The sequence below is a fragment of the Mesorhizobium sp. WSM4848 genome (assembly GCF_055811375.1).
The window spans coordinates 56,696-148,241 of record NZ_JBVVPX010000013.1 but is presented as its reverse complement, the minus strand read 5'-3'; the positions used below and the strand labels follow the sequence as shown (position 1 = coordinate 148,241).

Here is a 91,546-nt window from a genome sequence, read left to right as displayed (position 1 = left end):
CGAACCGGATGGCCATCTGGTTCGAGGCTCAGTCGCTTACATCGCACAAAAAACCTTCCGTGCAGATACAAGGGGTGCTGGAAGAAATGAGGCGTTTGTATTCCGTCCAACACCCCTCATCCGACCGAGCTTCGCTCGGCCACCTTCTCCCACAAGGGGAGAAGGCAAGAAGGCACTACGCCGCGATGAATTCGTTCCAGCGCCTCACCATGTAGCGGTCCTCGTCCATGACCGAGTTCCAGCAGGCGACCTTGCCCATGCGCTCGACGAAGGAGCCGCCGTCGCGCACCGCGCCCGCCTTCTCCATGATCTTGCCGTCCGGCGCCATGATATCGCCCTTGGCCGGCTTGCCGTCGACCCAGTAACCCCATTCGTCCTCGGACATGAACTGCTTGGCCGTGTCCATGGCGGCCGAGTAATAGCCCTGGCGGTTGAGATAGGCGCCGACCCAGCCGGACAGGTACCAGTTGATGTACTCGTAGGCGGCGTCGAGTTCGGCGCCCTTGAGGTGCGCCGCCAGGCCAAGCCCGCCGCCCCACGAGCGATAGCCTTCCTTGAGCGGCTGGTACTTGCAGGCGATGCCCTTGGAGCGCACCGCAGCGACGGCCGGCGACCACATCGACTGGATGACCACTTCGCCCGATGCCATCAAATTGACGCTCTCGTCGAACGATTTCCAGAAGGCACGGAACTGGCCGTCCTGCTTGGCCTTGATCAGGAAGTCGATCGTCTTGTCGATCTCCTCCTTGGTCATGTTGCCCTTGTCGGCATATTTGATGTTGCCCATGGCTTCCATGATCATCGCCGCATCCATGATGCCGATCGACGGAATGTTGAGGATGGCGGCCTTGCCCTTGAAGGCCGGATCCATGATGTCGGCCCAGGTGGTGATTTCGCGGCCGACAAGATCCGGGCGAATGCCGAGCGTATCGGCATTGTAGATGGTCGGAACCATCGTCATCCACTGCGTCGGCTCTTTGGCGAAGGTCTTGGCGTCCTGCGCCTCGACGAAGCCGACCGTATGCGGCGCGGTGCCCTGGGCGATGACGCTGTCGGGCGTCAGCTTGCCGGTGATGAACAGCGGAACGATCTTGTGGTAATATTTTAGCTTCTTGACATCCATCGGCTGCATCACGCCGGACGGATAGACCTTCTTGGCGATCCAGTATTCGATGTCGGCGATGTCGTAGCTGTCCGGCTGGGTCACCGCGCGCTGGGCGGCGGCGTCGGAATCGGTCGCAGTCATTTCCAGGGTGATGCCGAGGTCGGCCTTGCACTTGTCGGCAATGGCGTTGAGGTTCGACACGCCGGTGCCGAACTGGCGGAGCGTGATCGGGTTCTGCGCCCAGATCGTCGGAAACCCTGATATGGCACCCGAACCGGCGGCAAGACCGACGGCGGCAGCACCGGTCTTGAGCAGCGAGCGCCGGGAAATTCCTGTCTTCTTGTCGGTGGTGTTGGTCATGTCAGTTCCCCTGTTTTGATTGGTGGTTCTGGTTCAGGAATCGAGACGGCCAAGGACGATCGCGTCCTCCGCGTCCCAAGCGATCGGCACCGCGTCGCCGACGGCGACCGGCTTGGCGAAGAAGCTGGTGTCGTCGACGATGACGGTAAAATCCTCGATGCCGGCGCCATTGACCGAGAGTTTTACGGTCGAGCCGCGATACTCGATATTGGCGGCGATGCCGGTGAAGCCGAGCCCGGTGGCCGGCGGGTCGCCGATCCGCACATGGTCGGTGCGAATGGCGATATCGATCGGCTCGCCGATCGCCCTGTCCTGCCCGCTGGCCGCAAGCGAGGCGCCATCCGGCACATCGAAGACAACCATGCCGTCGCGGCTGCCGCTGACGCGGCCGGAGACGACGTTGTGATCGCCCATGAAACGGGCGACGAACGCGGTGGCCGGCCGCTCGAAGACGATGCGCGGATGCGCCGCCTGCTCGATGCGGCCGTCATTCATGACCACGATCAGGTCGGCGAGCGCCATCGCCTCCTCCTGGCTGTGGGTGACGTGGACGAAAGTGATGCCGAGCGACGTCTGCAGCTTCTTCAATTCCGCCCGCATCCTGATCTTCAGGAACGGATCGAGCGCCGATAGCGGCTCGTCGAGCAGCAGCGCTTCGGGATCGGTGATGAGCGCGCGGGCCAGAGCGACGCGTTGCTGCTGTCCGCCCGAAAGCTGCGCCGGGCGGCGGCTGGCGTGGCCCTCCATCTGCATCAGCTTCAGCATATCGCGCGCCCTGGCGCGGCGCTCCTCCTTGCCGACACCCTTCATCTTGAGGCTGAACGCAACATTGTCGATCAGGTCGAGATGTGGAAACAGCGCGTAGGACTGGAACATCATGGCGGTGCCGCGCCTGGCCGGCGGCAGGTCGGTGACCACTGTGTTGCCGAGACGCACGTCGCCGCTCGATATGCTTTCATGCCCGGCAATCATACGCAGCGTCGAGGTCTTGCCGCAGCCGGACGGCCCGAGCAGGCAGCAATAGGTTCCCGCGGGAATTTTCAGGCTGATGTCTTCGACGGCAGTCGTAGCGCCATAGATCTTCGAAACGGACACGATGTCGATTTCGGCGGCTTTGGACATCCGGCTTCCTCTCTAAATCAACTTAAGCAAAGCATTATGCATGCCAGTTGCCCCAGATCGGCCTCAAACGATTGATTCCTAGGGAAAATCAGAATTGCCTCCGGCTGCCCTTCGAAACGGCATGCCTGAGAATGCACAAATTATAGGCGATCGCCGGCGATTCTCGCAAAAATCGTATGCAATATTTTCCGTCATCGTATTCACTTTTCCCCTCGTGCAAGCGGCCCGATTCAGCGTAGAAAGGCGCAGGGACGACCATCATGAATATAGCCGACCAGACTTTCCCTGCTGTCGACAGTGCCAACGAGGACCGCGCCCAGGCGATCCGCGACCAGTTGCGCGACGCGATCGTCGACCGCCGGCTGGCGCCCGGAACCAAGCTGTCGGAAGGCGAGGTCGGCACTTTATTCGATGTCAGCCGCACCGTGGCGCGCGCGGCGCTGCAGATGCTCTCCTTCGAAGGCCTGGTGCGGACCGAGCGCAATCGTGGCGCCTTCGTCGCCAACCCGTCGCCGGAGGAAGCACGTCAGGTTTTCGCTTCGCGCCGGCTGATAGAGCCCGGCATAGCGATTGCCGCGGCCGGGCGGATGACGCCGGACCATGTCGCTGCCTTCAAGGCGCAGCTCGATGAAGAGGGCCGCTTCATTGCCGAACGCGGACCAAATGCTAGACGCTCGGAAATCAAGGCTTCGGGCGATTTTCACCTGCTGCTGGCTTCGGTTGCCGGAAACGCCATCCTCCAGCGCTTCATGGAAGAACTGGTGGCGCGGTCATCGCTGGTGATCGCGCTCTATGGCCGCTCGGGCGTCTCGAGCTGCGGCCATAGCGAGCACACGAATATCCTGGAGGCGCTGGAAAACGGCAATTCCGAACACGCCAGCGCGCTGATGCTGCATCACATCGACCATATCGAGGCCGACCTCGATCTGCGCGTTAGGAGCGGTCCGGCGCTCAGGCAGGCGCTCGAGTTCTGACGCTCATTTCGACCGGAGGGACGCGATAACCGCGCCCCTCAAAGCCGCTCGGCCCGGATCTTCAGCATCTGGTACAGCAAATCGCGGATGCGCCGCAGTCTCATCGACAATTTCTGGCTCATCTGCATTCCAGTTCTGTTCGCCGACTGCCTACGTCTCAAAAAGCTTGGGCCGCCATGGCCATTCCAACCAGCGAGGTGGCGACCCCAGCGGTGCGGACCGTCGTCGGCCAACGGGCGAGCTTGAGGACGGACAACACCCCGATCGCATGCAGCATCGACGTGGCGAGCATGAAGCCAGCGGCGTAGGCGATGCCGCCGGCGCTCTCGGGACTCTCAAGGCCGTGGGCGTTGCCGTGAAAGAGGCCGAACAGGGCCGTCAGTGCCGCCGCGACGGCCAGCGGCAGCGGGCTGGCGAGGCCGACCATGGCGCCGAAGACCCCAAGCGACAGCGCGATGCCGGTTTCAAGCGAAGGCAGGCCGATGCCGGCCATGCCGAGCAAGGCCCCTGCGACCATGGCCAAGACGAAGAAAAGCGGCACAAGGACAATACTGCGTCCGCCGGCGCGGGCGCCGATCATGCCGACTGCAACCATTGCGAGCAGATGATCCATGCCGAACAGCGGATGTTGGAGGCCGGCGAAGAATCCGTGGACGTGAGCGCCGCCGCTATGGGCAAAAGCCAGCGACGGTGTGACGGCGGCGAGAACTGAAAGGACGCCAAGTCTTGCAAATGTTTTCATGCTTGTACCTGTTCTATGAGAGTGACGGGCTTTTTGGTTTCAGTGCCCGGGAACGGTGAATTGCGAAGCGGCGGAACGGTCCGCAAGGGCGCGCGCCGCGGCGAAGCCGAGCGGCTTTTGCTCAGCGCCATCGTGATAGATGAAAGCGAGGCGGCGGCGGTGCGATGTCAGGCGCGCCGGCAGCGGGTGATAGGCGACGCCGGTGCCGCCGACGAGCGGCATGACCGCGCCGACGTCGACCAGATCCTCGGTCTCGACGCGCAAGAGATGAAGCCGCACGCCGTCCGTCGTCTCGCCGACAAAGGGTATGCCGGCCAGACGCAGAAAGCTGGATGGGTCCGGCGCCCGCGCAAAGCCTTCGAGGAAGGCGGTTTCAACAAGATCGAAGTCGACCGATGCGGGATCAACCGGCGGTTCGTGAGCCTGCTCCGGCAGATGCGGCGTCTGCCATTGCAGCGGCTTGCCAGCGGGCCTGTTGTGGCCGGGGGCGTGCGGATGGTCATGATGACCGTTCGGCCCGTGGTAGCCGTCGTCATGGCCATGACTGTGGTGATGATCGTCGTGCATGGTCAAAAACTCACCGGTTTGTCGATGATCGATTTGTGCTTGCCGAGATTGCCGTGCGCAACCATCGAGCCAAGCGCCTCGACGACGACACGCACGCCGAACAGCGCGGTGATGTCCGACGTGTCGTAGGGCGGCGAGACCTCGACCACTTCCAGGCCGCAAATGCCGGGTGCCGTCACCAGCCCAAGCAGCTTGAGCGCCTCGCGCGGCAGGAAGCCGCCCGGCTCAGGCCAGCCCGTGCCGGGCACGAAACCGCAATCGAGGCTGTCGACGTCGAAAGAGATGTAGACGGCGTCGGTGTCCTTCCATGCGAGCTCGAGCGCGATTTCCGCCGCCTTCTCAAGCCCCATCTGCTCGATGTCGGCAATGGTCAGCACGTTGGTGCCGCGTTTTCTCGCCTCGGCGACGCCGTAGCGGGGAACCTGCCAGCCGCCGATCCCGAGCTGCACGAGATTGGTCGCCGAGACGTTCGGCAGGTTGGTCGCCCAATACCAGGGCGTGGTGTGCATGCGCTCGTCGAGATCCTTTTCCTGGATGTCGATATGGCGGTCGAAATGGATGATGCCGATGCGCTTCGAGGTCACGTCGGCGATGCCGCGCACGCAGGGAAAGCCGATCGAATGGTCGCCGCCCAGCATGATCGGCAGCGCGCCGGACGAAGCGACATGGCTGACGCCCTTGGTGATCTGGTCGAAGCTCTTTTCGAGGTTGGCGGGAATGGTGAAGACGTCGCCGGCGTCGCACAGCGTCATCTGCTCGCGCAGATCGACGCCGAGCTCATAGTTGTACGGCGTGTACAGCGCCGAGATGCGGCGGATGCCTTGCGGCCCGAAGCGGGTTCCCGGCCGGTAGGTGGTGCCGCTGTCGAAAGGAATGCCGATGACGGCAGCATCATACTTGCCGACATCGCGGACGTTCTCGACATAGGGCGCCTTGAGAAAGGTGTTGATGCCGGCGAAATGCGGCAGCTCGCCTCGCGCGAACGTCGGGATCGACTTGTCGACGATCGACTCCGATCCCGGCAGGCCCATGTCGAGCGCCCATTGCTGCTCCTTGCGCCAACCGCTTTCCGGCAGCTTGCCCTCGGCCTCGATCGACTTCCAGCCCTGCGTGCCGCGGGCGTCGAAATCCGGGTGGTGAAGACGCTCCCTGGCCGCCCGGGCGACCAGCCCTGCCCGGCGGTGGCTGCGTTCGGGGATATTTCTGGACATTCAAACTCTCCGTTACGACGCCGTCGTCGCCATTGCTGTATCTGGCCGGGTCGTCCCGACCATCGCGGCCACCTTGGCCAAGTGATGAGAGGAAGCCCGGGTCTTGCGGTCGAGCTTCAAATCGTAGGTGATCGTCGCGCCGTAAGCGGACGGGAACTGCGGATCGTGGCGCACCTTGTCGAAAACCAGCACGCGGGTGCCAAGCTTGAAGGCCTCACCGATATCGTGGGTGACCATCACCACCGTCATGCCGTGCTCGGTCCAGAGCTCAGTCAGAAGGTCGTGCATCTCGACGCGGATGCCGGGATCGAGCGCACCGAACGGTTCGTCGAGAAGCAGGATCTGCGGCCGGCCAAGCAAGGTCTGCGCAATCGCCAGCCGCTGCTGCATGCCGCCGGAGAGCGATGCCGGATAGAGGTCGCGCGCATGGGCAAGGCCGACCCGCGCCAGCATGGCCTCGGCCTCTTGCCTGGCGTTTCTGCGCCTGGCGCCGAAGACGCGGCCAAACGGCCCGCCCGAGCGAAAGTCTTCGACCAGCAGCAGGTTCTGCATGGCGGTCAGATGCGGAAACACCGAATAGCGCTGAAAGACAATGCCGCGCTGCGGCGTCGGCTCGGGCACGATCGGGCCATCGCCGACGATGACGACACCGCTGCTCTGCTGCTCCTGGCCAAGCAGAATGCGCAGGAACGTCGATTTTCCGCAGCCGCTGGCGCCGACCAGCGACAGGAATTCGCCGGCTTCGGCGGTGACGTTGACCCGCTCGAGCACACGGGCATCGCCATAACTCTTTTCCAGCCCGTGAACGACGATGCGGCTCATCTGGCCTCCACCGGATGCGCCCATGGGGAGACCGCCCGCGACAGCCGCACCAGCAGCCAGTCGGTGATCACGGCAAGCAGCGTGATCCAGGCGACATAGGGCAGGATGACGTCCATCGAGAGATAGCGGCGAACGAGGAAGATGCGGTAACCCAGCCCTTCGGTCGAGGCGATGGCTTCGGCGGCGATCAGGAACAGCCAGGCCGGCCCGAGCGCCAGCCGCACGCAAGTGATGAGGCGCGGCATGACTTGCGGCAGCACCAGCCGCAAGACCATGGTCCAGCTGTTGCCGCCAAGCGTCTGCGCCTTGGCCACCAATTCTGGTGGCAACTCCATCACCCGGTTGGCGATGTCGCGCACCATCACCGGCGCGACGCCGACGGCGATCAGCGTGATCTTGGCCGTTTCGCCGAGGCCGAGCGCGATGAACAGGATCGGCAGCAGCGCCAGCGGAGGGATGACGCAAACGACGGTGACGAACGGCAGCAGGAACGCCCGCACCCGCGGGATGAAGCCGATGGCAATGCCGAGCGAAAGTGCGGCGACCGTGGCAACGCCCACGCCCGCGAACAGCCTGAGGAGACTGGCATAGGTGTCGACCCACAGGATGAGGTCGCCCGAGCGCTTGTCCGGCACCGTGGCAAGGTCAAGAAAGGCCGACCACATCTGTACCGGCGAAGGCAGCAGCTTGTCGCTGGGATTGACCGCCAGTCGTTGCCCCGAAGCGATCAGATAGGCGATTGCCACGAACAGGAACGGCAAGCCGCCGAGGAACAAGGCGCCGCCGCGCGAAACCTTCGCATTGATCATGCGAAGGCGCACTTTCGGCTTTGGCCGGGAAGGGCGCGTGGTGCCCTCCCCGCCCGTCGCGGAGGCTTCATCCCTGGCACTCATCCCCTTGGCCAGCATGTCGGGTCAGGGCGTTGCGGTTGCCGCCTCGGCCATGAACGCTGGATCGAAACGCAGCTTGACGTTGTTGGCGTCGCCCAGCGTGGATCCGTCGGCAAAGCTCATGCCGACGACGTCGACACTCGTCGCGTTGGTGCCGAGAATGCCGTGGCTGAACAGGAAGTTGCGAACCAGATCCATCGTCTTCGGCAATTCGGCGCCGTTGGTGAACTCGACCGCCTTGGCGGGATCATAGAACATTGCCGTCGAGGCAAGCTGCGCGTCAAAGCCGGCGAGGTCGGTGCCGGACGCCTTGGCCATCTCCTCCTTGGCTGCCTTGCCTTCCGGCGTGTCGGAGGTCATCAGCTCCATCACCTCGTACCACGCGCCGACAAGCGCCTTGCCCAATGCCGGATTGTCCTTCAGCGTCTCGGTGTTGACGACCATCATGTCGATGATCTCGCCGGGAATCTGGGCGGAATCGAAAACCTTGTGCGCACCCGGCATGGCGACGATCTCGGAAACCAGCGGGTTCCAGGTAACGACCGAGGTGACGTCGCTGGTGCCGTAGGCGGCGACCATGTCGGCGTCGGAGGTGTTGACGACGGTGATGTCCTTCTCGGCGAGCCTGACCGTGTCCAGTGCCCGCGCCAACAGGTAATGCGAGACGGAGAGCTCGACGAGATTGACCTTCTGGCCGGCAATGTCGGCGAGCGCTGCCTTGTCCTTGAGGATCACCGCATCATTGCCGTTGGAGAAGTCGCCGATGATCAAGGCGGTGGTGTCGACGCCGCCGCCGGCGGGGATCGACAGCGCGTCCATGTTGGTCATCGAGCAGCCGTCGAAACCGCCGGCGGTGTACTGGTTGATGCTTTCGACATAGTCGTTGATGCGGGTGATCTCGACATTGATGCCGTTTTTGTCGGCCCATTTCTTCATGATGCCGCTGTCGGAGAGATAGCCCCACGGCATCCAGCCGACATAGATCGACCAGCATATCTTGAAGTCTTTCTTGGGCGCCGCGTCGGCGGCGGAAGCGATGTGAAGGCTGAGTGATGCGGTTAGGATGACTGCGGCCAGCTTGCGAAGCATTGCGTACCCCTGTTCGCGATCCGGATTGCGACCGGACTAATGTTGGGGTTTGCGAGCGCGCATCCGGGAGAGGTTCGCGCCAGCAAACCCGTGCAGGGTTCTCCCGGGATTTTGGCCCGCCGTGTTCCGCCGGATGCCTCAGTGCATCCCTGGCGGTCGCATCTCTTGGACCAGCACCGCCTTGTCGCGGCCGGAACCCTAGACGCTCTGCACACCATCTACGAAGCAAGGAGCATGCCAAAGCCGAATTATGCCAAATGCCCGGCATTTGTGGAACTGTGCGGCTTCGAGCGTGCGCCCGAGTGACGCGAAAATCATCGCATCGCCGACGGATTGGGCAGTTTGCCTGATTGCTGCTGGTTCCCGCTTCACAAAAGAGTCCGACTGGAGATTCTCTTTGACGCGTGCGACTCGATGCTCACTGGGGGAGGCCAGCGAGACGGAGGCTCTCAGCGAGGTATTGGACGTGCGGACCACGCTGGGCGGTTATCTCTAGCCAGGTCCTCACAGTAAAGCTTGGGCTTTCCGCCAGTATGCCTGCCACCACCCGTCGCGCTTCTTCAACTAGCCCGAGGCGAGCGTACGAGGCGGCGAGCACCCGCCGCACGAATGGAGGAGGTTCTGGATGTTCTCGCATGGCGCGGAGAGACCATTCCAATGCCATCTCGTGCCTTCTTGCCGCAAGGTGGCACTCAGCAATCGAGGCATGAAAAAGGTACAACAGCGGGTCCAACGGGCTCAATCGCATTGCCCTTTCCAACGAAGGGATCCCATCAAGTCCGATCCAGGAAGTCACCCAACCTTTTGCTGCCCAGGCCTGTGCGGAATTATGGTCGATTGCCAATGAGCGCTCGATCAGCTCGAGAGCATGTTCATGTTCGTGTACGACACTTGCCAGCGCCGTAGCGGATGCCCACAGTACGGCTGGATCTTCCATATCGAGCTTGAGCGCTTCCCTGGCAAACCGAACACACAACTCCTGCTGGTCGGGCCGCCAAGAACGCCAACCCGAATTCTTGCTGAACATCAAAGACCAGGCCGCCATCGCGTAAGCATACGCATAAGAAGGATCGATAGCGGTTGCTTTTTGAAGGAGATCGTGGGCAATCGCACTCCTTTCGGGCGACCCTGACCAGGCATGTGGCAGGGCACGCAGAACAAAGTCGTAAGCAGTCAAATCTTCGGTTCGCTTTCGCGACGTGCGATCGATTTCCGCTCGCTGAAGCTTCGGAGCGATCGCACCGACCACGCTCTGGGTCACCCCATCTTGCAGTTCGAATACGTCTTCGAGACTGCCATCGAAGCGATCAGCCCAGACATGCTTCCCGCTTTCCGCCTCGATGAGCTGTCCCGTGATCCTGACCCGATTGCCCGCCTTGCGGACACTCCCTTCCAGCACGTAACGCACGCCGAGTTCGAGCCCGACCTGCTTCACATTGACCGCTTTGCCTTTGTAGGTGAAACTCGAATTCCGCGCGATCACGAAGAAGCTGCGCACCCGGGACAGCGCCGCTATGATGTCCTCCACCATGCCGTCGCTGAAATACTCCTGCTCCGGATCGCCGCTCATGTTAGTGAACGGCAGAACGGCAATCGACGGCTTGTCGGGAAGCGCCAAGGCCGGCCGCGCCATCGCCGCTTCGCGGTCCGGCCGCAGTCGGTAGATCCGCACCGGCTCGGCGATGTTCTTGAGTTGCTGCTCGCCGAGATCATCGAATCCGAGCTTCACCTTACTCCGGACGTGGTTGAAGACAGTGCGAGAGACGACGATGCTCCCAGCATCGGCCAAAGCCTCGAGCCGAGCCGCGATGTTGACTCCCTCACCATAGAGATCGCTGCCTTCGACCATCACGTCGCCCAGGTTGATTCCGACGCGCAGCACAATCCGGAAATCTTGGGGCACGTCGGCGTTGGCAGCTGCCATCGCGTTCTGGAGCTCGACCGCGCATTGGACAGCATTCACGGCGCTGGCAAATTCCACCAGCACCCCGTCACCCATCAGCTTGACGATGCGGCCATTATGCTTGGCGAGCAGTGGCTGTAGGATGTCTTTGCGACGGGACTTGATGGCAACAAGGGTCCCAGCCTCGTCCCGCTCCATGAGGCGGCTGTAGCCGACCACATCGGCTGCCAATATCGCAGCAAGGCGGCGTTGGACGCGTTCTTCTGCCATGTCATGCATCAGCCTTCGGAGGCCCACGGGACCGGGATTGTATTGGGGGCCACGCTGCGAGTCCATTGGGCGAGAGTCTGCGATGGGGTGGGTCGGAAAACGTCTTCCACATCGCCAAGCGTCAGATTTTCACTTGTAGGAAGACACTCCGATCGAACCCGTCGCCGGTTTCATCGGGTCAACTGCGGCAAAGACGGCGCTCGCCTCGCTGACGATGGAAACGTGATCCTTGGCTGCATGCCCTGCGGCAGCGCTGTCGCCGCGCATGATCGCGGTAACGATGACGTCATGCTCCTGCCAGGATTTGGCCAGGCGGCCCGGCAGCATGAATTGCGCGCGCCGGAACGGCGCCAGCCGGCTGCGGGTCATGACGGTCAGTTCATAGATGTGCTTGCTGTGCGCGCCGCGATAGAGCCGAGTGTGGAACTCGGTGTTGAAATACTCGTAGTCCTCCTCCGCACCCAGTTGCACAAGGCGCGCCGATGCCTGGTGCTCGATCTCGAGCGCGCGGCGCTCGGCGGTGGTCATGCGCTCGGCCGAAAACCGTGCGCAAATCGCTTCAAGCTCTGCCATGCTCTCGAACATCGAGGCAAGATGCTCCTGCGTCACCACGGCGACAGTGGCGCCGCGGTTGGGACGCCTTTCGACCAACCCCATGGCGCTCAGCCGGCCAAGCGCCTCCCTGACGGGAGTGCGCGACACATCGAAACGGGCAGCCAGCGAGGCCTCGTCGAGCTTTTCGCCGGGGCGCAGGAAGCCGGTGACGATCCGGTCACCGATCGCCCTCACCATCTGATCGACGGTCGTGCCCGACCTGATCAAGCTGCGCTTCCCCGACAATTCTCCTCCGTCAGTCTTTTTCGCGGCCGCGCGGCAAATGGCTCGCCGGAAGTTTCGACTCGGGCGCGCCCTCTATGCCTTTATTTTAATCTAGATGTCAAACTGGCTAATTGAAAGGCAAAAAGTGTATGCAATTGCCTTTCGCTTGAGCACGACAAATCGGCCCGCCAACTGATTTAATTGCATAAATTCCATCTTTTGAACTGGCACGGCGATTGCATGCACTTTTACGAGAAGGGAATTAATCGACCCGGAAAGGGTTCAACAGGGAGCATTCACATGACCGAGAGATTCATGCTTAGCCGCCGCGAGTTGCTCAAGACCTCCGCCGCCGGAGCGGCGCTCGGCCTGGCCTCGGCGTCATTCCCGATCAGCAAGGCGTTCGCCGCTGCCGTCACTGTCGGCTTCGTCTATGTCGGACCGAAGGACGACTACGGCTATAACCAGGCGCATGCCGAGGGTGCCGCCACATTGAAGGCCATCGAGGGCATCTCCGTGGTCGAGGAGGAGAACGTCCCCGAGACGGTCGATGTCCAGAAGTCGATGGAATCGATGATCAACCTCGACGGCGCCTCGCTGATCTTCCCGACCTCCTTCGGCTATTTCGATCCGCACATGCTGGCCATGTGCGCGAAATTCCCCGACGTGCAGTTCCGCCATTGCGGCGGCATGTGGAACAAGGACAAGCATCCGATGAATGCCGGTTCCTATTTCGGCTATATCGGCATGGGCCAGTATCTCAACGGCGTCGCCGCCGGCCACGCCACCAAGACCAAGAAGATCGGCTTCGTCGCGGCAAAGCCGATTCCGCAGGTCCTGCTCAACATCAACTCCTTCCTGCTCGGCGCACGCTCGGTCGACCCGGCAATCACCTGCCAGGTGATCTTCACCGGCGAATGGTCACTGGCGGTCAAGGAGGCGGAGGCCACCAATGCACTGGTCGATCAGGGTGCCGACGTCATCACCTGCCATGTCGACAGCCCGAAAGTGGTGGTCGAAACGGCGGCGGGGCGCGGCGCCTTCATCTGCGGCTACCATGCCAATCAAAGCCCACTGGCGCCCGAAAAATACCTGACCGGCGCGGAATGGAACTGGGCGAAAGTCTACAAGATGTTCGTCGACGACCTCATGGCCGGCAAGCCGCTGCCCAATTTCACGCGCGGCGGACTGGCCGACGGCTTCGTCAAGATGAGCCCGCTCGGCCCCGCCGTCAGCGAGGCGGCGCGCGCGCAGTTCGACGGCACGCTCGCCGAAATGATGAAGGGCGGCTTTTCGGTGATCAAGGGGCCGTTGAAGAACAACAAGGGCGACGTCGTCGCAACCGAGGGCCAAACCTTCGTCGAAGCCGCGATCGAGCTGGAAAGCATGGACTATCTCGTCGAGGGTGTCGTCGGCTCGACCGCTTGAGCATGGATCGGAGACGGGGGCCATGGCAGACACCGTGAGCAGCGCGAGCGTGCCAGTGATGCTCGGCGCCAAAAGCTATCCGACGGCGCTCGAATGGATCGCCCGGCGGGCGGAAGCCTTCGTCATCCCGCTCGCGGCACTGATTGTCGGCATGGCCCTGTTCAGCCTGTTCATCGCGCTGGTCGGCAAATCGCCGGCGCAGCTCTATGAAACGATGTGGCGCGGCGGCTTCGGCTCGTGGTTCTCGGTCCAGAACTCGCTGTCGCGGGCCGCACCCTTGCTGCTTGCGGCGCTCTGCGTGGCACTGCCGGCCCGGCTCGGCCTTGTCGTCATCGGCGGCGAAGGCGCGATCGTGCTGGGCGGCGTCGCCGCGGCTGCCATGGGCGTGGCCGCCAGCGGCGCCCCGGCCTTTTTCGTTATTCTTGTCATGGGCGTGGCGGGCCTGGCCGCCGGCGGCATCTGGATCGGTGCCGTCGGCGCGCTACGCCACTACCGTGCCGTCAACGAAACCATATCGAGCCTTTTGATGGCCTATATCGCCATCGCCCTGATGAACCATCTGGTGGAAGGACCGCTGCGCTATCCCGCCTCGCTCAACAAACCGTCAACCGAGCCGTTGGCTGAGGCCTACCGCATCGGCAATATTCCGGGCATGGACGTGCATTGGGGCCTAGTCGTCGGCGTCATCGCCTGCATTCTGTCCTGGCTGCTGATCGAAAAGACCCGCTGGGGGTTCGCTGCCCGCATCGCTGGCGGCAATGTCAGGGCAGCCCAGGTGCAGGGACTTGCCGTCGGACCGCTGATCGTCGGTTTCACCGCGCTGGCCGGCGGCTTCGCCGGCCTTGCCGGCATGCTGGAAGTCGCCGCCGTGCAAGGCAGCGCCAACGCCTCGCTCGCCGCTGGCTATGGGTATACCGGTATCCTGGTCGCCTTCCTTGCCCGCCACAATCCGCTCGCCATCATCCCGGTCGCCTTCCTGCTTGGCGGCATCGACGCCTCCGGCGGGCTGATCCAGCGCCGCATGGACCTGCCCGACGCCACCGTGCTGGTGCTGCAGGGCATGCTCTTCGTCGTCATCCTGTTCAGCGAAACCTTCTACGGCCGCTTCAAGGCCTTCAATCCCGACCTCTGGCAGAGGGGCGATCTCTTGAAGAGGCCCGATCTCCTGAAGGGAACTGCCTGATGGACGCAACCGAGATCGGCCTGTGGGGCGTTCCGCTCGCCATGCTCGGCGGCGCCATCCGGGTGTCGACGCCCTTCATCTTCGTGTCGCTGGGCGAGGCCATCACCGAGCGTTCGGGTCGCATCAATCTCGGGCTCGAAGGCACGCTGGTGTTCGGCGCGATGACCGCCTATGCCGTGGCAGTGATGACCGGCTCACCATGGCTCGGCCTGCTGGCCGCCGCCGCCGCCGGTCTTTGTTTCGGCCTGTTCCACGGCTGGATCTGCAAATTCCGTGGAGTTAACGACATCGCCATCGGCATTGCGCTGATGCTGTTCGGCTCGGGACTCGCCTTCTTCTTCGGCAAACCGTTCATCCAGCCCTCGGCGCCCCACCTGCCAGCCATCCCGTTTGGCGGCTGGTCCGACGTTCCGCAGGTGCAGGCTGCGCTCAACGTCAATGTGCTGTTCCTGATCGGCGCAGCACTTGCCGTGTTCCTGTGGTGGGCTTTCCGCAACACCCGGGCCGGCCTGATCCTGCGCGTGGTCGGCGACAGCTCCGACGCCGCGCGCGCCATGGGCCTCAACCCGAATACGGTCCGCCTCATCGCCACCGGCATCGGTGGCGCGCTGGCCGGAATCGGCGGCGCTTATCTGTCGCTCTACTATCCCGGCAGCTGGACCGAAGGCATTTCGTCGGGCCAGGGGCTGATGGCGGTGGCGCTGGTCATCTTCGCGCGCTGGAACCCGCTCGGCTGCTTTGCCGCCGCGCTGCTGTTCGGCGGGGCCGGCGCGCTGGGGCCGGCGCTGCAATCGGTCGGCGTCACGCAAGGCTACTATCTGTTCTACGCCGCACCCTACATTCTCACCCTCGTCATCATGATCGCCACCTCGTCGCCGAGCCGTTCGCTGGCCGGCGCGCCGGGCGAACTGTCGATCACCAAATGACGTTTCCAGACTGGAGTTTTTCTCAATGAACGCCAGAGCCGAGGTCACGCAGCGCTACATCGACGCCGATCCCTATCCATGGCCCTACAATGGCGAGCTTCGGCCCGACAACACGGCGCTGATCATCATCGACATGCAGACCGATTTCTGTGGGCCGGGCGGCTATGTCGATCATATGGGCTACGATCTCTCGCTGGTGCGGGCGCCTATCGAGCCGATCAGATCGGTGCTGTCTGCCATGCGGGCGAAGGGCTACACCATCATTCATACGCGAGAGGGCCACCGGCCCGATCTCGCCGACCTGCCGGCCAACAAGCGCTGGCGCTCGCGCCGCATCAATGCCGGCATCGGCGACCCCGGACCCTGCGGGCGCATCCTGGTGCGCGGCGAGCCGGGCTGGGACATCATCCCCGACCTCTATCCGGCCGAAGGCGAGCCGATCATCGACAAGCCCGGAAAGGGCTCGTTCTGCGCCACCGACCTGGAGCTGATCCTCAACCAGCGCGGCATCGAAAACATCGTGCTGACCGGCATCACCACCGACGTCTGCGTGCACACGACGATGCGCGAAGCCAACGACCGCGGCTTCGAATGCGTGATGCTGGAGGATTGCTGCGGGGCGACCGACTACGGCAACCATCTCGCCGCGATCAAGATGATCAAGATGCAAGGCGGCGTGTTCGGCGCGGTGTCCAATTCGGCGTCCTTCGTCGCCAAGTTGCCATGAGGGTGTCGTGATGCGTGAAAGCGGCAAGAACGCCGTCGGCGTCGAGACGATCGGCATGAGCATGCGCTTCGGCGCCTTCACCGCGCTGGACGACGTCTCCATCAAGGTGCCGGCGGGATCGTTTCATGCGCTGCTTGGCGAAAACGGCGCGGGCAAGTCGACGCTGGTCAAATGCATCATGGGTTTTTATCACCCGACCGCCGGCGACATTCTGATCGACGGCCGCGAGGTCGGGATCGCCAGTCCGAAGGATGCCTCGGCGCTCGGCCTCGGCATGGTCTACCAGCATTTTACGCTTGTCCCGTCACTGACGGGTGCAGAGAACCTGGTCATTTCGCGCGAAAAAGTGCCGGGGATTATCGACTGGCGCAACGAGCGCGCCGCACTTGCCCTATTCATGGAGCGGATGCCGTTCAAGCTGCCTCTCGACGTCAAAGTGGCCGAACTCGCCGCCGGCGAGAAACAGAAGCTCGAAATCATCAAGCAGCTTTATCTCGGCCGCAGCTTTCTGGTGCTGGACGAGCCGACGTCGGTGCTAACCCCCGGCGAGGCGCAGGAAGTGCTGGGCCTCGTGCGCGGCATGACCAAGGCGGGCGATCTCACCGTGCTGATGATCTCGCACAAGTTCCACGAGGTGACGGCGTTTGCCGACGACATCACTGTGTTGCGCAAGGGCAGACTGACAGGAACGGGGAAAGTATCGGAGCTGTCTCACAAACAGATGGCGGCGATGATGATCGGTGACCAGCCGATCGCGGCGCTCGACAGCCGCGCTCCAGTGCCGGTCGGCGCCAGGCAAATCCTGACGGTGAAGGCACTGAAGGCGCCCGACCGCACCGGCCTGAAAACCATCAATATCGGCGAGCTCGATGTGAAGTCCGGCGAGATCGTCGGTGTCGCCGGCATTTCCGGCAACGGCCAGAAGGAGTTTCTAGAAGTCCTTGCCGGGCAGCGTACGCGTGATGCCGGCGACGTTCTGGTGAAGGGATCGCCCTACGGCGCCAGCCGCGCCGAGGCCCGCACGCTCAATGTGCGCTTCATCCCGGAGGAACCGTTGCGCAATGCCTGCGCGCCGAGGATGACGGTGGCGGAAAACATGGCATTCCGGACCTTCGACCTGAACGAGGCCGGCAAGCCGATAAGCTGGATCCGGATGAGCGCCATCAGGGACTATGCGACGCGCCTGGTCGAGCAGTTCAAAGTCAAGACCGCCTCGCTCGCCTCGCCGATTGCGTCGCTGTCCGGAGGCAATGTGCAGCGCGCGGTGCTCGCCCGCGAACTGACCGGCGAGGTCGATCTTCTCATCGTGTCCAATCCCTGCTTCGGCCTCGACTTCTCAGCCGTCGCCGAAATCCGTGCCCGCATCATGAAGGCGCGCAACGCCGGCGCCGCCGTGCTCCTGATGTCCGAGGACCTCGACGAATTGCTTGAGCTCTCCGATCGCATCTTCGTCATGTCCGACGGCGCGCTGGTCTATGAGACGCCGATCGCGCAGGCGAGCGTCCAGACGATTGGCGAGCACATGGCCGGACATCACTGATGGCGGCAATCGACGCGCTGCCGTTTCCGTTTGCCTTCAAGCCTGAGGCGATGGCGCTGGTCGTCATCGACATGCAGCGCGATTTCGCCGAGCCGGGCGGCTTCGGCGCCAGCCTCGGCAACGACGTCGGCCGGGTGGTGGCGATCGTGCCAACGGTGAAGAGACTGATCCAGGGATTTCGCGCTGCCGGCCTGCCGGTGATGCACACGATGGAGTGCCACAGACCCGACCTTTCGGACCTGCCGCCGGCCAAGCGCAATCGCGGCAATCCGTCGATCCGGATCGGCGATGTCGGTCCGATGGGCCGCGTGCTGGTCGTCGGCGAGCCGGGAACGGCGATCCTCGACGAGGTGGCCCCGCTGCCTGGCGAAATCGTCATCGAAAAACCCGGCAAGGGCGCGTTCTACGCTACCAGCTTCGGCGAGGACCTGAAGCGGCTCGGCGTGCAGCAGCTCGTCTTCGCCGGAGTCACGACGGAAGTCTGCGTGCAGACGACGATGCGCGAGGCCAACGACCGCGGCTATGAATGCCTTCTGGCGGAGGATGCGACGGAAAGCTATTTTCCGGAATTCAAGGCGGCCGCACTGGCCATGATCAGGGCGCAGGGCGCGATCGTCGGCTGGACGGCGATGACGGACCAGGTGCTCAAAGGAATTGCCGATGCCTAACATTGCATACCCGGCTCTCATCCATGGGGGCTGGCGAGATCTGGCATTCGAGCATTTTCGCGAAGGCATCACGGTGCATTGGCTGCTCAAGGGCGGACCGGCCGAACCCTCCGTCGCGATCCTGAACTATCGGCCCGGCGCCGGCGTGCCGCGCCATCGCCATGTCGCACTGGAAACCATCGTTGTGCTGGAAGGTACCCAGAGCGACGAGAATGGCGACTATCTTCCCGGAAGCGTGATCCTGAACCCGGTCGGGACCGAGCATTCGGTGTGGACTAAACACGGCTGCGTCGTGCTGATCCAGTGGAATTTGCCGGTGGTCATTCTGGACGAGACGAAATGAGCGACATCCGTTTTGATATCGGCAGCCTGCACGCGGCCTATGCCTCCGGCATATCGGCCGCTACCATTATTGGAACCGTGTTTCAGCGCATAGCGAAAGCGGACGATCAAGGCATCTTCATCCATCTGGTGAGCAAGGCGGACCTGCTCGCCGAAGCCGAGGCACTCGGCGGATTCGATCCCGTGGCAAAGCCGCTCTGGGGCGTGCCGTTCGCGGTCAAGGACAACATCGATGTTGCCGGCATGCCTACCACGGCCGCCTGCGCCGAATATGCCTACTTACCGGCGAAAGACGCCACCGTCGTCGCGCGTCTGAGGGCGGCCGGCGCGCTGGTCGTCGGAAAAACCAATCTCGACCAATTCGCCACCGGGCTAGTCGGCGTGCGCACGCCCTATCCGATCCCGAGAAACGCGATCGATCCGAAACTGGTGCCGGGCGGTTCCTCGTGCGGCTCGGCCGTGGCGACGGCGCACGGCATTGTTTCTTTCGCGCTCAGCACCGATACCGCAGGATCCGGCCGTATCCCCGCCGGCCTCAATAACATCGTCGGGCTAAAGCCGACGGTCGGCGCGCTGTCGGCCGCCGGCGTCGTGCCGGCCTGCCGTACGCTCGACTGCGTCTCCGTCTTCGCACTCACCGTCGATGACGCCTACAGCGTCTTCAGGGCCGCGGCGGCAGAGGACGACGCCGATCCTTATTCGCGCGCTATCGCGGCGGCGCCGCTCGGTCCGCGCCCATCCGTGCTGTCTGTCGGCGTTCCGGCAAAGACGGACCGGGAATTTTTTGGCGACACGGCCATGCAGGCGGGATTCGAAACGGCGCTGCGGACGCTGGAACAGCTCGGCTGCCGATTGATCGAAATCCCCTTCGGCGATTTCTACGCCACCGCCAACCTGCTCTACGAAGGCGCCTGGGTGGCCGAGCGCTATGCGGCGATCGCGGATTTCATGGACGTGAACGAGGCAGCCATGCATCCGGTGACGCGCCAGATCATCGGCGGGGCGCGAAAACTTTCCGCAGCGGATGTTTTCAAAGGCCTCTATGCGCTGCAGGCCTACAAGGCCAGGCTCGCGCCGGTCATAGCGTCGGTCGACCTTTTCTGCGTGCCGACGGCGCCGACGCATTACACCATCGGCGCCGTCTTGGCCGATCCGATCGTCACCAACAGCCGGCTCGGCACCTACACCAACTTCGTCAATCTGCTCGACATGTGCGGCATCGCAGTACCGACGGGCAAGCGCGATGACGGTCTGCCGATGAGCGTCACCTTGCTTGCCGCCGCCGGCAAGGACGCCCTGACGGCATCGCTGGCCCGTGATCTTCATCGAGCCAGCGGTCTTGGCCTTGGCGCGACTGGGTGGGCGATGCCTGCCTGCGTCGGCAAGACCCCTGACTTCGATGACGGCATGATCGAGCTCGTGGTCGTCGGCGCGCATTTGTCGGGAATGCCGCTCAACGGCCAACTCTGCGCGCTTGGCGCGCGATTGAGCAGAGCCGCCAAGACGGTTGCTTCCTATCAGCTCTACGCACTCGCCGGCCAGTCCGTGCCGAAGCCGGGGCTCGTGCGTGTTGCCGATGGCAACGGGAAGTCGATCGATGTCGAGGTTTGGCGGCTTTCACCAGACGCGTTCGGACGCTTCGTGGCCGCGATCCCGCCGCCGCTCGGCATCGGCACGATCGAGCTCGATGACGGGACATCGGCCAAGGGCTTCCTGGTCGAAACCGCCGGGTTGTCACGGGCGATCGACATTTCGGCCTATGGCGGTTGGCGCAGCTTCGTTGCAAGGCTGGCGGAGCGAGTGGAAAGCGTTCCGGCCGATTGAACGAAAGCCGTTCGCGCCGGCAACGTCAGCGCGACCTCAAATCATAGCAGCGATGCTCGGCGAGCCTGTCACTGCGAATGCCGTAAGCCATCCGTAAGCGCGCGTGTTCGAAAGTTGCACCGTGAGTGGCAGGCGCCATCAAGCGCTTGGCACCGCCGGAGACCTCGCGATGCGAACAGGCAGTGCAGTGGGCCTCATCCGACCCGGCGATGGTCCGTGCTGTCGGCTTTTTTCTTCACGCCGGACGCTGTCGAAAGGCGGCGGCGATATCTCTCAGCCTGCTGCCAGCTTCGGGTCGGTGGAGATCAGACCCTTCTGCAATTGCCGCCTCCCACCCGCTCCGGTTCGCAGAGGGCCGCGCACCGACCACCTTTAACAAGGCGGGTCAGGTCGCGCGCCTCTCGTCGCGACGCAATGTGGCAGGCATATGGAGCGCTTACGGCAAAGCCGACTAACAGCTAGACTGCGGCACACGGATCGATTGTTCAAACAGGTCGTGCTGCACGCACCCAATCGAGTCGTGCGGCGGGGACAAGACCGTAATTGTAAAAATTGATACCGTCGACGTCCGGCACCAGCGCCGGTTTCACCTTGGCGGCGAGGATTTCAGGACCCGCCATTTCCGGATAAAAGAGCCGGTAGCCGACGCCGAGGAATTTCTCTGCTCCGAGCGCGGTGCGGCCGGCTGCCGTCAGGCCTGCGACGTCGCCGGCCTGCATGTCGTAGGCACACAGGATCGCCCCGTCGCAGACCTTGCCGAGCGCTGCCAGATCGCATCCGCCGAGCCAGCCGTCTTTCAGGTCGATGATGAGAACACGTGTCCCCGGATCGGCGACCTCGCGCAGCTCGGCGACAAGGCTGGTCACCGGCTCGAACCGCCACAACAGATAGGCGTGGAGTTGCGGCCAGGGCAGAAAGGCGTCTAGGCCACTTGCGGGAAATTCGGGAAAGCGCCGTTCAGGCACCGCGCGCTCGCACGCCTCGGCAATCCACTGCTTGACGAGCTCACGCGCCGCCTGGCCTTCGATGCCGACAGCAGCGGCGCGGGCGAGGCAGGACGGACAGAAGCAAAGCGACAGAAGAAAGTCGTCTTCCGGCGTCAGCCCGACACCGTCCTTCTCGTGATGATATTCGTGGGCGAAGCCCATGAAGGACGGGCTTTCAAGTTCGATCCTGTCCGGCCTGTAAGTATGGGTGATATCCGCGGCCAGCGCACGGACATAAGCGCGTGCATCCGGATGTGACGGACAAAGATTGTAATAATTGGGGTCGCCGAAGGCGTTGCGGGTGACGGCTTGCGGATAAAGCATGCCGAGGCGGGTGTTGTGCAGGCAGACCGTCCAGCACGACACTTGGAGTCCGCCTGCCTCGCGCCGTTGAACGAGTTCGGCCAGAACGTCGCCACCTTCCGTGACTACGTCCGCCACCTTGGGCTGGATCACGAGATCGGCCCATCGCGCGGCGGTTGGCTTGAAGTAGATCGTGCCGTCCTCCGGGAAATAGGCTTTGCGGCGCGGGCTGCGCGGCTGCAGGAACCGGCCGGCATGATAGGACGTCGCCAAGCTGATCATGTTGAGCCCGGCACGCTCGACGACATCGCGTTCGACCGTCTCCAAGCCCAAATCCTGGACATCCCAGGGGTAGGTCCACATCGAAAGCTGCATGAAATATCCTCAGTTTTCTGCAATGGCGCCGTGAGCAAACGCCGATTGGGCTCCCGTCAGCCTTCCACCGGTTCGGCGACTTGCATGAGGCAGTCTCCCGCCTCGCACATCGTGTGCAGCCGGCGCGAAAGTACGATACCGCCTTCGGCGAAATGCAGGGCTTCCTCGGCAAGTTCGAGCCGCTCGAGGTCGTGATACCAGCCGGCCAATTGTCCGGCGCTCACGCCGTCGCCGAGCCTGACGGCGGGTTCGAACCAGCCGCGGCGGGTGGCGTAGAGGCCCTGACTGTGCCGGGAAAGCGAAAGCAGTCGCGTCGGCGCCGAAGGCGTTGACTCCGGCGCGAGAACCGGGGCCTCGACCACGCCGACGGCGACCATCAGACTGTCGATCGCGCGAGCGGTAATCGCCATCGTATCGACTGTGGCGGTGCCGCCGCCGCCGAATTCGCCGCTGACGCCGATGGCGCCGGCCCGGCGGGCTGCGCCCATGGAGGTCGGCGAGGCCCGGCCATTGTTGGCCACGAACCCATACGGCATGCCGAGCGCCCGCATCAGTTCCACCCCGCGCCCATGCCTGTCGGGATCGGTATTGCGCTCGATGAGCGCCGTGGGGAGATGCTCCATCGAGGTGCCGCCCGAATGAATATCGAAGATGACGTCGTGGCGGGGAAACAGTTCCGTCTCCAGGAAATTGGCAAGCCGGCTTGTCGGGGTGCCCAACGGATCGCCGGGAAAGGCTCGGTTGAGATTGCCGCCATCGAGCGGCGAACAGCGTTTGGCGGCCATGACCGCCGGTGCGTTCGCCATCGGCAGGACTGTGACGCGGCCCTTGAGCCGCTTGGGATCGAGCCGGCGGATCAGCTTTGCCAGCGACAGCTCGCCCTCATATTCGTCACCGTGATTGCCGGCCATCAGAAGCAGCGACGGGCCTTCACCATTACGTATGAGGCAGATCGGGACCTTGACCTGGAAATAGGGCGAACGGTCTATCGAGAACGGAATGCCGAGATAACCTGATGTATTGCCGTCCCGGTCGAAGTCGAGCGTATGAGTGAGGCCGGTGTGCATGGCGGCAACTCAGACGGCGGCGACCGCGGTGACCTCGATGCGGAGGTCGGGATCGGCGAGACGCGCCTCGACGCAGGCCCGCGCCGGCAGGCGTTGGGGATCCACCCAGGCATCGTAGACGCTGTTCATGGCGTCAAAGTCGCCGATCTGCGGCAGGAAGATGTTGACCGCCACTAGCTTCGACTTGCTGCTGCCGGCCTCGACCAGAAGCGCCTCGATCTTTGAGAGCACATCGCTGGTCTGGCCCTCGATGCCGGCCTTGCGATTGTCGGCGACCTGGCCTGCGATGTGGACGAGGCCGCCATAGACGACCGCCTGCGACATGCGGGAGCCGGACTGGAAATACTTGATCATATTGGATCCTTTCGAGGTTCTCTTGGGGCCGCCGCAAAATCCGGTCAGCCGAAATAGGTGGGAAAGGCGTGGCGGACATGGCCGGCCGCGTCGACGCCGAAGATCACGCGATGGCGATCGAGGCAGGTGCAAGGATGGGAGATGCCGAATTCAATGATGTCGCCAATGGCTATGTCGTCACCCGGCGCGATTGTCAGAAAGGCGTGCTGGTCGTTGAGCTTGAAGACCTCGGCGCGCGCTACCGGCATCGGCTTGCCGGCGCGCAAGACCGCGAGCACCATCGGAAAACCCTGATCGAACGACACGTCGCGCATGCCCATCCCGCAGATCGCCAGGCCGGGCTCCGGCCGCGACAGCACCTCGGCCCACAGGCGCAAAGCCGGACGAAACGAATTTCGTGCGGAAACGCTGACGCCGCCGACCGCAAAGCCGTCGCGGACATCAAGTGCGCCAAGCGAGCGATCATAGATGCCATGGTCGTGGAAGAAGATGGCGCCGCTGCGCAACACCAGCGTCACATTGCCGTTCCTGGAAACGGTGGGCGAAAGCGCGGCGACCACTTTGTCGAAGAACGCCGAGCCGCCGGCCGTGACGACCAGCGGCGCAGCGCCGCCGACGCGGGCGCGCAGCCGCAGGAACATGTCGGCGATCATCGCCAGCAGAGCCGAGATCACCTCCTCGGTGCGGCCAGGATCGGATTGCGCCGCGGCACCTTCGTAGGTCGCGACTCCGGCGATCAGCAGCCGTCCGCCGGCTGCATCAACTGCATCGGCGATCGCCTCGGCTTCGCCAGCAGTCCGCGCGCCTGCCCTCCCCGCACCCAGTTCGACGAGCACGCGCAACGGCGGCAGCCTCGCATTGGCCCGCCAGGCTTCCGCAAGCGCGTTCACGGCGGCGACAGAGTCGGCGAAGACGAAGAGTTCGACGTCCGGCCAGGCGCCAACCAGCGCCGCGAGCCTGTTCGCACCGCCTGATCCACCAACCTCGTTGGCGATGATCAGCCGTGTAAGGCCGGCCCTGAGCATCACCGCGGCCTGCCTGACATCCGCGACGGTCGTGCCCCATGCCCCGGCCTCTATCAAGGATCGGGCAAGGTCGGGCGCCATCGGGGTCTTGGCATGCGGCGCGACCATGGCGCCCTGTTCGCGCGCGTAGCGCAGGAACAGGTCACGATTTGCGATGAAGGCCTCCTCGTCAAGGGTCAGCACCGGCAACGACATGCGCCCATCAGCCGGATGCCAGCGCTCAGATGCGACAAGGCTGCTGTCCAGCCCGAAGGTGCCGGGCGGCACACCGCGGATGCGATCGTCGAGCAGGAAATTTTCACGCGTCGCGAGCGCCGGGACGGGTGAGTTTTCGGTCATCCGATGCTAGTCCTTTCGCCTTCGCAGGATGAAGTCCGGATCGATTTCCAATGCCGGCCTCAGCATGAGAGAGATGCATGCCAAAGCCTTACTCCGGACCGATCATTGATGCCCACCATCATCTTTGGGATCTCGGCCTCGGCCGGCATCCCTGGCTCGCCGCAACGGCCGGCGAACGCGGCGGCCTGGGCGAACTTGGCCCCTTGCGGCGAAACTATCTTCCTGAGGATTATTCGCGCGACGCCAGCCGGCACAATGTCGTCGCCACCATCCATGTCGAGGCCGGTTGGGCCGGGGATGACTGCTTCGGCGAAACGCGGTGGCTTGAAACGCTTGACAAGTCGCGGGGCGTGGCCGCCCGCTACGTCGTTCACGTCCCGCTGGCGAACCGCCAAGCGCCGGCGCTGGTCGAGGCGCAGGCGGCATTCGACCGTGTCGTCGGCGTGCGCGACATATTGAGCTGGGACCCTGATCCCGCCCGCCGTTTCGCTGCCCGTGACGGCATCATGGACGATCCGGCCTGGCGCGCCGGCCTGTCCCTGCTCGGCCGCCACCGGCTGACTTTCGATCTGATGGTGTTTCCGCGCCAGCTCGCCGGTGCCGCGCGGCTCGCAGCGGCCTATCCGGACCAGCTCTTTGTCCTCAACCACTGCGGCAGCCCGATCGATCGCGACGCGGACGGGATGCGGGCGTGGCGCGAAGGGGTTCGGCGTTTGTCCCAGTGTGACAACCTCGCCATCAAGATATCGGATCTGGTCGCCTACGATCATGACTGGACGCTCGACAGCCTGAAGCCGGTTGTCATGCATTGCATCGACTGTTTCGGCACGCGGCGCGCGATGTTCGGCAGCGACTTCCCGGTGGCCGGTCTGCACGCCTCGTTCGATGCGGTATATGACAGCTTTAAGGCCATTGCCGGGGAGCTTTCCGCAGACGAGCAGACGGCGCTGTTCTTCGGCAATGCAAGGCGCATCTACCGGCTGGACGATATGTCATCGGCGGGCCTGCTCCCTGCCTGAGAGAAGCAGCAGCCCCAGGATCAGCGAACCGAACAGAATGCTGCGCCAGCCGGGCGATGCGTTGACGACGGTGATCAAAGCGGTGATCGTGACCAGCAGGATCGCGCCGGGGATAGTGCCGGCATAGGTGCCGAGCCCGCCGAGGATCGAGGTGCCGCCGAGAACCACGGCGGCAATCGAGGCGAGCAGATAGGGATCGCCGATGCCGACATAGCCCTGTCCGTTCATGCCGAGCACCAGCACACCCGCAAGCCCCGAAGTGAAGCCGCTGATGCCGTAGACCGCCAGGGTGGTCGAGGCGACGGGAACCCCGGAGAGTGCCGCGGCGAGCGGGTTGGCACCCATGGCGAAGAGCCGAGCGCCGAAGGATGTGGCATGCATTGCGGCCAGAACGATCACCGAGACGGCCACCCACAAGAGCACGCCTGCGGGAATACCGGCCGGCCGCGCATTGCCGAGCCAGCGGACCAGCGGGTTTTCGGCGGTCACGGCGCTGCCGCCGGCGATGATGATCAGCAGACCCTGCAGGAATGTCGCCATTGCCAGGGTCATGATCATCGGATGAACGCGCAACAGCGCCACGCCCAGCCCGTTCACCAGACCGATTGTCGTCGTCAACGCAAGGACGGCAAGGACCGCGGTGAGCCCGGTCGGATCCGCCTGCCATGAGAGCAGCGGCAGGCTGACGGCGCTCACTGTGACGATAGCCGCGACGGAAAGGTCGATGCCGCCGGCGATGACGACGAAGGTCTGGCCCGCCGCAACCAAGCCAATAACGGCGGCCAATTCGACCAGATAGCGCAAATGGCCATAGGCGCCGAAGCCATGCGAAACGAAGCTCGCCACGATCCACACCGCGGCAACGATGGCAACGGTGAGAAATGGCCGGCTGCGCAGGATGGTCTGGGCGCGCCTGCCGCCCACGGTCTCTTTCCATGCTGTCATTGCTGCACCTTGCGCAATTGCGGGATGGCGACCGCCCCGATGATGATGAGGCCCTGGGCGACATACTGGGCGACCGGCGTGAAGCCGAGGAAGAACATGACACTGATCATCAGGCTGAGCAGCAGGCTGCCGGCAAGCGCACCGCGCATCGTGCCTTGGCCGCCGAGGAAGCCGATGCCGCCGAGCACGGCGGCGGCAATGGAATTCAGCGTGAAGGCCGTGCCGATGACCGGATCGCCCGAACCTGTTTGCGCGGCGACGAACAGGCCGGCGCCGGCGCAAAGCAGGCCGCTGATCGCGTAGGCGGCTACCCGTGCGCCATCGACCGGCACGCCGGAGCGATAAGCGCCGACCGGATTCTCGCCGGCGGCATAAAGGCTCAAACCAAGCGGTGTGGCGAGATAGAGTTTCCACAGAAGGACGATGAGCACCAGCAGCACGAAGGCCGCGGGCGTGTTGCCGGCAAGCAGGTCCGACAGCCACTCCGGAATGGCGCCGCCGGGTCTCGGCAGGATGAGCAGCGCAGCACCGCCGATGATGAAGGAACCGGCGAGCGTCACCACGATCGCTGGCAACCGAAGTTTTACGACGATGAACCCGGTCGCGCCACCGATGCCGATACCGGTCAGCGCCACCGCAGCGGCACCGCCGGCTACGCCCAGCGGCCCGGTCATTGTCGTCGCGGCGATCACCGCCCCCAGGCTGACCATTGCGCCGATGGCTAGGCTGATACCGCCGGTAAGCATCAGGATCGCCTGGGCCATGGCGACCAGCGCCAGCGGAAACCAGCTCTGGGTGAATTTGGCGAAGCCGGAAGCGGTCAACAGGCCGGGGAACAGGAAGCCGTAGGCGACGAGGAACGTCATGACCACGGCGAACAGGCCGCGCACACCGGCATTGCGGCGCAGCTGAACCGGCCAGTAGAGAGCGCCGGCTTGCCTTGGCGAGGCCACCGTGCTCATGCCGCCACCTTGCGCTGTTCGGCGCCCATCGCGGCGGAAACGATGGCTTCCTCGCTCAGTGCGCCGCGCGCGAGCATGGCAACGATGAGGCCCTCCCGGACCACCGCGACGCGGTCGCAAAGGTGCACCAGTTCGGGTGTGTCGGAACTGAGCAGCACGACCGCCTTGCCGGCGGCGGCGAAATTGCGAAGCATCATATAGATTTCGCGCTTGGTCTCGACATCGACGCCACGTGTCGGGTCATTGAGGAGAAGCACAAGCGGGTCGTGCGGCATCCATTTCGCCAGCGCGACCTTCTGCTGGTTGCCGCCCGACAGGGCCTGTGCCGGCCGGCCGAGATCGCCCTTGATGCCAAGCTGGACGGCGAGACCTCTTGCCGTCTCACGCTCGGCACGGCGGCTGCGCAGCTTCAGCGCCGGCAGTCTTGCGAAAGCGGGCAGCATCATGTTGGTGACGATGGAATGGATCAGGTGCAGGCCTTCCCGCTTGCGGTCGGCCGGGACATAGGCGAGGCCAAGCGCGTTGGCTTTCGGCACACCGCCGGGCAAACCCGAAGCCCCCTTAACGGTTGCGGATGCCGTCCTCGCCGGAATGGCACCGTAGAGACCGAGCAGCAAATCTTCCTGCCCTTGCCCAACCAGGCCTCCGATACCGAGCACCTCGCCCGTCCTGATCTCGAGATCGACATCGCGCATCAGGCCGGCCGAAAAATTGCGAACCGAGATGGCGTTGGCAGCCGATGCCGAAGGCTGCCAATCCGGAAAGAGGTCGCCGGAGTCGCGGCCGACCATCAGCCGTACCAGCCCGGCGGCATCTGTTCCTTCCAGTGTGCGGTCCGCCGTGCAGGCGCCGTCCTTCAGGACGGTAACATGCTGGCACAGCGCCATGACTTCGTTCAGCCGGTGCGAAATGTAGAGAATAGCGATGCCCTCGCCGCGCAGCCTCTCCAACAGGTCCGTCAGGACCTTCGTTTCGGTTGCCGAAAGCGACGAAGTGGGTTCGTCGAGAATGAGCACACGCGGCCGGCGGTAAAGCGCCTTGGCGATCTCCACCATCTGCCAGCGGCCAAGCGACAAATGTCCGACCGGCGTCGAGAGCGGTTCGTGAAGCCCGACAAGATCGCATGCTGCCCTGGCCCGCACGGCGAGTTCGGGATAGTCGAGCAAACCGAACCGGCGCGGATAGGCGCCAAGGCCGATGTTCTCGGCGATTGAGAGGCTGGCCGTCAGACTGAGTTCCTGCTGGACGACGGCGATCCCCGCCTGTTGCGCATAGGCGGGGGTCATGCGCGACACTGGGCGCCCATCGACCTCGATCGCCCCGCCGTCCGGGCGCAAGGCACCGGACAAGAGGTTGATCAGCGTCGACTTTCCGGCACCGTTCTCGCCGAGCAGCGCATGCACGCGGCCCGGCTGGAGAGCGATGGAAACGTCGCGCAGGACGGGATTGCCGAAGAAGGACTTCGACACCCCCAGCGCGGCAAGAAGCGGAGCCGTGGCCAGCACTTTCTGCGACCTTTCAGGCTTATTGCTCAGCCAGAAGTTTCTTGAACAGCTCCTCATCGTAGGGCGAATAGATGTAGCCGTCGGCCGGAAAATCGGCCGCCCGGGCGAGGTACTGGTCGATATTGGAATTGTCGATCACCGGCAGCGCGATCTTGACGAAAGCCGGCACATCCTTGCCTTCCAGCGCCTGGACGGCGGTATAGGTAGCGAAAGCGCCGAGCCAGTTCGGCTGCATGGTCGCCCAGCTCTTAAGGTCCTTTTCCTTCCAGAGTTCAAGGAACTGACGGGCATTCTCGCCGGTGATCGGCACCTGTTCGCGGCCCTGCTTGTCGAGCGCGAGTACGGCGCCCGCCGACAGGGCGCCGCCGAGCGACAGAATCCCGTCGATCTCGGAATTGGCGAACAGCAGGCTGGTGACGGCTTCCTGTGCAGGCGCGACATTGTAGGGTGTGTTGGTCTCGGCAAGGACCATCACCTCAGGATGGGCCTTGAGCGCCGCGTCAGCGCCTTTGCGCCGATCGTCGCTGACCGAAACGCCGGCCGGGCCATTGAGGATGAGGATCTTGCCCTTGCCGCCGATGGCGTCAATCAGGAACTTGGCCGCCTGATCGCCCCATTGGGCGGAATCGGTGTTGACCTTGGCCGTGACCTGGTCGGTGTCGACGAGGCTGTCGAAGTTGATGACGGCGATGCCCTTGGCGCAGGCGTCCGCCAGCACACGCGCGGGCGCGGTCGACGAGCCGGCAATCAGGATAATGGCGTCGACGTCGGAATCGATCATCGACTGGATCTGCTGGATCTGGACGTTCGCGTCACCCTGGGCGTCGGTCACGACAAGCTTATCGACCAGCCCTTGCTTCTTCAGGGTCTCGACTTCGGCTTCGATCGTGCCCTGTGTCTGCTTCATCCAGGTCGGCACGGAATAGATGTTGGCCCAGCCGATCGTGTACGGCGCCTTGCGGTCGCCGTTGATGCATTTGGCGGCGGCGTTGGCCTGCGAACCGGCGCCGAGGCTCAGGAGGAGACCGAGGCAAAGGGCGCTGGCGGATGCGAAAAACGATGATTTCGTCATGATTGTTCCCTTCTGAGGTTAGGCCTGGACGTGCGGGGTCCGGACGAAAAAAACCGCCGGTTGCCGCATCCGGAAACCGCCTGTTTTCTCGTCAGAATTTTCTGCGCCTGGCTCGTTATTGTCTGATATTTCAGACATCATGTTTGTATATCGGACAAATGGGATGCTAGACTGAGCCTTGACATCTTTCAAGCGTCTTGAGACGAGGGCCGAATTGATTTTTTACGCGGATGCGGCCGACATGAGCGATGGAGCTACTAGTCTGATCGAAGCGGAAGCCGGCGCCGAGCCGCGCAACGGCGAACGCCGCCGCGGCATCGACCGCGTCATCATGCTGCTGGAAGCGCTTTTGCGGCACCGCGCGCCGATGCGCGTCGGCGACATCGCCAAGATGATCGGCGCACCGCGTTCGACCACCTATGAAATCGTCAACAGCCTGCTCGAAGCCGAAATGCTCGAAAACGTCGGGACGGAAGGCTACGTCTATTTCGGGCGGGCTATGCATCTGTTCGGCTGGGCCTACTCGCATCACAACGCCCACTACCGGCGCATCATCGAGACGCTGGACAAGATGGCCGCTGAGACAGGCGAGACCGTGCAGTTGTGCGGCTTGCGCGGGAATAAATACATCGTTCTCGATTGCCGGGACTCTCCCGGCCCTTTCCGTATTTCAAGCGATGTCGGGGTCGAGGTGCCGATCCCGTGGACGGCGTCCGGGCGGCTCTTGCTTGGCCATATGAGTGAGGAAGAGGTGAAGGACTTCATCCCGCCTGGCGACTACAAGCTGCCCGACGGCCGCGTCATTGCGCCAGCCGAATTCTTCAGCGATGTCGCCCTGGCCCGCCAGCAAGGTTTCAGCGAGACCGCTGCTCTGGCCGACCGCTTCACGTGGTGCATGGCCGCGCCTATCCGCGATGGCCACGGCGCCATTAACAAGACCCTTTGCTTCGTATTGCCAGTCGACACAGCGGAAACGCGGCGCAGCGAGTTGCTTGCCGTGCTGTGCGAACGCGCCCGTGGATTGTCGTTGGCGGGAAGCTAATTTTTGAAGAATCGGCCCTGATGCATTTGCCAACGGAGCGCGAAAAAAATGGCCGGGCTCAATCGCCCGGCCAATATGAAGGTTACAACCTTCAGAGGGGAACGCCGTTCAGCGGAATGGGAGGAAACCGCCGAACGGTTTCACCTGTTTGAGCTTGTTTGAGCGGGTTGGCGACGAACAAAATTCCAAAAGCCGGCGGATGACGAAAATTCCTGTTCTATTTGCTCTGACCTCGTCAGACGGATGATGCCCTTGTCTCAAGGAGATCGGCATAGTGCCGGCGCGCCACGTCAGGATGCGAGCGCAGGCGACTTTTCAGCACGTTGGTTCCGACGTCGCGAAACAGCGGGTTGTCCGGATCGCTCGCCGGTCCGCGCGCCTCGGCAGCCAGTTCTTCAGGCAGGGTGAGCAACGGGATCGTCGCATCGAGCCGGGCGCTGAAGAAGAACGGAACGGAAATCCGCTCGACACCGGCCGGCGGCGTGACGACACGGTGGACCGTCGCCCTGAGATAACCGTTCGATGCCAGTTCGAGGAGCTCGCCGATGTTGACCATCAGCGTTCCGGGGATGGGATCCACATTCACCCAGCTTCCGTCGTATTCGACCTGCAGCCCCCTGTTGTCGTCCTGAAGCAGGAGCGTCAGGAAACCGCCGTCCTTGTGTGCGCCGACGCCCTGGTCGCCGCCGGTTGCGTCGCGTCCGGGATAGCGCACGATCTTCATGCGATGGTTGGGCTCACCGCTATAGATCGGATCGAAAGCGTCCTCGGTCTGGTCGAGCGACAGCGCGAAAGCCTTCAGCAGGCGGATCGCCACCGCCGTCGCCTTGGTCTGCCATGCCAGCAGCGCCGGCTTGAGTTCCGGCAGGACCGAAGGCCACTGGTTCGGCCCTTGCAGCCGCGTCCAGGCAGGAATGCCCGGCGCCTGTGGTATGGGTCGACGCTCGACGCCGATGTCGAGCTGTTCGCGCCAATCGGCCTTGCCCTTGGTCAGTTCACCACCGGTGCGCGTGTAGCCGCGAAATTGCGGGGACTTGACCATTTCGATGGCCAGCTTGTCGGCTTCCGGCAAGGCAAAGAACCGGCGCGAGGCGTCGAGCACCTCGTCGATTTCCACAGCCGAAATTCCGTGGCCGCTGAGATAGAAGAAGCCGACATCGCGGGCCGCCGTGCGCAGGTCGAACAGAAAGGTCCGACGCTCCGACGCGCCCTGTTCGAGACGGCTGAGATCGAGCACGGGTACAATCCTGGCCATGGTCAACCTCCTCTTGCCTCAGGCTTGGATCAGGCCTCTACGGTGACACGCTGGTCGTTGCGATCAAAGCAACGGTCGATCCAATCTCGATGCAATGGAAGAAAGTCAGCGCTGGGTTTGGCGGCCGCCAGGCAAATAACGTCCGAAAGGGTGTTCCATGGCACGAAGGCATCATGGCAACCATATGCACGAATTGCAGTGCGGCCGAGACTCAGAAATTTTCGACCCACGGCCTGAGTTCGAGCTCCCAAGTCCAGGCGCTGCGATGCTGCCGGTGGATTGCGAGATAGGTTTCGGCGATCGCGTCCGGAGACAGCCGGCGATCCTGCCGGTCGGGTTCGCCGGCCTGTCCGGGCCTATTCTGTCCGGGCCTGTTCGCCGCGATCACACCGTCGACAATGAAATGCGCGACATGGATGTTTTTCGGCGCAAGTTCGCGGGCCATGGATTGGGCCAGTCCGCGCAGGCCGAACTTTGGCATGGCAAAGCCGGCCGAACCCGGAAAACCTTTGATGCTGGCGGTGGCGCCGGTGAACAGGATCGAGCCGGAGCCGCGGGAAAGCAACCGGCGCGCGGCCTGCTGGCCGACCAGGAACCCGCCATAGGCGCCGACCAGCAATGCCTGTCTGACCGCTTCGGGTTCGAGGTCGGCGATCGGTCCGCGGGCGCGGCCGCTGGCGTTGAAAACCACAAGCGACAGAGGACCGGCGCTGTCGGCGACATCGAACAGGTTTTCGACCGACGCGATATCGGCAACGTCCGTTTCGACCGCCAACGCTCCGGTCTCGTCGACCAGCGTGCTCAGCTTGCCGACGTTGCGGGCAGCCAGGACCACGCGAAATCCCTCATTGGCGAGAAGACGTGCAAGCGAGGCGCTCAGCCCCGGTCCTGCTCCAGCGATAATTGCCACGTCCGATGTCATGGAGCTTCTCCTTTACGGATCTGGTATGGTACGGATTCTAGTGCAGCGGATTGGCGATTCAGGTCCTACCACTCGTGTTTCTCAGGCAGACCGTCGGTCAGATCGTAAAAGTCGGATTTCGAGCCGACATAAATATGTTCGCCGAGACGAAGGCCGGTCGGCCGGTCGAGGGTCCCGACCGTGACGTATGTTTCCACGCCCGGCGCGGCCTTCCAGAACAAATTGCCACCGCAATGTGAGCAGAAGCCGCGTTGGACGCTTTCCTATGACTGGTACCAAGTCAGGGTCTCAGAGGCCGCAAGCCTTAGGGTCCGCCGACTTGCAGCTCGCCATGACGGCAAAGTTGCCGCTGGTGCGCGCACATGGTGTGCAGTGGCAGGCGATCGGCTGAGCAACTTCGCCGGTGATTTCGTAGCGCACGCCGCCGCAGAGACAACGTCCAGTCGCCATCCGGTCCTCCGTGATCCGCCCCATCAAGCGGTCCAGTCGGATTGTTATGGCATTGAGGGTTTCGGCGCCAGCACAGCTGCAGGTGTGGTGAATGGCCCCTGCGTAGCGAAAAGGACAATGCCCGCATCGCGCACGAGGTCGATGCGGACCGCTTCTTCAAACTGATGTTCGATCTGCTGCGGGATTAGGGCGAATTCGAACGGCACCCTCCTGATCTTTGCGTGGACCGCAGAGGGGCGGTGCTACCGACTTGAAGGATCGTTGGGCGCACCCACCGACGGCGCGCGATTTCGACGCCGTCGGCGGCTTCCTGTGCCTCACCCCACTGCCCTCTTCCTTCGGATCAGGAAGGCGCGAATGATCTTGGGAAAGTCTTTCACGCTGCGAGCCCAACTCTATGCGTGCCGGCGGGTTCGCAAATCGGTGCCATCACCCATTTTTGGGCGGCCGGTTTCCCAGTTTTCGCAGGCGTGTTCTTGCTTTTGCGGGAATTACCTAATTTTCGTGCGGTTCCAGCGGATAGGCGCCCGTCGGGAACGGCGCGTTTTTGTACGCAGCGGTCTCGCCACTCAGTCGGCGGTGGCTCCGATGCTCACGGCGCTTATGAAACCGAGCAGGATCATGGAAATGCAGCAAACAGCGTTGATCGCGAGCGCCGTCACCATCTGCCAGTCCCGCACCGCTACGAGCGGTGTTGGCGACAATGGAAAGATGCGAAGCGGCGAAAAGGGTCCAGGTCCAATAAGAGACCGCAGTCGCACCGAGCGGCGGCCCATTATCGGCTCACCGGTCGAGAGCGTCCTGGATCGATGCTTGTTCCATCGGATCGGCCATCGGAGTGGCAGCGGGCTCGCTCACGAGCACCGTGGCGCCGTCCCGCATGATCTCGAAATCGAGAGATGGCTGGCCGACGGCTTGAGGCAAGGAGATCACCATGTGTTGCCCCGGTCCGAGCGTGGAAACGAACCGCATCGGCTGCGCGTCGGCGCCTGAAGCCAGGGTCGCAACGACCCGGTAGCCGTCCTGCTCGACCGTGTAGTAGACGACGCCTTTGACGTGGCCGAAATGGATGCTGTGGCCGTTCCCCGGCGCAAGTTCCGAGGCCGCGGCTATGCTCGTGGTGGCGAGCAAGACCGTCGCAAATGCGGTAGAATATCTGATCATTGCTATTCTCTCCGATTGGCGAGCTCATGGACTGCTTCGCAGTCTATTCCAAACTCACAAGCGCAACCTATGCGCGGGGGCATTCGCGCACATCGGTACGGTCACCTAGTTTCCCGGCAGCTGATCTCCTAGTTTTTCATGGGCTTGCCTAGTTTCACGGACTTGCAGCGCGTCTGCCGACGGCAAAAGCCAAGGCTCGCCGCGAAGGCGGAGCAGAATTTCCATCCGGTTTGCTGCGTTGAATTTGCCGAGCACGGCGGAAACCTGGTGCTCGATTGTCCGCGGCGAGCGCGACAGACGCCGTGCCGCCTCCTTGTTGCCCAAACCTTGAGCGATCATTGTGAGTACCTGTTGTTCTTGCCTCGTCAGGCCCAGTGGATGCTGCCTAGCCACGGTGTATGGCCCCCGGCGCTGCTTCGGCAGCTGATTGGCAGCTCCGATGCGCTGCGCCAGCTTTCGCGCCAGCGCTGCCGCGGGGCGCGCTTCGACGCCCTCGAATGTAGCCACGGCGCGAGCCAGCGCCGCGCCAGCATCGGTTCCGCGGACCTGCATGAGGGCGAGCGCTGACTCATAGGGAAGACCCAGGCGGGACCATTCTGCCGAGGCCGCCATCGGGTCGCCGCGGAGTTCCAATGCTTGCGGCAAAGGAATGCGGCCGGCCGGCACCGGCAGCGATCCCGCCATTCCGCAGCGCTGCCACCAGACTGCCAGCTCACCGACATCCCAGGGACGGAAATTGTCGAGGTCCATTTCGGTGAGGGCCGTCAGCTGCTCGTGGCCGGCGCCGGGCTCCTCGGCAAGCCAGGCGGCCTCGGCCAGCGCCAAGCGAACCGGTATGACGCGTTGAGCCTCGCCGGTCGTCAGGCCCTCCTGGAGCGCCTGCTCCAGCAGGGCCGCGCCACTGGGTTCACCCAGCCGGATCCGCGCCCTGCCGAGTTCCGTCAGAGCCGGCAGGTGCATCACCATCGGCAGGCGTTCCAGATTCATGACGCCCTGGGCAATCGTCTCGGCCTCGCGAAAGCGGCCCTGCTCGGTACGAAGCTGTGCCTGCCGGCCGAGCAGGTATTGCGCCGCCGAATCGAGGTCGTGCCTGGCGCAATACGCAATCCCTTCCGCGAGCAGCCGTTCGGCCAAGGCGAAGTCCTTGGCCACTACCGCGCATTCGGCGAAGTTCGTATAGGCTCGCGACGCATGGTCGTGAAACCCGTGATCGAGCGCCAGGGTAAGGCTTTCCTCCAACCGCTCACGCCCGCCCGGGCGGTCGGCGAACATCAGCGCTGTGCCGACATTGTTCAGGGCGTGGACGCGTGTCTCGACCTCACCCAACCGGTCCGCCAGGCTGATCGCGCGCTCGCCCCATTCGATCGCCTCGTTGAAGCGATAATGCAGCATGTGTAGCTGCGAGCGCGTGCTGTAGGCCATCGCCAGTTCCGGCCCAGGCGGCAGGTTCTCCACCTCACGCACTGCCTGATCCGCGTAGTCTTCCGCCTCCTGACCCTCTCCGCGGCGCCAGTGGAGACGCGACAGCCAGCGCAGATTGGCCCCGACGTTGTCGATGCGCCCTAGCTCCCGCCAGATCGCAATGGCGCGATGCCGCGCCTCGATGATTTCATCGTAGACGAACAGTGACAGGCCCGCCTCGTAGGCCCAGTCTTCACAAAGCTGGGCAGCCAGCGCCGAGGGAGCTTCTGAAACGTATCGGAGTGCGGTCGCCAGATGTGAAGCCGCCTCTCTATGCGCGCCCAGACGCGCGGCCTGCTCGGCGGCCTGCGGCGCGAGTTCCAGGACGCGTTCGCCGTTGTCGGCGCCGCCGGCATGGTGCACCCGTCGCGAAAGTAGAGCGCTTGCCTGCGCCGCCGGAAGTTCGGAGAGTGCCGCTTCGACTTTCGCATGCAGCGACCGTTGGAGAGACGGAGCGAGGCGGTCGAGCGTCGCTTCCCTGGCAAGCTCGTGGCGAAACGTCAGCGCGCCTTTAACATCCCGCCGCAGCAATCCCCGTCCCACGCACTGATCCACGAGAACTTCGGTCTCGTCCCCGAGAAGTGCCCGGATCAGCCACGGCTCAACGCTGCCCGGCATGATGCTCATGACCTCCAGCACCTCGCGCTCTCCTGGGGTCAGGCGCGACAAGCGCGACCAGACCGCATCGCGTATGGAATCGGGCACGCGCCCCGATTCGACCTCACTACTAGACAGCAGTTCGGTGACGAAGAAGGGATTGCCCTCGGTAACGCGATAAAGCCCGTCGGCGGAGCGGCCGGCCTGCTCGGCCAGCACCGTCACCGCCTGGGAAGACAGCGGTTCAAGGGTCACGCGGCTCACCGAGTCAGACGGAAGGTCGCCGAGCACGTGGGTCAGAGGATGATCGGCACTTATCTCGTCTCTGCGCATGCTGAGCACCAGCATCGTGCGAAGCAGGGAGACGCGGCGACCGAGGTATCTTACCAGGTCAAGTGTCGCATTGTCGGCCCATTGCATGTCCTCGAAGACGAGCACGGTCGTGCCCTTGGTGTGCTGAAGCGCATTCAGCAACGCCGGAAAAAGCCGCTCCGGCGCCGCGGTCTCCTCGAGCAGCGCCGCGACGCGGGGGTCTAGCAGGTGCGCCATGTCCTGAAGGGGACCGAGCGGGCGCGGCGTGAAGAGCGCCTCGCACCAGCCCCACAGCATCCGGTAATTCCTGTCGGCGTTTTCCGCGAATTCGCGCAGGAGGGAGGTCTTGCCGACGCCCGCTTCGCCGTCCACCAGCACGGTCCCGCCGTGTCCGGCCGCAGCTCTCTCGGCGCTGGCCAACAAAGTTCCAAGCGGCCCCTCTCGCTCAAGCAGCATAAAAGCTCACGCCTCCTTAACCTTGAAGGTACAGCAGTAAGCCTCGAGTGCAACAACGTCATTTCACGTGGATTGATTGGAATGACGGCTTTCGTCTATTTCTTCTTCGATCGCATCGTGGATGGCTGCCGACAGCGCGAACGCCGTCGGCCAGGCAGATAGTGTAGAAAGACCTGCTGCCGATGAAGATGACATCCTCGACCCGTCCCATCGCCGATTGCGTGGTGTCATTGTCCGGTTGAAGCGGAAGGATTCCGGTCGAATTGGGACGACCACCTTGCCGCGCAATTCGGCTGTCGGAACGATGCTGCTGTGAAAGCGGCGTCCCGATCCGCTGGCAGGACGCGTCAGTCATGGAGTTCCCTCGAGATCGCCGGGCCGACTGAAAAATCGCTGAATGTGACTTCGAAACCTTCACGTTGCGGCGAACAGCACATCATGCCGACATCGATTGTTTTCGAGGGCGGGAAGTAGGCGAGCCGCACCGGCTTCCAGCGATGGTCGGAGGCATCGAGATACTGAACGCGGATTGTCTCGGCATGGCGGGTCAGCCGGATCCTGACGCCGTCCGGCCCGGCCGGGATGCTGACCAACGACCAGTCGGAGGCATCATTGGTGACGACGACGGAAAAATAGGCGAGCCCGTCGGTGAGCTCGATGCCGGCCTTGACCCAATGCGTCTCGCTCAGCCGGACCATCAAACCGGCCTGATCATAGAGTACCTTGTAGTCCCCCTTGACGGTGACCTCGGCGCTGAAATCGCCCTCGACCTGCCGGTAGAGGAAGTGGCCATTGTCACGCCAGAAATCATAAAAAGTCTCGCGCCAGAAATCGGTCTCCTTGCCGGTCCGCACATGCACGGAGCTGTCGCCGAAAGCATGATGCGGTGGCGGGTTGAGCCAGGTCAGTTCTGCAGGCTGAGATGTCATCGACTTGCTCGTATCGCCGGTTCATGTTGCGTTGTCCGCCGCACTTGCGACGAGGCCGATTTGTCTCTTGTACCCGGCTTAAACCGCTTCATTTCGGCGCTTGGTAAAGCTCGGACGCGGCCTCTCTCAGCGCGCGCCGGCTCTCCGGCCTGAAATACATCATGTGGCCGCCTTCCAGAAGCTCGACGCGGATGGGCTTTGCGCCGGGAAGCGAAGGGACCTGGCCGACAAGATAGCGTGACGCCAGATAGGGTGTCACCAGGTCGGTGTAGCCGTTGACGATCAAAACGCCGAGGCCGGGATTTAGCGCGCGCGCCTGTTGAAGGTCATCCATCACGCCGACATAGCCCTGACGCGTCGGGCTCGTCCCATAATCCCAATTGCCGCTGATTTCACGGTTGAGAAGCCGATAGCTTACATCGGTGCGGAATTTCAATTCCTCCCTGATATAGCTGACAAAGGCGGATGTGAGCGCTGGCACGCTTCGGTCGAGCACCGGATCAGGACCGCTGGGCCTTGGACTTTCCGGGGCAACGTCTGCCGTTTCGATCGTGCCGTCATAGACGCTGAGAACATTGCCCCTTGCCCGCGCAAACTCCTTGGCGAAGAGCGCGGTGGGAATGCGTGCAAAGTTTCGTTTGACGAGTTCGAGCGGCAGGCCGGTGATTTCGGCAACGCGCGGGCTCGCCAGACGCCCGCCCTGTTCGAGCCCGCTGGCAAGCGCGACGAGATAGTCGCCAAGCGCATAGCGTTCGACATCGGCCAACCGCTCCTGCAGTTCGGAACCGGTGACGCTTTCGCTGCGCAGGCGCACCGCCGCCAGCGACGGCAGCTCAAGCGCCCAGTGAAGCGGCTGGAACTCGTCGGGCCGCACCAGCGTGAATTCGAGCGCCGGCGAGATGAGCACGATGCCGCGAGGGCTGATGCCGATGTCATCCTGGAGCGTCTTGGCGAGCAGTGCCGCCCGAAACCCGCCATAGCTTTCGCCGGCAAGAAACACCGGCGACGCCGTGCGGCCCGCCTGTGCCAGATAGAGCCGGATGAATGCGCCCATCGCGGCGGCGTCCTGGTTGACGCCCCAGAAGCTGCGTGCCTCGGTGCCGGGTGCTTCGCGGCTGTAACCGGTTCCGACGGGATCGACAAAGACCAGGTCGGTCATGTCGAGCCAGGTGTTCGAGTTGTCCAAAAGCCGCTGCGGCGGTGGGAGAAAACTTCCATCGGCCGCTGTCGCCATCACGCGTGGACCGAGCGCGCCAAGATGCAGATAGGCGGAAGCTGCTCCGGGACCACCGTTGAATACGAAAGTGATCGGGCGCCGGGGATCAGGTTCCCGGCTTGGCTCGGGACGCAGCGTGTAGGCGACATGAAAGATTTCCGCGGTGACGTCGCCCTTGCCGGATAGCAACGACAGCGTGCCGGCCCTTGCCTGATAGTTGAGCGTGCGTCCCGCGATCACGATCGAATGATCTGAGACCTGCGGCGGCGGGAGCAGCGACAGAACGCCGCCCGAAGGCGACGGCCGCTCAGCCACTTGCGCATGGCCGGCTGGAAGGCCGCCAACCAGCAGCAGCATAGCAAGGGTGATTTCTAGCAGTTTGGTACGCATGACGACTCCGCAGCGGAACGACTGGAAGCTACCACGCCGATGGCTCAGCCGAAATCACAGGACCGTGCACGCCCTCGCTGCTGGAAGGAGACCAAGGCTTTCAATGCACGATCTTCACGCACATCGGCGTGCCGATTTCGATAAACCGTCCGGTGTCGGCCAGCCGCCCCGTGGCCGCGTCGCGCGCGAAAATCGAGATACGGTCGGCGTTCTGGTTGGCCGAGAAGAGATGGCGACCTGAGGGCGTCAGTGCCAGATTGCGCGGCGTAGCGCCCCCACATGGCGCATAGTCGACGAGCGCAAGCGTGCCCGTCTGCTGGTCGACAGAAAACACCACGACACTGTCATGGCCGCGGTTGGAGCCATAGAGATAGCGGCCGTCGGGCGAGATCTGGATGTCGGCGCAATGATTGCCGTCGCCCGCCGCGGCCGGCACGGCCGGCTTCGTGTCGATCACGGTGAGCCTGCCTGACGCTTCGTCCAGCGCAAGCGAGACGACCGTCGAATCCAGTTCGTTCATGACGAACACGAGGCGCCCACCCGGATGCAACGCCACGTGACGTGGCCCGGCGCCGGGCGCAAGCGCCGACTCCGCCAGTCTGGTCAGGCCGCCGTCGGGCCCGATGCGGTACGCGACAAGCCGATCGATGCCGAGATCGGCGACGATCGCCACGCCACCGGCAATCGTCTCGGTGACGCTGTGGGCATGGGGACGTTCCTGACGAGCTGCGTCGGGACCAGTTCCGCTATGGGCGACGCTCGACAACGGCGCAGTCAGGCCGCCATCGTCGCGCAGCCCGTAAACCACGACTGAGCGATCAGGGCCGCCTTCGCCCATGCAGTAATTGGCGACCAGAAGCTTCGTCCCGTCGCGCGTGAGGTTGTTGTGCGCCGTGATGCTGCCAAGCGTCGGCTGCTTGTTGATGTAGGAAAGCGCGGCGGTTTGCCTGTCGAAGCGGTAGGCCGAGACCACGCCTTCGCGCCAGGTGAACACTTCGGAGTTGGCATAGACATGGGAGCCGTCCGGCGTCACCGACAGGAAGGTCGGATTGTCGATGTCACCCGTCTCATTCAGTTTCCTCGTCTCCAGGGTCTCTTCGTCGAAGCTATAGACGGCGAGCCCGACGCCGCGCGCGCCCTGAAAATAAGGCGCCTCGCGGTTGAGGCTGCCGACGAAGACCAGACAGGCGTCCTGCATCGAAATCCCCTTGTTCCGCCAGCATCCAGCCGCAGCGGATCGCGGCAAATTTCGCCTGCTCACGCTTGAAACACAATCCCATATGTGAAAATATTATTCACCAAAGAAGATTGAACGTGAGGGACCGACTGTGCAACCCAAGGGTGAAGGAGAGCTCGTGCTTTATTGCGAGCACCTGCAGACGGTGAAGTGCCGGAATCCGGCCGATTTCGCCGGCAAGACGGAGAGATAGGCGATGGCTGCCCTTGCCGAATTGCCGCTGACTGGGCTCGTCGTCGTCGACATGAGCCAGTTCCTGTCCGGGCCCTACTGCTCGCTGCGACTGCTCGACCTCGGCGCCCGCGTCATCAAGATCGAGCGCCCGGATGGCGGTGACCTGTCGCGCCGGCTCTATCTCAGCGACACCGAGATCGGCGGCGATTCCACCATCTTCCACGCCATCAACCGGGCCAAGGAAAGCTTTGCCATCGACCTCAAGGACAAGGCCGATTTGGCGTCGCTGCGCGGCCTGCTGGCCAAGGCCGACGCGCTGATCCAGAATTTCCGGCCCGGCGTCATCGAGCGCCTTGGTCTCGACTACGAGGCGGTGCGCAAGATCAATCCGCGCCTGGTCTATGCCTCGATCAGCGGCTATGGCGAGGAAGGCCCCTGGGTCAAGCGCCCTGGGCAGGATCTGCTGGCGCAGGCGCGTTCCGGCGTGATGTGGCTGAACGGCGACGAGGACCAGGGTCCGGTGCCGTTCGGCCTGGCGATTGCCGACATGCTGGCGGGCGCCGCCGCCGCGCAAGGCATCCTTGCCGCACTGGTGCGACGCGGCGTAACCGGCACCGGCAGCCATGTCGAGACCAGCCTGCTCGAAGCGCTGGTCGACTTCCAGTTCGAGGTGCTGACCACGCATCTCAATGACGGACGCCGCCTGCCGCGGCGATCGGCCTTCCGCAGCGCCCATGCCTATCTGTCGGCGCCTTACGGCGTCTATCCGACCAAGGACGGCTATCTGGCGATCGCCATGACGCCGATCCCGAAGCTGGCCGACCTTTTGCAGCTCGAACAGCTTGCGCCCTATCGCGATCAGCCGTCGACCTGGTTCACCGCCCGCGACGAGATCAAGGCGATCATCGCGCAAAAAATCGCGACGAAAACCGTCGACGAATGGCTTGCCACCCTCGAGCCCGCCGACATCTGGTGCGCCAAGGTGCTGACTTGGCCGGAAATGATGGCCAGCGAAGGTTTTCAGGTGCTCGACATGCTGCAGACGGTGACGCGCGAGGATGACGTCTCGATCCTCACCACGCGTTCGCCGCTGAGGGTCGATGGCGTCCGCGCCAAGGTAGAGCGGGCGGCGCCACGCATCGGCGAGCACAGCGCAAAGATCCGCGAGGAGTACGGGCTGTGAGCGACGTGACGCTCAAAGGCATGACCTGGAGCCATCCGCGCGGCTACGACCCGATGGTCGCCTGTTCGGGACTGTGGAAGCAGGAGACCGGCGTCACCATCGAATGGGACAAGCGCTCGCTGCAGGATTTCGAATCGTTTCCGATCGAGGGCCTGGCCCGTGCCTACGATTTGATAGTCATCGATCATCCGCATGTCGGCCAGATCACCGCCGAGACTTGTTTGGCGCCGCTCGACGTTATGGGGCGTGAAGCGGAACGCGCGGCATTGGCGGCAGCCAGCGTCGGCCAGTCCTATCCGAGTTACAACTGGCAAGGCCGGCAGTGGGCGTTTCCGATCGATACGGCCAGCCAGGTGCAGGCGTGGCGACCTGACATGCTTTCCGCCGCGCCGGCGAACTGGGCCGAGGTGCTCGATCTGGCGCGGCAAGGCCGCGTGCTGCTGCCGCTGAGGCCGCCGCATTCGCTGATGGTGTTCTACACGCTTGCCGGCAATCTCGGCCGGCCCGCCGTCGAAGAGCCTGGCGACCACGTCAATCCTGACATGGGCAGCCGCGTTTTCGAGATGATGCGCGAGATCGCGGCGCTCATCGACCCCGCCGGCCTTGGCATGGACCCGATCGACGTCCTGGAGGAGATGGCCAGCTCCGGCACGCGGATCGCCTGCGCGCCGCTGATCTATGGCTATGTCTCCTATGCCATTGCCGGATTCCGCAGCAGCCGTCTTGCCTTCGCCGACATTCCGTCTGCCGGCAATGCCGGTCCGGTCGGGTCGACGCTCGGCGGAACCGGCATTGCCGTGTCGGCCTTTTCGCAGGCCAAGCACGCGGCCATCGACTTTGCCTACTGGATCGCCAGCGGCGAGGTGCAGCGCGGCCCCTATGCTTCGGCCGGCGGCCAGCCCGGCCATGCCGCAGCCTGGGACGATGCCGCCGTAAACGCAGCCGCCGGCAATTTCCACAAGGACACCCGCGCCACGCTCGAGAGGGCCTGGGTCAGGCCACGCCACGATGGCTATATGACCTTCCAGCAGGCCGCCTCCGATCGCATCAATCTCGGCCTGACCGAGAGGCACGGTGCCGACCGCGTCGTCGCCGATCTCAATCGCCTGTTTGTGAAGAGTTTCCGGCACCCGGCGCTGAGCTGAGGCAGAGTTCGCTCACTTCTCTAGAAATTCCACAGCCGCTTCGCATTGGTGGCGAGCAGCTTTTGCCGTTCATCGATGCTTGCACCGCCGAGCAGCGCGTGCGTCGCCGCAATCCAGGTGGCTAGTCCGCCGCCTAGCGTGCAGACCGGCCAGTCGCTGCCCCACACGACGCGGTCCCAGCCAAAGCATTGGATGGTGTGCTCGACATAGGAACGCAGAGTTTCGACAGCCCAGGATCCAGCGTCCGCATAGGCGACCACACCGGAAATTTTGCCGACGACGTTCGGGCGCCGCGCGATCTCTGCCACATGCTCGCGCCAGGGATGCTCACCGCCGCCCTTGATGTCGGGCACGCCGCAATGGTCGAGCACGAACTGCACGTCCGGCGCGAGGTCGGCGAGTGCAATCGCCTTGGGGATCTGATGCGGCAGGACGACGAGGTCGAAGGTCAGCTTGGTGCCGGCAAGCCGCTTGATGTTTTGGCGAAACAGTGCGCCTTCCGAAAGCTCGTCCGGCACGACGTGGAGCACACGGCGAAAGCCCTTGACGAAAGGATCGGCGCGCTGGCGCTCGAGATAGGCGGCAAAGCCCGGCTCTTCGGGACGGCAGGAGGCTATTGCCCCGCGCAGTAAACTGTCCTTCTGTTCCGACAGCGCCTTTACGTGACTGGTCTCAGCCTCGATGTCGGCCGGATCGACATCGACTTCCATATGCAACGCGCCCTCTATGCCGGCGCGGCGAGCCTGGACTGCATATTCGTCCAGGGAAAAATCGCGGTTCAGCGCCGGCACGCCGGAGAGCCAGGGATAGCGCAGCGCCGACTGGTCGATCAGGTGCAGATGGGTATCGAAGATCATGACGGCGCTCCTCCTTCGGCGTTTCAAAATCATCTCACGCAGAAATTGTTCATTCAGATAAGAATGAGTTCGCCTGCGTGGCCGATGCTCCAGCCAGCTGCGACAGCTTTTCGGTCGCTGCCAGCAACAGTTCTATCGTCCTCGTAATTTCGGGCGCCTCGGGTGCGTTGATCAGAGTTATGTAGGGGATCGACAGCGCGGCGATCGCCCTGCCGTCCGAGCCAAGCACAGGTGCCGACAGGTTGAATACACCGGCGGTCTGCATCGATGCCATCATTTCATAGCCGCGTTGCCGGATCTGGTCGAGGCGAGCGAAGAAGTCCGGCGATTGAGGCGGCTTGTGGGTGCTGCGCAGATGCTCAGAGATCATCATCCGCCGCTCTTCCGGCGAGTGGAACGCCAGCAGCACATGTCCGGAGCCGGTGTCGAACAGGCTGACATGCGCGCCGACCCGTATCGAGATGCCCCAATAGTCCGGCGCCTCCTGCTGGGCGATCACCACGGCAGAACCGCGGTCGAAGACGACAAGCTGGTTTGACTGCTGCGAGGTCTCGGCAAGTTCCCGCATCAGCGGCGTCGCATAGGAAACCAGCCGCCGCACCGGCGCGTGCAGTTGCGCCAGGCCAAACAGCTTGAGCGTCAGCGAGTAGCGATCGCCATCCAGCCGGGTGACGTAGCCGCGCCGCACCAGCCGATCCAGCATGCGGTAGAATTCGTTGGGGCTGCGGTCGAGCTTTTTCGCGATTTCCGCCTGCGTCAGGCCGCCATCGACGCCGGCCAGCAGCTCGAGAATGTCGAGCCCCTTGTCGAGCGCCGGCGCGCGATAACGGTCCTCGTCCTCCTCCTCCGCCATAGTCACTCCTCGTGGTCAGCATCCCTTGGGACCACCAGCTTGGCGATTGTGTAAATTATTTGTTTGTATGTAAATAGTGGCCAAAGATCACCGCAAGGCGGAAGCATCGCGCAATTGCAACCTGAAGTAGGAGCCGGACATGCAGCGGATGGGAATGGTGCTTGGCCTCAAGCCGGAAAAGGTCGACGAATATGTGCGGCTTCACGCAGCCGTCTGGCCCGACGTGCTGGCGATGATTTCCGCCTGCAACATCAAAAACTATTCGATCTATCTCAAGGAGCCGGAGCACCTCTTGTTCAGCACTTTCGAATATCACGGCGCCGACTATGCCGCCGACATGGCCAAGATGGCCGCCGATCCCAGGACGCAGGAATGGTGGGCGCTGTGCATGCCCTGCCAGGAGCCGCTGCCGACCCGCAAGGAGGGCGAATGGTGGGCATCGATGGACGAAGTCTTCCATCATGACTGATGGCGTTTTCGACCCAGCCTCGCTCTCCCAGTCCTGGGCGAAGCCGTCGAACCCCAGGCCGATTGTGATTTTCGGCGCCGGGTCGATCGTCGGCGATGCGCATTTCCCGGCCTATGGGAAAGCCGGCTTCCCGGTCGCCGGGGTTTTCGATCCCGACCATGCAAAGGCGGAAAGACTGGCGCAGAAATGGGGTGTCACCACTTACCGGTCGGTCGAGGAGGCCGCGGCGACCAGGGACGTCGTCTTCGACCTGGCGACGCCGCCGGCTCGTCATGCCGGCGTGCTCAGGGCGTTGCCCGACGGTGCAGTGGCGCTGATCCAGAAGCCGATGGGCAGTGATCTCACCGAGGCGACCGAGATCCTCGAAATCTGCCGCTCCAAAAAATTGAAGGCCGCAGTGAATTTCCAGCTCCGCTTCGCGCCGATGATGCTGGCGCTTGAGGATGCGATCGCCAAGGGCTGGCTCGGCGACGTGGTCGATTTCGACGCATGGCTGGCGCTTGCCACTCCCTGGCAACTGTGGGAGTTCCTGCTGAAGGCGCCGCGCGTCGAGATCGCCATGCATTCGATCCACTATCTCGACCTGATCCGGCAATTGCTCGGCGATCCCAGGGGCGTTCACGCCAAGACGCTCGGCGATCCCAATCACAAGGTTGCGCAAACGCGCACCAGCGCGATCCTCGACTATGGCGATACCGTGCGCTGCGCGCTGTCGATCAATCACGACCACAAATTTGGCCGAAAACACCAGGCCTGCGAGTTCCGCATCTGCGGCACCGCGGGAGCCGCCTATCTCAAACTCGGGCTTAATCTCGACTATCCGCGCGGCGAGCCTGACATCCTGGAAATCCATCCGAAGGGCGGCTCCGGCTGGATTACGGTGCCGCTCGTCGGTGAATGGTTTCCGGACGCCTTTGTCGGCCGCATGGCCAATGTCCAGCGCTACGCATCAGGCGAGGATGCCGAACTTGTCAGTTCCGTCGAGGACGCCTGGAACACCATGGCACTGGTTGAAGCCGCCTACCAATCGAGCGCGGCACCGGCAACACCGATTGCAGCGAGGCCCTGACATGGAGCAGACGATCTACTTTGAAGACTACCAGATTGGCGCGTCGCGCATGACCAGCGGGCGCACCATCACCGAGACCGACTTCGTCGTGCATGCCGGCCATACTGGCGATTTCTTTCCCCACCACATGGACGCCGAGTTCATGAAGACGACGCCGTTCGGCCAGCGCATCGCCCACGGCACGCTGGTCTTTTCGGTCGGCGTCGGACTGACGGCAAGCATCATCAACCCGGTCGCCTTCTCCTATGGCTATGACAGATTGCGCTTCATCAAGCCGGTGTTCATCGGCGATACGATCAAGACCCGCACCACCATCTCGGCCAAGGAAGACGACCCGAAGCGGCCGGAGTCAGGTCGGGTCATCGAGCGCTGCGAGGTGATCAACCAGCATGGCGACGTGGTCCTGGTGGCCGACCACATCTACATCGTCGAACGCCGCGACAGGCCCAGTAGCGCTTAAGGGCTCCAGCGATCCGGTCCGCCGATTGATGGCCGCTCCCGGCGGACGGTTCATCAAAGGGGAAAGCGCGCACGCGAGGGCCGCTTCGGTTACTTGCTCGTCGGGGCCACCGGGGTTTCGGAACCTCGCCTGGGTCGGCGGATGGCTCTCACCTTGCCGCTGTTTCCACCGCCGCAGAAAAACTGATCGCCACCATCGGACTCGAGCCCCGACACGCCGTTTCCACGCGGCATATCGAGCTGCTCCAGGACCTTTCCGGTTTCAGGATCTATCCGCCTGACATCGCTCTCGTCACCTTCCCAGGTGCCGTGCCAGAGTTCGCCGTCGATCCAGGTGACCCCTGTGACGATACGGTTGGAATCGATTGTGCGAAGAACTGCGCCTGTCTGAGGGTCGATCTGATGGATCTTGCGACCGCGATTCTGCCCCACCCACAGTGAGCCTTCGGCCCAGGCGAGCCCGGAGTCGCCGCCGCCACCTGGCGCCGGAATCGTGGCGAGCACCCGGCCAGTGTCGGGATCGATCTTCTGAATCCGATCTTCGGCGATCTGGAACAGGTGCTGGCCGTCGAAGGCCGTTCCTGCGTGCGCGGCGACATCGATCGCGCGCACCACCTTGCCGCTCGCAGGATCCAGAGCGTTCAGTCTGTCTCCTGACGCAAACCAGACGTGCTGACCGTCGAAGGTAACCCCAGCCACCTGGTCGACACCCGGAAAGGGTCCATATTCGCGGAGGACTTCGGCTGCAGATCGCTTCATACTTCTATCCTAATAGCCCGACAGTGAACCGGGGAGTAACAAGATTGTCGGGAATCCCGGCACGGGCGGGGTCACCCAGCGACGCGCTCGCCCGCGGCCGAACGACTGCACCTTGCCTGCTGCCGCAAGCTGCTCGAGCGAGCGCTGCACGGTGCGCGAGCTGGCTCCGAGCGCAATTGCGAGCGCCGAGCTCGACCACGACTCGCCGTCGGCGAGGAAGGCGAGCACCGCTGCATGCGGCTCGTCGGCGGGCGGCGCCAGCACCACGACATCGCTTGGGCGGCGCGGCTTAAGCGCAAAGCCTCGCTTGGTCGCGCTCACATCCGCCAGTGACCGCAACTCCACCCGAAGCCGACCGACTTCGACCCGTAACCGGGCGCGATGCGACTCATCGGCGTGCTTGCCGCCGAAGGCGCGGGCGACGAGCGTGCTCCTCGGCACGTCTGCGGGCCAGGCTTCGGCCAGCGTGCGCGCAAGCGCGAACAGGACCGGGCGTGTCGCCAGCGAGACGATCGTGCCGGCGTCCCGCACGACATTGCGGCAGGCGTCGACGACGAGCGCCCCCGACGCCAGCAGCGCTTCGACCTCCTCGAGCAGGAGCGGGCGCTCCTCACCACGCGCGATCAGGCGCGCCGCGGGCGTGTTCATCACCAGGGATGCGCCTTCAACCTCGGCCGTCAGCGCGGGAATGTCCGCCTCGCGCGCGGCGTGCTCGGCCCGCCCGAGCGCAGCGCGCGCCGCCTTGGTGCGGAGGCGGCGTATCGCGATCCCCGCAATCACCAGCTCGTGGGCGGCCCTCGACGCGGGTGGGAGCGTTGTCGGGTCGAAGCCGGCGAGCCTGCCCTCGGCCTCATCGAGGCGTCCGATCAGGAGCAGGCGCCGAGCTTCGAGATTGCGCGCATGCGCGGCATTGACGTGGTCGCCGTGTTTTTCAAGCGTCGACCGCGCGGCGTCGAGTGCCTTCGCCGGCCAGCCGAGGTCGCGCGAGACAAGCGCGATCTCGGCTTCGGCGACGACGCACCTCGCGCGGGCCACTGCCTCTTTCGGACCGAAGGCGCGCGCAGCACTTTTGAGGAGAGCCTTTGCGCGAACGAGATCGCCGAGCTGCGCCATCGCGATACCGCGCAGCGCAAGCGCAGGCGCATCGTCACGCAGGGCGACCCGCTTCAATGCGCCGAGGGGATCACCCGTTGCGAGGGCGCGCGCCGCAGCGGTGATCAGCGAGTCCATCGGAATCCCGTCACACTTGTAACTCTCACCATTCGAAATCCGGTCCTAATCTATCTCAGGACCAACAACCAGCGCGCCGTAAGAAGAAGGTGCAACGAGGCAGGACATAGAGGACAGAACATAGAGGAGAAGAACGATGCCGACACACAGGACCGGGACACGTGAGGAGTGGCTGGCAGCGCGGATTGATCTGCTCATGGCAGAGAAGGAGCTCACGCGACAAAGCGACGAGGTGGCGCGGCGGCGGCAGGAATTGCCTTGGGTTCGGATCGACAAGGATTACCGATTCGAGACCGACCAAGGCAGCGCTTCACTGGCAGACCTTTTCAGGGGACGCTCGCAACTCCTCGTCTACCACTTCATGTTCGGGCCCGATTACGCGGCGGGCTGTCCGGCCTGCTCAGCGATCGCGGATGGATTCGACGGCTTCGTCGTCCACCTGGCCAACCACGACGTCATGCTTTCGGCGGTATCGCGGGCACCGCTCGCGAAGCTGCAGGCGTACAAGCGGCGGATGGGATGGACGGTCCCCTGGGCCTCCTCACACGGCAGCGACTTCAATTTCGACTTCGACGTTTCGTTCACCGAGGAGCAGCAGCGCGAGGAAGGCATCGAATACAACTATGTCCGCGAGGCGCCTCTCGCCAAGATACCCTCGCGTACGACTGCCGACGGCTCCGAGACATTCGCTGCAATGAGCGGAACAGACATGGCAACGTACACGCGCGAGAGGCCAGGCATGAGCGCATTCGTGCTCGAGGACGGCGTCGTCTACCACGCCTATTCCACCTATGCGCGCGGACTGGACAGCCTCTGGGGCATGTATCAGTGGCTCGACCGCGCGCCTCTAGGGCGTAACGAGACGGGCGTCTGGTGGCGCCGCCACGACGAGTACGGCCAGGGCTGACGTTCGATGACACTTCACTCCAACCACACGCAGAAGATGCCGCCCGCAGGCGGATCTGCCGATTTCCCAAGCGACAATATCGCCGCCCGCGGTGCGGCCGATTGGCTATCCCTGGCAGCAGCGCCAACCTTCGCAATGATGGCGCTGCTGACGGCCGTCACCGGTGATGCGGACATGATCTGCTCGGCGGCGCAAGATGCGTCGCCGCTGAGCGGAATGGCGATGATGTACTTGCTGATGAGCGCCTTCCATGCGGCGCCTTGGCTGAAGCTGGTCGCCGGCCGACGAAGCGTTGCCCGCCGGTCGTGATCCGGCGTTCAAACGCCAATTCCGAGCTAGTTCCGCGACACAGGTTGGGCCGATCAGCAGGGAACGTCCACAGCCCCTTCATGAGCGAATCTCAATGGCAGATCGCAAACGTTGGAGATTGGCCGAAACACCCTCCACTTCGTCATCCTAGGGCAGCAAGGAGCGAAGCGACGCGGCGCAGACCCTAGGATGACGAAGGCATGGCGGCGGCGTAGGGCTAAGCGCAAACCCTCTAGGCAGAGAGGGTTCAGCCCATAAATTACAGAACTCCGCCGGACATGCTGGCCTCGCCTGCATGACGCATCATGCGGCGAAAACTCATCGAGATATGAGCTCGCCTTATGTGCCCGATCGACTCCCAGTCGCCGATCTCGGCGGCGGCAAGCACCTCTTCCATTTCGCGGCGGAACGCAGTGAACTCCTCGACAAGGCCCAACTGCGGCATCATCTTCAGGACGACGCGCGCGACCTGAAAATACAGACGCTCGCTGATCTCGCGCAGCGGCTGGTTGCCGGTCATCGCGGTGAGCTCGTAGAAAAAGTCCATGTTGAGGCGCAGGAAAGCGCGCTGGTCGGGATTGAGCACATCGGAATCGCAGCGCGCGATCAGTGCCCTTATCCGGTCGAGGTCGTCCGCCGTGCGCGGGATCGGCGAAAGCTTGCCGACGAGGAGCGCCAGCTCCAGGCGCAAGTGATAGACCTGCTGCAATTCCTCGATGTCGACATCGGTGACGATCGTGCCGACACCATGGACGGATTGAACCAGACCCTCGGATTCGAGCCGCGCCAGGACACGGCGAACCGGCGTGCGGCTGATCTGGAATTCCTGGGCAAGCTCTTCCTCGGAGAGATGGCTGCCCGGCGCGTAATCGAGCAGGCAGATGCGGTCGCGCAATATCCGGTAGATACGCTCGAACCGCTCCCGCGCCGAGAGCGGGCGCGGCGGCGCGGCGGTCGCGGCCGCGGGCATGGCATCCGTCTCCAGCGTCATCCAGCCTCCAGGACAGCGTGCAGGAACTGCCGCGTCCGCTCGTTCTTGGGGGCGCCGAACAACTCGTTTGGCGGCCCCTGCTCGCAGATCTTGCCGGCATGGAAGAAGCAGACGCGATCGGAGAATTCCTTGGCAAATCCCATCTGGTGGGTGACCATCAGCATGGTGAGGTCATGTTCCCTGCCGAGTTTTCGGATGACTTCAAGCACTTCTCCGACGAGTTCGGGATCGAGTGCCGATGTCACCTCATCGAACAGCATGATCTTGGGCCGCATGGCGCAAGCGCGGGCGATGGCGACACGCTGCTGCTGGCCGCCGGAAAGCTGCGAGGGATAGTGGTCCTTCTTCTCGGACAGGCCGACCATGTCGAGCAGCTCGGCCGCACGCGCCTCGGCATCGGCCCGCTTCATGCCGAGCACGGTTATCGGGGCCTCGATGCAGTTCTGCATCGCCGTCATGTGCGGGAACAGGTTGAACGACTGGAACACCATGCCGATCTTGGCGCGGATCTTGCGGATGTGCGCGAGGTCGGCGGGAACAAGCTTGCCGTTCCTCTCCATGTGGGTCAGCGGCTCGCCTTCGACCCAGATGACGCCGTCATTGATCGTCTCCAGCGTCATCAGCATACGCAGCACCGTAGTCTTGCCGGAGCCGGACGGCCCAATGATGGAGACCTTTTCGCCGCGTGCTATGTCCAGATTGAGCCCGTCGAGAACGGTCAGCGCGCCGTAGCGTTTCGAAACATTGTCGAAGCGGACCATCGGTTGTTTCGTCATCGCATGGTCCTCCGGTTGAGCAGGCCTTCGAGGGAGCGAATGAGCGCGGCCGAAACCAGGCTCATGGCAAGGAAGAACAGGCCGACCAGCGTCATCGGCTCAGTGTAGCGGAAGGTTTCGGAGCCGATGATCTTGGCCGTCTGCATCAGCTCCAGCACGGCGATTGCGGAAAGCAATGGCGTCTCCTTGAACAACGCAACCAGATAGTTGCCGAGCGCCGGAACGATCGGCGGGATCGCCTGCGGAATGATGATGTCGCGGAACGTCGTCCAGGCTGACAGATTGAGCGCGACCGAAGCTTCCCACTGGCCGCGATGAATGTTGTCGAAGCCGGCGCGATAGACCTCGGAACAATAGGCAGCGTAGTGGATGCCGATGGCAAGCACCCCGGCGGTGAAGGCGTCGAGCACGACGCCGAATTTCGGAAAGACGAAATAGAGAAAGAATATCTGGATCAGCAGCGGGGTCGACCGGATCAGTTCGACCAGCACCGAAATCGTCCAGCCGGTCCACGGCACGGCGATGCGGACGACCGCCAGCACCAGGCCAAGCGAGGCGGCAAGCGCAAAGCCGATCAGCGTCGCCTCGATGGAAACGATGGCGGCGCTGGCAAGCACCGGCAGGATTTCAAAAGCAAATGCCCAGTCCCAGATCATGCTGCCTTCCCCCGCGCCAATCCGAGCGAAGCCCGCCTTTCGAGAAGCCGCATGCCGATGGTCACAACCAGCGACATGGCCAGGTACATCAGCAGGACGAGAGTGAAGATCGGAATGGTCTTGAACGTGTTCTGGTTCATCTGCTGCGCCTTGAAGGCGAGGTCCGAGAGCGTGATCAGCGAGACCAGCGCTGTCGACTTCAAGAGCTCAATGAACAGATTGCCCCAAGGCGGGATCATGGCGACGAAAGCCTGCGGCAGGATGATCCGGCGCAACATCTGGGGACGGCTCATGTTCAATGCGGTAGACGCCTCCCACTGTCCGCGGGTGACGGACTGGATCGCACCGCGCACGACTTCCGATCCGTAAGCACCAACGTTCAGGCCGAGGGCCAGGACAGCAACCAGAAATGCGTTGAGCGTGACACCGAATTGCGGCAGCACGAAAAACAGCCAAAACAATTGCACCAGCGCCGAGGTGCCGCGGAAGATCTCGACATAGACCGTGGCCAGCCATCTGAGCGGCGCCGGGCCATACATCCTTGCCAGCGCCGCCAGCACGCCCATGACGATTGCCAGCAGGCTGCCGAGGATAGCGATCTCGATCGTCAGGACCGCGCCTTGCAGCAGCCCCGGCATAAACACTTGGTAAGATTCCTGTGTCGCCAAGGCACCGATCACGACAAGCGCGACGACCAGCATGGCAACGAGCGTACGAATTCCCATGCGGATTCCCCCAGGAAAAAGGGGCGGCGCTTTCGCGCCGCCAGCAGTTGGGAACCTATTTGCCCGCGCAAAGCTCCGCGGTGGTCTTGTTGGGGAGGTAGTCCTTGCCGAAGCCGAGCGGCTCGACCAGCGCGATGTGCTCCGGCGAACCGAGGAACGTCTTCAGCTCGGCGTTGAACGCCTCCTGCAGATCGGTATCTTCCTTGCGGAAGCCGAAGCCGCCATGGCCTTTCACCGACTTGCCGGCAACCTCGCCGAACGGCTTGGTCGATTCGACGCCGTCGGCCTTCTTGGCCATGTCGGCGATCGAAAGAGCGGTTAGTGCGGCAGCGTCGGCACGGCCCGACTGGACGGCGGCGACCAGACTGGACTGGTCGGGCAAGGCAACGATCTGCCCGGCGGCGACACCTGCGTCCTTGGCATAGCCGCCCTCGACGGCGCCGGCCATCACGGCGAGCTTGAGATCCGGGTTTTCCTTGAAGCTGGAAAAGTCCTTCACGCCCTTCGGATTGCCTTTTGCCACCAGCATGGCCTGACCGATGCCGTAGGACGGCTCGGAGAAATTGATCTCGGCGCAGCGCTTCGGATTGATGAACATGCCGGCGGCGATGATGTCGAAGCGGCCGGCCTTGAGACCTGGGATAAGCGAGCCGAATTCGGTCAGCACGCCGTCAACCTGCGCGATACCCATCTTGGCGAGCACCGCCTTGGCAACTTCCGGCGCTTCGCCGGTCAGCTTGCCGTCAGGCGTGGCGTAACCGAACGGTGCCTCGTTGGCAAAGCCGACGCGGATGTAGCCGTCCTTCTTGGCCCGTTCGAGGGTGGTTTCCGCATAAGCGGGCAGCGCCGTGAGTGATGTCGCGGCAAGCGCCAGGCAGGCGGCGGCTTTCACGACCATCCGGCGCGATATCGATGATTTGAACATGCTTTTCTCCCATTGAACAACTGACTGACGATTCCCAGGGCGCGGCCTTCTTCGAGGTCAACACCTGCTTGTCAAGACGTATACAACTGCCCTAGACATTGTGCAAGCAAAGATATAAAAACCGACGGAAACCAGGTAATAATTCGTAGTCAGACCACAAGTTATTGCCCAGTTGTGCACAATTTAAGAAAAAACCAGCATACCGGTAGGTGGGATTTTCGGTGGCGAGCGCGAGCGGTTTCGGGACTTTCACGCAAGCGGAGCATGCGCAGCGCCTGGCCGGCGTGAAGTCACGCATGGAGAAGGCCGGCTTCGACCTCATCATCTGTCAGGATCCAGCCAATATGTGCTGGCTGACCGGCTATGACGGATGGTCGTTCTATGTTCCGCAATGCGTGCTGGTCCATCTAAGGGAAGACCGCCCGATCTGGTTCGGCAGGGCGCAGGACGCCAGGAGCGCACGCCTGACCACCGGCCTGCCGGAGAAGAACATCGTGCCGTTCTCGGAACGGCTGGTGCAACAGCCCGTCGAACACCCCTATGACGAACTCGCCCAGCTGATCCGGTCGCGTGGCTGGGGGACCGCCCGCATCGGCGTCGAGATGGACGCGCATTATTACACCGCGCGCTGCCATGCCCATCTCGTCGGCGGGCTGCCTGACGCGCACTTCGCCAACAACCACGATCTCGTCAACTGGGCGCGTTTGGTCAAATCCGAAGCCGAGCTGGTGCTGATCCGCGAGGCCGGTGCGATCTGCACGCACGCCATGAAACGCGCCATCGAAAAAATGCGACCCGGCGTGCCGCAGAACCATGTCATTGCGGAAATCTATCACGCACAGATCATGGGTGTGCCTGGAGCGGGCGGCGACTATGCCGCGATCTGTCCGCTGATGCCCGTCGGCGAGGGCACCAGCACGCCGCATCTGACCTGGTCCGACGCGCCGCTGCCGGACGGCGGCCTCGCCATTCTGGAGATCGCCGGGGTGCGGCGGCGCTATCATGCGGCGCTGACGCGGACCGTGCATTTCGGCAAGCCGCCGCAAGCCCTCGTCGACATGGCCAAGGCGATCGTCGAGGGCGTCGATGCCGGCCTTGAGAAGGCGCGCCCCGGCTACACCGCCGAAGAGGTGGAAGCCGCCTGGCAGGCAGTGTTGAGGAAGAACGGGCTGAAGAAGGAGAGCCGCGTCGGCTATCCGGTCGGGCTCGCCTACCCGCCCGATTGGGGCGAACGCACCGCAAGCCTTCGTCCCGGCGACACCACCGAGATGCAGTCCGGGATGTGCTTCCATTTCATGGCCGGCGGTTGGCTCGACGATTTCGGCATCGCCATCTCGGAATCCTTCGTCGTCACGGATCACGGCGGCGAACGCCTCTGCGACGTGGCGCGCAAACTCATCGTCATCGACTGACCATGACGGACGGGAAGCCGGTCACTGACGAATATCATGCCGGCACGAAACCGGTAACCAGCACGAGGACGCCTGATGGACCGTAATCCGTTTTCCGAAGCCGAAATCGCCGGCCGCCTTGTCAGGGTCCGCACGGCGCTGGCTGAGCGCGAGTTGGACGCGGCGGTATTTGCTTCGCCGGAGAACGTCCTTTACCTCACCGGGCTCGATCACTGGGGATATTTTGCCCCACACCTGCTGATCGTGCCGCTCGAAGGGAAACCTGTTCTGGTCACCCGCTCGATGGAAAAGGTGACGATCGAGAAACAGGTGACGGCAGCGGAATTCCGCGGCCATTCCGACAGCGAAACGGCGGCCGACCTCGCCGCGCGGGTGCTTGCGGAGCTCAGCCTGTCCGGCAAGCGGATCGGCCTCGAATACTGGACGGCCGGCCTCAGCCATGGGCTTGCCGTCGCACTCCAGACGCAGGCCAATGCCAGATGGAGCGATGTTTCCGGCCTGATCGACAGGATGCGGCGGGTGAAGAGCGCCGAGGAACAGGCACTGATGCGACAGGCGGCACAAGTGACCGACGCCGCCGCCGGCGCCGCAATCGCCGCGATCTCTGACGGCGCCTCCGAACAGGAGGTCGCGGCCCAGTGCGTTGCGGCGATGATCCGCGCCGGCGGTCATGCCCCGGGCTTCGGACCTTTCATCCGCCCGGCCGCGCGCCTGGGCGAGGAGCACACGACCTGGGGCGACGGCATCTACCGCAAGGGCGAGCCGGTCTTCGTCGAACTGTCCGGCTGCATTTCGCGCTATCACGCGCCGCTCGGCCGGCTCGTTCGCATCGGCTACATCAGCGACGAAGACGCCGCGATGGCGGAAGTGACCGCCAAGGCGTTCGATGCCGTCGTTGAAGCACTGCGGCCCGGGGCCAAGGCGCGCAACGTCTACGCCGCCTGGCAGGCCGTCGCCGACGAGGCCGGTCTTTCCCACTATCGCCGCCATCACTGCGGCTACCTCGTCGGCGCCGGCCAGCCGCCATCATGGACCGGCGGCAATTCGGTGACCGGCTTGAGGCATGATTCCGACCTCGAGATCGAGACGGGAATGAGCTTCCACATCCTGTCGTGGCTGATGGGCACCGGCCGCGGCGACGACTTCGTCTCAAACACCGTACTTCTGACCGATGCGGGCGCCGAAGTGCTTACCCGCACGCCGGCCGGCCCGATCGTTCGATAGGCCCGCACGCATGGCGCGCTACTCGGCATTTTCGATTTTCCGCAACGCGCTGTCTGGCCAGAAGAACTGGCAGCGCGCCTGGCGGGCAGCGGAGCCAAAATCGGCCTACGACGTGCTCGTCATCGGCGGCGGTGGACACGGCCTCGCCACTGCCTTCTACCTCGCCGAGAACCACGGCATCCGCAATGTCGCGGTGCTCGAAAAAACCTATATCGGCGGCGGCAATGTCGGCCGCAACACCACCGTCATCCGCTCCAACTACCTGCTCGACGGCAACACCCAGTTCTACGAATTCTCGATGAAACTCTGGGAGGGCATGTCGCGGGCGCTGAATTTCAACGTCATGTTCTCGCAGCGCGGCCAGCTCGTCACCGCGCATTCGGCCGATCAGCTCGACGACTTCAGCCACCGCGCCAACATCATGCGGCTGAACGGCATCGATGCCGATATCCTCGACCGCGACGAGGTGCGCCGGTTGGTGCCCTATCTCGATTTTTCCGACTCGGCCCGCTTTCCGATCCATGGCGCCATCTTCCAGGGTCGGGCGGGCACGGCGCGCCACGACGCCGTCGCCTGGGGCTATGCGCGCGCTGCCGACGGCCATGGCGTCGACATTATCCAGAACTGCGAGGTGACAGGCTTCCTCCGCGACGGCGACACGATCGTCGGCGTCGAAACGACGAAAGGCCGGATCGGCGCCGGCAAGGTCGGCCTCGCTGTTGCCGGTCATACATCCGTGCTCGGCGCCAAGGCCGGCCTTGAACTGCCGATCGAAAGCCACGTCCTGCAGGCGTTCGTCACCGAGCCGCTGAAGCCGTTGGTAGACCACGTCGTCGCCTATGGCGCCGATCATTTCTACGTCAGCCAGTCGGACAAGGGCGGGCTGGTCTTCGGCGGCAATCTCGACGGCTACAATTCCTACGCCCAGCGCGGCAATCTCGGCGTCGTGCGCGAAGTGGCGGAGGCGGCGATTGCGCTGATGCCATGCATTTCGCGCGTCCGTCTGCTGCGCCATTGGGGCGGCGTCATGGACATGACGCCCGATGCCAGCCCGATCATCTGCCCGACACCGATCGAGGGCCTCTTTCTCAACGGCGGCTGGTGCTATGGCGGCTTCAAGGCGACGCCGGCTTCCGGCTGGTGCTTCGCCCACACGATCGCCACCGGCAAGCCGCATCCCTTGATCGCAGCCTACGGGCTCGATCGTTTCCGCACCGGCCACACGCTCGATGAGGCTGGCGCCGGGCCCTCAGCCTGGCTGCAATAGGAGGCGCAAGACAATGCTGCGCATCGAATGCCCATGCTGCGGTCTGCGCGACCATGACGAGTTCCGCTACGGCGGCGATGCCTCGGTCACGCGTCCGGCCCACGACGATCCCGATCCGCAAGCCTGGTACCGTTACGTCTATGTCAGGACAAATCCGGCGGGCCTGCACCGCGAGTTCTGGCAGCACGTGACCGGTTGCCGCCAATGGCTGGTGGTCGAGCGCGACACGCGCAACCACGCCATTGCATCCGTCGATCTCGCCAGGAAATTATCGGCGAGGAAATTGCCGGCCAGGAAATCACCAGCATGAGTTCAAACCACAAGCGGTTGTCGATGGGTGGCCGCATCGACCGCGAGCAGCCGGTCGAGTTTACCTTCGACGGCCGGAGCCTGATCGGATATCGCGGCGACACGCTTGCCTCCGCGCTGCTCGCCAACGGCGTCACCCTGGTCGGGCGCAGCTTCAAATATCATCGTCCGCGCGGCATTTTTTCCGCCGGGCCCGAGGAGCCGAATGCGCTGGTCACGCTCGCAACCGCAGGCAGGCGCCTGCCGAACCTGCCGGCGACGACACTGGAGCTTGCAGACGGCGTAGTCTCGGAAAGCCAGAACCGTTGGCCTTCGCTTGCCTTTGACGTGCAAAGCGTCAACGGCCTGTTGGCGCCGTTCCTTTCGGCCGGCTTCTACTACAAGACCTTCATGGGCCCGACGCGCCGCGCCTGGATGTTCTACGAGCACTTCATCCGAAGGGCGGCCGGGTTTGGCAGAGCCGGCACCGACCCTGATCCCGACCGCTACGACATCAGTCACGCCTTTGCCGATGTCGCAATCATCGGCGGCGGCCCGGCAGGATTGTCGGCGGCGCGTGCTGCCGCAGCAGCCGGCGCGCGGGTCGCGCTGATCGAACAGGATTTCCTGCTCGGCGGCCAGCTTCTGGCGGAGCCGCACGACAGCGCAGCGGCCGCATGGCTGAGGCAGGCCGAGGCCGAGCTGGAGAGCTCCGAACCCGTCACCCTGATGAAGCGGACGACCGCTTTCGGCATCTATGACGGCAATGTCATCGGACTGGTCGGGCAACGCGACCCAAGCAATCCGCAGCCGTCCGGCCAAGTGCTGCAGACGTTCACCATGCTTCGCGCCCGCTCGATCGTTTTCGCCACCGGCGCCATCGAGCGACCAATGGTGTTCTCCAACAACGACCGGCCCGGCGTCATGCTTGCCTCGGCTGCCCGGACCTACCTCAACCGTTTTGCAGTCCTGCCAGGCAAGAAAATCATCGTCGCCACCAGCAATGACGGTGGCTGGCGCGCCGCCTTCGACCTTGCCGATGCCGGCGCAGAGGTGACGGTTGCCGATGTTCGCGCAACGCCGTCCACAGCGCTTGCCGCAGAAGCCGGACGGCTCGGCGTGGTGGTGCGGGCCGCAACGCGCATCGTCGACCTGCATGGCGGCCATGCCGTCAGGCGTGCAACGCTCAGCGGACCGGACGGCCAGTCCGAGGCCGCCTGCGACCTGGTCTGCGTGTCCGGCGGCTGGTCGCCAACCGTGCATCTCACCTCGCACCTGGGCGTCAAACCTCAATATCGCGACGACATTGGCGGCTTCGTGCCGGGGGCGTTTCCGCAGGACCGGTTCGGCGCCGGCTCGTTGATGGGAATTTATTCGACCGCCGATGCCATCGAGGACGGTCATCGCGCCGGCACCGAGGCGGCATGGTTCTGCGGCAAGTCGACGCTGGCGCCCGCCCCGTCGAAACTCGATCTCGGCGAGACCGCCGCGGCCCCGCTTCACGAGGTGCTGCCCGCTGGACGTGGAAAAGCCTTCGTCGATTTCCAGATGGACGTGACGACCGGGGATATCGAGCTCGCCCATCGCGAGGGCTATGAATCGGTCGAGCACCTGAAGCGCTACACCACGCTCGGCATGGGCACCGACCAGGGCAAGACCAGCAATTTTGCGGCGCTTGCCGCGATGGCGGCGTTACGCAACGCAACGATCCCCGAGACCGGCGCCACGACCTTTCGACCGCCGTATACGCCGGTCGCCATCGGTGTGCTTGCCGGACGCGCCATCGGCCATCATTTCAAGCCGATCCGCCGCACGCCGATGCACGACTGGCACATGGCGAACGGCGCCGAGATGCTGGAGGTCGGGCTCTGGATGCGGCCCTATTTCTACAGGCAATCCGGACGTGACGTGAACGAAGCCTATGTCGCCGAAATGCGGAGTGTGCGCCAGGCAGCAGGCCTGATGGACATCTCCACCCTCGGCAAGATCGACGTCCAGGGCCCGGATGCGGCGATTTTCCTCGATCGCATCTACGCCAACGGCTTTGCCAAACTGCCAGTCGGCCGTGCCCGCTACGGCGTCATGCTGCGCGACGACGGCATCGTCTTCGACGACGGCACCACGACGCGGCTGGCCGAGAACCGGTTCTTCATGACCACCTCGACCGCCAAGGCCGCCGACGTGCTGTCGCGTCTTGAATTCCTGCTCGATACGGCCTGGCCGGATTTGCGTGTAGCCGTGACCTCGGTGAGCGATGAATGGGCGGCGATGTCGGTTGCCGGACCGAAAAGCCGTGCAATTCTGAGTGCCGCGTTTCCCGCTCTCGATGTTTCCGACGCGGCACTTGCGCATATGGGATTGCTCGAAAGCGAATGGCAGGGCCGTGCGCTCCGCATCCTGCGCCTCAGTTATTCCGGCGAGCGCGCCTACGAAATCTATGTCGGCGCAACTGCCGGTGAACAGCTTTGGAGCCGCCTGCTCGAAGCAGGCAGGCCGCTCGACCTGAAACCTTACGGCGTCGAGGCGCTCGGCGCGCTGCGCGTCGAAAAGGGCCATGTCGCCGGACCTGAAATCGATGGGCGCACGACGCTCGACGATCTCGGCCTCGGCCGCATGGCGAGCAAGCGCACCGGCTTCGTCGGCGACGTGCTGCGACGGCGCCCCGCCTTCCAGGCGCCCGACCGCCAGCGCCTGGTCGGACTGGAATGCATCGAGGAGGGAAAACGCCTTCGCGGTGGCGCCATCCTGTTTCTGCCGGGCGAGAAACCTTACGGCCACGGGCGCGGCCGCGTGACTTCCGTCACCTTCAGCCCCGAACGCGGTCACTATGTCGGGCTGGCCTTGCTTGCCGGCGATGTCGCTATGGAAGGAAGCGAGGTGATGGCCGTCTATCCGATGAAGGCCGAAACGGTGCGTGCCCGCATCGTCTCGCCGGTATTCCTCGATCCGCAGGAGGAGCGGCTGCATGGCTAGCGTTATGTCTTCGCAGGAGTTCAGCCTGTCTGTGGCCGATTGTCCGCTCATCCAGGTTGAGGGTTGGGACGGGACGCTGAGGCAATTCGAAAAGAGCGTCACGGCGTCGCTCGGTACGAAACTTCCCGCCTCGGTCGGAGAGACGGTTCGCCAAAAAGGTCTCCTCGTGATCCGCGTTGCACCTCGCCGTCTCTGGCTGGCTCTCGACGACGGCGCGCAAGTACCTTCGCTTGCCGTCGACCCGGATCTCGGCTGTTCAGTCTCTCTCGGCGAGGGTCGCGTGCGCTTCACAATGGCTGGGGCTGACATCGTGCGGGTTCTCTCCAAATTCATCACTGTCGACTGGCGCGCGCCGGCGGCCGCCCCGGGCCGCGCCGTGCTGACATCCTTGCACCATGTGCCCGTGCTTTCCCTGCGCACCGGCGATACCGCGTGCGAACTCATCGTGCCGCGAAGTTTTTCGCGAAGCCTCTCGGATTGGATTGCTGACGCCGCGGGGTAGGGAAAGGACCGGCGCGAACGCTCCCTCAGGAGCCACTCCACGGTCTCGCTCCTTGGATGATCTCTTGAGCACGTGCGGCAAAGCGACCGGCGAGAGGCGACTTGCTGGCGGCATCGGCCGACGCCGCGCTGCCTGCCCGCGCCCGGTCGGCGATGCCAACGAAGATCACCGCGAAACGGAACAGCGAAAAAACCAGGTGGAAGCGTTGCAAGGGCGCAGTGGGTACGGCATGCGCGAAATAATGGTCGAGGAATTCGCGCTGGCTCGGAATGCCGAGTGCAGCATGATCAAGGCCGAGGATGCCGCCATATTCGTCCGGGGTCGAATGCCAGGTCATCGAGCAAAAGCCGAGATCGGCGAGCGGATGGCCGATCGTCGACAGCTCCCAATCGAGAATGCCGATCACCTCCGGCTTGCCGGGATGGAACAGCAGATTTCCGAGGCGGAAGTCGCCATGGGCGATCGACACGCGCCCATCGTCGGCTGGCAGATGCTGCGGCAGCCAGTCGGCGACCGCTTCGAGTGCCGGAATTCTGTCGCTTGGCGATTGCCTGAGCTGCCTGGTCCAGCGGCCAATCTGGCGCTCGAAATAGTTGCCGGGCCGGCCGTAGTCGCCGAGGCCGACCGCGTCGGGACGGACAGCATGCAGTTTGGCCATCGCTTCGGCCATGCCGAAATAGATGCCGCGTCGCTCCGCGGGGACAAGGCCAGGCAGCGAACAGTCGTGGAAGACGCGACCATCCAGCCGCTCCATCAGGTAGAAGGGCGTGCCGAGCGGCTCGGCACCGTCGTGATAGAGCACCGGCTCGGGTACCGGGACATCGGTCGGCGCGAGCGCTTCAAGCACGCGGAACTCGCGGTCGACGGCATGCGCCCCGCGCAGGATCGGCCCGGCCGGCTTCTTGCGCAGCACCATGCGATGCGCACCATAGTCGACGAAGTAGGTGGGGTTGGACTGTCCGCCGCCGATCCGCTCGAGCGTCATTGCGGCATCGCCGAAGCGGTTCGCGAGAAAGCCCTTCAATGCCGCAGGATCGAAGTCCGCATTCAGCGGCTGCGCCATCTTTCCTCCTGAGACGCCACCGCGTCTGTTATGACTCGCCTTCGACAGTCCAGCGCCAGAAGCCCCTCTCTTCCTCGTTGAGGAAACGGTTCAGCACCATCTTGTGGACCTCATCGGCACCGTCGACCAGCCGCGCCTGGCGCGCATAACGGTAGATCCATTCGAGCACCGTGTCCTTGGAATAGCCCCGCGCGCCATTGATCTGGATCGCCACATCGGCCGCGTCATGCAGCACATTGGCGACCTGGACCTTGGCCATCGACACGTCCTTGCGGGCAAAGCCGCCGCGGTCCAGCTCCCACGCAGCCTTCATCACCAGCAGGCGGCCGATCTCGATGCGCATGGCAAGGTCGCCGAGCTTCAGCTGGACGCTTTCGCGGTCGGCGAGGCGCTGGCCGAAACCATGGCGCACGGCAGCGTAGGCGCGCGCGATCTCGACGCAGCGCTTGGACAATCCGAGCCAGCGCATGCAGTGGGTAAGTCGCGCCGGGCCGAGCCGCACCTGCGTCACCTTCATGCCCCTGCCCTCGCCGGCCAGCATGTCTTCGACAGGGATTTCGAGCCCATCGAACTCCAGCTCGCAATGCCCGCCATGCTCATCCGGACCCATGATCTCGATGCGGCGCATGATGCGCCAGCCCGGCTGGTCCTTGTGGAACATCAGGGCCGACAGACCATGGCGCGGGTCGTCCGAGGTTCGCGCGATCAGAATGAAATGGCTGGCCTGCTGCGCGCCGGTGATGAACCATTTGCGGCCGGTCACCACATATTTGTCGCCGTGCCGATCGGCACGCGTCATAATCATCGAAGGGTCCGAGCCGCCGCCGGGGTGCGGTTCGGTCATGGCAAAGGCCGAGCGCACCTGGCCCTCGACGATCGGCTTCAGCCATTTTTCCTTCTGCGCTGGCGTGCCGAGCGCCTCCAGAACCATCATGTTGCCATCGTCGGGCGCTGCCGAATTGAACACCACGGGTCCGAAGATCGACCGGTTCATCTCCTCATAGCAGACCGCCATGTCCATCTTGCCGAGACCGGCGCCGCCGGATTCGGGCTTGAGCTGCAGGCACCACAGCCCCGCCAGCCGCGCCTTGGCGCGAAGCGTCTCGAGCAGCGGCAAGGCGATATTTCCATGCGCGTCATAGGACATCTTGTCGGCCTCGAGCGGCAGGATCTCACGCTCGACGAACTCGGCAATGCGGACGCGGTAATCTTCGGTACGGGCGGGAATGTCGAAATTCATGGACAAACTCCCAGCGATGAAACGAGGTGGTCACCATCGATGGACGAGAAACTGTCGATCCAGTAGAGGCGCTCCTGTTCGACGCCCCACAATGGTCCCTCGCCCAGCGTGGTCTTCACGTCCACCACGACTTCGATCTTCATGCCATCCTCCTCTGTTTGGCGTGCGGGCGACAGGCGAGATCAGAACGCGACCTTGTCGCCGCCCTTCAGTGACAGGATCTCGCGCGCCTCGTCGGGCGTTGCCACCTCCATGCCAAGCCCCTCGATGATCTTGCGGGCAAGCACCACCTGCTCGGTGTTCGATTTCGCAAGCTTGCCCTTGCCGGCCCAAAGACTGTCTTCGAGCCCGACGCGGATGTTGCCGCCAAGCGCTGCCGATTGCGCGGCGATGCGAAGCTGGCTGGCGCCGGCGCCGAGCACCGACCAGCGGAACTGGTCGCCGAACAGCCGGTCGGCGGTGCGCTTCATATGGGCGACATCTTCGGGATGCGTGCCGATGCCGCCAAGCAGACCGAACACCGACTGCACGAAGAACGGCGGCTTGACCAGCCCGCGATCGGCGAAGTGCGAGAGATTGTAGAGATGGGCGATGTCGTAGCACTCGAACTCGAAGCGCGTGCCGTTGTCGTAGCAGGTCGCAAGGATGTATTCGATGTCCTTAAACGAGTTGCGGAAGACCAGGTCACGCGTGGCTTCCAGATGCGGCTTTTCCCAGTCGAACTTGAAAGTCTCGTATTTGTCGACGAGGTGATAGAGCCCGAAATTGATCGAGCCCATGTTGAGCGAGGCGACCTCTGGCTTGAACTCGGCGGCCGGGCGCACGCGTTCCTCGACCTTCATGTAGGGACTGCCGCCGGTGGTGATGTTGATGGCGGCATTGGTGGCCTGCTTGATGCGCGGCAGGAAGCGGGCGAAGGCCGCCGGCGTCTGGTCGGGCTTGCCGGTCTCGGGATCGCGGGCATGCAGGTGCAGGATCGCCGCACCTGCCTCCGCTGCCGCGATCGCCTCGGCGGCGATCTGGTCCGGCGTGATCGGCAGATAGGGCGACATGGTCGGCGTGTGGATCGCCCCGGTCACCGCGCAGGTGATGATAACTTTGCCTTTGGGCAGCTGGGCGCCGGGCTTGCGGCTTGTTTCTGTCATCTTCCAAACTCCTGATCCGATTTTTTCTTGTGCGCCGCCAGCGCCATCAGCCGGCGGTCGCGCCACACCTGCCGTTCACCGAGTTCTTGCCGCGGCAGCCGCTTGCGGCGGTCGGCCTCTACCGTTTCGATGACCTCGCCGGCCCAGTCGACGCGGCGCTGCATCTGCGGAAAAATGTTGGAATAGATCGACTGATAGCGCTCGACATAGTCGCGTACACCGCCCGGCGCATTGAGGTCGATCGTCTCGAACGGACCCATGAACGACCAGCGTAGCGCCAGCCCGTCGCGAATGCCGATATCGACATCCTCGACGCTGGCATAGCCGTCGGCGACAAGTCGAAAAGCCTCCTCCAGCAGCGCGCCCTGCAGGCGGTTCATGATGAAACCGTCGAGCTCGTGCTTCATCACCAATGGCGCGTGGCCTGCGGCGACGAGGAAGGCGCGGGTCGTTTCGACCGTCTCGGGGGCCGTCCATGGCGCCGGCACGACTTCCGCAGCCGGGATGAGATAGGGCGGATTGATCGGATGCACGACCAGGCAGCGGTGCCGGCCTTGCAGATGGTCGGTGAATTTCGACGGCAGCAACGCCGAGGTGGAACTGGCGATCACCGCTTGCGGAGCGGCCATTGCATCGATCTGCGAGAACACCTCGCGCTTCACCTCGAGGTTTTCGGGCGTGTTCTCCTGGATATGGACTGCATCGGCAAGCGCCTCGCCCAGTTCTGCCACGACGGCGATGCGACCAAGCACGGCGTCGATTGCCTGTCCGCGCAGCAGATCATTCGCGGCGAGGTCGCCGAGCACGCCGGCGATATAATCATGCGCGCCGGCCGTCGCGGCCGGCGACTGGTCCCACATCCGCACATCGTGGCCGGCGCGGGCAAAACTGATCGCCCAGGCCCGTCCGATGAACCCGCTGCCGACAATTGCTACCTTCATCATGGTCCGTTCCTCAAAGCGTTTCGACATTGCCGTCGACGCCGAGCGACTGGCCGGAAATGTTGATCCCCGCATCAGACAACAGGAAGGCGACCATCGCGGCGACGTCATAAGGGCTGGTCATGCGGCGCAGCGAGATGTTGTGGAGATAGCGCTGCGTCATCTCGTCGTTCGACACACCGAGCTGTCTGGCCCGGTCGGCGATGACCTTGTCGATGCGTGGTCCCTCGATGATGCCGGGCAGGATGGCGTTGACCCTTATGCCGTGCGGCCCGAGTTCCTTGGCAAGGCTTTGCGTGAAGCCGATGACACCGAACTTGGCGGCCGAATAGGGGGTGCGGAAAGCGTAGCCATGGCGGCCGGCGGCGGACGACATCGAGACGATCGAGCCGCCCGCCGCCTTGATCAGCGGCACGGCACGCCGGGCGCAGAGGAACTGGCCGGTCAGGCAGACGTCGATGCAGCGCCGCCAGTCTGCCGGATCGATTTCGTCGACGCCGCCGGTCGGCCCGGCGATGCCGGCATTGTTGATCAGCGCGTCGAGCCCGCCGAGCTTTTCCTTCACCGTCTCGAACAGCCGGTCGACGTCGTCGTCGCGCGAGACATCGGCCTTGACCGCGGCGACGAGGGCGATCTTGTCCGGAGCAGCAGCCAGCGCCTCGTCGGAAACGTCGCAGACGACGATGCGCGCGCCGAGCCGCGACAGCGTGTCGGCAATGGCCAAGCCGATGCCGCCGGCGCCCGCCGTCACCAGCACGCGCTGCCCCGTCAGCCCGGTCAGAAAATCGTCCGGGGATGACGGTGCCGCTTTACTCATCGTCCGATCCTTTCTCATTGCAGCCGCCGTTCGCGCAGCGCCATGACGGCGCTCAGAACGACCAAACCGTACAGTATTGCCCTTGTCGCATAGGGCAGCTGAAATAGTGACGAAAGCAATGCCCTCGGGTGGCTTGGCGAGCAAAGGCTGCTCGGGCACGCCAGACTTTCGAATTTCCCGTAAGCCGCCCTGGGTTGCATTGATCCCACGACGAAGCCATAGCGCGCGCTTGCTCGCGTGGCGCCTAAGGGCGTCCTGGGGGTTGCTCCTGCGGAAATTTGTTTTCGTCTATGATTGCCACGGCCCGTTCGATGCTGTCTCTCACCTCGAAACCGATCCAGTGTCCGTCCATCAGATGCGTTTGCCTCGCACAGGCGAGGAAATAGCTCCCGGCCTGCTGCGCAACAAAGTTGAGTTGTCTCCTGTCATTGATTTTAATTCCCTCTGGCGGATCGGTGTACACCCCCCAGATCGCATCCTCGGCCGTCAACTTCACTGGCATCTCTGACGGAGCGTAGACCCTGGTCAGCATCAGGCTGTGCCGGAAAGACGAGGAGCCATTGATGAACTCGATCTCTACCGACCATCCTGCTGGCACGACGATGGTGAGATTGCCGCCCCAGTAACCATTGAAGTCGATAATGTCGGTCCGGATGTTGTCCCTGCGGTACCGCTCGACCTGGTTCCAATCGGCAACAATCTCTATCGCCACTGTCTTGGCTGCCGGATCGTTCTTGATCCAGCTCGGGACGAAGGGCTTCCCGGCCAGCGCAATTCCAGGCAATGCCAAGGCGACGGCGAGAAGGGCAAGGTGAGCAAAGCGCGCCATCGCAATCAGACTCCTCCGAGCGGGGCGGCTGAGCGCAAGCGACCGCCAATCGAGGTCGACCTGGCTTGTTCCCTAAGGAAGAGAATACGCTCGAAATAGGATCCACACCAGCAAACCCAGAGTGCGCTATCGTCAGCAGCCAGAAACAACGCCATTGCTGCTATATCATCGGGTTGGATGCGCGCTGTCGCGAAGCGTCTGTTGCGCAATTCGCCAGGCCTGCTCCACATGTCGCCGGGCCGCGGCTTCGGCGGCATCGCCATTGCGCGACTTGATCGCTTTCATGATATCGGTCATTTCGGCAATTGCGGCATCGCGACGATTCTCCGAAGCGATGGTCATGGATCGCAATTGGTTGATGCGGACGTTCAGGCCCTGGACGATCTCCCAGGCGATGCGCTTGTCGGCGGCGTCGAAAAGCATCTCGTAGAATTTTGTCGTCGCGCGCATCACTTCGATCGGATCGGCTGAGGCCCACGCCTCGAGCAGCACATCGAAGGCGCGCTCGAGCGCGGCGATCTGGTCCTCAGTCGCCGTCAGCGCGCAGGCGCGCGCTGCGATGCCCTCCATCAGAGCGCGCAGTTCATAAATCTCGTCGGTGCGGCTGAGATCCGGCCTGGCCACGGCGGGTCCGTGGCCAGGTATCATCTGGACAAGGCCCTCAGTCTCCAACTGCCGCAGAACCTCGCGCACCACCGATCGACTGACGCCTAGCTGGTCGCAAAGCGGCCGCTCGACCAACCGTTCGCCGGGCTGGAAGTGAAACCCCATGATCGCGTCGCGCATGCGCTCCAGCGCCAGCGTTCTGAGCGTCTTGGCGGATCGTTCGATCCTCAGTGTGTCGTCGGCCAATTCATCTACTCCTGGCACCCGCAAGAAACAGATTCGACGATCCGTTGACAAGGGCTTTGGTCTTCAATAGTATGGTATACCATAAGACAACGAGGCAAAAGTGGAACTTTTCCGAATGCCTCAGCCGACCCGACACCGAGGATTCGATGAAGCCGGCCATCCGAAAGATCGTCACCTATGTGGAGAACACGCTGATTGAGGGCGGCAAGGCGGCCCCCCGGCCGCTGCGCCTGATTGGCGTGGCGGCGGTGCTCGACAATCCCTGGGCCGGGCGCGGTTTCACCGAGGACCTTTCTCCCGAGATCCGCGCCTATGCGCCGGTTCTGGGGGAGATGCTGACCCATGAAATCCTCGCAGTCGCCGGATCTGGCGAAGCGATCGAAGGCTACGGCAAGGCCGCAATCTGCGGCACGTCGGGCGAGATCGAACATGCCTCGGCGCTCATCCACACGCTGCATTTCGGCAACCACTATCGGCGTGCCGTCGGCGCCAAGACCTATCTTGCCTTCACCAACCTGCGCGGCGGTCCGAACACGCCGATCATGATCCCGCTCATGGACAAGAACGACGAAGGCCGACGTTCGCACTACCTGACGGTGCATTTCCAGATCGGCGACGCGCCGGCGCCAGACGAACTGGTGGTGGCGCTTGGCGCCTCGATCGGCGGACGACCGCATCATCGCATCGGCGACCGCTATCAGGATCTCAAGGAGGTCGGCGACCTGCATGGCTGAACTGACGGACCGTGGCTGGCATCGCGGAACGGCGCCTGACGGCTCCGGCTTCATCCGTGCCGGATCCGGCGCGCCGGTCCTCCTCATCCACGGCGTCGGCATGAACGCGGCGATCTGGGCACCCCAGATCGAGCTGATGCAAAACAGATGGGATGTGATCGCCATCGACATGCTGGGACACGGCCTGTCGCCGCTGCCGCCCGAGGACGCCAGCCTTGCCGATTATGCCGGCCAGGCAATCCGGCTTCTCGATCACCTCGGCCTGGATGTGGTCTCGATCGTTGGCCATTCTATGGGGGCGCTGGTCGGGCAGGAAATCGCGCTCGATGCACCCGAACGAGTCCGCAGCCTGGTGTCGCTCAATGCGGTGTTTCGCCGCCCGGCGGAGCTTGCGCAGGCAGTGCGCGAGCGCGCCGCCGAATTGAATGGCGCGGAAAACCCGTCCGGGACGGACGCAACGATCGCGCGCTGGTTCGGCAACCCGGTCCCCGACAGCCTGGCCGAGGCGGCAAGGACGACGCGCTCGGCACTGCAAAGCGTCAACCGCGAAGGCTATGCGCGCACCTATCGACTTTTCGCCCATGCCGATGCGGCGCATGGCGATCGTCTTTCCGGTCTCGCAATGCCGGCCCTGTTCATGACCGGCTCGCAGGACAAAAATTCCTCACCTGCGATGTCGGCGGCGATGGCACGCCTCGCGCCGCGCGGTCGCTGCACCGTTCTGGAGGGCGAACGACACATGATGGCCATAGCCTCGCCCGACGCGGTCACACGGCACATTGCCGATTTTCTCGAGAGCAACGACGGCGCAAGCACATCGGCGCGACCGGCAATGGACACAGAATTCGACGCGGGCGAATTCCGGCGGGCGCTCGGTTCCTTCCTGACCGGCGTGACCATCGTCACCGCGATCGGGCCGGAAGGAGAGCCGCGAGGCTTCACCGCCAATTCGTTTACATCCGTTTCGCTCGATCCGCCGCTTGTGCTGGTCTGCATCGCCAAAAAAGCGCTGGGTCATCCGGTGTTTTCGACCTCGAAGTGCTTTGCCATCAATGTGCTTTCGGAGGAACAGAGGGCCGCGTCCGGCATCTTCGCTTCGAAATCGCAGGACAAGTTCTCGGCTGTCGAATGGCGCTTCGGCCCGACCGGCAGCCCGCTGCTCGCTGGTTCGGTGGCGACGTTCGACTGTGACATGGAGCAGTTGGTCGACGCCGGCGACCATTCGATCCTCATCGGCCGCGTTCGCGAATTTTTCCACAATTCGTCGCAGCCCCTCGGTTATTGCCGTGGCGCCTATGTCTCGCCCGGCCTCAGCCAGGAAGCACTGGCGGCCGCGCCACCCGACATGGAGGTCGGCGCGATCCTCGAAGATGGAGGCCGCGTGCTGTTCTTCGAAACCGCCGCCGGCTTTTTCGAATTGCCGGCGGGCCGAGGACTGGGCTCGCCCGCCGACGCGCGAAGCCTTAGGGGACGCCTCGCTGCGACAGCCGTCGACGCCCATCTCGGATTCCTGTTTGCGGTCTGGGGCGACGCAGCGACGCGAACGCATGTCTACTACCGCGGCACGGTAGACACGCCCCACTCCAGCGATCGCCAGGTCCGGCTCGTCGACATCGACAGGATTGCCGGACTGAACATCGCCGACGCTGCTGTGCGCTCGATGCTCGCCCGCTATGTTCGCGAATGTCGGGAGGATGCGTTTGGCGTCTATGTCGGCAACGCGGTCGAAGGTGAAGTCCGTCCGCTCGCCAAGCCGGCAGCCATGAATATTTCCAGTCCGGGTCAACAGATATGAAGTTCTCGCTCTTCGTCCATATGGAACGCTCGGACCCGGCAAAGCCGCATGCCGAGCTCATCGACGAGCTTGAGGAACTGGTCCTGATGGCCGAGGCGGCAGGTTTCGAGACGGCCTGGATCGGCGAGCACCACGGCATGGAATTCACCATCTCGCCAAACCCGTTCATCAACATCGCCTATCTCGGCGCCAGGACGAAGCGCATCCGGCTCGGCACAGGAACGGTCATCGCGCCGTTCTGGCATCCGATCAAGCTCGCCGGCGAGGCCGCCATGACCGACGTCGTCACTGGCGGCCGGCTCGACATCGGCATCGCGCGCGGCGCCTACAGCTATGAATACCAGCGCCTGTTCCCGGGGCTCGACGCCTGGGGCGCGGGCCAGCGCATGCGCGAGATCATTCCGGCCATCAAGGGCCTCTGGGACGGCGATTTCGAGATGTCCGGCGAATTCTGGTCGTTTCCCTCGACCACATCGTCGCCCAAGCCGGTGCAAAAGCCGCACCCGCCGATCTGGGTGGCGGCGCGCGATCCAAACTCGCACGACTTCGCCGTCTCCAACGGCTGCAACGTCCAGGTGACGCCGCTCGCCTCCGGCGATGATGAGGTAACCAGCCTGATGGAGCGCTTCAACGCGGCGTGCGCGGCGCATCCCGACATGGCCAGCCCCGAGATCATGCTGCTGATGCACACATTCGTTGCCGAAGACGCCGCCGATGCGAAGCAGCTGACCAAGGACCTGTCGCTGTTCTACTGCCAGTTCGGCGCGTGGTTCCAGAACAAGAAGCCGGTTCGCCAAGGCATATTGGAAGCGCTCTCCGACGACGAGATCGCGGCCATGCCGCAATACGCGCCGGACAAAATCCGACAGAATCTGGTCATCGGCGAAGCCGAAGAGGTGATCGCCCGGCTGAAGGCATATGAGGCGCTCGGCTATGACCAGTATTCGATCTGGATCGACAGCGGCCTGCCACACGAGCGCAAGAAGAAGTCGCTGCAGCTGTTTGTCGACAAGGTGATGCCGGCCTTCGGGGATGGGAGGCGGCAATGACCCTTGTGGCCTTCAGCAACTTCATAGATGGGGCGTTCGATACGCCGACAGCCACCTTCGAAAGCACCGATCCGTCCACCGGCGTGCCCTGGGCGACGATGCCCGCCGCAACCGAGGCCGATGTCGACCGCGCCGTCGAGGCGGCGCACCGGACGCTGCACTCCGCCGCCTGGGCTTCGCTGACGGCGACGGCGCGCGGCAAACTACTGGTGCGCCTCGGCGACCTGGTCGTCACCAATGCCGACCGCCTGGCCGAACTGGAAACGCGCGACACCGGCAAGATCATCCGCGAGACCCGCGCCCAGATCGCCTATGTCGGCGACTACTATCGCTACTATGGCGGACTTGCCGACAAGCATGAAGGCTCGCATGTGCCCATCGACAAAGCCGATATGGACGTCACCATCCGGCGCGAGCCGATCGGCGTCGTCGCTGCCGTGGTGCCGTGGAATTCGCAGCTCTTCCTTTCGGCCGTCAAGCTCGGCCCGGCGCTGGCGGCCGGCTGCACGGTCGTCCTGAAAGCCTCTGAGGACGGTCCAGCGCCGCTGCTGGCCTTCGCCGAACTCGTTCATGAGGCCGGATTTCCCGCCGGAAGCGTCAGCATACTGACCGGGTTCGGGCACGATTGCGGCCGGCGCCTGACAAGTCATCCGCTGGTTTCACGCGTCGCCTTCACCGGCGGACCTGCGACCGCTCGCGCCATCGTCCGCAACACGGCGGAAAATCTCGCCTACACGACGCTGGAGCTGGGCGGGAAAAGTCCGGTTGTCGTTTTCGCCGACGCCGACCTGGACAGTGCGGCCAACGCGGTCGTCGCCGGGATTTTCGCGGCGTCCGGGCAAAGCTGCGTCGCCGGCTCGCGGTTGCTTGTCGAGCGCTCGATAAAAGCCGAGTTCCTCGACAGGCTGAAGCACAAGGCCGAGGCCATCAAAATCGGCGATCCGCAGGATTCGGCCACCGAAATGGGACCGCTGGCAACGCCACGCCAGCGCGAATGGATCGAAAAGATCGTAGCCGAGAGCCTCGCCAATGGCGGGACGCTGGTGACCGGCGGAAAAAGGCCCGACGATCATCCGCGCGGCTTCTACTACGCACCGACCATCATCGACGCCGAGGATTCAGCGCTGCCCTGCGTGCGGGAGGAATTGTTCGGTCCGGTGCTCAGCGTTCTCACCTTCGATACGGAAGCCGAAGCCCTGGCGCTTGCCAACGATACGCCGTTCGGCCTCGCCTCGGGCGTGTTCACCACCAATCTCGCCAAGGCGCACCGCATGGCGCGCGACATCCAGGCCGGCGTCGTCTGGGTCAACACCTACCGCGCGGTTTCGCCGCTCGTGCCGTTCGGTGGCTATGGTCAGTCGGGACTCGGCCGTGAGGGCGGGCTCGACGCCATCCGCGATTACACGCGCTCGAAATCCGTCTGGATACGCATATCCGACGAGCCGATCCCGGACCCGTTCGTCATGCGATGACGCAGCGCCGATCGCGCAATTTCACAACAACAAGAAACAAAAACAACCAACAGAGGAGAATGACATGAAACTGATTTTGACCGGCATCTTGGCCGGACTCCTGGCAGCCACTGCCGCGCGCGCCGATGAAATGGTGTTCACCAGCTGGGGCGGAACCACCCAGGAGGCGCAGACCAAATCCTGGGCTGCTCCGTTCGAAGCGAGTTCCGGCATCAAGGTCCTGCAGGACGGCCCGACCGACTACGGCAAGCTGAAGGCCATGGTGGAAGGCGGCAGCGTCGCCTGGGACGTCGTCGATGTCGAAATGGATTTCGCCATCAAAGCGGCCAAGGACGGCCTGCTCGAGCCGATCGATTTCAACGTCGTGCCGAAAGCCGATCTCGATCCTCGCTTCACCATCGAGCATGCGGTCGGGAGCTTCTACTACTCCTTCGTTCTTGCCTGGAACAAAGGCGCGGTGTCGGGCGAACCGGCGGGCTGGGCCGACATGTTCGACCTGACGAAATTTCCCGGCAAGCGCACCTTCTATAAATGGTCGGCGCCGGGCGTCATCGAGATTGCGCTGTTGGCCGACGGTGTGCCTGCAGACAAGCTCTATCCGCTCGACCTCGACCGGGCGTTCAAGAAACTCGACACGATCAAATCGGAAATCGTCTGGTGGGACAGCGGCGCGCAGTCGCAGCAGCTGATCGCCTCCGGTGAGGCGGCCTTCGGGCAGCTCTGGAACGGACGAGTCTTCGCCCTCGAGCAGGAAGGCGCCGATGTCGGCGTATCCTGGAATCAGAACATGACCGCCGCCGACGTGCTCGTCATTCCCAAGGGTTCGAAGAACAAGGCGAGCGCCATGAAATTCCTGGCCGCTGCGACAAGCCCGAAAAGTCAGGCCATGTTTGCTGAAGCAAGCGGCTACGCCCCCATCAACACGGCAGCCAAGGCCGAAATGCCGGCCGATGTCGTCAAGTCGCTGCCGGACGCCTATGTCGACGGGCAGATCGACCTCGACATGAACTACTGGGCTGAAAACCGCGACAAGATCGCGGAGCGCTGGTACGCCTGGCAGGCCAAATAGAAGCCGACCTCAGCCATGAACCGGCGGGACGCTGCAAGGCGTCTCGCCTGATCTGACGGGATCATCGCCATGTCGGGCAATTTGCTTCATCGACCATCAATCCTTCGACGGCCAGATGGCATCGGCGGCGCCTTGCCGGCGTTGATCCTCATCACCCTGTTCTTCGTGGTGCCGGTCGTCGCACTGCTGTTGCGCAGCGTAACCGAACCTGTACCGGGCCTGCAGAACTACGCCACCCTGTTTGGCGACGGCACCTATGCGCGGGTCTTCTTGAACACCTTTCTGGTCGCCACCGTCGTCACCGCCGTCACCGTGATCGTGGCGTTTCCGGTCGCCTGGATGCTGGCGATCATGCCGCCCGCCCTCGGCTCGATCGTCTTCGGCATCATCATCCTGTCGATGTGGACCAATCTGCTTACCCGCACCTATGCCTGGATGGTGCTGCTTCAACGCACCGGCGTCATCAACCGGACGCTGATGGATATCGGCCTGATCAGCGAGCCGCTGCCGCTGATCAACAACCTGACCGGCGTCACCATCGGCATGGTCTACATCATGCTGCCCTTCATGATACTGCCACTGGTCGGAACCTTGCGTGCCATCGATCCTATGACGCTGCGCGCCGCCGCCCTGTGCGGTGCGAGCCCCTTCGACGCCTTCCGCCGCATCTTGCTGCCATTATCGCTCCCCGGAATCGCTGCAGGCGGCCTGATGGTTTTCGTCATGTCGCTCGGCTATTTCGTGACGCCGACGCTGCTCGGCGGCACGTCCAACATGATGCTCGCCGCAATGATCGCCCAGATGATCCAGTCCTTGCTCAACTGGGGGCTTGGAAGCGCGGCGGCTTTCATCCTGCTTGTGGTCACCATGGCGCTCTACGCGCTGCAGCTGCGCCTCGTCGGCGCCAAGCGCATGACAGGAGGCATCTGAGATGCTGCTCGACTACGACCGGCTGGGCTGGCTGCGTGCAGCACTTCTGGGTTTCACCGGCCTGGTCGCGGCGTTTCTGCTGCTGCCGGTGGTTTTCATCGTGCTTTTGTCGTTCGGCTCGTCGCGGTGGCTGGCTTTTCCGCCACCAAGCTGGACGCTGAAATGGTATGAGGAGCTCTTCGCCGATCCGGCCTGGCTCGAAGCGGCGCTGACCAGCGCGCGCATTGCCACCATGGCCGCAATTCTTGCTGTCGTCATCGGGCTGCTGGCTTCTTTCGCCCTGGTCCGGGGACAGTTTCGCGGGCGCAACACGCTTCGCGGCCTGCTGCTGACGCCAATGGTGCTGCCGGTCGTGGTCTTCGCCATCGCCATCTATGCATTCTTCCTGCGGATCGGGCTCGGCGGCACCACGGCGGGCTTCGTCATCGCCCATACGGTCCTGGCACTGCCCTTCGCCATCATTCCCATCACCGCGGCACTCGAAGGGTTCGACAAATCCATCGAGGATGCGGCGATCGTCTGCGGCGCAAGCCCATTCGAAGCAAAACTCCGGGTCACCTTGCCGGCGATCAAGATCGGGATTTTTTCGGCGGCGATCTTTGCCTTCCTCGCCTCGTGGGACGAGGTGGTGGTCGCGATCTTCATGGCCAGCCCCACCTTGCAGACCTTGCCGGTCAAGATCTGGGGCAGCCTGCGCCAGGATCTCAGCCCGGTCATCGCTGCGGCCTCCAGCCTTCTGGTTCTTCTGACGCTGAGCCTGATGATCGTAACCGCACTCATTCGGCGGAAATTGTCGAAATGACCGAACCGTTCCTCTCCATTCGCGACCTGCGCAAGGCGTTCGGCAGCTTCGTCGCCGTGCACGATGTCACGATCGATATACCCAAGGGCCAATTTCTGACCTTTCTCGGCCCTTCCGGCTCTGGCAAGTCGACGACGCTCTACGCGATAGCCGGCTTTCAGCATCCGACATCCGGCGACGTTCTTCTCGAAGGCAGGTCGCTGCTGTCGGTGCCGTCGCACAAGCGCAATATCGGCATGGTGTTCCAGCGCTACACGCTGTTCCAGCATCTCACCGTCGCCGAGAACGTTGCCTTTCCGTTGCGCGTGCGCCGCCGGCCGGACGCCGAGGTGAACCGAAAGGTCGCCGAGATGCTGTCGCTGGTGCGGCTCGAGAGTTTCGGCGGCCGATATCCTGGCGCGCTTTCCGGCGGACAGCAGCAGCGCGTGGCGCTTGCCAGGGCGCTCGCCTACGATCCGCCGATCCTCCTGATGGACGAGCCGCTTTCGGCGCTCGACAAGAAGCTGCGCGAGGAAATCCAGGCCGAGATACGGCGCATCCATCGCGAAACCGGCGTAACCATCCTTTACGTCACCCACGATCAGGACGAGGCCCTGCATCTTTCGGATCGCATCGCGCTGTTTCGTGACGGGCGCATCGAGCAGATCGGCACCGGTGAGGACCTCTATCTGAGACCCGCGAGCGAATTCGTCGCCAGTTTTATCGGAAATTCCAATTTCCTGCCGGCCGAGCATCTTGAAACCGTCAACGGCGCCGCCACGATCCGCCTCGCCGATGGCTCGGTCGTCTCCGGCGTCAGGAACGATCGGGAGTTCAGCCATGGCCAGAAGACCAGGCTGATGGTGCGGCCGGAAGCGTTTCGGCTGAGACCCGGCGCGGCCACTGCCGGGCTTGCGGTCGAATTCATCGACACCGCCTTTTTCGGCGAGCGGCGGCGCGTCATTGCGCGCACGGCCGCCGGCCAGGAGATCGACGTCAGGCCGACTTCCGACATGGCGCAAGCACAGGAAGGCATCGCCTCGCGCAGACAGATTTTTTTCGATCCCGCCGCCGCATTTCTGTTTCCGGCCTGACAGACGATCGTTCGACCTCAGCGCGGCGGATCAGCCGGCGCCTCGATGGTGACGCCATATTTGGCGGCGATGGCCACGACCTTTGCCATCTCCGGCATGCCGGCGGCGGTCGCGGCATCCAATTCCGCGAACATCTGATCAAGACCGCAACTCGGCGTGCAAAAGACGAGCACGCGAGCTGGCTTGTCGGCGTCATTGCGGATGGCATGGCGCCGGCCGCGTGCGCCGAAGAAGAAGCCGCCGGGCGCAACGCGACGGGGCGCGGATTGGCCCTCGAATTCGATGACGAGTTCGCCGCTCAGCAGATAGAAGGCTTCATCCTCACGGGCATGGGTGTGCGGTGGCGTTCCCGCACCCGGCGGAACCACGGACTCCCAAAGCGAGAAGGACCCGGCGGTTTCGGCGCCGGTGGCTTTGTAGATATGGGTGATGCCCAGAACGTTGAGCCTCGAGCCGGCCGCCGGCTCGCGAACGAACGCTTCGGCCGCTGCAGCTTTGGCATCCATCATCGATCTCCTTCGTGGTTCGGGTCGCTCACCAGGAGATAGGCCTTGCCGGCAAAATTGGCGAGGTGCGGGCGGCAGTGAGCGGCAACTTTCGCAGCAACAATTGGTCGGCGGCTTGAAATTTCCTCGGTTTCGCCCACGTACTGAAGTAACGCCGGCTGCGAGGTGAGTTTCTTGGCTGCAAAAGCGTCGCTTATAGTGCCAAACCGGCTGCCGCGCAGCCATCAGTAGCGAAGACCGCCTGCGTTACGCCGGCTCTCGCTCGCGATAGCTGGAGCATCCGATGCCGAGCCGCCGCTATGCCATCCTTGAAGCGCCGTCCTCGCTGGGTCTGGCGACCGACGGCGTTGAAGCCTTGCCTGGTCGGCTGCTGGAACTGGGCCTCGCCGAACGCATCCATGCGCGCCGCGCCGGGCGGCTGGCGGTCCCGCCGAAGGACCCGAAGCCCGAACCTGCGACCCTGACGCTGAACGCCAACGCGATCGCGGCGTGGTCGCCCAAGCTCGCCGACGCCGTGGAGGAGGTGCTGGACGCGGGCGAATTCCCAATGGTGCTGGGCGGCGACTGTACGATCTTGCTGGGTCCGACGCTCGCGCTGCGCCGGCGCGGCCGCTACGGCCTGTGCTTTATCGATGGCCACGCCGACTTCTTCCAGCCCGAGGCCGAGCCCAACGGCGAAGGCGCGTCGATGGAACTGGCCTTCGTCACCGGCTACGGGCCGGCGCTGCTGACCGACCTGGAGGGCCGCCGCCCGTTGGTGCGCTCCGGGGACGTCGTCGCCTTCGCGTATCGCGACCACGAGGACCAGGCCGAATATGGCAGCCAGTCTTTGCCAGCCGAGCTCATGGCTTACGATCTGCACGCCATCCGCCGCCTGGGCGTCGAAGCCGCCGCCCAAGCAGCCATTGGCCACCTGACGCGGGCGGAACTCGACGGATTCTTCATCCATCTCGACGCCGATTGTCTCGACGATGCAATCATGCCGGCGGTCGATTTCCGCGTACCGGGCGGGCTGTCGTGGGACGAGCTGTCGGCGGCGCTTCGCATCATCCTGGCGAGCGGAAAGGCGGTTGGGATCGAGGTCACCATCTACAATCCCCGCCTCGACGAGGACGGCAGCGCCGGACGTCGCCTCGCTGATGTCCTGGCCGCAGCGCTCGGCACAACCGCGCCCCGCTTAAGCGGACGGGAGCTAGCGGCTATTGGGTCGCGTTGAAGCGTCACATGCAACCTCGCCGAACGAGAACCCCGCGCCTTATCCGCCGCTTGGATGATGGCAAGCAACCAGGCGACCGTTTCGAGCCGGAGCATTGAGGCTCTCCACCTGAGGGCTCCTCCCGCCAGGGCAAACCTATTAATAGTGCTAGCTGTAAATGCGCCGGGCGGCTTAGTACCGTCGGCCGCAAACAAGGCTTGGGAGGGTCCGTCACTCGGTTCCTGCCGCGCCATGACGCGGAGCTTGGAACTGTGACGGCACATGCGACCACCGAAGGATTCAGCGACTACAGGGGCTACCGCACCTGGTACCGCGTGATCGGAGATCTCAACTCGGGCAAGCTGCCTTTGGTCGTCGCTCACGGCGGGCCGGGCTGCACCCACGACTATGTCGATTCGTTCAAGGAGCTTGCCGATACCGGGAGGGCGGTCATCCACTACGATCAGATCGGCAACGGCAAATCGACCCATCTGCCCGACAAGGGCGGCGACTTCTGGACCGTCGATTTCTTTTTGGGCGAACTCGATGCACTGCTCGCGCACATTGGCATTGCCGACCGTTACGCCCTGCTCGGCCAGTCCTGGGGTGGCATTCTCTCGGCCGAACATGCCGTGCGACGCCCGGCCGGGCTCAAGGCATTGATCCTGGCCAATTCGCTGGCCTCGATGGCGCTATGGGTGGAAGGCGCGCTGCAATTGCGGGCCGGGCTGCCGGCCGACGTGCAAAACGCGCTTGACCGGCACGAGGCAGCCGGGACCACCGATCACCCGGATTATGTTGCAGCAACCAAAGCCTTCTATGACCGCCACGTCTGCCGTGTCCTTCCGACGCCGCGGGAGGTCGCCCGGACATTCGCGGCAACCGACGCGGATCCGACGGTCTATCACACCATGAACGGACCCAATGAATTCCACGTCATCGGCACGATGCGGAACTGGACCATCGTCGACCGCCTGCATCTGATCGAGGCGCCGACCCTGGCGTTCCGCGGATTTTACGACGAAGCGACAGAGGCCTGCGTCCAGCCCTTTCTCGATCGCATCCCGGACGTGGAAGGCATTGTCTTTCCGAATTCCAGCCACATGCCGCATGTCGAGGAGAAGGACGATTGCCTCGCCGCCGTCGGACGCTTCGTCGCCAAATACGATTGAGGCCTGCCCGCAACAGGCTATCCTTGCGCAAGCTTGTCGGTGCGGGGCTTGGCCATTGTTGATGCGTTCCGTCGCTCCTTGAGCGCCTGGGCCAGGAAATCCTTGACCTGATCGAGCACCGCGTCGCGTTCGTGAGCTATCCCTGGCAGCAAATCGAAGCGCACGCGCACACCCGCTTCCTCGAACGATCGACACAACGTCCTGAGGCGTTCCGGCCGCGTTCGCCCGGCATCGTTGGCGCCCGGCATCCAATGGCTGCTGCCTTGAGCGTGCGTAATTTCCCAGGTCTCCAGATCGGCATCGCCGACGATCATCTGGACAGGCACTTTTGCCAGCGCCGCGGCATCGAAGGTGATGCCGAACTTCTCCGGCAGGTCACGAATGCCAACCCACCAGTCCCGCCCTGCATCGAGCAAGGTCACCGAGCCCGGCGCGCCGATCGACGCCGCCCATAGCCTGTCGGGATGGAGGATGGCGAAGCGATGGGTGAAGTGCCCGCCGCCGGAAAATCCGAACATGGCGAAGCGGGTCCAGTCCTGACGATATTTTGCAACGACTTCCTCGACTATGGCGAGCAGCACCTGATCGTAGCGGATGTCGCCCTCGATCATGTATTTGTACCCGCTGCGGGCATCGTCGCCGAGAACGCCGATTGGGAACAGCGGGCACAAGATGGCGCAGCCGTTCCAGCGCCCGAACTCGGCGAACGCATCGCGAAAACCCAGGAACGAGGTGCGGCCGGTGCCATGGACGGCGACCAGCAGGTCGACTTTGGCGCCTTCCCCAACCGCAGGCGGCACATACAGGCAATAGTGGAAGCGTGGGTCTGATTTCGACGCAAAGATGGCGGTCGCGCCAAGATCGTATGTGGCGCGGCCGCGATCCGCAACGGACTCTGTGGCGATGCTCGTCAAGTCTAAAACTCCTCAGACAGGTCTCGGCATTCATGGCCAGCGTATACTGGTCGGCTCGCGTCGTGAACTAAATGTCCTTCCGGGCAGCCACGACGAGGACCTCACGGTGCATCGGAATCAGGGCAACGCGTTGAAGACGATCTCGCTGAGTTCCGAGAGCATCTTTTCGCGCTTGGCAACATCCAGCGTCCGCTTAGCTAGCCGGCTGCCAATGAGGTAGCGAGTTGAGCCGGTGCCAAACATCACACGACTTCCTCAGCAGATTGCGACGAGGGGTGTATCTCCGGAACGGTGAAAACCGGCACCTCGCCCTTGAAGCCTTGGAGTTCGAAGGCACCCGCCTGGACAACCGGCATCGATGCTCCTTGGGCAAATCCGGGACCAAGCACCAAAGGGATGCTCAGCTTTTTGGTCGTTGACTCGAGCCGTGCCGTGCGGTTCACCGGCGAGCCGATCGCGGTGTAATCGAAGCGCCGTTCGGAGCCGAAATTCCCTACGGAGCAGACGCCAGTCTCGATGGCGACGCCGATTTCGATAGGGGGGAGCCCGCGCGCGGTGAATGCAGCGTTTTCGCGCTTCACCCGTTCGATCAGGGCGAGCCCCGCTTCGAGCGCGCGCTCGCGATGATCTGGCTGATCAAGCGGCGCGTTCCAGAAAGCTAGCACGGCATCGCCCATGAACTTATCGATGGTCCCATCGCGCTTGAGTATCTCATCGGTCGCAAGGCCGAGGAATTGGTTGACCACCTTTCCGATTTGTTGGGCATCGAGTTGTTCGCTCATCGCCGTGAAGCCGCGTATGTCACTCAGCAGGATTGTGATCTCGCGCTTCTCCCCGGACAGGATCGCTTCGGTATCCGAATTTGCGAGGCGTTGTACCACGGAGGGCGACAGATATTGCGAAAACTGCCGTGCCAGGGTTGACCGACGCTGCTCGCTGCGCCTGTAAAGGGCATAGCCTTCGAAGCCGGCTACGAGGATCGTCGCAAGCGCCGGCTGCAGTGGGTCATAGAGCGCACCCTGCAGGCTGTATTCGAGAACGCCAAACACGAAGGGCGTGGCAGCCAGGAGCGCCAGAGCGAGTACGCCAAGCGCGACGCGCTCGGCGAGCACTCCGGAAAGCCCAATGAAAACGATGCCACTGAGGACCAACCACAGCCGCTCCACCGTACGCGCTTGCGTTGGCTCTGCAAGATAGCGCCCGGCAAGCATCTGGCCGATTGCATCTGCGTGGATGTCCACGCCTGGTCGCGCCGAACGCGCCGGGGTGGGCAGATACTGCGTCAATCCCACGGCTGACAGATCAACAATGGCGATCGCGTTCCGCAGCAGCGGATCGCCGCGACCCGAAAGGATATCACTGGCAGATATGCGCGGCGTATTGGTGTCGGTTTCCCAGAGGCGGATGCTGCCCTGCGGCTCGAGTGGCACAATGGTGCCGGCCATCCTGAGCGCGTCAAACCCGCTGGCATTCATCCGGGCCACGTAGCCGTTCTCTCCGGCGTAGAGGCGCAGGAGTTCGAGCGCGAAGGACGGCCAGAGCTGCACGCCTTGAGCCGTATTTCGGAGCCAGAGCAGCGGCACATGGCGTAATACGCCGTCGGGATCGGGCAGAGTGCGAATTACGCCGAGGCCTGCAGCGGCGCTCGAGAAATCAGGAAGCGAGCCTGTCAGACCGGTGAAGCCAGGAAGCGTCTCGGGTACTTGCCCGACGATCGACCAGCCGGCTTTGGGCTCTGCTTCTGATACGGTCGCCTCATTGCCTAGGCTGACGGCGAGCGCCGTTCGATTTTTCGCCAGCGCGCTGGCGAGGCGCTTGTCTCCGGCGATGCCATCAGGAGAGATGTCAGCCTCGGGCAGCACCAGCGCGAGCCCGATCACCGCGGCACCGGACTCGGCGACACCATCGACCAGATCGGCCAAAAGGCCCCGGTTCCAAGGCCATCGCCCGTATGCCTTAAGGCTCGCGTCGTCTATCGAGACAATCACAACAGGATTGCTCGTCGCCTGGCGCGGGGCGAGGGACTGGTAGAGGTCGTACGTGCGCTCGCGCAGGCGCAACAGCGGCCCGTCGAAAGCAAAATGGCAAGCGAGCAGCAAGAGTACGACCGCAAGACCAGGTATTTTCCGCCTGGCAGCCCGCCGCCAATCAAGCGAGGGGCTCATGCCGGTCGGCCGGCCTTACCGGCAGTCGGGAAAGCAGTCATCATCCTCATCATCCACCCCGCTGCCTACAGGGGGCGTTGGGCTGTCAGGGAACTCCATGGCCACGCCGGGCAATGCGCCGTCGGTGGACTTGCAGGCTTTGAGCGAATTGCCGAGTGCTGACGCACAAATCGCGCTTACGTTCAGCCCCGGACCCGGTTCGCCTGGCAGGCCGGTGCCGGCTATTCGATCGATGCTGTCCAATATCGGGAAGGCGTCGATACCGCCGTAGCCGGTCAGCAGTTTGTCATTGTCCGACGTGCAGGCGTGGCCCGGGTTTGTGATCACGAGCTTGCGGCCATTCATCATGCAGGTCATGCGGCCGGCGCGCAGTATGCCGACGGTCTGACCAGCTATCACAAGCACTTCGATGATGCCGCCTCTGGCTCCGAGCACCATGTGCGGCGTCACAACTTGCATGTCGCCGCCTTTCGAAACCTGACCGCCGTAGAAACGGGCCAGGCCGCTCTTCATCCCGATGTCGATCTTTCCTGATCGGGACCCCGGATTGTAGACGAATTCATCGATCGTCAGGCTGGTGTTCGGACCAATCTTGGCGCTCGACTCGTCCCGGAACACGAGCATTCCGAGACCGGTGACATTGCTGCGCAGCTGGTCGCCGAGTTCGACGCCAGCGCCGATGTTCATCGCCTCGCCGTCTTTGCGGATGATGTTGGTCTGGTAGGCCGTCATGGACCCGACCGTTTCAGCGACAGATGGTGCCGCAAAGGCAAGGCAGGCGATACAAGTGGCTATCTGACGATACATGGTCCTCATCGCGGCCTCTTTCAGTTGAGCGTCAACGTGTAGCTCACGAGCAGTTCGAATGAATTTCGGTCGCCGCTGGCGATCTCGAAGTCGGTTTCACGATAGGCGAGGTCGACACTGACCTTCTGCGACTCCGTGAGCTGAAAATCGCTTTCCGAGGCAATGCGCCAGAAGTCGCTCTCTATGTTCGTGCCGATGCCGAAGGACAAGTCGGGAGTGTCGCCGTGGCCGGCCGAGGCGGCGACCTGGTGAGACCATACGAAAAGGTCTGGGACTTCCATTACCACGCCGCCGTAGCGGACCTCTCCCATGTAGCTGCTGCCGATCTCGCCAGCTCCGGAGGCGAAGTCAGTCGAGCCGACCAGGCGCAGTCCGAGCGCCTGGCCATTGCGGAAGCGGTAGCTGCCGCCTGCCTCATAGAAGACCCTGCTATCAGCGAAGATGCCTTTCGAGCCGCTTAGATCGATGTAGCCGGCACCTGCAAACAGCGTCGTCTCAACGGTGGGGCGCACGAGGACGCGCCCATTTAGACCGACGCCGGTCTCGTTGATATCGCTGTCGAAGCGCTCTGTAACGGCGAACGCGGAAAGTAGCAGCCGTAGCGAATCGATCCCGCTGTTGGGCAGTCCCTTGTCCAAGGTAATGGCGGTGTTACCGAGGATAAACGTCTCCTCGGTACCGGGAACCGACAGGTCTTTGGTGAAAAAGCGCTCTGTCGCTGCCAGCGAGCCCGAGAGGACAAGTGCATCAGCACTTGGCGTGCCGAGATCCCATCGGACAAAGCCGTCCGCCCGCCCATAGGGCGAGACCAAGGTGCGGTCGTCTTCGGCCCCGCCCGGTTCAAAATCGGTGGATTCGCTGAACATACCGCCAGTCAGAGCGATTTCCCAGGTGACGCCACGTAACGCGCGCTCGATGCGGGCGAGCAGGCGAACGGCTTCCTGTTGCTCATCCGCGGACAGATCCCCGACCTCGAGGCCGTACTGCACCTGCCGCCGGGCCAATTCATAGGAGCCGACGTGATAATACAACCGGCTGGCCGAGAGCCGGGCGCGCGCATCGCGAGGATATTTGATGAGATACTGCTCGATCGACGAGATCGCCTGATCGTACTGCCCTGCGTTGACGGCAACTGTGACGAATTGAGCTAGCGCTCCGTTGTCGGTCGGATTGGCAATGCGGGCCGAAAACGCATCGTCATAGACCGGATAGAGACCTTGTGCGCCGGTCGGCAATATGCCGGTACAAAGCAGCGCCGCGGCGAAGCCGAGGATCATTGAAAACGAGGAATGCATGCCGAGAACCCACCCCAACCCGACTAGTGCAGCGGATCTAGCACGCCTACACGACAAAAAGCGACAGAACTGTCAGGAAACCTCCGAGTCTTCAGCAGCTGTTGCAGCTGCGCAACAAACTATCGGGTTCATTCGCATTTCGCCTACGCTGGTTGGTCAAAGATCTTCTCAGCGTTGCTGGGTTTCCAGCAAGTATTCCCTACAAACGGCAACTAAGCCAAATCATAATCAGCCGTGGATTGCGCAGGCGACAAGATCAATATTGTTTGCGCGATTCTGCACGTATCTGGCCGCCGCCTGACGCATCAGAGTCACATGTAGCTCATCCGAAGGTCTTCCGTCGCGTTGCGCAAGCGGTCGGAGAACTGGCGGCCGATGCTTCTCAGGACGCCTGCGCAATGTGCGGCCCGGCTAATGATAGGCGGTGATCCCGCCAACGCCATCTTGATGCCGGCACGCGTCCGCGGACGCGACCTACGGCACGAGCATGGTGGCCAGTCCCAGCATCAGGCCCATGCCTACGATATCGGTCACGGTGGTCAGGAAGATGGCCGAAGCCACGGCCGGATCGGCGCCGACCCGCCGCAGGCCCAACGGGATCAGCACGCCGGAGATCCCGGACATGAGGCACGATCCGGACATTGCGAGCAGGATCACAAGTGCCAGCGTGGGCGCCTGGGATGCCGACTCCGGTTGCCGCGACGCGTAGAACCACATGGCCGCGGCCGCCACGAGACCAACGAGCACGCCGTTGGCGATCCCGAGCACCCCCTCCCTCAGAATCAGGTGCAGCTTCGGTCGTTTGTCCACATCCCCTAAGGCGAGACCACGCAACGTCATGGCCAGTGCCTGGCAGCCGGTGTTTCCGCTCTGCCCGGCCAGCACCGGGAGGAACGCCGCCAACGCGACGATCTTCTCGATCGTGCCTGTGAACGAACTGACCACGAAAGCCGCCATGAAGGCCGTCAGCAGGTTGAGCTGCAGCCACGGATGACGTTTCAAGAAAGCTGAAAACAGCGGCGTGAAAGAACGCTCCTCCTTCTGGACACCCACCATCTGGCCAGGCTGGGCAGAAATCTCGATGATTTGCTGCTCGAACAGCCGCCAGCCGCGAACCTGCCCGAGCAGCCGGTTCTCCACGTCCACCACGGGATAGACGGGGTAGTGACGGCGTACCGCCGCCTTGCAGGCTTCGCCCAAAGGCATATCGACGTGAAGGGCGAACGGTTTCGGCAGCATGATCTGATCCACGGTGGCGGCCGGTTCGCTCAGCATCAGATCGCGCAGGACCACCAGGCCAACGAGTTTGTCGCCCTCGTCCGAGATGTAGAGGTAAGTCAACTCGGTCGGCACCTGCGCGCGCCTGACGGCCTCCACCGCGGCGGCTACCGTCGTCCCGACAGGAACGCTGGCGGGGATCGGGTCCATAAGCTCGACGACGGATCCGGGGACCATGATATCCTTGCCGTCGCTATGAGGCTTGATCGGCCTCATATCCGGAGGCAAATGCTCCGCCACCTTCCGGGCATGCGTATCCGGCAACAACTTTAATACGTCTCGGATGAACTCGGGAGACTCTCGGGCAAGCAATTCAGCCGCGTCGTCAGGTGCTCGAGCACGCAGCGTGCGCACCGACTTCTCAACGTCGTTCTCTTGCCTCATCTGTCCCCCAACCTCTAAGTTACGCCTCCGTGTAGACGGGAGCGGTTTCGCTCTGCCCTGCGCGCAGTGGCTCAGCGCTCGGATCCGGAAAATCTTCGCCTTCTCAGGACGCCGAGTAGACCAACAATCTGAGCCATTGCGTGGGTGCATACAAGCGGGCTGTAACGTCAGCGTGTCGCCAAGAGAATTGTCGTGTTGCCGAACTTCACCCATCGTTTCCTGGGCTCTGCGAGCACGTCGCAACCCATCAATGAAGTAAGGTTGGCAATGGGCCGTCGTGGCCCTGCTCACTGGGATGCGCTCAGCCGGACAGTTCGCGGTGTGGACGGCCGCGCTTCAACCTGGGAAGATGGTGAAACCGCCATCGACGCGAATGACCTGCCCGTTGATGAAGCGCGCGCGCGGACCGGCGAGGAAGGCCACCGCGTCAGCGATCTCTTCAGGCTCGGCATAGCGGTTCAGCGATTTCTTGCTCGAATCCATGCGCTCCGGATCGACCACGCGGCTCGCCTGGAACCGTGCCGTCTTGGTGGCGCCGGGGCTCACCGCATTGATGCGCACGCCATCGTCGATCAGTTCCTTGGCGAGGCAACGCGTATAATGGACAACGGCCGCCTTGAGCGTGGAGTAGACCACCTCCGGCGAGCATCCGATATGCGCTGCCGCCGAGGCAATGTTGATCACCGAGCCTGAGCCGCGCTTGACCATAGGCGGAATGAACGCCTGGCAGACCAGCATCGTGCCGATGAGATTGTTGTCGGTCAGCACCTTGATGTCATCATAGTCGATGTCGAGTGCGTTGTTGGGGCTGGGCTTTACCCCCTTGGCGCCGATGTCGCCACCGGCGCAGTTGACCAGAACATGTACATCGCCGAGCTCCGCCTCGATCCTCCCCTTCATTTCGGCAACGGCTTGCCTGTCACCGATGTTGCCCGTCACCGCGGTTACCCGTGTCCCATGCTTTTCCAGACCCCTGGCGGATTCGCCGAGGTCTGCGAATTCGCCATATTGCGATGGCCGGGTCCAGTCGAGATCATGGATCGCGACGTTTGCGCCAAGTTCGGCCAGGCGGTCGGCCATGACGCGGCCAAGGCCGCGTCCCGAGCCGGTCACGAAGGCGGTCAGGCCGCTGAGTTCTCGGGCAGTCATGCTGATTTCTCCATTGCAATGAAATCGAACTTCTTCATGTTGGCGGTGCTGCGCCGGATCATGTCGAGCTCATACGAAACCAGCGCACCGTCATCGTCGCGCTCCCATGGCGTCCGGTAGTCGGCGTCGTCAGCAAGGCGGTTTACGCGGGCGGCACTCAGGCAGGCCGCGAGCTCGCGCGCGGTCTTCGGCGCATATCCGTTCCACCAGTCGTCGCTGAGACAGCGAACGTGACGGGCCTCCAGCGCGCCCGGCTCAAGCGAGGCCGTCAGCATGTCGTGGTGCTCGGCGAGGATGGCAGCCAGTTCGGCGAACGGCACGGCGCCGTCGCCGATCGCGCAACGGACCAGACGAAAACCCTCATCTGTGAACTGCACGCGATAATCCTTGAGGTGGACATGACAGACATGCGGCGCAATCCGCCGCGTGAAGGCAAGCGGCGCCTCGCCGACAGGAAACGTGTTGCCGGTGTCGTAGGTGATGCCGACGCCGGGCCCGCCGAGTTCGCAGAACGCGACCAGTTCGTCGCTGCCGAAGTCCTGATGGTTCTCGATGCCGAGCACCCGGCCCTCAGCCGCCACACGCGGCCCCCATTCCGTCAAGGCAGCGCGGATCGTCGCGCCGAACTCACTCCATTTCGGGCCCCACAGGTTGCGGTCGCCGCACAGGACGGGGGTCAGCGCGACACGGATCGTTGTCGCCTCGAGCAGGCGCGCCGCCCGAAACGCACTGTCCAACGGACCGGCCACCAGAAGTCCGCCGCTGACCACCGGGACGATGTCGAGCGCGGCCAGACGCCTGCGCAGCTCGACGATTTCGGCGTCCGGCAAGTCGGTCAACCACGGTTCATAGATCTCGAGCGTGCGTGCGCCCAGTTCCTGCGCAAGCGCTATGAAGCCTTCCAGCCCCGTCCCGTCCGGATTGTGCCGCGGCGTGCCGCGTCCCTGCAGGCCGAGAGTGTAGGTCAGTCCGTAAGGGTTGAGGCCGAGACGAAGCATCAGCTTGGCAGTTCCGTTGAAAGATGTGGAAGTGATCGCATCAGCGCAGACCGGCATCGACGGCGATGGACTGCTTCGTGATCATGCGGCTGTCGTCGGCGGCAAGGAACAGCACGGTCCGTGCAATCTCCTCGCCCAGCAGGACGCGGCGGATCAATTGCCGCTGCACCGTCTGGTCGATTGCGTCCTGGGTCTTGAACCACAGCTGGCGCTGCCGCTCGGTGATGACTGCGCCGGGTTCGACTGCATTGACGCGGATGTTGTCGGATCCGAACGACCGCGCCAGTGCGCGCGTCAGCGCCACCACGGCGCCTTTGGCGGTGGCATAGGCCACCATCTGGTCCGCGCCGAAACGCCAGGCGATGGACGAGAAGTTTATGATCGAGCCGAAGCCGAGTTCCTTCATATGCGGATGCACCGCCTGCGCGGCGAAGAAGTGATGCCGGAGATTGACGTCGAAGCTGCGGTCCCAATATTCTGATGTCACCGAGTCAACAGGATGGCGCTGATCGTCGGCAGCGTTGTTCACCAGGACGGCGACCGGACCAAGCCGCGCGCGCACGCCTTCCACCGAAGCCTGCAGCGCATGGATGTCTGTCACATCGCAATGGAGGTACACCGGGGCCTGTTTGGCGACGCCACCGAGCTCGTGCACCAACGCCTCCGCGGGCCCATCCTGCACATCGAGAAAGGCCACACGCGCGCCATTCGCCACGAAAGCGCGGACCAAATCGGCGCCGATCCCGGAGGCGCCGCCGGAGATCAGCACGACGCGATCGGTCAAGCTCGGGTAAGTCGCGAATTGCATGGACATCAGATCACAG

General features: G+C 63.5%; 91 protein-coding genes, 1 pseudogene and 1 riboswitch (1 of these 93 only partly in view). Of the genes and pseudogenes, 35 read left to right on the top strand and 57 right to left on the bottom strand.

The window, feature by feature from the left end; translation table 11 throughout:
* Positions 1-175 precede the first annotated feature (175 nt).
* On the bottom strand, positions 176-1,465 hold the full coding sequence (locus tag AC0L16_RS14955; RefSeq protein ID WP_473621622.1) for an ABC transporter substrate-binding protein: 1,290 nt from the start codon (positions 1,463-1,465) through the stop codon (positions 176-178).
* Positions 1,466-1,498: 33 nt separating this feature from the next.
* On the bottom strand, positions 1,499-2,587 hold the full coding sequence (locus AC0L16_RS14950) for an ABC transporter ATP-binding protein (protein ID WP_473621621.1): 1,089 nt from the start codon (positions 2,585-2,587) through the stop codon (positions 1,499-1,501).
* Positions 2,588-2,847: 260 nt separating this feature from the next.
* Here AC0L16_RS14950 and AC0L16_RS14945 point away from each other — a divergent pair, with 260 nt between their 5' ends.
* Complete coding sequence (locus AC0L16_RS14945; protein ID WP_473621619.1) at positions 2,848-3,561, top strand: GntR family transcriptional regulator; 714 nt, start codon at positions 2,848-2,850, stop codon at positions 3,559-3,561.
* A 157-nt stretch (positions 3,562-3,718) separates the two neighbouring features.
* Here AC0L16_RS14945 and AC0L16_RS14940 read toward each other — a convergent pair whose 3' ends face one another.
* The 8 genes from AC0L16_RS14940 to AC0L16_RS14905 all read right to left on the bottom strand — a co-directional run bounded on the left by AC0L16_RS14940 (position 3,719) and on the right by AC0L16_RS14905 (position 11,877).
* Complete coding sequence (locus tag AC0L16_RS14940; RefSeq protein WP_473621618.1) at positions 3,719-4,303, bottom strand: HupE/UreJ family protein; 585 nt, start codon at positions 4,301-4,303, stop codon at positions 3,719-3,721.
* Between the two features lie 39 nt (positions 4,304-4,342).
* Entirely contained in the window at positions 4,343-4,870 is a 528-nt protein-coding gene (locus tag AC0L16_RS14935; protein ID WP_473621617.1) for a hypothetical protein, read from the bottom strand.
* 2 nt (positions 4,871-4,872) lie between these two features.
* Positions 4,873-6,081 (bottom strand): agmatinase family protein, encoded by a 1,209-nt coding sequence (locus tag AC0L16_RS14930; protein ID WP_456003398.1) that lies wholly within the window; start codon positions 6,079-6,081, stop codon positions 4,873-4,875.
* A gap of 12 nt (positions 6,082-6,093) precedes the next feature.
* The gene (locus AC0L16_RS14925) at positions 6,094-6,903 is read right to left on the bottom strand and encodes an ATP-binding cassette domain-containing protein (protein WP_473621615.1); all 810 of its coding nucleotides are present in this window, start codon (positions 6,901-6,903) and stop codon (positions 6,094-6,096) included.
* On the bottom strand, positions 6,900-7,712 hold the full coding sequence (locus AC0L16_RS14920) for an ABC transporter permease (RefSeq protein WP_473621614.1): 813 nt from the start codon (positions 7,710-7,712) through the stop codon (positions 6,900-6,902). The genes AC0L16_RS14925 and AC0L16_RS14920 overlap by 4 nt, the downstream gene beginning before the upstream one ends.
* 105 nt (positions 7,713-7,817) lie before the next feature.
* Positions 7,818-8,882 (bottom strand): putative urea ABC transporter substrate-binding protein, encoded by a 1,065-nt coding sequence (locus tag AC0L16_RS14915; RefSeq protein WP_473621613.1) that lies wholly within the window; start codon positions 8,880-8,882, stop codon positions 7,818-7,820.
* A gap of 98 nt (positions 8,883-8,980) precedes the next feature.
* Positions 8,981-9,095, bottom strand: a riboswitch (guanidine-I (ykkC/yxkD leader).
* 205 nt (positions 9,096-9,300) lie between these two features.
* Complete coding sequence (locus tag AC0L16_RS14910; protein ID WP_473621611.1) at positions 9,301-11,055, bottom strand: adenylate/guanylate cyclase domain-containing protein; 1,755 nt, start codon at positions 11,053-11,055, stop codon at positions 9,301-9,303.
* Between the two features lie 129 nt (positions 11,056-11,184).
* Positions 11,185-11,877, bottom strand: a complete 693-nt coding sequence (locus AC0L16_RS14905; protein ID WP_473621610.1) for a GntR family transcriptional regulator — start codon at positions 11,875-11,877, stop codon at positions 11,185-11,187.
* Between the two features lie 297 nt (positions 11,878-12,174).
* Between AC0L16_RS14905 and AC0L16_RS14900 the strand changes: the two genes are divergently transcribed.
* Genes AC0L16_RS14900 through atzF form a run of 8 tightly spaced genes read left to right on the top strand, consistent with a single transcriptional unit; the run spans position 12,175 to position 20,512 of the window.
* Entirely contained in the window at positions 12,175-13,302 is a 1,128-nt protein-coding gene (locus AC0L16_RS14900; protein ID WP_473621609.1) for a BMP family ABC transporter substrate-binding protein, read from the top strand.
* Positions 13,303-13,324: 22 nt separating this feature from the next.
* Positions 13,325-14,485, top strand: a complete 1,161-nt coding sequence (locus tag AC0L16_RS14895; RefSeq protein ID WP_473621608.1) for an ABC transporter permease — start codon at positions 13,325-13,327, stop codon at positions 14,483-14,485.
* Complete coding sequence (locus AC0L16_RS14890; RefSeq protein ID WP_473621607.1) at positions 14,485-15,411, top strand: ABC transporter permease; 927 nt, start codon at positions 14,485-14,487, stop codon at positions 15,409-15,411. Before AC0L16_RS14895 ends, AC0L16_RS14890 begins: the two co-directional genes overlap by 1 nt.
* Positions 15,412-15,436: 25 nt before the next feature.
* Positions 15,437-16,138 (top strand): biuret amidohydrolase, encoded by a 702-nt coding sequence (biuH, locus tag AC0L16_RS14885; RefSeq protein WP_473621606.1) that lies wholly within the window; start codon positions 15,437-15,439, stop codon positions 16,136-16,138.
* A 10-nt stretch (positions 16,139-16,148) separates the two neighbouring features.
* Positions 16,149-17,678: an ABC transporter ATP-binding protein gene (locus tag AC0L16_RS14880; protein ID WP_473621627.1), complete on the top strand. Its 1,530-nt coding sequence runs from the start codon at positions 16,149-16,151 to the stop codon at positions 17,676-17,678.
* Entirely contained in the window at positions 17,678-18,346 is a 669-nt protein-coding gene (locus AC0L16_RS14875) for a cysteine hydrolase family protein (RefSeq protein WP_473621605.1), read from the top strand. Before AC0L16_RS14880 ends, AC0L16_RS14875 begins: the two co-directional genes overlap by 1 nt.
* Positions 18,339-18,689 (top strand): cupin domain-containing protein, encoded by a 351-nt coding sequence (locus tag AC0L16_RS14870; RefSeq protein WP_473621604.1) that lies wholly within the window; start codon positions 18,339-18,341, stop codon positions 18,687-18,689. Before AC0L16_RS14875 ends, AC0L16_RS14870 begins: the two co-directional genes overlap by 8 nt.
* A complete protein-coding gene (gene atzF / locus AC0L16_RS14865; RefSeq protein ID WP_473621602.1) occupies positions 18,686-20,512 on the top strand; it encodes an allophanate hydrolase in 1,827 nt (608 codons plus the stop codon). Before AC0L16_RS14870 ends, atzF begins: the two co-directional genes overlap by 4 nt.
* Positions 20,513-20,997: 485 nt before the next feature.
* On the opposite strand, the gene AC0L16_RS14860 is transcribed toward atzF, so the two are convergent.
* Genes AC0L16_RS14860 through AC0L16_RS14845 form a run of 4 tightly spaced genes read right to left on the bottom strand, consistent with a single transcriptional unit; the run spans position 20,998 to position 24,961 of the window.
* The gene (locus AC0L16_RS14860; protein WP_473621601.1) at positions 20,998-22,176 is read right to left on the bottom strand and encodes a hypothetical protein; all 1,179 of its coding nucleotides are present in this window, start codon (positions 22,174-22,176) and stop codon (positions 20,998-21,000) included.
* Between the two features lie 56 nt (positions 22,177-22,232).
* Entirely contained in the window at positions 22,233-23,243 is a 1,011-nt protein-coding gene (locus AC0L16_RS14855) for a succinylglutamate desuccinylase/aspartoacylase family protein (protein WP_473621599.1), read from the bottom strand.
* 9 nt (positions 23,244-23,252) lie between these two features.
* Complete coding sequence (locus tag AC0L16_RS14850) at positions 23,253-23,597, bottom strand: RidA family protein (RefSeq protein WP_473621598.1); 345 nt, start codon at positions 23,595-23,597, stop codon at positions 23,253-23,255.
* 44 nt (positions 23,598-23,641) lie between these two features.
* Positions 23,642-24,961, bottom strand: coding sequence for an alanine racemase (locus tag AC0L16_RS14845; RefSeq protein WP_473621596.1), 1,320 nt, complete (start codon positions 24,959-24,961; stop codon positions 23,642-23,644).
* Positions 24,962-25,038: 77 nt separating this feature from the next.
* Here AC0L16_RS14845 and AC0L16_RS14840 point away from each other — a divergent pair, with 77 nt between their 5' ends.
* Complete coding sequence (locus AC0L16_RS14840; RefSeq protein WP_473621595.1) at positions 25,039-25,980, top strand: amidohydrolase family protein; 942 nt, start codon at positions 25,039-25,041, stop codon at positions 25,978-25,980.
* On the opposite strand, the gene AC0L16_RS14835 is transcribed toward AC0L16_RS14840, so the two are convergent.
* Genes AC0L16_RS14835 through AC0L16_RS14820 form a run of 4 tightly spaced genes read right to left on the bottom strand, consistent with a single transcriptional unit; the run spans position 25,954 to position 30,464 of the window.
* Positions 25,954-26,925, bottom strand: a complete 972-nt coding sequence (locus tag AC0L16_RS14835) for an ABC transporter permease (protein WP_473621594.1) — start codon at positions 26,923-26,925, stop codon at positions 25,954-25,956. The genes AC0L16_RS14840 and AC0L16_RS14835 overlap by 27 nt on opposite strands.
* On the bottom strand, positions 26,922-27,887 hold the full coding sequence (locus tag AC0L16_RS14830; protein ID WP_473621592.1) for an ABC transporter permease: 966 nt from the start codon (positions 27,885-27,887) through the stop codon (positions 26,922-26,924). Before AC0L16_RS14830 ends, AC0L16_RS14835 begins: the two co-directional genes overlap by 4 nt.
* Positions 27,884-29,392, bottom strand: a complete 1,509-nt coding sequence (locus tag AC0L16_RS14825; RefSeq protein ID WP_473621591.1) for a sugar ABC transporter ATP-binding protein — start codon at positions 29,390-29,392, stop codon at positions 27,884-27,886. Before AC0L16_RS14825 ends, AC0L16_RS14830 begins: the two co-directional genes overlap by 4 nt.
* A gap of 19 nt (positions 29,393-29,411) precedes the next feature.
* Entirely contained in the window at positions 29,412-30,464 is a 1,053-nt protein-coding gene (locus AC0L16_RS14820) for a substrate-binding domain-containing protein (RefSeq protein WP_473621590.1), read from the bottom strand.
* Positions 30,465-30,705: 241 nt separating this feature from the next.
* Between AC0L16_RS14820 and AC0L16_RS14815 the strand changes: the two genes are divergently transcribed.
* On the top strand, positions 30,706-31,506 hold the full coding sequence (locus AC0L16_RS14815; RefSeq protein WP_473621589.1) for an IclR family transcriptional regulator: 801 nt from the start codon (positions 30,706-30,708) through the stop codon (positions 31,504-31,506).
* Positions 31,507-31,741: 235 nt separating this feature from the next.
* Here AC0L16_RS14815 and AC0L16_RS14810 read toward each other — a convergent pair whose 3' ends face one another.
* The 11 genes from AC0L16_RS14810 to AC0L16_RS14760 form a co-directional block, all read right to left on the bottom strand.
* Positions 31,742-32,761, bottom strand: coding sequence for an isopenicillin N synthase family dioxygenase (locus AC0L16_RS14810; RefSeq protein ID WP_473621588.1), 1,020 nt, complete (start codon positions 32,759-32,761; stop codon positions 31,742-31,744).
* A gap of 211 nt (positions 32,762-32,972) precedes the next feature.
* A complete protein-coding gene (locus AC0L16_RS14805) occupies positions 32,973-33,683 on the bottom strand; it encodes an SDR family NAD(P)-dependent oxidoreductase (protein ID WP_473621586.1) in 711 nt (236 codons plus the stop codon).
* Positions 33,684-33,748: 65 nt separating this feature from the next.
* Complete coding sequence (locus AC0L16_RS14800) at positions 33,749-33,904, bottom strand: GFA family protein (RefSeq protein WP_473621585.1); 156 nt, start codon at positions 33,902-33,904, stop codon at positions 33,749-33,751.
* Between the two features lie 67 nt (positions 33,905-33,971).
* The gene (locus AC0L16_RS14795; protein WP_473621584.1) at positions 33,972-34,133 is read right to left on the bottom strand and encodes a GFA family protein; all 162 of its coding nucleotides are present in this window, start codon (positions 34,131-34,133) and stop codon (positions 33,972-33,974) included.
* Between the two features lie 44 nt (positions 34,134-34,177).
* The gene (locus AC0L16_RS14790) at positions 34,178-34,339 is read right to left on the bottom strand and encodes a hypothetical protein (RefSeq protein ID WP_167378846.1); all 162 of its coding nucleotides are present in this window, start codon (positions 34,337-34,339) and stop codon (positions 34,178-34,180) included.
* 577 nt (positions 34,340-34,916) lie between these two features.
* Positions 34,917-35,297: a hypothetical protein gene (locus AC0L16_RS14785; RefSeq protein ID WP_473621583.1), complete on the bottom strand. Its 381-nt coding sequence runs from the start codon at positions 35,295-35,297 to the stop codon at positions 34,917-34,919.
* Positions 35,298-35,402: 105 nt separating this feature from the next.
* The gene (locus tag AC0L16_RS14780; RefSeq protein WP_473621582.1) at positions 35,403-38,123 is read right to left on the bottom strand and encodes an ATP-binding protein; all 2,721 of its coding nucleotides are present in this window, start codon (positions 38,121-38,123) and stop codon (positions 35,403-35,405) included.
* A gap of 58 nt (positions 38,124-38,181) precedes the next feature.
* A complete protein-coding gene (locus tag AC0L16_RS14775; RefSeq protein WP_473621580.1) occupies positions 38,182-38,478 on the bottom strand; it encodes a hypothetical protein in 297 nt (98 codons plus the stop codon).
* Entirely contained in the window at positions 38,471-39,052 is a 582-nt protein-coding gene (locus tag AC0L16_RS14770; RefSeq protein WP_473621579.1) for a DUF1349 domain-containing protein, read from the bottom strand. Before AC0L16_RS14770 ends, AC0L16_RS14775 begins: the two co-directional genes overlap by 8 nt.
* 88 nt (positions 39,053-39,140) lie before the next feature.
* Positions 39,141-40,658 (bottom strand): S10 family peptidase, encoded by a 1,518-nt coding sequence (locus AC0L16_RS14765; protein WP_473621578.1) that lies wholly within the window; start codon positions 40,656-40,658, stop codon positions 39,141-39,143.
* Between the two features lie 100 nt (positions 40,659-40,758).
* Positions 40,759-41,856 carry a lactonase family protein gene (locus AC0L16_RS14760; RefSeq protein ID WP_473621576.1) on the bottom strand — a complete coding sequence of 366 codons (1,098 nt, stop codon included), beginning with the start codon at positions 41,854-41,856 and terminating at the stop codon, positions 40,759-40,761.
* Positions 41,857-41,995: 139 nt separating this feature from the next.
* Between AC0L16_RS14760 and AC0L16_RS14755 the strand changes: the two are divergent.
* The 3 genes and pseudogenes from AC0L16_RS14755 to AC0L16_RS14745 all read left to right on the top strand — a co-directional run.
* A pseudogene (locus tag AC0L16_RS14755) lies at positions 41,996-42,088 on the top strand (amine oxidase); the annotation flags it as partial.
* 3 nt (positions 42,089-42,091) lie between these two features.
* Entirely contained in the window at positions 42,092-43,252 is a 1,161-nt protein-coding gene (locus AC0L16_RS14750; protein ID WP_473621575.1) for a CaiB/BaiF CoA transferase family protein, read from the top strand.
* Positions 43,253-43,272: 20 nt separating this feature from the next.
* Positions 43,273-44,397: an extracellular solute-binding protein gene (locus AC0L16_RS14745; RefSeq protein ID WP_473621626.1), complete on the top strand. Its 1,125-nt coding sequence runs from the start codon at positions 43,273-43,275 to the stop codon at positions 44,395-44,397.
* 20 nt (positions 44,398-44,417) lie between these two features.
* Here the strand turns inward: AC0L16_RS14745 and AC0L16_RS14740 are convergent, their stop codons facing one another.
* Entirely contained in the window at positions 44,418-45,254 is an 837-nt protein-coding gene (locus AC0L16_RS14740) for an amidohydrolase family protein (protein WP_473621574.1), read from the bottom strand.
* Positions 45,255-45,303: 49 nt separating this feature from the next.
* Complete coding sequence (locus AC0L16_RS14735) at positions 45,304-46,107, bottom strand: IclR family transcriptional regulator (RefSeq protein WP_473621573.1); 804 nt, start codon at positions 46,105-46,107, stop codon at positions 45,304-45,306.
* Positions 46,108-46,246: 139 nt separating this feature from the next.
* On the opposite strand from AC0L16_RS14735, the gene AC0L16_RS14730 reads away from it, so the two are divergent.
* Genes AC0L16_RS14730 through AC0L16_RS14720 form a run of 3 tightly spaced genes read left to right on the top strand, consistent with a single transcriptional unit; the run spans position 46,247 to position 48,105 of the window.
* The gene (locus AC0L16_RS14730) at positions 46,247-46,576 is read left to right on the top strand and encodes an L-rhamnose mutarotase (protein WP_473621571.1); all 330 of its coding nucleotides are present in this window, start codon (positions 46,247-46,249) and stop codon (positions 46,574-46,576) included.
* Complete coding sequence (locus AC0L16_RS14725; RefSeq protein WP_473621570.1) at positions 46,569-47,645, top strand: Gfo/Idh/MocA family protein; 1,077 nt, start codon at positions 46,569-46,571, stop codon at positions 47,643-47,645. The genes AC0L16_RS14730 and AC0L16_RS14725 overlap by 8 nt, the downstream gene beginning before the upstream one ends.
* 1 nt (position 47,646) lies before the next feature.
* Positions 47,647-48,105, top strand: coding sequence for a MaoC/PaaZ C-terminal domain-containing protein (locus AC0L16_RS14720; protein WP_473621569.1), 459 nt, complete (start codon positions 47,647-47,649; stop codon positions 48,103-48,105).
* 89 nt (positions 48,106-48,194) lie between these two features.
* Here the strand turns inward: AC0L16_RS14720 and AC0L16_RS14715 are convergent, their stop codons facing one another.
* Both AC0L16_RS14715 and AC0L16_RS14710 read right to left on the bottom strand, forming a co-directional pair.
* Complete coding sequence (locus AC0L16_RS14715) at positions 48,195-48,863, bottom strand: Vgb family protein (RefSeq protein WP_473621568.1); 669 nt, start codon at positions 48,861-48,863, stop codon at positions 48,195-48,197.
* A gap of 9 nt (positions 48,864-48,872) precedes the next feature.
* Positions 48,873-50,093 carry a helix-turn-helix domain-containing protein gene (locus AC0L16_RS14710; RefSeq protein ID WP_473621566.1) on the bottom strand — a complete coding sequence of 407 codons (1,221 nt, stop codon included), beginning with the start codon at positions 50,091-50,093 and terminating at the stop codon, positions 48,873-48,875.
* Between the two features lie 136 nt (positions 50,094-50,229).
* Here AC0L16_RS14710 and AC0L16_RS14705 point away from each other — a divergent pair, with 136 nt between their 5' ends.
* Both AC0L16_RS14705 and AC0L16_RS14700 read left to right on the top strand, forming a co-directional pair.
* A complete protein-coding gene (locus tag AC0L16_RS14705; RefSeq protein WP_473621565.1) occupies positions 50,230-51,000 on the top strand; it encodes a DUF899 domain-containing protein in 771 nt (256 codons plus the stop codon).
* A 6-nt stretch (positions 51,001-51,006) separates the two neighbouring features.
* Entirely contained in the window at positions 51,007-51,309 is a 303-nt protein-coding gene (locus tag AC0L16_RS14700) for a hypothetical protein (protein WP_473621564.1), read from the top strand.
* Between the two features lie 259 nt (positions 51,310-51,568).
* Here the strand turns inward: AC0L16_RS14700 and AC0L16_RS14695 are convergent, their stop codons facing one another.
* Genes AC0L16_RS14695 through ehuB form a run of 5 tightly spaced genes read right to left on the bottom strand, consistent with a single transcriptional unit; the run spans position 51,569 to position 55,382 of the window.
* Positions 51,569-52,300: a GntR family transcriptional regulator gene (locus tag AC0L16_RS14695; RefSeq protein ID WP_473621562.1), complete on the bottom strand. Its 732-nt coding sequence runs from the start codon at positions 52,298-52,300 to the stop codon at positions 51,569-51,571.
* Positions 52,297-53,076 carry an ectoine/hydroxyectoine ABC transporter ATP-binding protein EhuA gene (gene ehuA, locus AC0L16_RS14690; RefSeq protein WP_473621561.1) on the bottom strand — a complete coding sequence of 260 codons (780 nt, stop codon included), beginning with the start codon at positions 53,074-53,076 and terminating at the stop codon, positions 52,297-52,299. Before ehuA ends, AC0L16_RS14695 begins: the two co-directional genes overlap by 4 nt.
* On the bottom strand, positions 53,073-53,732 hold the full coding sequence (gene ehuD, locus AC0L16_RS14685; RefSeq protein ID WP_023800464.1) for an ectoine/hydroxyectoine ABC transporter permease subunit EhuD: 660 nt from the start codon (positions 53,730-53,732) through the stop codon (positions 53,073-53,075). The genes ehuA and ehuD overlap by 4 nt, the downstream gene beginning before the upstream one ends.
* Positions 53,729-54,457: an ectoine/hydroxyectoine ABC transporter permease subunit EhuC gene (gene ehuC / locus AC0L16_RS14680; RefSeq protein ID WP_473621560.1), complete on the bottom strand. Its 729-nt coding sequence runs from the start codon at positions 54,455-54,457 to the stop codon at positions 53,729-53,731. The genes ehuD and ehuC overlap by 4 nt, the downstream gene beginning before the upstream one ends.
* 55 nt (positions 54,458-54,512) lie before the next feature.
* On the bottom strand, positions 54,513-55,382 hold the full coding sequence (gene ehuB / locus AC0L16_RS14675) for an ectoine/hydroxyectoine ABC transporter substrate-binding protein EhuB (protein WP_352951645.1): 870 nt from the start codon (positions 55,380-55,382) through the stop codon (positions 54,513-54,515).
* A gap of 221 nt (positions 55,383-55,603) precedes the next feature.
* On the opposite strand from ehuB, the gene AC0L16_RS14670 reads away from it, so the two are divergent.
* From AC0L16_RS14670 to AC0L16_RS14645, 6 genes are all read left to right on the top strand, one after another.
* Positions 55,604-56,794 carry a M24 family metallopeptidase gene (locus tag AC0L16_RS14670; RefSeq protein ID WP_473621559.1) on the top strand — a complete coding sequence of 397 codons (1,191 nt, stop codon included), beginning with the start codon at positions 55,604-55,606 and terminating at the stop codon, positions 56,792-56,794.
* Positions 56,795-56,869: 75 nt separating this feature from the next.
* Positions 56,870-58,018 carry a M24 family metallopeptidase gene (locus AC0L16_RS14665; RefSeq protein WP_473621558.1) on the top strand — a complete coding sequence of 383 codons (1,149 nt, stop codon included), beginning with the start codon at positions 56,870-56,872 and terminating at the stop codon, positions 58,016-58,018.
* A gap of 10 nt (positions 58,019-58,028) precedes the next feature.
* Positions 58,029-59,285, top strand: coding sequence for a sarcosine oxidase subunit beta family protein (locus AC0L16_RS14660; RefSeq protein WP_473621557.1), 1,257 nt, complete (start codon positions 58,029-58,031; stop codon positions 59,283-59,285).
* A 13-nt stretch (positions 59,286-59,298) separates the two neighbouring features.
* Positions 59,299-59,595, top strand: coding sequence for a sarcosine oxidase subunit delta (locus tag AC0L16_RS14655; RefSeq protein WP_473621555.1), 297 nt, complete (start codon positions 59,299-59,301; stop codon positions 59,593-59,595).
* On the top strand, positions 59,592-62,546 hold the full coding sequence (locus tag AC0L16_RS14650) for a sarcosine oxidase subunit alpha family protein (RefSeq protein ID WP_473621554.1): 2,955 nt from the start codon (positions 59,592-59,594) through the stop codon (positions 62,544-62,546). Before AC0L16_RS14655 ends, AC0L16_RS14650 begins: the two co-directional genes overlap by 4 nt.
* The gene (locus tag AC0L16_RS14645) at positions 62,539-63,048 is read left to right on the top strand and encodes a sarcosine oxidase subunit gamma (protein ID WP_473621552.1); all 510 of its coding nucleotides are present in this window, start codon (positions 62,539-62,541) and stop codon (positions 63,046-63,048) included. The genes AC0L16_RS14650 and AC0L16_RS14645 overlap by 8 nt, the downstream gene beginning before the upstream one ends.
* A 25-nt stretch (positions 63,049-63,073) precedes the next feature.
* Here the strand turns inward: AC0L16_RS14645 and AC0L16_RS14640 are convergent, their stop codons facing one another.
* The 8 genes from AC0L16_RS14640 to AC0L16_RS14605 all read right to left on the bottom strand — a co-directional run bounded on the left by AC0L16_RS14640 (position 63,074) and on the right by AC0L16_RS14605 (position 69,935).
* A complete protein-coding gene (locus AC0L16_RS14640) occupies positions 63,074-64,111 on the bottom strand; it encodes a phosphotransferase family protein (protein WP_473621550.1) in 1,038 nt (345 codons plus the stop codon).
* Positions 64,112-64,139: 28 nt separating this feature from the next.
* Positions 64,140-65,351, bottom strand: a complete 1,212-nt coding sequence (locus AC0L16_RS14635; RefSeq protein ID WP_473621548.1) for an acyl-CoA dehydrogenase family protein — start codon at positions 65,349-65,351, stop codon at positions 64,140-64,142.
* Complete coding sequence (locus AC0L16_RS14630; RefSeq protein WP_473621546.1) at positions 65,348-65,494, bottom strand: hypothetical protein; 147 nt, start codon at positions 65,492-65,494, stop codon at positions 65,348-65,350. Before AC0L16_RS14630 ends, AC0L16_RS14635 begins: the two co-directional genes overlap by 4 nt.
* Before the next feature lie 39 nt (positions 65,495-65,533).
* A complete protein-coding gene (kce, locus tag AC0L16_RS14625; protein ID WP_473621545.1) occupies positions 65,534-66,496 on the bottom strand; it encodes a 3,5-dioxohexanoate:acetyl-CoA acetone transferase in 963 nt (320 codons plus the stop codon).
* Entirely contained in the window at positions 66,493-67,440 is a 948-nt protein-coding gene (locus AC0L16_RS14620) for a 3-hydroxyacyl-CoA dehydrogenase (RefSeq protein WP_473621544.1), read from the bottom strand. Before AC0L16_RS14620 ends, kce begins: the two co-directional genes overlap by 4 nt.
* Positions 67,441-67,450: 10 nt before the next feature.
* Entirely contained in the window at positions 67,451-68,254 is an 804-nt protein-coding gene (locus tag AC0L16_RS14615) for an SDR family oxidoreductase (protein ID WP_473621543.1), read from the bottom strand.
* A gap of 244 nt (positions 68,255-68,498) precedes the next feature.
* Positions 68,499-69,083, bottom strand: coding sequence for a sulfocyanin-like copper-binding protein (locus AC0L16_RS14610; RefSeq protein ID WP_473621541.1), 585 nt, complete (start codon positions 69,081-69,083; stop codon positions 68,499-68,501).
* 165 nt (positions 69,084-69,248) lie between these two features.
* A complete protein-coding gene (locus AC0L16_RS14605) occupies positions 69,249-69,935 on the bottom strand; it encodes a GntR family transcriptional regulator (RefSeq protein WP_473621540.1) in 687 nt (228 codons plus the stop codon).
* A 146-nt stretch (positions 69,936-70,081) separates the two neighbouring features.
* Between AC0L16_RS14605 and AC0L16_RS14600 the strand changes: the two genes are divergently transcribed.
* From AC0L16_RS14600 to AC0L16_RS14565, 8 genes are all read left to right on the top strand, one after another.
* The gene (locus AC0L16_RS14600) at positions 70,082-70,669 is read left to right on the top strand and encodes an amino acid synthesis family protein (protein ID WP_236370739.1); all 588 of its coding nucleotides are present in this window, start codon (positions 70,082-70,084) and stop codon (positions 70,667-70,669) included.
* Entirely contained in the window at positions 70,662-72,464 is a 1,803-nt protein-coding gene (locus AC0L16_RS14595; RefSeq protein WP_473621538.1) for an alpha/beta fold hydrolase, read from the top strand. The genes AC0L16_RS14600 and AC0L16_RS14595 overlap by 8 nt, the downstream gene beginning before the upstream one ends.
* Positions 72,461-73,513 (top strand): LLM class flavin-dependent oxidoreductase, encoded by a 1,053-nt coding sequence (locus AC0L16_RS14590; RefSeq protein WP_473621537.1) that lies wholly within the window; start codon positions 72,461-72,463, stop codon positions 73,511-73,513. Before AC0L16_RS14595 ends, AC0L16_RS14590 begins: the two co-directional genes overlap by 4 nt.
* Complete coding sequence (locus AC0L16_RS14585) at positions 73,510-74,985, top strand: aldehyde dehydrogenase (protein ID WP_473621535.1); 1,476 nt, start codon at positions 73,510-73,512, stop codon at positions 74,983-74,985. Before AC0L16_RS14590 ends, AC0L16_RS14585 begins: the two co-directional genes overlap by 4 nt.
* Positions 74,986-75,049: 64 nt before the next feature.
* On the top strand, positions 75,050-76,054 hold the full coding sequence (locus tag AC0L16_RS14580; protein WP_473621534.1) for an ABC transporter substrate-binding protein: 1,005 nt from the start codon (positions 75,050-75,052) through the stop codon (positions 76,052-76,054).
* A gap of 69 nt (positions 76,055-76,123) precedes the next feature.
* A complete protein-coding gene (locus AC0L16_RS14575; protein WP_473621533.1) occupies positions 76,124-76,984 on the top strand; it encodes an ABC transporter permease in 861 nt (286 codons plus the stop codon).
* 1 nt (position 76,985) lies between these two features.
* On the top strand, positions 76,986-77,786 hold the full coding sequence (locus AC0L16_RS14570; protein WP_091597346.1) for an ABC transporter permease: 801 nt from the start codon (positions 76,986-76,988) through the stop codon (positions 77,784-77,786).
* On the top strand, positions 77,783-78,859 hold the full coding sequence (locus tag AC0L16_RS14565; RefSeq protein ID WP_473621531.1) for an ABC transporter ATP-binding protein: 1,077 nt from the start codon (positions 77,783-77,785) through the stop codon (positions 78,857-78,859). Before AC0L16_RS14570 ends, AC0L16_RS14565 begins: the two co-directional genes overlap by 4 nt.
* A gap of 17 nt (positions 78,860-78,876) precedes the next feature.
* Here the strand turns inward: AC0L16_RS14565 and AC0L16_RS14560 are convergent, their stop codons facing one another.
* Positions 78,877-79,365: a cupin domain-containing protein gene (locus AC0L16_RS14560; RefSeq protein WP_473621530.1), complete on the bottom strand. Its 489-nt coding sequence runs from the start codon at positions 79,363-79,365 to the stop codon at positions 78,877-78,879.
* Between the two features lie 283 nt (positions 79,366-79,648).
* Here AC0L16_RS14560 and AC0L16_RS14555 point away from each other — a divergent pair, with 283 nt between their 5' ends.
* A complete protein-coding gene (locus AC0L16_RS14555; RefSeq protein WP_473621529.1) occupies positions 79,649-80,581 on the top strand; it encodes an arginase family protein in 933 nt (310 codons plus the stop codon).
* Positions 80,582-80,832: 251 nt separating this feature from the next.
* A complete protein-coding gene (locus AC0L16_RS14550) occupies positions 80,833-81,732 on the top strand; it encodes a proline iminopeptidase-family hydrolase (protein WP_473621528.1) in 900 nt (299 codons plus the stop codon).
* 17 nt (positions 81,733-81,749) lie between these two features.
* Here the strand turns inward: AC0L16_RS14550 and AC0L16_RS14545 are convergent, their stop codons facing one another.
* The 10 genes from AC0L16_RS14545 to AC0L16_RS14500 form a co-directional block, all read right to left on the bottom strand.
* Positions 81,750-82,646: an alpha/beta hydrolase gene (locus AC0L16_RS14545; RefSeq protein WP_473621527.1), complete on the bottom strand. Its 897-nt coding sequence runs from the start codon at positions 82,644-82,646 to the stop codon at positions 81,750-81,752.
* Between the two features lie 117 nt (positions 82,647-82,763).
* Positions 82,764-82,889, bottom strand: a complete 126-nt coding sequence (locus tag AC0L16_RS14540) for a hypothetical protein (RefSeq protein ID WP_473621525.1) — start codon at positions 82,887-82,889, stop codon at positions 82,764-82,766.
* On the bottom strand, positions 82,889-84,745 hold the full coding sequence (locus tag AC0L16_RS14535) for a CHASE2 domain-containing protein (protein WP_473621524.1): 1,857 nt from the start codon (positions 84,743-84,745) through the stop codon (positions 82,889-82,891). Before AC0L16_RS14535 ends, AC0L16_RS14540 begins: the two co-directional genes overlap by 1 nt.
* 81 nt (positions 84,746-84,826) lie before the next feature.
* Positions 84,827-85,543, bottom strand: coding sequence for a FecR domain-containing protein (locus AC0L16_RS14530; protein ID WP_473621523.1), 717 nt, complete (start codon positions 85,541-85,543; stop codon positions 84,827-84,829).
* 95 nt (positions 85,544-85,638) lie between these two features.
* Positions 85,639-86,913, bottom strand: coding sequence for a tetratricopeptide repeat protein (locus AC0L16_RS14525; protein WP_473621522.1), 1,275 nt, complete (start codon positions 86,911-86,913; stop codon positions 85,639-85,641).
* A 474-nt stretch (positions 86,914-87,387) separates the two neighbouring features.
* Entirely contained in the window at positions 87,388-88,575 is a 1,188-nt protein-coding gene (locus AC0L16_RS14520; RefSeq protein WP_077376627.1) for a magnesium transporter, read from the bottom strand.
* A 336-nt stretch (positions 88,576-88,911) separates the two neighbouring features.
* The gene (locus AC0L16_RS14515; protein ID WP_473621520.1) at positions 88,912-89,724 is read right to left on the bottom strand and encodes an SDR family NAD(P)-dependent oxidoreductase; all 813 of its coding nucleotides are present in this window, start codon (positions 89,722-89,724) and stop codon (positions 88,912-88,914) included.
* Complete coding sequence (locus AC0L16_RS14510) at positions 89,721-90,722, bottom strand: sugar phosphate isomerase/epimerase family protein (protein WP_473621519.1); 1,002 nt, start codon at positions 90,720-90,722, stop codon at positions 89,721-89,723. Before AC0L16_RS14510 ends, AC0L16_RS14515 begins: the two co-directional genes overlap by 4 nt.
* A gap of 40 nt (positions 90,723-90,762) precedes the next feature.
* Entirely contained in the window at positions 90,763-91,536 is a 774-nt protein-coding gene (locus tag AC0L16_RS14505) for an SDR family NAD(P)-dependent oxidoreductase (protein ID WP_473621517.1), read from the bottom strand.
* Between the two features lie 4 nt (positions 91,537-91,540).
* On the bottom strand, positions 91,541-91,546 hold the 3' end of the coding sequence (locus AC0L16_RS14500; protein WP_473621516.1) for an ABC transporter ATP-binding protein. Its footprint extends 1,092 nt past the window's final position; 6 of the gene's 1,098 nt are visible here — the last part of the coding sequence; the start codon falls outside the window, past its right edge; it ends in the stop codon at positions 91,541-91,543.

Excerpts from the sequence above, each read along its gene's own strand:
- ehuC (WP_473621560.1), bottom strand. The coding sequence starts at position 54,457 with ATGGGAATTCGTACGCTCGTTGCCATGCTGGTCGTCGCGCTTGTCGTG.
- AC0L16_RS14565 (WP_473621531.1), top strand. The coding sequence starts at position 77,783 with ATGACCGAACCGTTCCTCTCCATTCGCGACCTGCGCAAGGCGTTCGGC.
- AC0L16_RS14710 (WP_473621566.1), bottom strand. The coding sequence starts at position 50,093 with ATGGACTCGCTGATCACCGCTGCGGCGCGCGCCCTCGCAACGGGTGAT.
- AC0L16_RS14735 (WP_473621573.1), bottom strand. The coding sequence starts at position 46,107 with ATGGCGGAGGAGGAGGACGAGGACCGTTATCGCGCGCCGGCGCTCGAC.
- AC0L16_RS14780 (WP_473621582.1), bottom strand. The coding sequence starts at position 38,123 with ATGCTGCTTGAGCGAGAGGGGCCGCTTGGAACTTTGTTGGCCAGCGCC.
- AC0L16_RS14595 (WP_473621538.1), top strand. The coding sequence starts at position 70,662 with ATGGCTGAACTGACGGACCGTGGCTGGCATCGCGGAACGGCGCCTGAC.
- AC0L16_RS14810 (WP_473621588.1), bottom strand. The coding sequence starts at position 32,761 with ATGGCCAGGATTGTACCCGTGCTCGATCTCAGCCGTCTCGAACAGGGC.
- AC0L16_RS14610 (WP_473621541.1), bottom strand. The coding sequence starts at position 69,083 with ATGGCGCGCTTTGCTCACCTTGCCCTTCTCGCCGTCGCCTTGGCATTG.
- AC0L16_RS14775 (WP_473621580.1), bottom strand. The coding sequence starts at position 38,478 with ATGACTGACGCGTCCTGCCAGCGGATCGGGACGCCGCTTTCACAGCAG.
- AC0L16_RS14585 (WP_473621535.1), top strand. The coding sequence starts at position 73,510 with ATGACCCTTGTGGCCTTCAGCAACTTCATAGATGGGGCGTTCGATACG.
- AC0L16_RS14920 (WP_473621614.1), bottom strand. The coding sequence starts at position 7,712 with ATGATCAATGCGAAGGTTTCGCGCGGCGGCGCCTTGTTCCTCGGCGGC.
- AC0L16_RS14830 (WP_473621592.1), bottom strand. The coding sequence starts at position 27,887 with ATGAGCACGGTGGCCTCGCCAAGGCAAGCCGGCGCTCTCTACTGGCCG.
- AC0L16_RS14715 (WP_473621568.1), bottom strand. The coding sequence starts at position 48,863 with ATGAAGCGATCTGCAGCCGAAGTCCTCCGCGAATATGGACCCTTTCCG.
- AC0L16_RS14760 (WP_473621576.1), bottom strand. The coding sequence starts at position 41,856 with ATGCAGGACGCCTGTCTGGTCTTCGTCGGCAGCCTCAACCGCGAGGCG.
- AC0L16_RS14940 (WP_473621618.1), bottom strand. The coding sequence starts at position 4,303 with ATGAAAACATTTGCAAGACTTGGCGTCCTTTCAGTTCTCGCCGCCGTC.
- AC0L16_RS14525 (WP_473621522.1), bottom strand. The coding sequence starts at position 86,913 with ATGCATTCCTCGTTTTCAATGATCCTCGGCTTCGCCGCGGCGCTGCTT.
- AC0L16_RS14900 (WP_473621609.1), top strand. The coding sequence starts at position 12,175 with ATGACCGAGAGATTCATGCTTAGCCGCCGCGAGTTGCTCAAGACCTCC.
- AC0L16_RS14795 (WP_473621584.1), bottom strand. The coding sequence starts at position 34,133 with ATGGCGACTGGACGTTGTCTCTGCGGCGGCGTGCGCTACGAAATCACC.
- AC0L16_RS14860 (WP_473621601.1), bottom strand. The coding sequence starts at position 22,176 with ATGCAGCTTTCGATGTGGACCTACCCCTGGGATGTCCAGGATTTGGGC.
- AC0L16_RS14740 (WP_473621574.1), bottom strand. The coding sequence starts at position 45,254 with ATGATCTTCGATACCCATCTGCACCTGATCGACCAGTCGGCGCTGCGC.
- AC0L16_RS14950 (WP_473621621.1), bottom strand. The coding sequence starts at position 2,587 with ATGTCCAAAGCCGCCGAAATCGACATCGTGTCCGTTTCGAAGATCTAT.
- AC0L16_RS14705 (WP_473621565.1), top strand. The coding sequence starts at position 50,230 with ATGCCGACACACAGGACCGGGACACGTGAGGAGTGGCTGGCAGCGCGG.
- AC0L16_RS14580 (WP_473621534.1), top strand. The coding sequence starts at position 75,050 with ATGAAACTGATTTTGACCGGCATCTTGGCCGGACTCCTGGCAGCCACT.
- AC0L16_RS14720 (WP_473621569.1), top strand. The coding sequence starts at position 47,647 with ATGGAGCAGACGATCTACTTTGAAGACTACCAGATTGGCGCGTCGCGC.
- AC0L16_RS14725 (WP_473621570.1), top strand. The coding sequence starts at position 46,569 with ATGACTGATGGCGTTTTCGACCCAGCCTCGCTCTCCCAGTCCTGGGCG.
- AC0L16_RS14855 (WP_473621599.1), bottom strand. The coding sequence starts at position 23,243 with ATGCACACCGGCCTCACTCATACGCTCGACTTCGACCGGGACGGCAAT.
- AC0L16_RS14930 (WP_456003398.1), bottom strand. The coding sequence starts at position 6,081 with ATGTCCAGAAATATCCCCGAACGCAGCCACCGCCGGGCAGGGCTGGTC.
- AC0L16_RS14815 (WP_473621589.1), top strand. The coding sequence starts at position 30,706 with ATGAGCGATGGAGCTACTAGTCTGATCGAAGCGGAAGCCGGCGCCGAG.
- AC0L16_RS14530 (WP_473621523.1), bottom strand. The coding sequence starts at position 85,543 with ATGACGGCCTACCAGACCAACATCATCCGCAAAGACGGCGAGGCGATG.
- AC0L16_RS14840 (WP_473621595.1), top strand. The coding sequence starts at position 25,039 with ATGCCAAAGCCTTACTCCGGACCGATCATTGATGCCCACCATCATCTT.
- AC0L16_RS14880 (WP_473621627.1), top strand. The coding sequence starts at position 16,149 with ATGCGTGAAAGCGGCAAGAACGCCGTCGGCGTCGAGACGATCGGCATG.
- AC0L16_RS14515 (WP_473621520.1), bottom strand. The coding sequence starts at position 89,724 with ATGACTGCCCGAGAACTCAGCGGCCTGACCGCCTTCGTGACCGGCTCG.
- AC0L16_RS14700 (WP_473621564.1), top strand. The coding sequence starts at position 51,007 with ATGACACTTCACTCCAACCACACGCAGAAGATGCCGCCCGCAGGCGGA.
- AC0L16_RS14570 (WP_091597346.1), top strand. The coding sequence starts at position 76,986 with ATGCTGCTCGACTACGACCGGCTGGGCTGGCTGCGTGCAGCACTTCTG.
- AC0L16_RS14665 (WP_473621558.1), top strand. The coding sequence starts at position 56,870 with ATGGACCGTAATCCGTTTTCCGAAGCCGAAATCGCCGGCCGCCTTGTC.
- AC0L16_RS14765 (WP_473621578.1), bottom strand. The coding sequence starts at position 40,658 with ATGCGTACCAAACTGCTAGAAATCACCCTTGCTATGCTGCTGCTGGTT.
- AC0L16_RS14620 (WP_473621544.1), bottom strand. The coding sequence starts at position 67,440 with ATGATGAAGGTAGCAATTGTCGGCAGCGGGTTCATCGGACGGGCCTGG.
- AC0L16_RS14510 (WP_473621519.1), bottom strand. The coding sequence starts at position 90,722 with ATGCTTCGTCTCGGCCTCAACCCTTACGGACTGACCTACACTCTCGGC.
- AC0L16_RS14770 (WP_473621579.1), bottom strand. The coding sequence starts at position 39,052 with ATGACATCTCAGCCTGCAGAACTGACCTGGCTCAACCCGCCACCGCAT.
- AC0L16_RS14650 (WP_473621554.1), top strand. The coding sequence starts at position 59,592 with ATGAGTTCAAACCACAAGCGGTTGTCGATGGGTGGCCGCATCGACCGC.
- AC0L16_RS14895 (WP_473621608.1), top strand. The coding sequence starts at position 13,325 with ATGGCAGACACCGTGAGCAGCGCGAGCGTGCCAGTGATGCTCGGCGCC.
- AC0L16_RS14590 (WP_473621537.1), top strand. The coding sequence starts at position 72,461 with ATGAAGTTCTCGCTCTTCGTCCATATGGAACGCTCGGACCCGGCAAAG.
- AC0L16_RS14695 (WP_473621562.1), bottom strand. The coding sequence starts at position 52,300 with ATGACGCTGGAGACGGATGCCATGCCCGCGGCCGCGACCGCCGCGCCG.
- AC0L16_RS14655 (WP_473621555.1), top strand. The coding sequence starts at position 59,299 with ATGCTGCGCATCGAATGCCCATGCTGCGGTCTGCGCGACCATGACGAG.
- AC0L16_RS14630 (WP_473621546.1), bottom strand. The coding sequence starts at position 65,494 with ATGAAGATCGAAGTCGTGGTGGACGTGAAGACCACGCTGGGCGAGGGA.
- AC0L16_RS14870 (WP_473621604.1), top strand. The coding sequence starts at position 18,339 with ATGCCTAACATTGCATACCCGGCTCTCATCCATGGGGGCTGGCGAGAT.
- AC0L16_RS14845 (WP_473621596.1), bottom strand. The coding sequence starts at position 24,961 with ATGACCGAAAACTCACCCGTCCCGGCGCTCGCGACGCGTGAAAATTTC.
- AC0L16_RS14945 (WP_473621619.1), top strand. The coding sequence starts at position 2,848 with ATGAATATAGCCGACCAGACTTTCCCTGCTGTCGACAGTGCCAACGAG.
- AC0L16_RS14660 (WP_473621557.1), top strand. The coding sequence starts at position 58,029 with ATGGCGCGCTACTCGGCATTTTCGATTTTCCGCAACGCGCTGTCTGGC.
- AC0L16_RS14890 (WP_473621607.1), top strand. The coding sequence starts at position 14,485 with ATGGACGCAACCGAGATCGGCCTGTGGGGCGTTCCGCTCGCCATGCTC.
- ehuB (WP_352951645.1), bottom strand. The coding sequence starts at position 55,382 with ATGTTCAAATCATCGATATCGCGCCGGATGGTCGTGAAAGCCGCCGCC.
- AC0L16_RS14925 (WP_473621615.1), bottom strand. The coding sequence starts at position 6,903 with ATGAGCCGCATCGTCGTTCACGGGCTGGAAAAGAGTTATGGCGATGCC.
- AC0L16_RS14820 (WP_473621590.1), bottom strand. The coding sequence starts at position 30,464 with ATGACGAAATCATCGTTTTTCGCATCCGCCAGCGCCCTTTGCCTCGGT.
- AC0L16_RS14555 (WP_473621529.1), top strand. The coding sequence starts at position 79,649 with ATGCCGAGCCGCCGCTATGCCATCCTTGAAGCGCCGTCCTCGCTGGGT.
- AC0L16_RS14875 (WP_473621605.1), top strand. The coding sequence starts at position 17,678 with ATGGCGGCAATCGACGCGCTGCCGTTTCCGTTTGCCTTCAAGCCTGAG.
- AC0L16_RS14805 (WP_473621586.1), bottom strand. The coding sequence starts at position 33,683 with ATGACATCGGACGTGGCAATTATCGCTGGAGCAGGACCGGGGCTGAGC.
- AC0L16_RS14560 (WP_473621530.1), bottom strand. The coding sequence starts at position 79,365 with ATGGATGCCAAAGCTGCAGCGGCCGAAGCGTTCGTTCGCGAGCCGGCG.
- AC0L16_RS14835 (WP_473621594.1), bottom strand. The coding sequence starts at position 26,925 with ATGACAGCATGGAAAGAGACCGTGGGCGGCAGGCGCGCCCAGACCATC.
- AC0L16_RS14575 (WP_473621533.1), top strand. The coding sequence starts at position 76,124 with ATGTCGGGCAATTTGCTTCATCGACCATCAATCCTTCGACGGCCAGAT.
- AC0L16_RS14645 (WP_473621552.1), top strand. The coding sequence starts at position 62,539 with ATGGCTAGCGTTATGTCTTCGCAGGAGTTCAGCCTGTCTGTGGCCGAT.
- ehuD (WP_023800464.1), bottom strand. The coding sequence starts at position 53,732 with ATGATCTGGGACTGGGCATTTGCTTTTGAAATCCTGCCGGTGCTTGCC.
- AC0L16_RS14730 (WP_473621571.1), top strand. The coding sequence starts at position 46,247 with ATGCAGCGGATGGGAATGGTGCTTGGCCTCAAGCCGGAAAAGGTCGAC.
- atzF (WP_473621602.1), top strand. The coding sequence starts at position 18,686 with ATGAGCGACATCCGTTTTGATATCGGCAGCCTGCACGCGGCCTATGCC.
- AC0L16_RS14615 (WP_473621543.1), bottom strand. The coding sequence starts at position 68,254 with ATGAGTAAAGCGGCACCGTCATCCCCGGACGATTTTCTGACCGGGCTG.
- AC0L16_RS14910 (WP_473621611.1), bottom strand. The coding sequence starts at position 11,055 with ATGGCAGAAGAACGCGTCCAACGCCGCCTTGCTGCGATATTGGCAGCC.
- ehuA (WP_473621561.1), bottom strand. The coding sequence starts at position 53,076 with ATGACGAAACAACCGATGGTCCGCTTCGACAATGTTTCGAAACGCTAC.
- AC0L16_RS14935 (WP_473621617.1), bottom strand. The coding sequence starts at position 4,870 with ATGCACGACGATCATCACCACAGTCATGGCCATGACGACGGCTACCAC.
- AC0L16_RS14505 (WP_473621517.1), bottom strand. The coding sequence starts at position 91,536 with ATGTCCATGCAATTCGCGACTTACCCGAGCTTGACCGATCGCGTCGTG.
- kce (WP_473621545.1), bottom strand. The coding sequence starts at position 66,496 with ATGACAGAAACAAGCCGCAAGCCCGGCGCCCAGCTGCCCAAAGGCAAA.
- AC0L16_RS14750 (WP_473621575.1), top strand. The coding sequence starts at position 42,092 with ATGGCTGCCCTTGCCGAATTGCCGCTGACTGGGCTCGTCGTCGTCGAC.
- AC0L16_RS14850 (WP_473621598.1), bottom strand. The coding sequence starts at position 23,597 with ATGATCAAGTATTTCCAGTCCGGCTCCCGCATGTCGCAGGCGGTCGTC.
- AC0L16_RS14915 (WP_473621613.1), bottom strand. The coding sequence starts at position 8,882 with ATGCTTCGCAAGCTGGCCGCAGTCATCCTAACCGCATCACTCAGCCTT.
- AC0L16_RS14785 (WP_473621583.1), bottom strand. The coding sequence starts at position 35,297 with ATGATCAGATATTCTACCGCATTTGCGACGGTCTTGCTCGCCACCACG.
- AC0L16_RS14600 (WP_236370739.1), top strand. The coding sequence starts at position 70,082 with ATGAAGCCGGCCATCCGAAAGATCGTCACCTATGTGGAGAACACGCTG.
- biuH (WP_473621606.1), top strand. The coding sequence starts at position 15,437 with ATGAACGCCAGAGCCGAGGTCACGCAGCGCTACATCGACGCCGATCCC.
- AC0L16_RS14955 (WP_473621622.1), bottom strand. The coding sequence starts at position 1,465 with ATGACCAACACCACCGACAAGAAGACAGGAATTTCCCGGCGCTCGCTG.
- AC0L16_RS14640 (WP_473621550.1), bottom strand. The coding sequence starts at position 64,111 with ATGGCGCAGCCGCTGAATGCGGACTTCGATCCTGCGGCATTGAAGGGC.
- AC0L16_RS14520 (WP_077376627.1), bottom strand. The coding sequence starts at position 88,575 with ATGAGGCAAGAGAACGACGTTGAGAAGTCGGTGCGCACGCTGCGTGCT.
- AC0L16_RS14745 (WP_473621626.1), top strand. The coding sequence starts at position 43,273 with ATGACCTGGAGCCATCCGCGCGGCTACGACCCGATGGTCGCCTGTTCG.
- AC0L16_RS14540 (WP_473621525.1), bottom strand. The coding sequence starts at position 82,889 with ATGTTTGGCACCGGCTCAACTCGCTACCTCATTGGCAGCCGGCTAGCT.
- AC0L16_RS14635 (WP_473621548.1), bottom strand. The coding sequence starts at position 65,351 with ATGAATTTCGACATTCCCGCCCGTACCGAAGATTACCGCGTCCGCATT.